This window comes from Pseudomonas sp. DR48 (genome assembly GCF_019823085.1).
Lineage (GTDB): Bacteria > Pseudomonadota > Gammaproteobacteria > Pseudomonadales > Pseudomonadaceae > Aquipseudomonas.
This window is the reverse complement of sequence record NZ_CP081946.1, coordinates 686913-801039: the sequence shown is the minus strand read 5'-3', so window position 1 is coordinate 801039 and position 114127 is coordinate 686913. Positions and strand designations below refer to the sequence as shown.

Genomic DNA, 114127 nt, shown 5'->3' with positions numbered 1-114127 from the left:
GAACGATAGCGCCGGCGAGGGCTGCCACGGAAAACTGGATCGACTTGAATTTCATGGGTGCTCCGCACGCAAGAGGACGTCTGCGAGGGCGTATCGGCAGGGGGCTTCGTGGGCATGAGCGGGGCGGCGGCAAAATGGTTGTTTTGGAGAGGCTGATGTCGTAAATGAATCAATGCGCGGCGTTATCGGCCGCGGCCGGTGTCGTAATGTGAATTTTTTCCTACGGCCATGAGAGCTTTGTCTGAAATGCGCGTCTACAGCTTTGTTGTATCTGGCGTCGATACAATTCCACGCCTAGGATACGCGGCATGTTTTCCGGGAGTTTTTTGATGAACAAGAGATTGGTTTTGTGTGCGCTGAGCGCGAGTCTGCTGCTCGCCGGTTGTCAGTCGGTCAATACCACCAGCGGTGGCGCGGTCGGTGTTGAACGCAAGCAATATATGTTCAGCATGCTGTCCACCGACGAGGTCAACCAGATGTATGCCCAGTCGTATCAGAAGACTGTCGGCGAGGCGAACAGCAAAGGCGTGCTGGACAAGACCAGTAACGACGCCAAACGCATCCAGACCATCGCGGACCGGTTGATTGCCCAGGCTCCGGTTTTTCGCCCGGATTCGGCCCAGTGGAAATGGGAAGTCAACCTGATCAAGAGCGATGAGCTCAACGCCAACTGCGGGCCTGGCGGCAAGATCATTTTCTACACCGGGCTGATGGACACCCTGAAGCTGACCGATGATGAAATCGCCGCGATCCTGGGCCATGAAATCGCCCACGCCCTGCGCGAGCACGGCCGTGAAGCGATGTCCAAGGCATACGGGATCGAGATGGCCAAGCAGGGCGCCGGTGCGTTGCTCGGTCTGGGCCAGGACAGCCTGGCCCTGGCGGACACCGTGGCGGAATACGGCATGACCTTGCCCAACAGTCGCGCCAATGAAAACGAAGCGGACCTGATCGGACTCGAACTGGCCGCCCGTGCCGGTTACAACCCGAACGCCGCGATCACGCTGTGGAACAAGATGAGCAAAGTCTCGGAAGGCGCGCCTCCCGAGTTCTTGAGCACTCACCCGGCTTCGGCCAGCCGGATTGCTTCGTTGCAGGCAGCGATTCCGAAGGTGATGCCGTTGTACGAGAAAGCGCGTAAATCCTGAGGTTTTTACCTCGTCAGTGAGGGCCTCATCGCGAGCAAGCTCGCTCCCACGGGGTTAGTGTCGATCACAAAACCAATGTGGGAGCGAGCTTGCTCGCGATGAACGATGACGCGGTCTACCGGGTTAAACCCACCCGCTGCTCTGCATCGCCTTGTACACCGCCACAATCGCCAGGACGAAGAATGCCGATGCCGCCAGGCGTCGGATCAGGGTCAACGGCAGTTTGTCCGCAGCAAAGTTACCCGCCAGCACCACCGGCACGTTGGCAATCAACATCCCCGCCGTGGTACCGATGATCACCAGCCACAGTTCCGGGTATTGTGCGGCGAGCATCACGGTGGCGACTTGCGTCTTGTCGCCCATTTCGGCCAGGAAAAACGCAATCAATGTCGTCAGGAACGGTCCGAACTTGCGGGCCGTGCTGCCTTCGTCGTCATCCATCTTGTCCGGCACCAGAGTCCAGAGTGCCGTCGCCGTGAAGCTCGCGGCCAGGATCCAGTGCAACACCGCATCCGAGAAGAAGCTGCCGAACCAGGCACCTACCGCGCCGGCTGCCGCATGGTTGGCCAGGGTCGCGGCAACGATACCGGCGATGATGGGCCAGGGCTTGCGAAAGCGGGCAGCAAGAATGAGCGCGAGCAGTTGCGTCTTGTCGCCGATTTCGGCCAAGGCAACGATTGCGGTGGGAACGAGCAGAGAATCCAACATCAGGTTTTTCCTAAGGGGCGGGTCGACACGGCTATGACACGTACAGCCTTCCCGCCCCGGGTAAGGTGTTCGTGTCATAGGTCTTGTCAAACCCTGCGATCCGCATGGTGCGGACCCTTGGGTCGCATACGCCATGGTCTGTTGACCAAGTATGTTGACGTATGCCGGACGAGCATGGCGCTCGTGGGAGACTACTCCCCTAGGACGGGGCGGATTCTGCCTAGGCAGAACCCATTCGGCAAGCACTAATTTCTTAGCCGCGTTTGGCCCGATAGATTCTGAAACCCTGCCCCTCAGCCTTGATTGCACAGATGCCCAGGTGTTCCTCGATCAGTGGCTGGTACTTCAGGAAGCTGTTTGCCACCAAGCGCAGTTCGCCACCATTTTTCAGATGTTTAGCCGCTTTTCGCAGCAAGTTCTCGGTGGCAAAGTAATCGGTGTGGACACCGACATGGAACGGCGGGTTGCTCAGAATTGCGCTCAAACCCATCGGTGCCGCGTCGATACCGTCGCCGGTAATCACCTCGGCTTCCAGACCATTGGCGGCCAATGTCAGGCGACTGCTGGCGGCGGCAAACGCATCCACGTCGAGCAACGTCACCTGATTGTGCGGATAACGACGCTTCACCGCAGCGCCCAACACACCCGCGCCGCAACCGAAGTCCAGCAAGTGGCCGCTTGGCAACTTGTCCAGGTGCTCCAGCAGCAAGGCGCTGCCACGATCGAGGCGACCATGACTGAACACGCCCGGCAGGCTGATGACTTTCAGCGGGCCTTCGGCCAGCGGCAACTCATAGGTCTGAGCCAGGCTTTCCAGCGACTTGGCTTCTGGCGCGTTGGCCACCGTCACCAGCCACAGCTGGCAATGCCGCGCGCTGTCGAGTTTGCGCGGTTTGCCGAACGGGTTCAGTTGTTTGGCCGCACCTTCGATGCCGCTGCGTTTTTCGCCCACCAGGTACAGTTCACGACCGGCCAGGCGCGAGGCGAGGGCGTTGAGGATGTAGTCAGTCAGGTCCTTGGACTTGGGCAGAAACACCACCGCCGTCTCGAACTCACGCTCGGGTGCATTCACACCAAAATGGCTGCGCTCGGCAAAACGGGCGTCCAGCGCCGCTTGATCGCCAGCATGCCAGCACCAACCGTGGGCCTGGGGCAATCGACCCAGCAAATCGTCGGCGGGCAAACCGGCCAACAACACCGAACCCTGGAATAACTCGGCCTGACGAAGCAGTACTTCACTGCGCGGATCCATAACTGCTCCTGTGAAAAAAAGTGCCGCAGTCTATCAACTGACGACCCGCAGCGCTTTACCGCTGAAAAATCCCTGGGCGTTTTCGGTCAATTGACCGACGATCCGCTGCCGCGCCTCGCGACTGCCCCAGGCATTGTGCGGCGTGACGATCAGCCGTGGGATGTCATGGGCCAGCAAGGGATTACCCTGGGTCGGTGGCTCGACGCTCAGCACGTCAGTGGCCGCACCGCCCAGATGACCGTTGCGCAATGCATCGGCCAGCGCCTGCTCATCGATCAAGCCGCCGCGAGCGGTGTTGACCACGAAGGCGCCGGGTTTCATCGACGCCAGCTCCCGGGCTCCGATGAAGTGGCGGGTGTGTTCGTTGAGCGGGCAGTGCAGGGTCAGGGCATCGATTTGTGGCAGCAGTTCGTCCAGTGGCAAACGATCCGATCGGGCAGGGCGGCCGGGGATCTGCCCGAGCAAGACGCGCATGCCGAACGCTTCAGCCAGCCGCGCCACCGCTCCGCCCAGTTCGCCGTGGCCGAGCAGGCCGAGGGTTTTACCTTCCAGTTCGACAATCGGGTAATCCAGCAGGCAGAACTGTTTCGCTTGCTGCCAGCGACCTTCTGCTACTGCTTTTTGATAGTCGGCCAGGCGTGTCGCCAGGTTGAGCAGCAACATGATCGTGTGCTGCGCCACCGATGGCGTGCCGTACCCTTGGCAGTTGCAGACCGTAATGCCGTGAGCGCGAGCGGCCACGAGATCGACGTTGTTGGTGCCGGTGGCGGTGATCAGGATCAGCTTCAGCTCGGGACTGGCGGCAATGGCAGCGGCATCGATCAGGATCTTGTTACTGATGGCCACGGTGGCGCCCTTGAGGCGTTCGATGACCTGCTCCGGCGCGGTTTGAGCGAACAGCTGCAAATCGTCAAAGCAGTCGCGCAACGGGCTGAGATCGAGATCGCCCAGGTCCAGAGACGGATGGTCAAGGAAAACGGCGCGGCGAGAGTTCGTCATCAACTGTACCTTTTGTGCGTTGAACTGAAGGCGTAATCTGCCGAGCCTATCAGATGAAACATACAGTTACGCATCACAGGACAAACGCAAACCTGTAGGAGTGAGCCTGCTCGCGATGAGTCATTAACATTCAACACATTTGTTGAATGTCAGATCGCATCGCGAGCAGGCTCGCTCCCACAGGGGTTGGCGTTGACCTGTGATTAATTTTGATCGAGCCGCCCTAAAGGAGTCCTCATGTACTGGACAGAGTTCTTGACCGTTGCCCTGATTCACTTGCTTGCCGTGGCCAGTCCCGGCCCGGACTTCGCTGTCGTGGTGCGCGAAAGCGTGACCCACGGTCGCCGCGCGGGCACCTGGACGGCGCTGGGTGTCGGCACGGCGATATTCCTGCACGTGGGGTATTCGCTGCTGGGGATCGGCCTGATCGTGTCGCAGTCGATCATGCTGTTCAACGCCCTGAAATGGGCGGCCGCCGCTTATCTGCTGTACATCGGCTACAAGGCCTTGCGGGCGCAACCGGCCAAACCCGCCGCTGACGACCTGCACAAGGAAGCCGGCGAACGTACGGCGCGCGGCGCCTTCACTTCGGGTTTTGTAACCAACGGCCTGAACCCGAAAGCCACGCTGTTCTTTTTGTCGCTGTTCACCGTGGTGATCAACCCGCATACGCCATTGACGGTACAGGCCGGCTACGGGATTTACCTCGCGGCGGCGACAGCGGTCTGGTTCTGCCTGGTGGCGCGGTTGTTCAGCCAGCAACGGGTTCGCGCCGGTTTCGCCCGCATGGGGCACTGGTTCGACCGGACCATGGGCGTGGTATTGATCGCCATCGGCGTGAAACTCGCCTTCACCGAGATGCGTTGATCTCCCGTCTACAGGTGCGGGGGAGTCGTTAAATGCTGGCGCAAAGCTAGCATTTGTACGACTCTGCAAATCATTCCTTTGGCTGATTTGGCCGGCGTATAAGGGTTCTAGAGTACTAACCTCTACAGCCAACACCGTGCAGTCAGGAAAAGGGATTCTTATGTTGCAGACTCGCGTTATCCCCCCAGCCGAAGGCGCTTACCAGTATCCGCTGCTGATCAAGCGGCTGCTGATGTCCGGCGCTCGTTACGAGAAAACCCGCGAGATCATTTACCGCGACCAGTTGCGTTACAGCTATCCGACCCTGATCGAACGGGTCGCACGGCTGGCCAACGTGCTGACGGAAGCCGGGGTCAAGGCCGGCGATACGGTGGCGGTGATGGACTGGGACAGCCATCGTTATCTGGAATGCATGTTTGCCATCCCGATGATCGGCGCGGTGATTCACACCATCAACGTGCGCCTGTCGCCGGAACAGATCCTCTACACCATGAACCACGCCCAGGACCGCTTCGTGCTGGTCAATAGCGAGTTCGTCGGGCTTTACCAGGCGATTGCCGGGCACCTGACCACGGTGGAGAAAACCCTGCTGCTGACCGACCTGCCGGAAAAAACCGCCGACCTGCCCAACCTAGTCGGCGAGTACGAGCAATTGCTGGCGGCTGCCAGTACGCAGTACGACTTCCAGGACTTCGACGAGAACTCGGTCGCGACCACCTTTTACACCACCGGCACCACCGGCAATCCCAAGGGCGTGTATTTCACCCATCGGCAACTGGTGCTGCACACCATGGGCGTGTCGACCATCATGGGCGCCATCGACAGCGTGCGCTTGTTGGGCACCAACGACGTCTATATGCCGATCACCCCGATGTTCCACGTGCACGCCTGGGGCTTGCCGTATGTGGCGACCATGCTCGGGCTCAAGCAGGTTTATCCCGGCCGTTACGACCCCGAATACCTGGTGGAGCTGTGGCGCAAGGAAAAGGTCACCTTCTCCCACTGCGTGCCGACCATCCTGCAGATGGTCCTCAATTCCAAAGCGGCGCAAGGCACCGATTTCGGCGGCTGGAAAATCGTCATCGGCGGCAGTGCGCTGAACCGCACGCTGTACGAAGCGGCCAAGGCCAAGGGCATTCAGCTGACCGCCGCGTATGGCATGTCGGAAACCGGGCCATTGGTATCGTGTGCTCATCTCAATGACGAACTGATGGCCGGCACCGAAGACGAACGCACCACGTATCGCATCAAGGCGGGTGTGCCGGGGCCGTTGGTGGAGGCGGCGATCGTCGACACCGATGGCAACTTCCTGCCCGCCGATGGTGAGACCCAGGGCGAACTGGTGCTGCGCGCACCGTGGCTCACCGAAGGCTATTTCAACGAACCGCAGAAGGGCGCCGAGCTCTGGGCCGGGGGCTGGCTGCACACTGGCGACGTGGCGACGCTGGACAGCATGGGCGTGATCGACATACGCGACCGGATCAAGGACGTGATCAAGACCGGCGGCGAGTGGATCTCCTCCCTGGACCTTGAAGACCTGATCAGCCGCCATGCGGCGGTACGCGAAGTAGCAGTGGTGGGCATCGCTGATCCACAGTGGGGCGAACGCCCGTTTGCGTTGCTGGTGATCCGCGAAGGGCATGAGATCGGGGCCAGGGAACTCAAGGAACACCTCAAGCCCTTCGTCGAATTGGGGCACCTGAGCAAGTGGGCGATCCCGAGCCAGATCGCCCTTGTTACTGAAATTCCCAAGACCAGTGTCGGCAAGCTCGACAAGAAGCGTATCCGCCTCGACATCACTGAATGGCAGGCTAACAACAGCGCCTTCCTCTCGACGCTTTAAGCGTCTTCTGGCGTGCCCGAAAGGGCACGCCAACCCCACCAAGCAAGCGCTTGGCTTGTTTAATTCGGATTTTCAGCCATCCTTGCCGTGCCGACAGGTGTCGGACTGGCGAAAGGACTGTTCCAGAGTGGCTGGCAGCTGCAAATCACACTTTAGAGGGATCAAGCTCTACTACCTGCTGGCTATAGTCCGCTCAAGGATTTTTAAGAACGGAGCAAACGCACAAAACGGGGCGATGCAATTTTGGAGTGACTTCGGGACGCCTTGGCTCCCCGTCACCCACAACGTTTTTAGAAGTGCTCACTGCCATAACAATAATGCACATGGAGTAGCGTCGATGACATCAGTAAACAAGTTCTGGCGCCGGGCGAAATTGCCTCTGGCGGTCAGTCTCGCCTCTTCGCTCGCCGGGCCTGCATTCGGCGTCAGTTTCAACGTTGGTGAAATCGAAGGTCAGTTCGACTCGTCGCTCTCCCTGGGGATGAGTGTGTCGACCCAACAGCCGAACAAGAACCTGATCGGTGTGAACAACGGCGGGCATGGCCTGTCCCAGACCTCCGATGACGGCCACCTGAACTTCAAGAGCGGGCAAGCCTTCTCGAAGATCTTCAAGGGCATCCATGACCTTGAATTGAAATATGGCGATACCGGCGTGTTTGTCCGGGGCAAATACTGGTACGACTTCGCGCTGCAAAACGAAGACCTGGAATTCAAGAACGTCAGCAACGACGGCCGCAAGGAAGGCGCCAAATCCTCCGGCGGGCAAATCCTCGACGCCTTCGTCTACCACAACTATTCCATTGCCGATCAGCCGGGTTCCGTGCGTCTGGGCAAGCAGGTGGTGAGTTGGGGTGAAAGTACCTTCATCGGCGGCGGCATCAACTCGATCAACCCGATCGACGTTTCCGCGTTCCGTCGTCCGGGTGCCGAGATCAAGGAAGGCCTGATCCCGGTCAACATGTTCTACGTGTCCCAGAGCCTGACCGAAAACCTGTCGGCCGAAGCGTTCTACCAGCTGGAATGGGACCAGACCGTCGTCGACAACTGCGGCACATTCTTCTCGCAGCCCGACATCATTGCCGATGGTTGCAATAACAACCTGCGCGTACTGAACAAGCGCTCGACGATTCCAGGCATTGCGCTGGGCCCGTTGGCTGCCAACGGTGTAGATGTCAACGAGGAAGGTGTTCTGGTCCGGCGTGGCGGCGATCGTGATGCACGCGACAGCGGTCAGTGGGGCGCTTCCTTCAAGTACATGTTCGATCCGCTGGACACCGAGTTCGGTGCCTACTTCATGAACTACCACAGCCGTGCGCCGATCTTCAGCGCCACGGGTGCGCCGCAGTCGGTCTACAACGGCGTGGCGGCATTGCCAGGTCCGTTCCAGGCGCTGGGTCCGTTGGTGGTCGCGGGTAACTCGCAGTACTTCGTCGAATACCCTGAAGACATTCGTCTGTACGGTCTGAGCTTCTCCACCACCCTGCCTACCGGTACGGCGTGGAGCGGTGAGGTCAGCTACCGTCCGAACGCACCGGTGCAGTTGAACTCCACTGACATTCTGTTCGCCGGCATTCGTCCTCTGGGCAACGGCAATGCAAACAATCCTTTGACCAATGCTTCGTTGCTCTCTGCCGCGCCGGGCACTGACCTGCACGGTTATCGTCGCAAAGAGGTCACGCAGTTCCAGACCACCCTGACGCACTTCTTCGATCAAGTCATGGGCGCCAGCCGTCTTACGTTGGTCGGCGAAGTGGGCGTGACCCATGTCGGCGGGCTGGAAAGTACCTCTGACGTTCGTTATGGCCGTGATCCGGTCTACGGTCCGGGTGAACTGCCGGCCTCGGGCGCTCTGGACACCTGTATTGCACTCAATACCAGCACCATCAACGGTGCCGGCCCGGGCGCTGCCACGAACAACCGCAGCCGCAACTGCACCAACGAAGGCTTCACCACGCCGACTTCGTGGGGCTATCGCGGTCGTGCGATCTGGGAATACAACGACGTTTTTGCCGGTGTGAACCTCAAGCCGAACGTGGCTTGGTCCCACGACGTCAGCGGTTACTCGCCAGGCCCTGGCGGCAACTTCGAGGAAGGTCGTAAAGCGGTGAGCCTGGGCGTCGATGCCGAGTACCAGAACACCTACACCGCGAGTCTGGCTTACACCAACTTCTTTGATGGCAAGTACACCACCGTCGATGATCGCGATTTCGTAGCGCTCAGCGTCGGCGTGAACTTCTAAGCACTGTTTTTTCAGGACGAACACACATATGAAAATAACAAAGAGTCTGTTCCACGCCGGTGTTCTGGGGCTTTCGCTGCTGGCAACCAGCGTCATGGCGGCGGTCCCCGCTGCCGAAGCGGACAAGCTGGGCAAAAGCCTGACCCCGATGGGGGCCGAGATGGCGGGCAACGCCGACGGTTCGATTCCAGCCTGGAAACCGATGGCGAAAAACGCCGGCACCGTCGACGGCAAAGGCTTCCTGTCTGACCCGTATGCCAGTGAAAAACCGCTGTTTACCATCACGGCGAAAAACGTCGATCAGTACAAGGACAAACTCGCTCCGGGTCAGTACGCGATGTTCAAGCGCTACCCGGAAACCTTCAAGATGCCGGTTTACCCGTCCCATCGCGGCGCGACCGTGCCGGATGATGTGTTCGCCGCGATCAAGAAAAACGCCACCGCCACTAACCTGGTGTCTGGCGGCAACGGTCTGGAAAACTTCGAAACCGCCGTACCGTTCCCGATTCCAAAGAGCGGCGTTGAAGTCATCTGGAACCACATCACCCGCTATCGCGGTGGCAGCGTGACCCGTCTGGTGACCCAGGCCACGCCGCAGCCGAACGGCTCGTACAGCCTGGTGTACTTCCAGGACCAGTTCGTGTTCCGCGACAAGATGAAAGACTACGACCCGAAAAACCCGGGCAACATCCTGTTCTACTTCAAGCAGAAAGTGACCGCGCCGGCACGTCTTGCCGGTGGTGTGCTGCTGGTACACGAAACCCTCGACCAAGTGAAAGAGCCGCGTTCGGCGTGGGTCTACAACGCCGGTCAGCGTCGCGTGCGTCGCGCGCCACAAGTGTCCTATGACGGGCCGGGTACCGCAGCGGATGGCTTGCGGACCTCCGACAACCTGGACATGTACAACGGCGCGCCGGATCGTTACGACTGGAAGCTCGAAGGCAAGAAAGAGATGTACATCGCCTCCGACAGCTACAAGCTTGATTCGCCGCAACTCAAGTACGACGACATCATCAAGGCCGGCCACATCAACCAGGATCTGGCTCGCTACGAGCTGCGCCGGGTCTGGCATGTGGTGGCAACCTTGAAGGAAGGTCAACGTCACATCTACGCCAAGCGTGACTTCTACATCGACGAAGACACCTGGCAGGCCGCGGTGATCGATCACTACGACGGTCGTAATCAGTTGTGGCGCGTGGCGGAAGCCCACTCCCAGAACTACTACAACGTTCAAGTGCCGTGGTACACCCTGGAAACCTTGTACGACCTGCAATCGGGCCGTTACCTGGCACTGGGCATGAAGAACGAAGAGAAGTCGGCGTATGACTTCGGTTTCACCGCAACCACCAGCGATTTCACACCTGCTGCGTTGCGTCAGGACGGTGTTCGCTAATCTGCACTGAATAGAGGCCGCATCCTCGAAAAACGCCCCGACTGGTTCGGGGCGTTTTTTTTGTGTCGTGAAATGTGTGGCGATTCTGATGGCCACTTCGCGAGCAAGCCCGCTCCCACAATGACCGCGTTTTCATGGAAGAAGCCGTTACCTGGGGTAGCGAGCCTGCTCGCGATGGCGGCACCTCGGTCTGCCAGGAAAACACCATCGCCGGCCGGACACTTTTACTTGTATTCTTTTTGTAGCCATTTGTAGCAATAACCTTCATTCCCTCTTCGTTTACCGCTAGTCTGCGGACATCTGCAACGCCGCCATCCGTATCTCAAACAAGAGCCGGCCATGACTGATCTGTCACCAATCCCGGGCCCTGCAAGCGCTGCCGTCGCGGCACTGGACGGGCGCTTTTTCCGGCCCCCGTTACCCGACGGCCATGTATTGCGGCCTCGTCTGTGCGAGCGCCTGAGTGCCGGCCTCGGTGGCAGGCTGTTGCTGGTCAGTGCACCCGCCGGGTTCGGCAAGAGCTCATTGGCGGTGGAGTTCTGTCAGGGGCTGCCGGCCCATTGGCAAAGCCTGTGGCTGGGGTTGAGTCCTCGTGACAGCGACCCTGGCCGTTTCCTTGAACGCTTGCTCGAAGGTCTTCAGGATTACTTTCCGACACTGGGCAGCCAGGCGCTGGGCCTGCTGAAAATGCGCCAACGCCATCAGCCGTTCGCCTTTGAAGAATGGCTGGACGGTTTGCTTGATGAGCTGGCCATTCACCTTTCGCCAATGACGCCTTTGTTGCTGGTGCTGGATGACTACCATCTGGCCCAGGGCCCGGTGCTCGATCGCTGCCTGCAGTTTTTCCTCAATCATTTGCCCGAAGGCTTGCTGGTCATGGTGACCAGTCGTCAACGTCCGGACTGGCACCTGGCGCGTTTGCGCCTGTCGCGCCAACTGCTCGAGTTGCATGAGCAGGACCTTCGACTGACTCACGACGAAGCCCTGACGTTGCTCGATCGACACAGCACTTCATTGCGTGGCGAGGCCCTGGAAAATCTGATTCAGCGCAGTGAAGGCTGGGTCGCCGGCCTGCGTTTCTGGCTGCTGGCGGCCTCCGAAGCGGGTGCCGACGCTGCATTGCCCCAGTCTTTGCACGGTGGGGAAGGGCTGATTCGCGATTACCTGCTCGAAGAAGTCATCGATTGCCTGCCGGCTGAAGTGCAGTCATTTCTGTACGACACCGCGCCTCAAGAGCGTTTTTGCAGCGAGCTCTGCGACGCCATCCGCGAAGCCCATGACAGTGCCGACATCCTGCGTTTCCTTCAGGCACACCAGGTGTTCCTGGTGCCGCTGGACGAGCACGGTCATTGGTATCGCTATCATCACCTGTTTTCCGACCTGCTGCGCACCCGTCCCATTGCGCAGACGATCGTGCCGGCCGCCAGCCTGCATCTGCGCGCCTGTCGCTGGTTCAATGCGCAGGGGCTGCTCGATGAGGCCGTGGAGCAGGCGTTGCGCGCCGGGCACCTGGACGTTGCGGCCAACCTGGTACAAAACCTTTCTGAAGAACAATTGCTCGCCGAGCAGAACGTCGGCATGTTGCTGCGCTGGAAAATGGACTTGCCCGACAGCCTGCTGATCAGCACGCCGCGGCTGATCGTGCTCTACAGCTGGGCGCTGGGGCTGGCCTGTCAGCTGGACGCTGCCGAGGAGCTGGCGGCCCACTTGAGTCGTTTCCTGCCAGCCCCTTCGGCCACCGCGCAGAAGTCCATGCTGGCGCAATGGCTGGCCCTGAGCGGCATCATCGCCCGAGGACGAGGCAATCGCGCACTTACGCAGCTTTACTGCACCGAAGCGCTGGAGAGCCTGCCGGCCAAGCGCTACGGGCAACGGCTGATGTGCCTTTCGACCCTGTCCAACCTGGCGATCGCCGACGGCGATTTGTGGCGTGCCCGCAGCCTGAATCGCGAGTCGCTGGAGTTGGCGCAGCGGGTCGGCAACCCGTTGTTCGAAGCGCTGGCCCATTACGACCGTGCGCGCGTGCTTCAAGCGCGTGGGGAAATCCTGCGCTCGTTGCAGGAAGTGCGTCAGGGCCTGCAACGTCTGCAAGGATTGTCGCCGCAACGGCTTTATGCGGTGCGTGCCCGCTTGACCTTGTACGAAGGTTTTCTGTTGGCCGTGCGCTCGCAACCGCAAGCTGCGCGGGCGCGTTTGCAAGCGGGGTTAAGTGAAGCCCGGGCCTGTCGCGATATCAGCGTATTGATCGGCCACTGCGTGATTGCCCGGCTCGAAGGCAGCAGCGGCGAATTCGCCAAAGCCTTCGCCGAACTCGCCGAAGCCGAACGCCTGATGCACATCTGGGACGTGCCACCGATTTACTACCTGGCGATGATCACGCTGGTCAAATGCGAACTCTGGCTGGCCCAGGGGCGCACCGATCTGGCGGAAGCCTGGCTGTCACGGCTGGGCCAGACTTACAACGGTGAACACGCGGCCGCACCGCCGGAATTTCATCCTCAACTGCCGCTGCATATCGAGTTGCAGCAAGCGTTGCTCGAGGTGATTCAGGGGCAACCGATGCTGGCCGAAGGGCGTTTGAATGCGCTGCTTGAGCAGGGGCAGACGTCGGGACGGCAAATGCTCAGCGTGATGGCGCTGACGCAGAAAATAACCTTGTTGCTGGCGGTCGGACGTGAACCGGAAGCACGCAAGGCGTTGGTTCAGGCGCTGGAAGCGGCAGCGGGCGGTGTCCTGCAACCGTTTGATGGATTATTGGCCGCACACCCGGACTGGCTGCGCGGGCAACTGCAACTTTCTCCCCCGACCGATGTGTCGCAGACCCTGACCGAAAAACTTCCAGCCACGATTGCTCGCCCGGCCTTGGAGTCACCACCTGGGGCTGAACAGCTCAGCGCACGGGAAATGGCCGTTCTACGCCTGATCGCCCAAGGTTGCTCGAACCAGGAAATCAGCGATCAGTTGTTCATCTCGTTGCACACGGTCAAGACCCATGCGAGTCATATCAACAGCAAGCTTGGGGTGGAGCGGCGTACTCAGGCGGTTGCCCGGGCGAAGGAGTTGGGGGTATTGGCCTAGTCCAAGCTTGCGCCCATACCTCAACGCAAACGCCCCGAACAAGTCGCAGGCGTATTTGTTTGTACTGCCGCACCGTTTCGGCGAGGCGTAGAATCCTGAAGCCACACTCACAGCCTTCCGTCTGATACAGGCCAACGACTTCCCATGACTGTTCCAACTCCCGTACTCATCCGCGAAACCTTCCCCGTCGGTCCTTTGCAGTGCAACTGCACAATCATCGGCGACCCGATCACCAAGAAAGCGATCGTGGTCGATCCGGGCGGCAATCATGAGTTGATCCTGGCGCGCCTCGACGCCTTGGGCCTGAAAGTCGTCAGCATCATCCACACCCATGCGCATCTGGATCACTTCCTGGCCTCCGGTCAGCTCAAGGAGAAAACCGGCGCGACCTTGCACCTGCATAAAGAAGATCAATTCCTCTGGGACAACCTGGAGATGCAGTGCCAGATGTTCGGAGTGCCTTATACGCCGGTGCCGTCCCCCGACCGTTGGTTGGCCGATGATGAGGAGCTGGCTTGCGGCTGCGGCGTGGCATTGCACACACCGGGTCATACGCCGGGTTCCATGAGCTTTTGGTTTTCCGAGGCTAAGCTGCTGATAGCCGGCGACACATTGTTTCGTCGTGGAGTCGGGCGCACGGATCTGTGGGGGGGAGATCAGGCGACTATCGTGCGGTCGATCAAGCAGCGGCTGTATACCCTTGATGAAGAAGCGACCGTCGTGACCGGGCATGGTCCGGACACACGTCTGGGCGAGGAAATGCGCGAGAATCCTTTTGTTCGCGCCTGATTTGTAACAGGTGGAATTTTTTTCGGGCGAAATGATCCAACGCCCGCAAAGGTCCAATGCCTGATCCGTTGCACCCTAGAATGCAAAAGTAGGAGCTCTTAATGTTCACCAAGCAGCGTTTGATTATTGTCGCTACGGCTGTTGCCTTGCTGTCTGGCTGCGCCTCGCCCAATCCGTATGACAACCAGGGCCAGGCTGACAGTGGCTCCCAGGGCATGAGCAAAACCGCCAAATATGGCGGTCTGGGTGCCTTGGCCGGTGCTTTGGCGGGTGCAGCCATCAACCACGACAACCGTGGCAAGGGCGCGCTGATTGGCGCCGCTGTCGTGGGTGCTTCCGCTGCCGGGTATGGTTACTACGCCGACCAGCAAGAGAAAAAACTGCGGGCCAGCATGGCCAACACCGGTGTCGAGGTGCAGCGCCAGGGTGACCAGATCAAGCTGATCATGCCGGGCAACATCACGTTCGCGACCGATTCGGCGAACATCGCCTCCAGCTTCTACCAGCCGTTGAATAGCCTGGCGGGCTCGCTCAAGGAGTTCAACCAGAACCAGATCGAGATCGTCGGCTACACCGACAGCACTGGCAGCCGTCAGCACAACATGGACCTGTCCCAGCGTCGTGCGCAGAGCGTGGCGACTTACCTGACGTCGCAAGGTGTCAGCGGTACCAACCTGTCGGCCCGTGGCGCAGGTCCCGATAACCCGATTGCCAGCAACGGCGACGCCAATGGCCGCGCGCAGAACCGTCGGGTCGAAGTCAACCTGAAGGCGATTCCGGGTCAGCAGTATCCGCAGCAATAAGCGCTTCACCTTTACACCTGACTGAACCCCAGGCGTAAAAAAGCCCCCGGACGATCACTCGTCCGGGGGCTTTTTCATGTCGCGCGAAACCTGATTACTTCTTCAGGCCGTAATGTTCATCGAGCATGCCCGGCGCGTTCGGGGCTTTTGGGGCGTAATCGCGAGGCGGTTCCTGATTGCGCGGTGGCGTCAGGCGCTCCCGTGGCGCTACGGTCGCATCGGAATGCAGGGCGGCCAGCAAGCGTTGGCGAGTCTGCTCGTCCAGGGCCAGGCGGTTGGCGCCCTCGGCGAGATGATCCTGCACTTCCTGATAGCTTGCAGTCAGTTTCTTGACCAGGTTTGCAGTGCTGTTGAAGTGGGTGACCACCTCGTTCTGATAACTGTCGAAACGTTCCTGAATGTCATCCAGCTGACGTTGTGTGCTGCTCGGCGCAGCATTCGGCACCAGGCGAGCGATCAGGAAACCTATGGCGACACCCACAACCAGGGCAAGAGTCGGCAACAACCAAACTAAGAGCGAGTGTTCCACGAGTCCTTCCTCTATAAACGGCTTTGCTTTACGTTAACGGCTCGAACCTGCGCTGTATACCGCGATTCACTCGCAATAGATTGGCACAGACAATTTGCTAGACGAGTCGACCCGATTCGAGGTCACGGAGTTCCTTCCTTGCTTATGCGCGAAACCCCTGTAGTGATTGACGGTCCGGTCGGTCAACTGGAAAGTTTGTATCTGGATAACGAGCAGCCTCGGGGCCTGGCACTGATCTGCCATCCGAACCCGGTGCAGGGCGGCACCATGCTCAACAAAGTGGTCTCGACCCTGCAGCGCACCGCGCGCGACGCCGGTTTGATTACTTTACGTTTCAATTACCGTGGCGTCGGTGCCAGTGAAGGCTCCCACGACATGGGCACTGGTGAAGTCGATGATGCCCAGGCCGCGGCCGAGTGGCTGCGAGCCAGGCATCCGGACTTGCCGTTGACGCTGTTCGGTTTCTCCTTCGGCGGTTTTGTTGCGGCGAGCCTCGGCGGGCGCCTGGAAGCCAAAGGCGAGCAGCTCAAGCATTTGTTCATGGTCGCGCCTGCGGTCATGCGCCTGGGCGATCAGGATAAAGTGCCACAACAGGGTGATCTGACCCTGATTCAGCCGGAAACTGACGAAGTCATCGATCCGCAAGCCGTCTACGACTGGTCCGACAAACTCGAACGTCCCCATGAGCTGCTGAAAGTGGCAGAATGCGGACACTTTTTTCATGGCAAGCTGACTGATCTCAAGGATCTGATCCTGCCGCGTCTTTCGAATTGATTGCAGTCTGACAAGCGATTACCCATGACGACTCGTACCCGTATTCTCACCGGCATCACCACCACCGGCACGCCGCACCTGGGCAACTACGCCGGCGCCATCCGCCCGGCGATCCTGGCCAGTCGTGACAGCAATGCCGATTCGTTCTACTTCCTGGCCGACTACCACGCCCTGATCAAATGCGATGACCCGCTGCGCATCCAGCGCTCGCGTCTGGAAATCGCCGCGACCTGGCTGGCCGGTGGTCTGGATGTGGATCGTGTGACGTTCTACCGTCAGTCCGACATCCCCGAAATCCCTGAGCTGACCTGGCTGCTGACGTGCGTCGCCGCCAAGGGCCTGCTCAACCGCGCCCACGCCTACAAGGCTTCGGTGGACAAGAATGTCGAGACCGGCGAAGACCCGGACGCCGGCATCACCATGGGCTTGTACAGCTATCCGGTGCTGATGGCCGCCGACATCCTGATGTTCAACGCACACAAGGTGCCGGTCGGTCGTGATCAGATCCAGCACGTGGAAATGGCCCGCGACATCGGTCAGCGCTTCAATCACCTGTTCGGTCAGGGCAAAGAATTTTTCACCATGCCTGAGGCATTGATCGAAGAAAGCGTCGCCACGCTGCCAGGCCTCGACGGTCGCAAGATGTCGAAAAGCTACGACAACACCATTCCGTTGTTCAGCAGTGCCAAGGAAATGAAAGACGCGATCTCGCGGATCGTCACCGACTCCCGCGCGCCGGGCGAAGCCAAAGATCCCGACAATTCGCACCTGTTCACCTTGTTCCAGGCCTTCGCCACTCCGGCGCAGTCCGACGAATTCCGCAGCGAATTGTTGCAGGGCCTGGGCTGGGGCGAGGCGAAGAATCGTCTGTTCCAGTTGCTCGACAGTGAATTGGGCGAGTCCCGTGAGCGTTATCACCAGTTGATCGAGCGTCCGGCGGACCTGGAAGACATCCTGCAGGCCGGCGCCAAAAAGGCCCGCTCGGTGGCGACCCCGTTCCTTCAGGAGCTGCGTGAAGCGGTTGGCCTGCGTTCTTTCGTCGCCCAGACCCAAGTCGCGGCCACCACCAAAAAGAAAGCCGCGAAAGCCGCGCGTTTTGTCAGCTTCCGCGAAGAAGACAGCAGTTTCCGCTTCCGTCTGTTGGCGGCCGATGGCGAACAACTGCTGTTGTCGCGCAACTTCGCCGACGGCAAAACCGCAGGTCAGGTGACCAAGCAGCTGCAGTCCGGCCAGCCGTTGGATGTGCGCAGTGAAGACCGCAGCTTCAGCGTCTGGCTGGAAGGCGAGTGTGTGGCCGACAGCCCGACATTCGCTGACGATGCCGCTCGCGACGTCGCCATCGAGGCCTTGCGGGTTGCCCTGACCCCCGTTCAGGAATAAATCAACGGCACGGTCCGACCAAGGGCCGATTGCCATTCCCCCGGGCCGTCGCTACAGTGACGGCCCGTTTTTGTTGCCTTGCTAACGAATTATGACGCCCCTAGAACGATATCAAGCTGATCTGAAACGCCCGGAATTCTTCCATGACGCCGCGCAGGAAACCGCCGTGCGCCATCTGCAGCGCCTGTACGACGATCTGGTCGCCGCCTCGCAGAGTAAGCCGGGCCTGCTCGGCAAGCTGTTTGGCAAGAAAGACGTGGCACCGGTCAAGGGCCTGTACTTCTGGGGCGGCGTTGGCCGTGGCAAGACCTACCTGGTCGATACTTTCTTTGAGGCGCTGCCCTTCAAGGAAAAGGTCCGCACTCACTTCCACCGCTTCATGAAGCGTGTGCACGAAGAGATGAAGACTCTGGGCGGCGAGAAAAACCCGCTGACCATCATCGCCAAGCGCTTCTCCGATGAAGCCCGGGTGATCTGCTTCGATGAGTTCTTCGTGTCCGACATCACCGACGCGATGATCCTCGGCACTCTGATGGAAGAGCTGTTCAAAAATGGAGTGACCCTGGTCGCGACCTCGAACATCGTGCCGGACGGCCTGTACAAGGACGGCCTGCAACGCGCGCGCTTCCTGCCGGCCATTGCGCTGATCAAGCAAAACACTGACATCGTCAACGTCGACAGCGGCGTCGATTATCGTCTGCGTCACCTCGAGCAAGCGGAGCTGTTCCACTTCCCGCTGGACGAAGCCGCTCAGGAAAGCCTGCGCAAGAGCTTCCGCGCCCTGACGCCGGAATGCACGGCTGCGGTCGAGAACGACGTGCTGATGATCGAGAATCGCGAGATCCGGGCCTTGCGCACCTGCGATGACGTGGCCTGGTTCGACTTCCGCGAATTGTGCGACGGCCCGCGTAGCCAGAACGATTACATCGAACTGGGCAAGATCTTCCACGCCGTGTTGCTCAGCGGTGTCGAGCAGATGAGCGTCACCACCGATGACATCGCCCGACGCTTCATCAACATGGTCGACGAGTTCTACGACCGTAACGTCAAGCTGATCATTTCTGCTGAAGTCGAGCTCAAGGACCTCTACACCGGTGGTCGCCTGAACTTTGAGTTCCAGCGCACGCTTAGCCGCCTGCTGGAGATGCAGTCGCACGAATTCCTGTCCCGGGCGCATAAGCCGTAGGACGATTCGGAAATGAAAAAGGGCCTGCAAATGCAGGCCCTTTTTTTTGCTATAGAAACTCTCTGGCGCACCAACATCCCCTGTGGGAGCGGGCTTGCTCGCGAAAGCGGTCTGTCAGTCGATATCAATGTTGAATGTCAGACCGTATTCGCGAGCAAGCCCGCTCCCACATTTGGATTGTATTGGGCTCTAAGGTTTACGCCGCTTGTTGGAATTGCTGGCGATACTGGTTCGGCGACAGCTCGGTGTGCTGGCGGAACAGCCGCGCAAAGAAGCTTGCATCGTCATATCCGACCTCATAACTGATGGTCTTGATGCTCTTGCGGCTACCCGACAGCAAACCCTTGGCGGTTTCGATGCGCAGGCGTTGCAGGTAGTGCAGCGGCTTGTCGCCGGTGGCGGTCTGGAAGCGGCGCATGAAGTTGCGGATGCTCATGCCGTGCTCGCGGGCCACGTCTTCAAAGCGGAATTTGTCGGCGAAATGCTCTTCGAGCCAATGCTGGATCTGCAGGATGATCACGTCCTGGTGCAGCTTTTGTCCGCCGAATCCAATCCTTCCAGGCGAATAGCTGCGCTGCACTTCGTAGAGAATGTCGCGCGCGACGGCCTGCGATACGTTGGCGCCGCAGAAGCGTTCGATCAGGTAGATGTAAAGGTCGCAGGCGGAGGTGGTGCCGCCAGCGCAATACAGGTTGTCGGCGTCGGTCAGGTGCTTGTCCTGATTGAGCTGGACCTGTGGAAAGCGTTCGGCGAAGGCGTTGAAAAAGCGCCAGTACGTGGTCGCTTCCTTGCCATTGAGCAGCCCGGCTTCGGCGAGCCAGAACACCCCGGTCGCTTCGCCGCACAATACCGCGCCGCGAGCGTGTTGCTCGCGCAGCCACGGCAGGACTTGTGGATAACGTTTGACGAGTGTGTCGAAGTCGTCCCAGAAGGCGGGGAGGATGATGACGTCGGCATTTTCCAGGGCGCCGTCCACCGGCATGATCACATCGCTGAAGCTGTTCACCGGTTTGCCGTCGGGGCTGACCAGCCGGGTTTCGAACGCCGGTGTCAGGCCCTGGCCCAGTTGTTTGCCGTAGCGCAGGCTGGCTAGATGGAAGAAATCCTTGGCTTGCATGAGGGTGGAAGCGAAAACCCGGTCGATAGCCAGGATGCTGACGCGCCGCAAGGGCGTGGAGGCTTGGTTAGACATAATTCAACTTTATTCTTATAGGGGAAAGTGGTCACCAGACGGCTGGATCGTCTTATTTTTTGTCTTATGTGTCCAGTGTCCTGTATCGAATGCGAGGCTTAGTCTCTGAAGGTCAACTCCTTCCAGCCAACGACAGGTGCCGCATGATTCCCAGAACCTTGTTCAGTTCCGAGCACGAACTTTTTCGCGACAGCGTGCGAACGTTCCTCGAAAAAGAAGCGGTGCCGTTCCATGGCGAATGGGAAAAACAAGGCTATATCGACCGTCAACTCTGGAACAAGGCAGGGGAGGCGGGGATGCTGTGTTCGCACCTGCCAGAGGAATATGGCGGACTGGGGGCGGACTTTCTCTACAGTGCCGTGGTGATCGAGGAAGTCGGTCGCCTGGGGCTGACGGGGATCGGGTTTTCCCTGCATTCGGACATTGTGGCGCCGTACATCCTGCACTACGGCAGTGAAGCGCTGAAGCACAAATACCTGCCGAAACTGGTATCTGGCGAGATGGTCACGGCCATCGCCATGACCGAGCCGGGCGCCGGTTCCGACCTGCAAGGGGTGAAGACCACTGCCGTGCTGGATGGCGATGACTATGTCATCAATGGTTCCAAGACATTCATCACCAACGGCTTTCTCGCTGACCTGGTGATTGTCGTCGCCAAGACAGATCCGAAGGCCGGCGCCAAAGGCACCAGCCTGTTTCTGGTCGAGGCCAACACGCCAGGCTTCGACAAGGGCAAGCGCCTGGAAAAAGTCGGCATGAAGGCTCAAGACACTTCGGAGCTGTTCTTCCAGGATGTTCGAGTGCCCAAAGAAAACCTGCTGGGGCAGGCCGGGATGGGCTTTGCGTATCTGATGCAGGAGTTGCCTCAGGAGCGCCTCACGGTTGCCATCGGCGGGCTCGCTTCGGCCGAAGCCGCGTTGCAATGGACCCTGGATTACACCCGCCAGCGCAAGGCATTCGGCAAGGCGATTGCAGATTTTCAGAACACGCGCTTCAAGCTGGCGGAGATGGCGACGGAGATTCAGATCGGTCGAGTGTTTGTCGATCGCTGCCTGGAGCTGCACCTGCAAGGCAAGCTGGATGTGCCGACGGCCGCGATGGCCAAATACTGGGGCACCGACCTGCAATGCAAGGTGCTCGACGAGTGCGTGCAACTGCATGGCGGTTACGGCTTCATGTGGGAATACCCGATCGCCCGAGCGTGGGCGGATGCACGGGTTCAGCGGATTTACGCCGGGACCAACGAGATCATGAAGGAAATTATTGCGCGGTCGCTTTGAATTTGTTGTGAGTTCAGTGCGCCATCGCGAGCAAGCCCGCTCCCACAGATTCAGCGCTGAACCTGTGGGAGCGGGCTTGCTCGCGATTGGGTCTAATGATCGATCAAGGCGCCGGGTTCGGATGATCCTTGTGAATCGCCTCAATCCCTTCCAGCACTTCATCGGAAAGTTTCAGCTCGAAGCTGGCAATGTTGCTGTCGAGTTGCTCCAGCGTCGTCGCGCCAATGATGTTACTGGTCACGAACGGCTGCTGGGTCACGAATGCCAATGCCATCTGCGCCGGGTCCAGGCCGTGCTCACGGGCTAGCGCCACGTAACGACTGCACGCTGCTTCCGACTGAGCATTGAAATAGCGGCTGAAGCGGCTGTAGAGGCTCAGGCGCCCCTTTGGCGGGCGAGCACCCCCTTCGTACTTGCCTGACAGGAAGCCGAACGCCAGCGGCGAATAGGCTAGCAGTCCGCATTGTTCACGGATGGCGATTTCCGCCAGGCCGACTTCGAAACTGCGGTTGAGCAGGTTGTACGGGTTCTGGATCGACACCGCGCGCGGCCAGCCACGGGCTTCGGCCAGGGCGAGGAAACGCATGGTGCCCCACGGTGTTTCGTTGGACAGGCCGATGTGGCGGATCTTGCCGGCCTTGACCTGTTCGTCCAGCGCTTCGAGGGTGTCCTCCAGCGGCGTGAGGTTGGCTTCGATCTTGTGTTTGTAACCCAGCTGTCCGAAGAAGTTGGTGCTGCGTTCCGGCCAATGCAGCTGGTACAGATCGATGTAGTCGGTCTGCAGGCGCTTGAGGCTCGCGTCCACGGCTTCGGTGATGTGCTGACGGTTGTGGCGCAGGTTTTTGTCGCGGATGTAATCGATGGTGTTGCCGGGGCCGGCGATCTTGCTTGCCAGGATCCAGTCGGCGCGATCGCCGCGACTTTTGAAGTAATTGCCGATGTAGCGTTCGGTGGTGGCGTAGGTTTCAGCCTTGGGCGGCACCGGATACATCTCGGCGGTGTCGATGAAATTGATCCCGGCGCTTTTGGCCCGTTCAATCTGGGCGAAGGCTTCAGCCTCGCTGTTTTGCTCGCCCCAGGTCATGGTTCCGAGGCAGATGGCACTCACGTTCAGATTGGTTCGGCCTAGCTGGCGATAGTCCATCGGGTGCTCCTTGGGCAAAACAATCATAAAAGCAGGTTGAAATATTTTTCGCAATCTGCATAATTGCGCACCTCTTTCTGCAGTGGAAGTGATGCGCCGCCGCCGAAGAATCTTGCCGTTGAACGGACGCGCCGACCCGAGCCCCCGAAAGCGTCTGTATCCGGCTGCCTTTGACTTGTCAAAGTACGCACTATTCAGTAAGATCCGCCGTCTAATTTACAGGGCGGCCCCTGAGGCTATAAAGAATGAAAACTTTTACTGCTAAACCGGAAACAGTACAGCGCGACTGGTTTGTCGTCGACGCTGCAGGTCAGACCCTGGGTCGTCTGGCCACCGAAATCGCGAGCCGTCTGCGTGGCAAGCATAAAGCTGAGTACACTCCTCACGTTGACACCGGCGACTACATCGTCGTTATCAATGCCGAGCAGATTCGTGTAACCGGTGCTAAAACCACCGACAAGATCTACTACTCCCACTCCGGTTTCCCGGGCGGCATCAAGTCGATCAACTTTGAAAAGCTGATCGCCAAAGCCCCTGAGCGCGTGATCGAGACCGCGGTCAAAGGCATGCTGCCTAAGAACCCGCTGGGTCGCGACATGTATCGTAAGCTGAAAGTCTATGCGGGCGCTGTACACCCTCATACTGCTCAGCAGCCCCAAGAACTGAAGTTTTAACGGAATAGTTCATTATGTCGGCGACTCAAAATTACGGCACTGGCCGTCGCAAGACCGCAACCGCACGCGTTTTCCTGCGTCCGGGTACTGGTAACATCTCCATCAACAACCGTTCGCTGGATAATTTCTTCGGCCGCGAAACTGCCCGCATGGTAGTTCGTCAGCCGCTGGAATTGACTGAGACTGTCGAGAAGTTCGACATCTACGTCACCGTGATCGGTGGTGGTGTAAGTGGTCAAGCTGGCGCAATCCGCCACGGTATCACTCGCGCACTGATGCAGTACGACGAAACCCTGCGTGGCGCTCTGCGCAAAGCTGGCTTCGTTACTCGCGATGCTCGTGAAGTTGAACGTAAGAAAGTCGGTCTGCGTAAAGCGCGTAAGCGTCCGCAGTACTCGAAGCGTTAATTCGCTTTCTCGTTCAAAAAGAACGCCCAACTTCCTCGCGAAGCTGGGCGTTTTTTTATGCGCGTTATTTATCAAAGAATTGCGCTGTGACAACTTGCCACATCCGTAGAGGCCCTATACTGCAAGGCTTGGCAGTGGAGCCCTTCGGTAATTACCTTGTCAGAATTGGGGCTTTTCATTACCATTCGGCAAAATTTTTATAAGTTCAGATTTTTACTTAGTAGACGCCTGATTTAACAGGCCACAAAGCTGATGGGAGAGGACTGAATGAGCAATGACGGCGTGAATGCAGGCCGGCGTCGCTTCTTGGTAGCAGCCACATCCGTGGTGGGTGCTGCAGGAGCGGTGGGGGCTGCGGTCCCGTTCGTGGGGTCATGGTTTCCCAGTGCCAAGGCGAAAGCCGCAGGTGCACCGGTGAAGGTGAATGTCAGCAAAATCGAGCCAGGCCAGCAGATGATTGCTGAATGGCGCGGTCAGCCGGTGTTCATTGTCCGCCGTACTCCGGAAATCCTGGGGAATCTGAAGAAGATCGAGGGCCAGCTGTCTGACCCGACCTCCAAGAACTCGACGCAACCGACTTATGTCGACCCTCAAACGCGGTCGATCAAGCCAGAAGTTCTGCTGCTGATCGGTATCTGCACGCACCTGGGTTGCTCGCCGACCTTCCGTCCGGAAGTGGCACCTGCTGATCTGGGCAAGGACTGGGTAGGTGGTTATTTCTGCCCTTGCCACGGTTCCCACTACGATCTGGCTGGCCGCGTCTACAAGTCGCAACCTGCGCCTTTGAACCTGCCAGTTCCCCCGCATTCCTATGAGACCGATGAGATCATTGTCATCGGCGTCGATACGGAGAAAGCGTGATGAGCAAGTTCATGGATTGGGTTGATGCGCGCTTTCCCGCTACCAAAATGTGGGAAGACCATCTCAGCAAGTACTACGCCCCGAAGAACTTCAACTTCTTCTATTTCTTTGGCTCGCTGGCATTGCTCGTTCTGGTTAACCAGATCGTCACCGGTGTCTGGTTGACCATGAGCTACACCCCGTCGGCGGAAGAGGCGTTTGCTTCCGTCGAATACATCATGCGCGACGTCGAGTACGGCTCGATCCTGCGTCTGCTGCACTCCACCGGTGCTTCGGCATTCTTCATCGTGGTCTATCTGCACATGTTCCGTGGTTTGCTCTACGGTTCGTACCAGAAGCCGCGTGAGCTGGTGTGGGTCTTCGGGATGCTGATCTACCTGGCGCTGATGGCTGAAGCCTTCATGGGTTATCTGCTGCCGTGGGGCCAGATGTCCTACTGGGGTGCCCAGGTGATCATCTCGCTGTTCGGTGCGATCCCGGTCATCGGCAACGACCTGACCCAGTGGATCCGCGGTGACTACCTGATTTCCGGTATTACCCTGAACCGCTTCTTCGCCCTGCACGTGGTTGCCTTGCCGATCGTGATTCTCGGTCTGGTGGTGCTGCACGTCCTGGCGTTGCACGAAGTCGGTTCGAACAACCCGGACGGCGTGGACATCAAGAAACACAAGGACGAAAACGGCGTACCGCTGGACGGCATTGCCTTCCACCCGTACTACACCGTGAAAGATATCGTCGGCGTTGTGGTGTTCCTGTTCATCTTCTGCTCGATCGTGTTCTTCTTCCCGGAAATGGGTGGCTACTTCCTCGAGAAGCCGAACTTTGAAGTGGCGAACGCCTTCAAGACCCCAGAGCACATCGCTCCGGTCTGGTACTTCACACCGTTCTACGCGATCTTGCGGGCGATTCCGGACAAGCTCATGGGTGTAATCGCCATGGGTGCTTCGATTGCCATGCTGTTCGTACTGCCGTGGCTGGATCGCAGCCCGGTCAAGTCGATGCGCTACAAAGGCTGGCTGAGCAGGATCTGGCTCTGGGTGTTCTGCATCGCGTTCGTGATCCTGGGCATTCTGGGTGTTCTGGCCCCAACCCCTGAGAGAACGTTGTTGTCGCAGGTATGTACCTTCCTGTACTTCGCCTACTTCATTCTGATGCCGTTCTACACCCGGCTCGAGAAGACAAAACCGGTTCCGGAAAGGGTGACTGGCTGATGAAAAAACTATTTGCTGTACTGATTCTTGCTGCCATGCCGGTTCTGTCCTTCGCGGCTGAGCACGGTGGTCCCGAGCTGGAAAAGGTCGACATCGACGTTTCCGACAAAGCGGCCATGCAGGACGGCGCGCGTACGTTCGCCAACTACTGCATGGGTTGCCACAGCGCCAAGTTCCAGCGTTACGAGCGTGTGGCCGATGACCTTGGCATCCCGCACGACCTGATGCTCTCCAAGCTGGTGTTCACCGGCGCCAAGATTGGCGACCACATGAGCATCGGCATGCAGCCGGCAGACGCCAAGACCTGGTTCGGTGCGGCACCGCCCGATCTGACCCTGGTCGCTCGTGTTCGCGGTACCGACTGGCTGTATGGTTACCTGCGTTCGTTCTATGAAGACCCGGCGCGCCCTTGGGGTGTGAACAACAAAGTCTTCCCGAACGTCGGGATGCCTAACGTTCTGGTCGGCCTGCAGGGTCGTCAGGTGGTAGGCTGCAAACAAGTTCAAATCGTCGAAGACGGTAAGAAGCAATATGATCCGCTGACAGGCACTGCTTTGACTCATGAAGCATGTGATCAGCTGACCGTGTTGCCGAAAACCGGCACGCTGAACGCAGAGCAGTTCGACGAGAAGGTCAAGAATCTGGTGACCTTCCTGGCCTACTCGGCCAACCCGGTGAAGCTGCAGCATCAGCGCATCGGTACCTATGTGTTGCTGTACCTGGCGTTCTTCTTCGTATTCGCTTATTTGCTCAAGCGCGAATACTGGAAAGACGTCCATTGATAAAGCTGTAAGTAATTGCTGTTAATCGCGCGCGCCCAGGGGCGTCTCTGAAGGTGTAACGAGTCTGGTGAGCCAGGCGTTACGGGAGGCGTCCTCTGGGCGCGCGCGTTTTTCCGCTTCCGATAATTTCAACAAGCGAGGAGGACCGCCATGGGCGTGACCAATCGGTTGGCCTGTTACTCCGACCCCGCCGACCACTATTCCCACCGAGTGCGCATCGTACTTGCAGAGAAGGGTGTCAGCGCAGAGATCATTTACGTGGAAGCTGGTCGCCAGCCGCCTAAACTGATTGAAGTGAACCCTTACGGAAGTCTGCCCACCCTGGTCGATCGTGACCTGGCGTTGTGGGAGTCGACCGTGGTGATGGAATATCTGGATGAGCGTTATCCGCACCCGCCACTGCTGCCGGTTTACCCGGTGGCGCGTGCCAACAGCCGTTTGCTGATTCATCGTATTCAGCGCGACTGGTGTGGTCTGGTGGATCTGATCCTGGATTCGCGGACCAAGGAAGCAGCCCGTGTCGTGGCTCGTAAAGAGCTGCGCGAAAGCCTGACCGGCGTGTCGCCGTTGTTCGCCGACAAGCCGTTTTTCCTCAGTGAGGAACAAAGTCTGGTGGATTGCTGCCTATTGCCAATACTCTGGCGATTGCCGATTTTGGGTATTGAACTGCCGCGGCCTGCCAAGCCGTTGCTTGATTATATGGAGCGCTCGTTTGCGCGTGAGGCTTTCCAGGCGAGTCTGTCTGGTGTCGAACGCGATATGCGCTAAGGCTTAGGGAGCCGCTATGAACTCCAGTCGACCTTATCTGGTCCGCGCGCTCTACGAGTGGATTGTGGACAATGATTGCACCCCGCACATGCTGGTCAATTCCGAGTATCCGTCGGTGCAGGTGCCTCAGGGTTTTGCCAGTGACGGACAGATTGTCCTGAACGTGTCACCGGCCGCCGTGCGTCATCTGCACATGGACAACGAAGCCGTCAGCTTCGAAGGGCGCTTCGGTGGCGTGCCGCACACCCTGTACGTGCCTATTGCCTCGATCCTGGGCATTTACGCCCGGGAGAATGGCCAGGGCATGGTGTTCGATCTGGAATCGCCCATGGAGGACGAGGAGGAGATCGAGCCGGATGATGATCTTCCACCACCCGACAGCGAGCCGCCGCGTCCCAGCGGTCGACCCAGTTTGAAAGTGGTGAAGTAATAAAAAAGGCGATCCATCTGGATCGCCTTTTTTATTACTGTAGGAGTGAGCCTGCTCGCGATGGCGGTCTCAGGGACGCCGTCGCAAGCAGTGCTCATGCAGGATCAGTCGATGTACTCAAACAGCTTCACGATCTTCTGCACGCCGGAAACACCCTGCACCAGGTTGGTCGCTTGCTCCGCTTCCTGCTTGGTCAGCAGGCCCAGCAAGTAGACGATGCCGTTCTCGGTGACAACCTTGATGCGCGAGCCCGGGATGTTCGGGTCGGTGAGCATCTGGGTCTTGATCTTGGACGTCAACCAGGTGTCGTTCTGACGGGCGAGGAAGCTGGAGGGTGGAAGAATCTGCAGTTCGTTGTGAACCGTCTTCACCCGCTGAACAGCCGCAGCGGCTTGTTCGGCCTTGGCCTTGAGGTCGGCGCGCGGGGTTTGCCCGGCGAGCAACACAACGCCGTTGAAGCTGGTTACGACGATGTGCGAATCGTTGTCCAGGGCCGGATCGGCCTTGGCGATGTTCACGCCGACCTTGGTGTCGATCAGAGAATCGTCGATCTTGCTGCCGAAGGTGCGTGTACCGCGGTCGTCTTCGATAGGCGCTTCACGGCTGGCGTTAACCACTGATGTGCAGCCGCTGATGCCGAGGCACAGGGTCAAGGCCAGAAGGCCTAGGCGATTAGGGGTCATTCTTCACTCCCGAACAGTTGGCTGTCGATCAAATCGCAAAGGCAATGGATCGCCAGCAGGTGGACTTCCTGAATACGTGCAGTGACATTGGCCGGTACGCGAATCTCGACGTCTTCAGGCAATAGCAGCGATGCCATGCCGCCGCCATCGCGACCGGTCAATGCTACGACAATCATTTCGCGATCATGTGCGGCCTGGATCGCTTGAATAATGTTCGCCGAGTTGCCGCTGGTGGAAATCGCCAGCAATACGTCGCCCGGCTGGCCGAGAGCGCGGATCTGTTTGGAGAAGATTTCGTTGTAGCTGTAATCGTTGGCAATCGAGGTGATCGTCGAGCTGTCGGTGGTCAGCGCAATGGCTGGCAGGCTCGGACGTTCACGCTCGAAGCGATTGAGCAGCTCGGACGAAAAGTGCTGTGCATCGCCGGCGGAGCCACCGTTGCCGCACGAAAGCATTTTGCCCTCGTTGAGCAGGGCGTTGACCATCACCTGGCTGGCTTGCTCGATGTGCGGTGCAAGTACGTCCATCGCCATTTGCTTGGTGTCGATACTGGCCTGAAAAAGCTGGCGAATTCGGGATTGCATGTCCATCTGTGTGACCTTAATTAGCGCGGCTACTTGGCACATGAATGTGCAGCCCGCAAAGCAAAGAGCAAAAGTGTTGGGTGTAGGTGTCCGGTTCGGGGCGCAAGCGATCAGCAGTCGAAGGCATTTTGCATCCAGTTCAACTGATCAAGGCTGCTGTCGATGGCAACCACGTCGAAGCGGCAGGGGGAATCGGCCCAGCGCGACTCGCGCTGAAGAAAATACTGCGCGGCGAAAATCAGTTTCTGCCGTTTGCGCTCATCGATGCTGTCGAGTGCGCCACCCCACTGGGTGTTTTTTCTGTAGCGGACTTCAACGAATACTACTGTATCGCCATCAAGCATGACCAGATCAAGCTCGCCACGTTTACACAACCAGTTCTGCGCCAGCAGGCGCAGACCTTGTTGTTGAAGATGCTCGAGCGCATGGCGCTCGGCATCCTTGCCGCTTTGCTGGCGTGACCTGTCGGGCATTAGCGAGCAGTGTCCGGCAGGCGTTGAACCTGACCGCTGACGAACTGTGCCCACGGCAACTGGCGAACGACCCGTTGATTCTGGGTCATGCCCAGGCTGCCCGACTGACCTTCGATGCGGCTGTCCGGCAGAGCCTTGAGTTGCCCAAGGCGCGGTGCCAGGCGATAGGCATCGACGCCCATTGCGTACAGACGACCCAAGCTACCGGCGGCTTGTGGCCATTGCGCGGTGACCTGTTTGCGCAGGGGATCGTTGGCGTCCAGCAACCACGGGGTTTCGCAGAAGCGAATGCCGTTCATGTCGTTGTACTGATTCACGTCGCCGCTGGCACTGAATACGTGGGAAGTGGCGTACACCGGTACGTCACCCGCGTATTGGAAGTTCAGGGTCGGTTTGATCTGCTGGGCCTGTTGCGGTGTGGCGGCCAGGAAGATGAACTCGATGTCCTGGCGGCGAGAAGGCTGGGCCGCAACCTGCGAACCGACGGTGTTTTGCAGGCTCTTGGCGCGACCTTCGCTCTGGCGCAGCTGGAACATGTCGGCAATCTGCTGGGCCAACTGGACCGGCTGGTCGACGCGCTCGGTGGCAATGATAGTGCCGCCGTTCGCTTGCCAATCCTGGCTGAAGGCTCTCAGTACGCGATCGCCCCATTCGCCTTTCGGCACCATGATGGCGGCGCGATGCAGGCCATCGGCGCGTGCGCGGCGAGACACTTCGCGAGCTTCATCTTCAGCCGCAAGACCGAACTGGAACAGCTGGGGCGGACCTTGTTCGCCTTCGCTGTAGTTCAGGGCCAGGGTGGTGATTGGCAGTTGTGGGCGAGCGCTGAGCTGTTTGACCAGCGGTTTTTCCAGCGGACCGACCACCAGTTGCACGCCGTCGGCCTGGGCCTTGCGATAGAACTCGTCCATCGAGGTCAGTTTCGAGCTGTCATAGAACTCGATGGCTGGCGGCTTCTGCCCGGCTTGTTGCGCCTGGTAGTGAGCGGCCATGAAACCTTCGCGCAATGCTTTGCCAACCGCCGCCAGCGGGCCGTCTTGCGGCAGCAGCAGGGCGATTTTGCTCAGGGACTGGCTGGCCAGTTCCTTGAGTTTGGTCAGTGGCAATGGCAGCTGGATGGCCGCCGGGTGCTTGGGGTTCTGGGCGCGCCAGTTGTCGATCGCGGCTTGCTGCTGCTCCAGGGTGCCAGCGGTTTTCACCGCCAGTGCCAGGCCCATCCAGCCGCCGAGGTCATCGGAGGTGGTCGGTTGCAGTTGATCGGTCGGCAACGAGGCAATCAGGATCCAGATCGCTTCGTGGTTCTTGCTGGCCGCTTCACCGCTGAGCATTGGCGCGATGAAAATGCGCTCCCGTGCGGCGGCGAGTGTCTGGCCATCGGCCTCAAGGGCGCGAGCATGGACGGTGCCTGTGCGCACCTGTTGCTCGACCGGCAGCTCGCCAAGATGTTGCAGGCTTGGATGGCTCAGGGCCGTCAATGCAGCCTTGGGCTGATTGCGCGTCATGGCCAGTTCTGCCGCCAGGGTGCTGGCGAAGACTTGTGGGGCTGGCTTGAGTTGTTCCAGCGGAACCAGTTGCAGGATTTGCGCGGACTGGCCGGCGTTACCCTGATGATAGGCCAGGTCTGCCGCACTCAGGCGCAGCAGCGAGGCTTTCTCCGCGTCCTTGCTTTGAGCGGCCTGTTCGAGCAGTTGCTCGATACTGGCGTCCGGGGTCCGTGGAAGTTCGCCAAGGCTGGAAGAGGGCGAGCTGGCGCAAGCCGCCAGCAAGGCAGCGAGGCAGAGGGCAGTGAACAGCCGCAGGCAAGCGATCATGTAGTGTTCCTGATACTCGATCAAATTAGCGTGGAATTGTACCCAAGCACTGGCCGGGGCGCGATGTTACTGGCGTGAATCGATCAATTTAGCTCGTGCAAATGTTGCAGTAGCGCACAAATGACTGGAAAACCCGGGGAGGGCGGGGCGTATCGCAAGCGCCGGTACGCGCTACAATGTCGCCTTTTACCGATCATGAGGTGTGCGCTTTGACTGCTCCAGGTGCTTTGAATTCCGCTGCTGGCTCGCTTTATGTGGTGGCGACGCCCATCGGCAACCTGGACGACATCAGCGCGCGTGCGCTGAAGATCCTGCGTGACGTCGCGTTGATCGCGGCTGAAGACACTCGCCACTCTCAGCGATTGATGCAGCATTTTGGTATCCCCACGCCGCTGGCGGCCTGCCACGAACACAACGAACGGGATGAAGGTAGCCGTTTTGTCACCCGTCTGCTGGCGGGCGACGATGTCGCGCTGATCTCCGATGCCGGCACGCCGCTGATTTCCGATCCCGGTTATCACCTGGTGCGTCAGGCCCGCGCTGCCGGAATCAATGTTGTGCCGGTGCCGGGTGCCTGTGCATTGATCGCGGCGTTGTCGGCGGCGGGACTGCCGTCGGACCGCTTTATCTTTGAGGGCTTCCTGCCGGCGAAGACGGTCGGTCGTCGTGCTCGTCTCGAGCAGGTCAAGGAAGAGCCGCGCACACTGATTTTTTATGAGGCACCACACCGTATCCTGGAATGCTTGCAGGACATGGAGCTGGTATTCGGCCCTGAGCGTCCGGCGTTGCTGGCGCGTGAACTGACCAAAACGTTCGAAACCCTTAAGGGGTTGCCGCTGGCCGAGTTGCGCCAGTTCGTCGAGTCGGACAGTAATCAACAGCGCGGAGAGTGCGTGGTGTTGGTCGCGGGCTGGGCCGCACCAGAGACTGAAGATGCGGTCAGCAGTGAAGCCATGCGCATCCTCGACCTGTTGCTCGAAGAGATGCCGCTCAAACGTGCGGCGGCCTTGGCGGCGCAAATAACCGGCGAGCGCAAGAATGTGCTCTATCAGGTCGCTCTCGACAGACAAAAAGGTGAGTGAAACCCGACGTATAGGCGCGGCCGAAGGCGTTTAGCGCTTGTTCTTCGGTCGCTGTGCCGTTAACCTTCGCGGCGGAGAGTCGATTGGACAGTCGCTGCCCTCTATGAAAATTAGGGGGGGGAGGAAAGTCCGGGCTCCATAGGGCGAAGTGCCAGGTAATGCCTGGGAGGCGTGAGCCTACGGAAAGTGCCACAGAAAATAACCGCCTAAGCGCTTCGGCGCCGGTAAGGGTGAAAAGGTGCGGTAAGAGCGCACCGCACGTCTGGCAACAGTTCGTGGCTAGGTAAACCCCACTTGGAGCAAGACCAAATAGGGTCCCAAGGCGTGGCCCGCGCTGGGACCGGGTAGGTTGCTAAAGATGTCCAGTGATGGCCATCGTAGACGAATGACTGTTCAAGACAGAACCCGGCTTACAGATCGACTCTCCACCTTTTTTCTCCCCTCTGCTTAAATCAGTGAGCAGGGTGCCGGTGATAGCAATTTCCCTCCTTCCAGAATCATCAGCAGAAGCACTTTCGTAATACCAAAAAAATCTTACTCTTAACAAACTACTTTAACTTTCGAACGCAGCCTTCTGTGCGCATTCAAGTTATCGGGCAAATTCACCTGTCGGATAGTCGTTTACCCCCTCTTTAGCTTCCTAAATCTCAGTTCTGTAAGGCTTTTCCTTTAAAGCGCGCCTTGACGGTGCGGTGGCCGCATTCCTATAGTGTGCGCAAGTGGCGGAAAGTGGCATGAAGTGGGTTTTTTGAACGTAAAACGCTAATATTTGGAGAAACGCTGACGTGTTTCGCGGAGCTAACGCTATCAGTCTCGACGCAAAGGGCCGTCTCGCCATGCCGAGCCGGTACCGTGACGAGCTCGTTTCGCGTAGTTCCGGTCAGTTGATCGTGACAATTGATGCCGTTGATCCGTGTTTGTGTGTTTACCCCCTGGATGAGTGGGAAATTATTGAAACCAAACTGCGCGCACTGCCTTCGCTTCGCGAAGAGAACCGCCGCCTGCAACGTTTACTGATTGGTAATGCCGTCGACCTCGAGCTCGATGGCAGTGGTCGTTTTCTGGTTCCGCCGCGTCTTCGTGAATATGCCAAGTTGGATAAGCGCGCGATGTTGGTTGGCCAACTGAACAAGTTCCAATTGTGGGACGAGGATGCCTGGGATGCGGTTTCTGCCGCTGACCTGGCTGCTATTCAACAACCGGGCGCCATGCCTGATGAACTGCGTGATTTGATCCTGTGACTATTGATAGCGGCTTTAACCACATCACCGTACTGCTTGACGAAGCCGTCGAGGCTCTCGCCGTACGTCCTGATGGCTGCTATCTGGACGGTACGTTCGGTCGCGGCGGACACAGCCGGTTGATCCTCAGCCAACTGGGTCCCGATGGTCGGGTCCTCGGATTCGACAAAGATCCTCAAGCGATTGCCACCGGGCAGACGCTGGCGGCCGAAGACGGCCGCTTTGTCGTTGTGCAGCGCAGCTTTGCCGAGCTCGGTTCGGAAGTGGCCGAACGTGGCCTGCACGGCAAGGTCAGCGGTGTTTTGCTTGACCTCGGCGTGTCTTCGCCACAACTCGACGACCCTGAGCGCGGCTTCAGTTTTCTCAATGACGGCCCACTGGACATGCGCATGGACCCGTCTCGCGGGATCAGCGCTGCCGAGTTCGTCAACACCGCGCCAGTTGAAGAAATCGCCCGGGTATTCAAGGAATACGGCGAAGAACGCTTTTCCGGTCGCATGGCCCGTGCCGTGGCCGAACGTCGCGACATCAAGCCGTTCGAACGCACAGCCGATCTGGCTGAAGTCCTGAAAGTCGCCAACCCGGCATGGGAAAAGGGCAAGAACCCGGCAACCCGTGCATTCCAGGGCCTGCGCATTCACGTCAACAACGAGCTGGGCGATCTGGAAGCCGGCCTTGAGGCTGCGATGGACTGCCTGGAAATCGGTGGCCGTCTGGTCGTCATCAGCTTCCACTCGCTGGAAGACCGCATCGTCAAACTGTTCATGCGCAAGCTGGTAAAAGGCGAAGCCGACAACCTGCCGCGCAACCTGCCGGTTCGCCACGTAGCCTTCGAACCGAAAATCAAAGTCCATGGCAAAGCGCAGACGGCCTCCGACGCCGAACTCAAAGCCAACCCACGTTCCCGTAGCGCCGTCATGCGCGTCGCGGAGAAGCTGCGGTGAGCAAGCTTTTCGCCAAGCCACTTCCCGGCGGGAGCTTTTTCATGCTGCTGCTGTTTTTGGCCGTGCTCGTTTCGGCCATCGGCGTGTCATACAGCGCCCACTGGAACCGTCAGTTGCTCAACTCGCTGTACAACGAATTGAGCGTGCGCGACAAGGCGCAAGCGGAGTGGGGGCGGTTGATTCTTGAGCAAAGCACCTGGACCGCCCACAGCCGTATCGAAGTCCTGGCCACCGAGCAATTGAAGATGCGCATTCCTGGCGCAGCTGAAGTGAAGATGGTGACGCCATGATGAAGCTCGAAGGCGCACTGTTCCCATGGCGATTCCGCGTGGTGCTGGGTTTGCTCGGCATCATGGTCGTGGCGATTTGCTGGCGTATCATCGATCTGCAAGTGGTCGACCGTGCCTTCCTGAAAGGTCAGGGCGATGCGCGCAGCGTTCGACACATCCCGATTCCGGCTCACCGTGGTCTGATCACCGACCGTAACGGCGAGCCATTGGCCGTGAGTACGCCGGTCACCACCCTGTGGGCCAACGCCAAGGAAATGCAGCTGGCCAAAGAGAAATGGCCGGCATTGGCGGCGGCGCTGGGGCAAGACCCCAAAGCCCTGGCCGAGCGTCTCGAAGCACAGGCCAACAAAGAATTCATTTACCTGGTGCGCGGGCTGACCCCCGAGCAGGGCCAGTCTGTGCTCGATCTGAAAGTGCCGGGCGTCTACGGCATCGAAGAGTTCCGGCGCTTCTACCCGGCCGGTGAAGTCACCGCGCACATGGTCGGCTTTACCGATATCGATGACCACGGACGTGAAGGCGTCGAGCTGGCCTATGACGAATGGCTCGCCGGTGTCGCCGGCAAGCGACAGGTCATCAAGGATCGGCGCGGCCGACTTATCAAGGATGTCCAGGTCACTAAAAACGCCAAGGCCGGCAAGCCCTTGGCGTTGTCCATTGATCTGCGTCTGCAATACCTGGCCAACCGCGAATTGCGTAACGCGATCATCGAGAACGGCGCCAAGGCTGGCAGCCTGGTGATCATGGACGTGAAGACCGGCGAGATTCTCGCCATGGTCAACCAGCCGACCTACAACCCGAACAACCGTCGCAACCTGCAACCGGCGATGATGCGCAACCGCGCCATGATCGACGTGTTCGAGCCGGGTTCGACGATGAAAGCGATCTCCATGAGCGCCGCGATCGAAACCGGGCGCTGGAAACCGAGCGATACCGTCGAGGTGTACCCGGGCAGCCTGCAGATTGGTAAATACACCATCAAGGACGTTTCCAAGACCGAAGGTCCGGTGCTCGACCTGACCGGCATTCTGATCAACTCCAGTAACGTCGGCATGAGTAAGGTCGCGTTCGACATCGGCGGCGAGACCATTTTCCGTCTCGCGCAGAAAGTCGGCCTCGGCCAGGACACCGGCCTCGGGTTCCCGGGCGAGCGCGTCGGCAACCTGCCGAACTACCGCGAATGGCGCAAGGCTGAAACCGCCACGCTGTCCTACGGCTACGGTATTTCCGTGACCGCGATCCAGCTGGTCCACGCCTTCTCGGCCCTGGCCAACAACGGTCGCATCGCACCGCTGACCCTGATCAAGACCGACAAGGCGCCGCAAACCACGCAAGTGTTGCCAGAAGCCGTCGCGAAAACCATGCAAGGCATGCTGACCCAGGTGATCGAGGCCCCGCGCGGTGTGTTCCGTGCGCAAGTGCCGGCGTACCACGTGGCAGGCAAGTCGGGTACCGCTCGCAAGACCTCGGTCGGCACCAAAGGCTATGCCGAAAACTCCTACCGCTCGCTGTTCGCAGGCTTCGGCCCGATGAGCGATCCGCGTTACGCCATCGTGGTAGTGATCGATGAACCGACCAAGGCCGGTTACTTCGGTGGTCTGGTTTCGGCACCGGTGTTCAGCAAAGTGATGTCCGGCACCCTGCGCCTGATGAACATCACCCCGGATAACTTGCCGCCGACTCAAACCGCCAATGCCACACCGGTCGTTCCACTGAAAGCCAATGGAGGGCGCGGCTGATGTCTCTGAGCCTGAACAAGATTTTCGCCCACGCCGGCCGCGATCTGCTGATCCGCGAATTGACCCTGGACAGCCGCAACGTGCGCGCTGGCGACCTGTTTCTCGCCGTTCCTGGCGGCAAGTTCGACGGTCGTGCGCACATCGCCGATGCGTTGCAGCGCGGCGCCGCCGCCGTGGCGTATGAAGTTGAAGGCGCCACCGTGCTGCCGATCACCGACGTGCCATTGATTCCGGTCAAAGGCCTGGCAGCGCAGCTGTCTGATATTGCCGGGCGTTTTTATGGCGACCCGAGCCGGCACCTGAATCTGATCGGCGTGACCGGCACCAACGGCAAAACCAGCGTCACGCAATTGGTTGCTCAAGCCCTGGACCTGCTCGGTCAGCATTGCGGCATCGTCGGCACCCTGGGCACCGGTTTCTACGGCGCACTCGAAAGCGGGCTGCACACCACGCCGAACCCGATTGCCGTGCAAGCGATGTTGGCTGACCTGAAAAAGGCCGGCGCCAAAGCCGTGGCCATGGAAGTGTCTTCCCACGGTCTGGATCAAGGCCGCGTGACTGCGCTGGCGTTTGACGTGGCGGTGATGACCAACCTGTCCCGCGATCACCTGGATTACCACGGCACCATGCAAGCCTATGGCGAAGCCAAGGCCAAGCTGTTTGCCTGGAACGATTTGAAGTGCCGGGTGGTTAACCTCGACGACGAGTTCGGCCGCCAACTGGCCGCCGACAAAGGCGAGTCGCGCCTGATTACCTACAGCCTGGAAAACACCAGCGCCTACCTTTATTGCCGTGAAGCGCAGTTCGACGACGAAGGCGTACGCGCCACACTGGTCACGCCCCAGGGCGAGCATCATTTGCGTAGCACGCTGCTCGGTCGTTTCAACCTGAGCAATGTGCTGGCCGCGGTCGGCGCCTTGCTCGGCCTGGATTACGCGCTGGACGAAATCCTCAAGGTCCTGCCGAAACTCGAAGGCCCGGCCGGTCGCATGCAGCGTCTTGGCGGCGGCAATCAACCTTTGGTCGTGGTCGATTACGCCCACACCCCCGATGCGCTGGAAAAAGTCTTGATGGCACTGCGTCCCCACGCCAAAGGCCGCTTGCTGTGCCTGTTCGGTTGCGGCGGTGATCGCGATCGCGGCAAGCGTCCGCTGATGGCCGAAGTGGTCGAACGTCTGGCCGATGGTGTTCTGGTGACCGATGACAACCCGCGCACCGAAGATCCAGCGGTGATTTTCGACGACATCCGTGCCGGTTTCACCAACGTGGATAAAGTTACCTTCGTCGCCGGCCGTGGCCAGGCGATTGCCCAATTGATCGCCAGCGCTTCGGTGGATGACGTGATTGTCCTGGCTGGCAAAGGTCACGAGGACTATCAGGAAATCAACGGCGAGCGTCACGATTTCTCCGACCTGGTCGAGGCTGACCATGCCTTGACCGCATGGGAGGTGGCTCATGCTTAAGCCCTGGAAATTGAGCGAACTGACCGGCGCACTGAACGGCCGGATGATCGTGGCCGACGCCACGTTCAATGGCGTCAGCATCGACAGCCGCGCGATCAAACCTGGCCAACTCTTTATTGCCCTGACCGGTCCGCGCTTCGACGGTCACGACTATCTGAATGACGTGGCTAACAAAGGCGCCGTTGCGGCGCTGGTCGAGCGTGAAGTCGCCGACAGTGCGCTGCCGCAATTGGTGGTCAAGGACACCCGTCAGGCCCTTGGCCAGTTGGGCGCGCTGAACCGTGCTGCGTTTACCCGCCCTGTGGCGGCGATCACCGGTTCCAGCGGCAAGACCACCGTCAAGGAAATGCTCGCGAGCATCCTGCGCACGCGCGGTCCGGTGCTGGCGACCCGCGGCAACCTGAACAATGACCTCGGCGTGCCGTTGACCTTGCTCGAACTCGCACCGGAACACACCGCTGCCGTGATCGAGCTTGGCGCGTCGCGTCTGGGTGAAATTGCCTACACCGTTGGCTTGACCAAACCGCACGTGGCCGTATTGAACAACGCCGGGACTGCCCATGTTGGCGAGTTCGGCGGGCCGGAAAAAATCGTTGAAGCCAAGGGCGAGATTATTGAAGGGCTGGACGCCGATGGCGTCGCCGTTCTGAATCTGGACGACAAGGCCTTCGGCATCTGGAAGACCCGCGCTGCCGGCCGCAAAGTCCTGACGTTTGCCTTGAGCAATGTCAGCGCCGACTTCTACGCCAGTGATCTGGACCGCGATGCACGCGGTTGCCCGTCCTTCAATCTGCACAGCCCTGAAGGTGTGGAACGCGTTCAACTGAACCTGCTCGGCACCCATAACGTCGCCAACGCCATGGCTGCCGCTGCTGCCGCACACGCCTTGGGCGTGTCGCTGTTGGGCATCGCCACCGGTCTCGGCGCGGTGCAACCGGTCAAGGGCCGCACCGTCGCGCAACTGGCCAGCAATGGCATGCGCGTCATTGATGATACGTACAACGCGAACCCCACCTCCATGTGCGCGGCCGTTGATATACTCGCCGGCTTTTCCGGCCGCACCGTTCTGGTGCTCGGGGATATCGGCGAGTTGGGCGACTGGGCGGAGCAGGGGCACCGCGATGTGGGCGAATACGCCCGCGGCAAGGTTTCCGCGCTTTACGCTGTCGGGCCATTGATGGCTCACGCCGTAAACGCTTTCGGCCCGCAGGCTTTTCACTTCAGCACTCAGGCTGAGCTGATCAAGGCACTCGGCGCCGAGCAGGACACAAACACCACTATTTTGATCAAGGGCTCGCGCAGCGCTGCGATGGAAAACATCGTCGCCGCTTTGTGCGGGTCCAGTCTGGAGAAACATTAATGCTGCTGCTGCTAGCGGAGTATCTGCAACAGTTCTACAAAGGCTTCGCGGTCTTTCAGTACCTGACCCTGCGCGGGATCCTCGGTGTGCTGACCGCGCTGGTTTTGTCGCTGTGCTATGGCCCGTGGATGATCCGCACTTTGCAGAACCGTCAGATCGGTCAATCCGTTCGTAACGACGGTCCACAATCGCACCTGTCCAAATCCGGCACCCCGACCATGGGCGGCGCGCTGATCCTGTCGTCCATCGGTGTCAGCACCTTGCTCTGGGCTGACCTGAGCAATCGCTATGTCTGGACCGTTTTGCTGGTGACGTTGCTGTTCGGCGCTATCGGCTGGGTCGACGACTACCGCAAGGTGATCGAGAAAAACTCCAAAGGTTTGCCGAGCCGCTGGAAATACTTCTGGCAGTCGGTGTTTGGTCTCGGTGCAGCGATCTTCCTTTATATGACCGCGACTTCGCCGGTGGAAACCACGCTGATCCTGCCGATGCTCAAGGACTACAGCATTCCGTTGGGCATAGGCTTCGTCGTCCTGACTTACTTCGTGATTGTCGGCTCGAGCAACGCCGTCAACCTGACCGACGGCCTCGACGGCCTAGCGATCATGCCGACCGTGATGGTCGGTGGTGGCCTGGGCATTTTCTGCTACCTGTCGGGTAACGTGAAATTCGCCGAATACCTGCTGATTCCCTACGTCCCGGGCGCGGGTGAGTTGATCGTGTTCTGCGGGGCATTGATTGGTGCGGGCCTGGGCTTTCTCTGGTTCAACACTTATCCGGCACAAGTATTCATGGGTGACGTCGGCGCACTGGCGCTGGGCGCGGCCCTGGGCACCATCGCGGTGATCGTCCGTCAGGAAATTGTCCTGTTCATCATGGGCGGCGTGTTCGTGATGGAAACCCTGTCGGTGGTTATCCAGGTTGCTTCTTTCAAGATGACCGGTCGCCGCGTGTTCCGCATGGCACCGATTCACCACCACTTTGAACTCAAGGGCTGGCCCGAGCCGCGCGTGATTGTCCGTTTCTGGATCATCACCGTGATTCTCGTACTGGTCGGCCTTGCCACCCTGAAGCTGAGGTAGAAACTCGTGTCTCTGATCGCTTCTGACCACTTCCGCATCGTTGTCGGCCTCGGCAAGAGCGGCATGTCCCTGGTTCGCTTCCTGGCGAACCGGGGCACGTCGTTTGCCGTGGCCGATACGCGGGAAAATCCACCGGAACTGGCCACGCTCAAGCGTGACTATCCGCACGTGGAAGTGCGTTGTGGCGAGCTGGACGTCGAATTCCTGTGCCGCGCCGACGAGCTCTACGTGAGCCCCGGCCTGGCGTTGGCGACCCCGGCCCTGCAGGCTGCTGCCGCCCGTGGCGTGAAATTGTCCGGCGACATCGAGCTGTTCGCGCGAAATGCGAAGGCGCCGATTGTGGCCATCAGCGGTTCCAACGCGAAAAGCACCGTGACCACCCTGGTCGGCGAGATGGCGGCAGCGGCGGGCAAGCGTGTCGCCGTGGGCGGCAACCTCGGTACGCCGGCGCTGGATTTGCTCAGCGATGACGTCGAGTTGTACGTGATGGAATTGTCGAGCTTCCAGCTCGAAACCACCGACCAACTCAACGCTGAAGTGGCCACCGTGCTCAACGTCAGTGAAGACCACATGGACCGCTACAGCGGTCTGCCGGCCTATCACCTGGCCAAGCACCGTATTTTCCGCGGAGCCAGGCAGTTTGTGGTCAACCGTCAGGATGCGCTGAGCCGTCCGTTGATCGGCGAAGGTCAGCCTTGCTGGACGTTCGGCCTGAGCAAACCTGATTTCAAGGCCTTCGGCATCCGCGAAGAAAACGGCGAGAAGTACCTGGCGTTTGAATTCCAGAACCTGATGCCGGTGCGCGAGTTGAAAATCCGAGGCGCCCATAACCAGTCCAATGCCCTGGCGGCGTTGGCGCTGGGCCATGCCGTCGGCCTGCCATTCGACGCCATGCTGTCGAGCCTGCGCACGTTCGCCGGGCTTGAGCATCGCTGCCAGTGGGTCCGTGACCTGGATGGCGTGAGCTACTACAACGATTCCAAAGCCACTAACGTCGGCGCCGCACTGGCTGCCATCGAAGGTCTGGGCGCGGACATCGACGGCAAGGTGGTGTTGATCGCCGGGGGCGACGGCAAAGGCGCCGACTTCAAGGATCTGCGTGCCCCCGTGGCCGCCAACTGCCGCGCCGTCATTTTGATGGGCCGCGACTCCGACAAGATCGGTGAGGCCATCGGCGATGCTGTGCCATTGATCCGGGTCGGTTCGCTGGTTGAAGCGGTGGAGCAATGCCGCGCCGCTGCACAACCGGGCGATGTGGTGCTGCTGTCGCCAGCCTGCGCCAGTTTCGACATGTTCAAGAATTATGAAGACCGTGGTCACCAGTTCGTCCGCGCCGTGGAGGATCTGGCATGAGCCTGCGAAACATCATCAAGCCCTACCCGTCGCCGATCATCACCGGGCGCGGTATCGACCTCGACTTCCCGATGCTCGCCGGTTGCCTGGCCTTGATCGGCCTCGGGTTGGTCATGATCGCCTCGGCTTCGACCGAAGTGGCGGCGGCGCAATCGGGCAGCGCCCTGTATTACATGATCCGCCACCTTATTTATATCGTGCTGGGCCTGGGCGCCTGCGTCATCACCATGATGATTCCGATCGCCACCTGGCAACGCCTGGGCTGGCTGATGCTGCTGGGTGCGTTCGGTCTGCTGGTGATGGTGATCGTTCCCGGGATCGGCCGTGAAGTGAACGGTTCGATGCGCTGGATCGGCTTCAGTTTCTTCAACGTTCAGCCTTCCGAGATCGCCAAGGTGTTCGTGGTGATCTACCTCGCCGGTTACCTGGTGCGTCGCCAGAAAGAAGTGCGTGAAAGCTGGATGGGCTTCTTCAAGCCTTTCATCGTTCTGTTGCCAATGGCTGGCCTGCTGCTGATGGAGCCGGACTTCGGTGCCACCGTCGTGATGATGGGGGCCGCCGCGGCGATGCTGTTCCTTGGCGGAGTCGGGCTGTTCCGGTTTTCCCTGATGGTGGTCCTGGCGGTTGCAGCGGTGGTGTTGCTGATTCAAGTGCAGCCCTATCGAATGGCGCGTCTGACCAACTTTGCCGATCCATGGGCCGACCAGTTCGGCGCCGGCTATCAGTTGTCGCAGGCATTGATTGCCTTCGGTCGCGGCGAATGGCTGGGTGTTGGCCTGGGCAACAGCGTGCAGAAACAGTTCTACCTGCCGGAAGCCCACACCGACTTCGTGTTCTCGGTCCTGGCCGAAGAGCTGGGGGCCGTGGGTTCCTTGTGCACCGTCGCGCTGTTCGTCTTCGTGTGTATTCGCGGCATGTACATCGGTTATTGGGCTGAGAAGGCCAAGCAGTTTTTCGCCGCCTACATTGCGTACGGCTTGTCGTTTCTGTGGATCGGCCAGTTCCTGATCAACATCGGCGTGAACGTCGGTCTGCTGCCGACCAAAGGCCTGACCCTGCCGTTCCTCAGTTATGGCGGTAGTTCGTTGGTGATCTGTGGTGCCTGCCTTGGGTTGTTGTTGCGCATCGAGTGGGAGAGTCGAACCCACTTGGGCAGCGAAGAGATGGAATTCCATGAGAGCGACTTCGCCGAGGAGTCGACCCATGGGCGCTAACGTATTGATCATGGCGGGCGGCACCGGCGGTCACGTGTTTCCGGCGCTGGCTTGTGCTCGCGAGTTTCAGGCCCGCGGTTACACCGTGCACTGGCTTGGAACGCCCCGTGGCATCGAGAACGACCTGGTGCCGATGGCCGGTATCGAGCTGCATCGGATCAACGCCAGCGGCGTGCGTGGCAAGGGCAAATTGTCCCTGCTCAAGGCCCCGTTCATGGTGCTCAAATCCGTCTGGCAGGCGCGGGCGATCATTCGTCAGCTGCGGCCGGTGTGCGTCGTCGGCTTCGGTGGTTTTGTGACTGGCCCCGGTGGTGTTGCAGCCAAACTGGCCGGCGTGCCAGTGATCGTTCATGAGCAGAACGCGGTGGCCGGTACCGCCAATCGGTTGCTGGTGCCGTTGGCCGCCCGAGTCTGTGAAGCGTTCCCCGACACCTTTACCCTGTCGGACAGCCGTCGGACCACCGGTAACCCGGTGCGCACCGAGCTGTTCCTCGAAACACCGCGACAGGCCCTGGCCGGTCGCAAGGCGCGTTTGCTGATCCTGGGTGGAAGCCTGGGCGCAGAACCGTTGAACAAGTTGCTGCCTGAAGCCCTGTCGCAAGTCGCCCCCGACCTGCGCCCGGAAGTGTTTCATCAGGCCGGCAAAAACCACGATGAAGTGACTGCAGAGCGCTATCGCGCGGCTGGCGTCGAGGCGCAAGTGCAGCCCTTCATCAAAGACATGGCTCAAGCCTATGGCTGGGCCGACCTGGTGGTGTGCCGCGCAGGCGCATTGACCATCAGTGAACTGGCTGCTGCCGGTCTGCCCTCGTTGCTGGTGCCTTTGCCCCACGCGATCGACGATCACCAGACCCGCAACGCCGATTATTTGGCCCGTGAAGGCGCTGCCTTCCTGATGCCGCAAAGAACGACTGGCGCAGCGGATCTTGCCGCACGCCTGACAGAGGTCCTGATGCAACCGCAACGACTCAACGACATGGCCAGCGCGGCGCGCCGCCTCGCCAAACCCGATGCAACCCGTAACGTGGTCGATATCTGCCTGGAGGTGGCCCATGGTTGAGAATCAGAAAGCCATGCCGCAACCGGAAATGCGCCGTATCCGTAAAATCCACTTCGTCGGCATCGGCGGCGTGGGCATGTGCGGCATCGCCGAAGTGTTGTTGAACCTGGGCTATCAAGTGTCCGGTTCCGACCTGAAAGCGTCGCCGGTAACCGAGCGTCTTGAATCGTTCGGTGCGCACATTTTCATCGGCCACCGTGCCGAGAACGCCGCTGCCGCCGACGTGCTGGTGGTGTCGAGCGCCGTGAACACCTCCAACCCGGAAGTTGCCACCGCACTGGAACGCCGTATTCCCGTGGTGCCACGCGCCGAGATGCTGGCCGAGCTGATGCGCTACCGCCACGGCATCGCTGTCGCCGGGACCCACGGCAAAACCACCACCACCAGCCTGATCGCTTCGGTGTTCGCGGCCGGTGGCCTGGACCCGACGTTCGTCATCGGTGGCCGTCTGAATGCCGCGGGCACCAATGCCCAGCTCGGCACCAGCCGCTACCTGATCGCCGAAGCCGACGAAAGCGATGCGAGCTTCCTGCACTTGCAGCCCCTGGTGGCCGTGGTCACCAACATCGACGCCGACCACATGGCGACCTACGACGGTGACTTCAACAAACTGAAGAAAACCTTCGTCGAGTTCCTGCACAACCTGCCGTTCTACGGTTTGGCGGTGGTGTGCCTGGACGACCCGGTGGTGCGTGAAATCCTGCCGCTGGTGAAACGTCCTACGGTCACCTACGGCTTCGGCGATGACTGCGACGTGCGCGCCATCAATGTGCGCCAGCAGGGCATGCAGACTTTCTTCACCGTCCTGCGCCCTGATCGCGAACCGCTGGATGTCTCGGTGAACATGCCGGGCAACCACAACGTATTGAACGCGCTGGCGACCATCTGCATCGCCTCCGACGAAGGTGTCAGCGATGAGGCCATCGTCCAGGGCCTGTCCGGGTTCCAGGGTGTCGGTCGACGCTTCCAGGTCTACGGCGAACTGCCGGTCGAGGGCGGCCACGTGATGCTGGTCGACGACTACGGTCACCACCCGACCGAAGTCGCCGCCGTAATCAAAGCCGTGCGCGGTGGCTGGCCGGAGCGCCGTCTGGTGATGGTTTACCAGCCGCACCGTTACAGCCGCACCCGCGACCTGTACGACGATTTCGTCAATGTATTGGCCGATGCCAACGTGTTGCTGCTGATGGAAGTCTATCCGGCCGGTGAAGAACCGATCCCGGGGGCCGATAGCCGCAAGCTGTGCAACAGCATTCGTCAACGCGGCCAGCTCGATCCGATCTACATCGAGCGCGGTGTCGACCTTGCGCCGCTGGTCAAGCCGCTGCTGCGTGCCGGCGACATCCTGCTGTGCCAGGGCGCCGGTGATATCGGTGGTCTCGCCCCGAAACTGTTGGCCAGTCCGCTATTCGCGGGTGCTGTTGCCGCACCGACTCCGGGGAAATTGAAATGACTGCTGCCTACGCCAACCTCGTCTCCACGATCGCGCCGAAAGACTTCGGCCGCGTCGCCGTGCTGTTCGGCGGCAAGAGCGCCGAGCGTGAGGTTTCCCTCAAGTCGGGCAACGCTGTCCTCGACGCGCTGCTGAGCGCCGGTGTGGACGCGTTCGGCCTCGACGTGGGCGATGACCTGTTGCAGCGCTTGCTGAACGAAAAAATCGACCGCGCCTTCATCATCCTCCACGGTCGTGGCGGTGAAGACGGCAGCATGCAGGGCTTGCTCGAATGCCTGGGCATTCCGTACACCGGCAGCGGCATTCTTGCCTCGGCATTGGCGATGGACAAGCTGCGCACCAAACAGGTCTGGCACAGCCTCGGTATTCCGACGCCACGCCACGCCGTACTGAGTTGCGAGGCCGATTGTATTTCGGCAGCGACGGAACTGGGCTTCCCTTTGATCGTCAAACCGGCCCATGAAGGTTCAAGTATCGGTATGGCCAAAGTGACCTCCGCGCCGGAGTTGATCGACGCCTGGAAAGCGGCCAGTACCTACGATTCGCAAGTGTTGGTCGAGCAATGGATTCAAGGTCCGGAGTTCACCATCGCCACCCTGCGTGACCAGGTGTTGCCACCGATTGCCCTGGGCACGACGCACAGTTTCTACGACTACGACGCCAAGTACGTGGCCTCCGATACCCAGTACCGGATCCCGTGTGGCCTGGACAGCAACAAGGAAAAAGAACTGATGGACCTCACGGCGAAAGCCTGTGAGGCGCTGGGTATCGCCGGTTGGGGCAGGGCGGACGTGATGCAGGACGCCGACGGGCAGTTCTGGTTCCTGGAAGTCAACACCGCACCGGGCATGACCGATCACAGCCTGGTGCCGATGGCGGCCCGTGCTGCCGGTCTGGATTTCCAGCAACTGGTTCTGGCGATTTTGGCCGCCAGCATTGCCGGCAACAACGAGCCTCGAGGTTAAGACCATGCAAGGCGCACAGCTGAGACATCAGCCCCCTCCAGTACCCGGCCGCAAGCCGGTGCCGCGGGGTGCCAGCCGAATGGTGGCGAAAGAGCCGATGTCCGCGCGCCTGCCCAAAGCCAATTTCGGCTTTCTCAAAGCCTTGTTCTGGCCGGTGCTGTTGGTTGCACTGGGCTTCGGCACTTACGAAGGCGCACAGCGTTTGCTGCCGTACGCCGACCGGCCGATCACCAAGATCAACGTGCAGGGCGATTTGAGTTACATCAGCCAGCAAGCGGTGCAGCAGCGGATCGCCCCATACGTGGCGTCGAGCTTCTTCACCATCGATCTGGAGAGCATGCGCACCGAGCTTGAAACCATGCCATGGATTGCCCACGCCGAAGTGCGTCGGGTGTGGCCGGATCAAGTGGTGATCCGCCTGGAAGAACAACTGCCCGTGGCCCGTTGGGGCGATGAGTCGCTGTTGAACAACCAGGGGCAGGCCTTCACCCCGCGTGAGCTGGCGAACTATGAACACTTGCCACAGCTGTTCGGTCCACAACGGGCACAACAGCAAGTGATGCAGCAATACCAGGTGCTGAGCCAGATGCTCAGGCCATTGGGCTTCTCGATTGCACGCCTGGAATTGCGTGAACGAGGCAGCTGGTTCCTGACCACCGGCGCCGGCAGCGCGGGTCCGGGAATCGAACTGCTGCTGGGACGCGGCAACCTGGTGGAAAAGATGCGCCGCTTCATTGCCATCTACGACAAGACGCTTAAAGAACAGATTACGAACATTGCGCGCATCGATCTGCGCTACGCCAACGGCCTCGCTGTTGGCTGGCGGGAACCTGTAGCGCCCACGACAGCCCAACCCGCTGTCGCGAAGAATTAAGAAGAGGCAGGACCCATGGCAAACGTGCAAAGCGGCAAAATGATCGTCGGTCTTGATATCGGCACCTCCAAGGTGGTGGCGCTGGTCGGCGAGGTCTCGGACGACGGCACGCTGGAAATCGTCGGGATCGGCACTCATCCGTCCCGTGGCCTGAAGAAAGGCGTGGTGGTGAACATCGAGTCCACCGTGCAATCGATTCAGCGCGCGATCGAAGAAGCGCAGCTGATGGCCGGTTGCCGGATCCACTCGGCGTTCGTCGGCGTGGCCGGCAATCACATCCGCAGCCTGAACTCCCACGGCATCGTGGCGATTCGTGATCGCGAAGTCAGCTCCGCCGACCTTGAGCGCGTCCTCGACGCCGCCCAGGCCGTGGCGATCCCGGCTGACCAGCGCGTGCTGCACACCCTGCCGCAGGATTACGTGATCGATAACCAGGAAGGCGTTCGTGAGCCGCTGGGCATGTCGGGCGTACGTCTGGAAGCCAAGGTTCACGTGGTGACCTGCGCCGTCAACGCCGCACAGAACATTGAAAAATGTGTGCGTCGCTGTGGCCTGGAAATCGACGACATCATTCTCGAGCAACTGGCGTCCGCGTATTCGGTGCTGACCGACGACGAGAAAGAGCTGGGCGTTTGCCTGGTGGACATCGGTGGCGGCACGACCGACATCGCGATCTTCACCGAAGGCGCGATCCGTCACACCGCGGTGATCCCGATTGCGGGCGATCAGGTGACCAACGACATCGCGATGGCGTTGCGCACCCCGACTCAGTACGCCGAAGAAATCAAGATTCGCTACGCCTGCGCCCTGGCCAAGCTGGCCGGTGCCGGTGAAACCATCAAGGTCCCAAGCGTCGGCGACCGTCCACCGCGCGAGCTTTCGCGTCAGGCCCTGGCCGAAGTGGTCGAGCCGCGTTACGACGAACTGTTCACGCTGATCCAGGCCGAATTGCGCCGCAGCGGCTACGAAGACCTGATCCCGGCCGGCATCGTGCTGACCGGTGGTACGTCGAAAATGGAAGGCGCGGTCGAACTGGCCGAAGAGATCTTCCACATGCCGGTCCGCCTGGGCGTGCCTCACGGCGTCAAGGGCCTGGATGACGTGGTCCGCAACCCGATTTATTCCACTGGCGTTGGCCTGTTGATGTACGGCCTGCAAAAGCAGTCCGACGGGATTTCGTTCTCGGGTATCAGCAGCCGCGACAGCTACAGCAATGAAGAACCGAAAGCCGCCTTGCTCGATCGCATCAAGAGCTGGGTTCAAGGCAACTTCTAAAGATTTACCGCAGCACCGTTGTAGATACAGGCAGTAGGCGAAAAAACTAGAGAACGTAAAGGAGAGGGAAAATGTTCGAACTCGTAGACAACATCCCCGCAAGCCCGGTTATTAAAGTTATCGGTGTTGGCGGAGGCGGCGGCAACGCTGTCAACCACATGGTCAAGAGCAACATTGAAGGCGTTGAATTCATCTGCGCCAACACTGATGCCCAGGCGCTGAAATCCATCGGCGCGCGGACCATCCTGCAACTGGGTACCGGCGTGACCAAAGGTCTGGGCGCTGGTGCCAACCCTGAAGTAGGTCGTCAGGCCGCTCTCGAAGACCGTGAGCGCATTGCCGAAGTCCTGCAGGGCACCAACATGGTGTTCATCACCACTGGCATGGGCGGTGGTACCGGTACCGGTGCTGCGCCGATCATTGCTGAAGTGGCCAAGGAAATGGGGATTCTCACCGTTGCGGTGGTGACTCGTCCGTTCCCGTTCGAAGGCCGCAAGCGCATGCAGATCGCCGACGAAGGTATCCGTCTGCTGTCTGAAAGCGTTGACTCGTTGATCACCATTCCCAACGAGAAACTGCTGACCATCCTCGGTAAGGACGCAAGCCTCTTGTCGGCTTTCGCGAAGGCTGACGATGTACTGGCCGGTGCCGTTCGCGGTATCTCCGACATCATCAAGCGTCCGGGCATGATCAACGTCGACTTTGCCGACGTACGCACCGTAATGAGCGAAATGGGCATGGCGATGATGGGCACTGGCTGCGCCAGCGGTCCGAACCGTGCACGCGAAGCCACCGAAGCGGCCATTCGCAACCCGTTGCTTGAAGACGTGAACCTGCAAGGTGCACGCGGCATCCTGGTGAACATCACCGCCGGTCCTGACCTGTCCCTGGGTGAGTACTCCGACGTGGGTAGCATCATCGAAGCCTTCGCTTCCGAGCACGCAATGGTCAAGGTCGGTACCGTTATCGATCCGGACATGCGCGACGAACTGCACGTGACCGTGGTTGCTACCGGTCTGGGCGCTAAAATCGAGAAGCCTGTAAAGGTCATCGACAATACCGTTCACACCTCGATGGCTTCCCAGCCGCAACAATCGGCACCCGCTCGTCAGGAACAACCAGCGGTAAACTACCGTGACCTGGACCGTCCGACCGTCATGCGCAACCAGGCTCAGGCCGGTGCTGCGACTGCCGCGAAGATGAATCCGCAAGATGACCTGGACTACCTGGACATCCCGGCTTTCCTGCGTCGTCAGGCTGATTGATGGAATGTATCAGGGCTATGAAGGTGATTGGTGTTCAGCAAAGGTCTGGTCTGCTATTATCGCCAGCCTTTGTTGATACCAGTTCGCAATTTGCGCTGAAGCGGCCCAAGCCATGATTAAACAACGCACACTGAAAAATATTATCCGTGCCACAGGTGTAGGCCTGCACTCGGGGGAGAAGGTTTACCTGACCCTCAAGCCAGCACCTATCGACACCGGCATTGTGTTTTGTCGTGCCGATCTCGATCCGGTCGTGCAAATCCCTGCCCGCGCGGAAAACGTTGGTGAAACCACGATGTCGACCACATTGGTCAGTGGTGACACCAAAGTGGATACGGTGGAGCACTTGCTCTCGGCCATGGCTGGCCTGGGCATCGATAACGCCTACGTCGAGCTCTCCGCGTCTGAAGTCCCGATCATGGATGGTAGCGCTGGACCCTTCGTATTTCTGATTCAGTCGGCTGGCCTGGAAGAACAGGACGCCGCCAAGAAGTTCATCCGGATCCTGCGGGAAGTGACAGTGGAAGACGGCGACAAGCGCGCCACTTTCGTCCCTTTCGAAGGTTTCAAAGTGAGCTTCGAGATCGATTTCGATCACCCGGTTTTCCGTGACCGCACACAAAGTGCAAGCGTGGATTTTTCCAGCACTTCGTTCGTAAAAGAAGTCAGCCGCGCCCGCACCTTTGGTTTCATGAGTGACATCGAGTACCTGCGCAAGCACAACCTCGCACTCGGCGGCAGCGTTGAAAACGCTATTGTGGTCGACGCGGATGGTGTACTGAACGAAGACGGCCTTCGCTATGAAGACGAATTCGTGAAGCACAAGATCCTCGATGCAATTGGTGACCTCTACCTGCTGGGCAATAGCCTGATTGGTGAGTTCAAGGGCTTCAAGTCCGGACATGCATTGAACAACCAGCTTCTGCGCAAGTTGATTGAGCAGAAAGATGCTTGGGAAGTCGTGACTTTCGAAGACGCCAGTACTGCACCGATCTCTTACATGCGTCCCGTTGCGGCCGTGTAAGTAAAAACCTCTCTAGTTTTTAAAGGCTGCCTTCGGGTGGCCTTTTTTTATGCCTGCATGTCGATCGTTCTTCAGTCAGCAGAGACCACCCGGTTACGCCCGTTTTCCTTGGCCTGATACAGCGCCTTGTCCGCCGCGAACAGCACACTTTCCAGGCTGATATCAGTCGCTGTTGTCCAGGTGCTGATACCAATACTGACAGTGATGGGCGATTCCGCACCCTCGATGAACGGCAACTGCTCGACAGCTTTGCGAATGTTTTCGGCAATCTGCTGCGCGCCGGCGCTGTCGGTTTCCGCCAGGATCACTGAAAACTCTTCGCCACCGTAACGGGCCGCCAGATCCGCCGGTCGTCGCACGTGGGCGCTGATGACACTGGCCAGCGTACGCAATGCCTGGTCGCCGGCCTGATGGCCATATCGATCGTTGAAATCCTTGAAGCGGTCGGCGTCAATCATCAGCACCGACAGTGGTTTGCCCGATCGTTGCGCGCGAAACCATTCATGACGCAGGGCCTGATCGAGCGTCCGGCGGTTGGCCAGGCCGGTCAAGGGATCGGTGGCCGCCAGTTGCGCCAGCCCCCGCTCGGCGTTGTGGCGCAGGCGCAGTTCCCGACAGAACAACCAGGTCAGCCAGAGCAGACTGATGCACAACGCCAGGGTCGCCACGCTGACCACCAACGCCGTGCGCTTCCAGGAGGCAAACACTTCATCGCTCGACAGAGCAACGACGACGATCAGCGGCAGGTTGCCCACCTTGGAAAACGTGTACAGGCGTTTGTCCTGGTATTGGCTTGAAACGCTGGTGAAGCTGCCGTTGCCTTCTTTGACGATGCGCTGGAAATTGGGGCGGTTGCTGAAATCCTTGCCGACCAATTCTTCGGCCGGGCGCGGTTCCTGGGCCAGCAGGATGCCGTCCGAGCTGATCAGGTTGACCGAGCTGTCACGACCGATGTTCAAGCTGTTGAACAATTGATCGAAGTAACTCAGGCGCATGGCGGCTTCGGCGACACCGAGGAATTCGCCCTGTGTTCCGCTGACCCGGCGACTGAAGCTGATTCGCCACTCATGTTCAGCCTGCCTGGAGCGAAAGGGGCGGCTGATGAACATGCCCGGGTCGCGATTGCTCACGTGCGACTGAAAGTATTCACGGTCGGCGAAATTGCCCTTTCTAGGCTCCACCGAGGCCGAGTCGGCAATGACGTCGCCCTTGTTGTCCAGCAACAGGATATCGCCCTTGTACGGCGCGGCCGTGGCGCGGTCGAACAAGGCCAGATGACGGATGTCGGGAGAAACGTTCTTGAGGTCTTCCCGTTGCGAGGCCGCAATCAGACCGAGCAGGGACAGGTCGTAGAGCTCGACATTGCGCAGCACGTCGGCGTCGATCAACTGCACGATATTGGATGCGGCGCGCGTGGCAGACAGTTCTGCGTTGGCGCGCTCACGGACCAACAGATACGCCACGATGCTCAGAATGGCCACCACCAGCAGCAAACTGCCAAGAACCAGAAGCCGCTCCGACCGGGGCGATCGGACCGGATCTTGAGGTTGTGCACTGCTCACGCTCATGGTTCTGGCTTCTATTGACGAGGCGTTTTGAACGATTAGCTGTTCGCGTTCAGTGCGCCGGTAAAAATCCCGGATAAAAAAAAGCCAGCAAAACGTGCTGGCCTTTTGTTCGTTGCAGTTTAGAAGACATTCAGCGGGTAGTCGACGATCACCCGGTATTCGTCAGTGTCCTGGTCTAGCGCGCCGTAGCCGTTTCCGCCCCGGTTGGTTGCCCATTGCAGACGCACGGACAGGTCCTTGGCCTGGCCTTCCTGGACCACGTACTTAAGATCAATGTCACGTTCCCAGTGCTCGGCATTTTTGCCGTCGGCGCTGTACCACGAGGCATATCCGCGGCTGTCCGGGTCAACCTTGGTCAGGTCCAGTTTGCCCCGTGAGTACGAAAGTGCCGAGGTCAGGCCGGGCAGGTCGAGGCCAGCAAAGTCGTAGGCGTACTTGAGTTTCCACGAGCGTTCGTTCGGGCCGTTGAAGTCCGAATACTGCTGGGAGTTGTCGAGGAAAATGCTGTCGCCCTGGTTGATGTAGTCGAACGGCGTGTTGCCGTTGACCCGCTGATACGCCGCGGTAACGCTGTGAAAGCCCACGCCGACAGTGAAATGCAGGCTGTAGGTGTTGTTGTCGATGTTGCCTAGCAGCGCATCGCCGGTGTCTTGCGTGTGATAGAAGTGCAGGCCCGGGTTGAGGCTGACCAGATCGTTCAGCGCGTAGGTGTAATCCAGGTCGTAGTAATACTGGTTCCAGATGTCCTTGAGCTCGGAAGCATAAAGGCTACTGGTCAAGCCCGGCAGGCCGCTCCAGGCCACGCCGGCCCAATTCAGGTGCTGACTTTCGTCACCCTCTGCCAGGCTGCCGTACGAGGTGCTGATTCGGGTATGGCCGCTCTGGTTGTAAGGCTTGGTGAAACTCGCCTGGCCGCCTTCGATGAGGAAACCGTCGAAACTGTGGTTGGTCAGGCTGACGCCGCGAAAGGTCTGCGGCAGCATGCGTGTCTCGCCGCCGGCAATCACCGGGTTGTTGAGGAACAGGTCGCCGGCCTTCAACTCGGTATCGAATGCACGCATTTTCAGCGTGGCGCCCGCCGTCGAGAACGACCCCGGCGCTTTGCCGTTGCCATCGCTGACCGGCAGGATGCTCGAGTTATCCGTGCCGCCACCGCCGTCGAGCTTGAGTCCGAGCATGGCGTTGGCATCGATACCGAAACCCACCGTGCCCTGGGTGTAGCCCGATTTGAAAATGCCGAGAAAGCCTTGGCCCCATTCGATGTTGTCGTCCGCGTGCTGCAGGCGGTTGCGGTTCATGTAGTAGTTGCGAGCATTGAGGTTGAGGCTCGAACCCTGCACAAACCCTTCAGGGTGGGTGTCGTCGGCGGCGTGGGCGGTGGTGGGTATCGTTGCAGCAACTGCAATGAACAACGGGCTGAAACTAAGAGGAAAACGCACTTGCGGTAAAGCTCCTTGGGGTCAATCAAGTACTTCATTAGTTGAAGTACAGGATGTTTCTTGTAAGAGGAGACGAACGAGACCGGTGTTAAACCACAACGAAAAAAAGCCGCTGATAGCAGCGGCTTTGAAGACAACCTTTCAAAGGGAAGAGCCGATGAAAAGTGTCGAGGGAAAGGGTGCGACTACGCTGGATCAGCTGTCTTTCTCAACCCGTGGCTGGTTGGCAGACGTTGAGGCTTGAGGGGTTTGCGCAGCGTCTTGGGCTTTGGCCGTCATTTCACTCTGATACTGTTCGTAGGCTGCGACGCGTGCCTCGTTTTGTGCGGAGAAGGTCTGCGACTCTTCAGCCATGGCGAACGGTGACAGGAACAATGAGGACAAAACGAAAGCGCTGGCAATACCCATAGTGTTGGACATCTTTAAAACCTTCTTGCTTGGCAAGTGCTGTTTGGTGCGGCAAAGATAAGGGGGAATGAGGAGGGGAAAAAGAGCGGATTCATGAAAGGACTGTTGCTGATAAAGCAACAGTTGATCGTCAGACCGGAAGGTGGATGCCGAAGGTATTCATCCCGTGATCACTGCGCACAAACACATCCCCGCCGTGCATCAGCGCAATCGCCTTGACGATCGCCAGCCCCAACCCGTGGTTGTTGCCGCTATTGCTGCGTGACGCATCCACCCGGTAAAAACGCTCGAACAACCGAGGCAGATGTTCGCTGGCAATTGGCGAACCAGGGTTGGCGACACCGATGCTCACCTGATGCGCCTCAACCTCGATTTTCACCTCGATCACTTGCCCGGGCGCGGTGTGCTGCACCGCATTGCTCAACAAATTGATCAGCGCCCGGCGCAAATGCGCGATCTCGATCTGCACTTGCGCATCACCGCTGACACGTACCTGAACCTGCGCATCCTCAAGAATGAAATCCAGATATTCCAGGGTCGTCGCCACTTCATCGGCCAGCGAGGTGGACGTCAGTTTGGTGGCCTTGCTGCCCTGATCCGCGCTGGCAAGAAACAGCATGTCATTGATGATCGAACGCAGCCGCTCCAACTCTTCAAGGTTCGATTGCAGCACTTCGAAATAGTGTTCGGCGGAACGCCCGCGAGTCAGCGCCACCTGTGTCTGGCCGATCAGGTTGGTCAAGGGCGAACGCAGTTCATGGGCGACGTCGGCGTTGAACGACTCCAGTCGCGAATAGGCCTGTTCAACCCGCTCCAGTGTCGAGTTGAACGAATTGACGAACTGATTGAGTTCCGGCGGCAAAGACGACATGCGCAAACGTCCGGAACGCAATGGCGGCGCCAGTCGCTGGGCTTCCTGAGACAACTTGATCAACGGTTTCAGGCCAATGCGCGCCACCCAATACCCGAGTGCCGAAGCCAATAACACGCCGATGATCGCGAGGCTGATGAGGGCGATCAGCAGGTGATGCTGAGTCTGGAAAAACGTCTCGGTGTCGATGCCGATCATGAAGCGCAGCGGCGGGCGTTGATCCTTGGCCGGGAACTGGCTGACCAACACTTTCAGCGGATATGGCTGGCCCGGCAGGGTCATGTCGCGCATCCCCAGCGGGCCTTCGGCAAAGGCGCGGATCTGTGGCGTCAGGTTGCCGTATTCGTAGTTCGGATCACCGCTGATGATCCAGAAACGGATGCGCTTGTCTTCTTCGCCGAGCAGATTGAGTTTGTTGTTGATCTTCACCCAATGCTCGGGCGTGCCGTAACGCCCGACCGTGGATTCGAGCACGCTGTAGCGCGCGTCCAGCTCGGCTTCGGGCAACAGGCCCAGGCCTTTATCGACCTGTTGGTACAGCGCCCAGCCGATCAGCAGGAACACCAGCAGCGCGACCAACGTAAACATCCCACTGAGGCGCAGCGCAATCGAGTTACTGGACACCGCGGCTCTCCAGCACATAACCCATGCCCCGGATGGTGTGCAGCAGTTTTTCGTCGAACGGCCCGTCGAGTTTGGCCCGCAGGCGCTTGATCGCGACTTCGACGACGTTGGCGTCGCTGTCGAAATTGATGTCCCAGACCATTTCGGCAATCGCCGTTTTCGAGAGGATTTCACCTTGCCGACGGGCGAGCACGCTCAGCAGCGAGAACTCCTTGGCGGTCAGGTCCAGGCGCGTACCGGCGCGGGTCGCCTTGCGGCTGATCAAATCGATCCACAGGTCGGCGATGCTCACTTGCACCGGCTCGTGGCCGCCGCTGCGCCGGGTCAGCGCTTGCAGGCGTGCCACCAGTTCGAGGAAGGAAAACGGCTTGCCGAGGTAATCGTCGGCGCCGTCGCGCAGGCCTTTGATGCGGTCTTCGACGCGCTCGCGGGCGGTGAGCATGATCACCGGGGTTTGCTTGCGCGCACGCAAGGCGCGCAGCACGCCGAAGCCGTCGAGGCCCGGCAACATGACGTCGAGGACGATCACCGCATAGTCGCTTTCCAGCGCCAGGTGCAGGCCTTCGACGCCGTCGCGCGCCAGGTCCACGGTGTAACCCTGTTCCGTCAGGCCGCGGTGCAAATAGTCCGCGGTTTTTTCTTCGTCTTCGATAATCAGAACGCGCATGACCCCGCCTCAGTCTGTGGTCGCCAGCACCGGCAGCGGTGCGGGTTTAGGTCGATGGAATAGCCGCTCAAGCCACAAGTATATGACCGGAGTGGTGAACAAAGTCAGCGCCTGGCTCACCAACAAGCCGCCGACCACCGCGATCCCCAACGGCTGGCGCAGTTCGGCGCCGGTGCCGTAGCCGAGCATCAGCGGCAACGCACCCAGCAGGGCGGCGAGGGTGGTCATGATGATCGGCCGGAACCGTGTGATACAGGCTTGGAAAATCGCCTCTTCCGGCGGCAAGCCACCGTTGCGTTGGGCGTCGAGTGCGAAGTCGATCATCAGGATGCCGTTTTTCTTCACGATCCCGATCAGCAACACCAGCCCGATCAGCGCCATGATCGAAAAGTCCTGGCCGCAGATCCACAGCATGATCACCGCGCCGAGCCCCGCCGATGGCAGTGTCGAGATGATGGTCAGCGGGTGCACGAAGCTCTCGTAAAGGACGCCGAGAATGATGTACACCGCCACCAGCGCGGCCAGGATCAGCCACGGCTGGCTGGCCAGCGAACTCTGGAACGCCTGCGCCGCGCCCTGGAAGTTGCCGCTCATGGCCGCCGGCATGCCGATCTCGGCCTTGGCCTGGTTGAGCATGATCACGGCATCGCCCAACGCCACGCCGGGCGCCAGGTTGAACGACAGGTTGGCGGCCGGGAACATGCCGTCATGGGCAATGGACAGCGGGCCGACGGTGGGCGCATCGAATTTCGCCAGTGCCGACAGCGGCACCATTTCCCCGCTCAGGGGCGAGCGCAGGTAGAAGTAGTTGAGGCTTTCGGCTTTGCCGCGTTGTTTGGTATCCAGTTCCAGAATCACGTTGTATTGGTTGATCTGGGTCTGGAACTCGTTGATCTGCCGCTGACCGAACGCGTCGTACAGCGCTTCATCGACATCACTGGCGGTCAGGCCGAAACGCGCGGCGGCGCTGCGGTCGATGCTGATGTGGGTGATGCTGCCGCCCAATTGCAGGTCATTGGAAATGTCGCGGAATGCCGGGTTGGCGCGCAGCTTTTCCGTCAGGCGTTGGGTCCAGGTGCTGAGGGTCGCGCCGTCGTTGCTCTTGAGCACATATTGGTACTGGGCGCGACTCGGGCCAGAGCTGAGGTTGATGTCCTGGCCGGCACGCAGGTACAGCACGATGCCCGGGACTTTCATCAGTTTCGGGCGAATCCGGTCAATGAACTGACTGGCCGAGACGTCGCGGTCGCCGCGTTTTTTCAGGGAGATCCAGAAGCGGCCGTTGGCGATGGTCTGGTTACTGCCGGAGACGCCGACCGAGTGGGAAAACGCCGCGACGGCGGGGTCTGCGGCGACGATTTCGGCCATCGCCAAGTGTTTTTTCACCATGTCGCCGTAGGAAATATCGGCAGCGGCTTCGGTGGTCCCGAGGACAAAACCGGTGTCCTGCACAGGGAAAAAGCCCTTGGGGATAAAGATGTAACCGGCAATCGCCAGGCCCAGTGACAGGCAGAACACCCCGATCATCAATTTCTGGTGGGCGAGGGCGCGGCGCAGGAGTTTTTCATAGCCCGCCAGCAAGCGTTCGCCAAACGTCGGTTTGCCGTGGGCGTGATGCACCGGCGCACGCATGAACAGCGCGGCGAGCGTGGGCGCCAGTGTCAGGGAGACCACCACCGAAATCATAATGGTCGAGGTGGCGGTCAGGGCGAATTCCTTGAACAGCCGCCCGACAACGCCGCCCATGAACAGCAGCGGAATGAACGCCGCCACCAGCGAAAAGCTGATGGACACCACGGTAAAACCAATCTCGCCGGCGCCCTTGATCGCCGCCTCGCGCATGCCGTCGCCGGCCTCGAGGTGACGGTGAATGTTCTCCACCACCACAATCGCATCGTCGACCACAAACCCCACAGCCACCACGATCGCCACCAGCGTCAGGTTGTTGAGGCTGAAGCCCATGATGTACATCAGGGCGAAACTGGCAGTCAGCGAAACACCCAGCACGGCGGACACAATCATGGTCGCCGACCACTGGCGCAGGAACAGCGCCATCACCGCCACCACCAGCAGGATCGCGATCAGCAGGGTGACTTCCACTTCATGCAGCGAGGCTCGGATGGTCTGGGTGCGGTCGACCAGCACCTTGACCTGCACCGACGCCGGCAGCATGGCTTCGAGGGCGGGCAGGGCGGCCTGGATGCGATCCACCGTCTCGACAATGTTGGCCCCCGGTTGCCGGGAAATCACCAGGTTGACCCCTGGCTTGTCACCGGCCCAGGCTTGCACGTAGGCATCTTCCGAACCGTTGACGACTTTGGCGACGTCCTTGAGGTGAACCGGTGCACCGTCCTTGTAGGAAACGATGAGCTGGCTGTATTCCTCGGGTTGGAAGAGCTGGTCGTTGGTCGACAGCGTCGAGATGCTCGACTCGCCGTACAACGCACCTTTGGCCAGGTTGAGGCTGGTGTTCTGGATGGCCTGGCGAATGTCCGCCAGCGTCAGGCCGATAGCAGCGAGTTTGTCCGCCGAGGCTTGAACGCGAATCGCCGGACGTTGCTGACCGGTGATGTTGATTTGGCCTACACCGTTGATCTGACTGATCTGACGCGAGAGCAGGGTTTCCACCAGGTCGCTGAGTTCGGTGCCGGGCATTTGTGTCGAGTTGACGCTGAGAATCAGCACCGGGCTGTCGGCCGGGTTGACCTTGCGCCACGTCGGCAGGGTCGGCATGTCTTTCGGCAGTTTGCCAGCGGCGGTGTTGATCGCTGCCTGTACTTCCTGGGCGGCGGTGTCGATGCTTTTGTCGAGGGTGAATTGCAGCGTCAGGTTGGTCGAGCCCAAGGCGCTGCTCGAGGTCATCTGGGTTACGCCGGGGATGGCGCTGAATTGCACTTCAAGCGGCGTAGCGACCGACGACGCCATGGTTTCCGGGCTGGCGCCGGGGAGTTGCGCGGCGACCTGAATGGTCGGGAATTCCGCCTCTGGTAGCGGCGCAATGGGCAGGCGCGGAAAGGCGATGACGCCCAGCAGCACCAAGGCAAACGTCAGCAGAATGGTGGCGACCGGATGATCGATGCACCAGGCCGAGATTGAGCCGTGGCCCTTCATGGCTTGGACTCCGACTGAACCACTTGCGGCGGGTCGGTCAGCACCTGAACGGTGGAACCGGGTTTGAGGCGCGATTGGCCGTCACTGACCAATATGTCGCCGGGCTTAACACCTTTGATGATGTCCTGGCCGCTGCCTTGGGCAACCATCTGCACGGTGACGGTTTCGACTTTGTCGCCGTTGACCCGGTACACGTAATGTTGATCGAGGCCGCGTTGTACGACGGTGGGCGGCACCACCAGCGCATCTTTATCCAGCGCTGTCTGAATTTTTACCGTCACCAGCAGGCCCGGCCAGAGTTTCTGCCCGGGGTTGTTGAATTCAGCCTTGGCGCGGATGGTCCCGGTGTTGGCGCTGATCTGGTTGTCGATCAGGGTCAGGTGGCCTTCGCCCAGCAGGTTGCCGGTTTCGCCGTCGGTGTCAGCGCCGATGTAGGCTTTCACCAGCGCGTGCTCCGGGTCGTTGATCAGGCCTTGCAGGGTGGGCAGCATTTGCTGTGGCAGGGAGAATTCCACGGCAATCGGGTCGATCTGGGTCACTGTGAACAGGCCTTGGGCGTCGGCCATGCGCAGGAAGTTGCCTTCATCCACTGTGCGAATACCGACGCGGCCGGTGACCGGGGAGCGAATCTGTGTGTAGGAAAGCTGTACTTGCGCGGCGTCGATCGAGGCTTGGTTGCCTTGGGCGGTGGCTTTGAGTTGGTTGACCAGGGCTTGTTGCTGGTCGTAGGTCTGTTTGGATACGCCGTCGTCGACGCTCAGTAGTTTGTAGCGTTTGAGGTTGACTTGTGCGACTTGCAGTTGTGCCTGGCTTTCGCCGAGTTGCGCTCGGGCCTGGTCGAGGCTGGCGCGGATCGAGCGGTCGTCGATGGTGGCGAGCAGGTCGCCTTTGTTCACCAGTTGGCCTTCTTTGACCATGATTTTGGTGAGGATGCCGTCGATTTGCGGGCGGACGACGACGCTGTGCAGTGATAGCACGGAGCCGATGCCGCTGACGTAGCGGGGGACGTCTTTTGCGCTGACGCTGATGACGCGGACCGGGATTGCTGTGGGCGCGGCGAGTTTGGCTGTGGCGGGTTTGGTGGCGTACCACACGCCCAGCGCTGCCATGACGATCAGAAGGGTTGCGAGCAGGGCGGGTTTTTTCTGAATTCGCATGCGTGTGGGGCGCCGGGGCTTGGGGTTTTTGTCGGGTTTGTATTTTCCTTTATAAACCTGTTTGGTGGTCGGGAAGGTGACTGGTAACTGACGGCGCTGTCAGTTTGGGGCGTTCTTTTGGTCTTGGCGGCCTTTGGGCCGACCATGTTCTCTTGGATGGACCTGGGCTAATTGTGGGAGCGGGCTTGCTCGCGAAGGCGGCCTGACAGCCGACCATTTTCTTTCAGGTGTACATATCCGTTGCTGCGGTAACGGCCACCTAGGGTTTCGCCCTGACGGCGAGTCCCTTTTGGCAAACGCCCCAAAAGGAACCAAAAGGTCTTGCCCCGGCGTCCGGCCCCTCGCCGGGGCTCGGTGTTCCTTCGTTCCGGCATTCATCTGGGGGCATCGCCTCCGGTCGGCTTCGCTTCGACCTCCTCTCGATGTGTTCGACTTCGTCGAACGGCGCTACGCGCCTGCCCCCCAGATGAACGCCTCCACTCAGCCTGCCGAAGGGGCGGGTGAGTCAAAATCAAAAGCAGGCGAGCTACCGCTCGGCCTATTGAGTGGTGAAGAACGGGTGGTACGCCGCGATTTACTGTGGGAGCTGGCCTGTCGGGTCGCCGCATCGCGGCGATGGCGGCCTGCCAGCCGACCAATCTCTCTCAGATGCACCCTATTCCCCTGTGGGAGCTGGCCTGCCGGCGATGGCGGCCTGCCAGCCGACCAATCTCCTGCAGATGTACACCGAACCCTGTGGGAGCTGGCCTGCCAGCGATGACGCCCTGCCAGCCGCCCAATCTCCTGCAGATGTACACCGAACCACTGTGGGAGCTGGCCTGCCAGCGATGACGCCCTGCCAGCCGCCCAATCTCCTGCAGATCTACCCCGAACCCTGTGGGAGCGAGCTTGCTCCGGGCGGCGTTCCGACGATGGCGGCCCGCCAGCCGACCAATCTCCTCCTGCTGCCCACTGATCGTTCCCTACGCTTCGCGTGGGAATGCCGCCCGGGACGCTCCGCGTTCCATTTTTGTGTTTAACGATGTGTAAGAAACACAGCGCTTTCCCACGCATTTTTCAGGTTGCCGGGTAGGAAGCGTGTTCTCTAACCTCTAGCTGTCGCTGCAAATTCAGCGACCGGGCGTGAGATCCCCGGCTACCAGTATGCATCTAGCGCCAATGCCACCATAATTGGCGCCAGTTTATCCGCTGCCTGTAAATGCGTTATGGCGGCTGTGTGCGGGCAGACTTCGGTCTGGCCGGGTGCCTACTACCGGTGATCTCACACTGCACATAGCTGCCACCTCTTCGCCGCTTGAGATCCGGCGAATGGTGGTACCGATTTCAGTAGGAGTTTGCATGGATAAGTTAATCCCCGACCCACCCCTCAACACCACAACCCCCAGCGCCGAGACCTCCCAGTCCGAAGCGCTCATCAAAGACAGCGAAGCGATAAAACGCGCGCTCGATTACTACCTCGATCCACCCGAGCAATACACCGTAAAACCGCGTCGTCCGAGCACGATGTTCATGGTTGTCCCCGAAGTTGATTCGGAAAGTCTGTTGGCTCATGCCTGTGAGTCTTTGGCGTCGGCGAGTGTGATGGCCGGTGATTTTGCGACGAATCTGGTGGGGCCGCAGCGGCATACGGTGTTGGCGATTCAGCAGGTGGTCATGCTGGCGGAGTTGGCGGTGAATCGGGTGTTGGACAGGGTTGAGGCTCCGGCGTAAATAGCGTTCGGTCAGGTTGAGCGCGTTATCGTTCTTCGCGAGCAGGCTCGCTCCCACAGGTGCTGGGGTTGCTCGCGATTGCGGTGTGTCAGTCATCACTAAACCCGACGGACTCGCTTGCCGCGTGAAGCTTGCGGCGCTCGACACGGGTATACTGCGGCCTTTCGCGGCTCGCTGACCGGGCCCGACTCTTTTGCATCACCCGGAGCTTTCATGACTTCCCCGACACAACCGCCGGTTGCCGACGCTTTGAGCGACGACCAGGCAGACCTGCCAGACAGCGTCGACTCCAGCGCAGACAGCGAATCCAAAGCCGCGATTCCGGCGTTCAAGTTCCCGTTCAAACCGGGTGAGTTGGCTGCTGCGAAGAATGCCAACCAGCCTTGGTACAAGAATGGCGCGAAGAATGGCCATACCAAGACGCCGGGGGCTGCGCCTCCGGGGACGCGTCGTTCGATGGGTAAGCGCTGAGTTTCAAACTCTGCGGTGCTTGATCTATCGCCTTCGCGAGCAAGCCCGCTCCCACAATTGATCTGTGTACGACACGGTTCAAATGTGGGAGCGGGCTTGCTCGCGAAGGGGTCATCAAAGGCAATACACCTTCTGGATCAAGCCGCCCTCAACGAAATAAACGCATAGTTCACCGGCGCATCCGTCGCCACCTGCGCCCCGGCTGCCTGTACTTGCCCGGCGATATCCTCCCCCGACACATGAAACAACCATTCACTGCCAGACGTCTGCAGCGGTTGCGCTGAAACCTGATCAATGACCGTGGCAAACGCGCTCATGTCCGGCAGATAAGCGGTAAACCCATCTCCCTTCAGCGCTGTAGTCCGAATCCCCAGTAATCCGCAAATTGCATCCTTGGTCTGAATGTCTTCTCGATCCGCCTGACGTGAGCGCTGGATCAGTCCTGCCAGTTCCTGATCCACCAGTTTGCCGCCAATGATCAAGTCCGGGCCTTGTTCCCAGGACTCCGGCGGGCATTCTTTAACGGCGGTGTTCAGCGCGATGTGCGGGTTGATTTCCATCGGGTAGATGCGGCACACCAGCGGTCGCCGTTCATAGATGCGGCAGAGGTTGTCTTCGTCAAGATTCCGGCAGGGACCGACGTTGTAGGCGGCAAAGGTGATCGCCACGTAGGCGTCAGACGCGCCGCTTCGAACCCGCGCTGAGCGGCGTTCGGCGTGTTCGCGTTGTTGCGCCGGCAGGCCCAGGCCGTTGCCCAGGAAACCTTCCACCAGCACGATCACTTGACCGCCGTCGGCTGCCCACATGCGGGCTTCGGCCAGGGTCAGGGGCACGTGGTGGTCGGTGCAGCATTTGCCGCAGCCTACGCAGGAAAACGTCGTATTCATCAGGCTTAAGGTCGCAGGTAAAAGGCAGGAAGCGGCGTCAGAATCTCACCGCATAGACCTGCGTCGAAGCAAGTTATGCGCCAGTCACTGGGCTTTGGTAGCGGGGCGGATGGCGTCCCATTCGGTCACGTAGGCGGTTTTGGTTTTCTTGTTGTAGAGGCAGAGTTCGGTGCCTTGCTGGCCTTTCATGTGTTTTTGCGGGTATTGGCCTTGCAGCAGCAACGCGGTGTAGCCGACGCGGTCGTCAAACTGGGCGGCGGTGCCGACGGGTTTGGCGTCTTTCAGGCCGCTGGCCTTGGTGCAACTGAAGAGGACGGCTTTGTCGTAGGCGGCCCAGGCGTCGGGGCTGGAGGCGTGGGCCTGGGTGGCGAGGGCGGTGAGGCAGAGGAAGGTCAGGGTGGTGGCTTTCATGGGGGCAGGCATCCTTGGGCATTGAGTTGGCCGAGGGTCGGAGTATGCCTGATGGTTTAGTGTTGAATGTGTCGGCCCCATCGCGAGCAGGCTCGCTCCCACAGTTGATCGAGTAAGACCTTCTCGCGATGGCGGTGGGTCAGGCTGGAACCAATTCCCGGCGGACCACATACATCCCGGCACTTTCATACAGGCGCTGCGCCCGAAGGTTGTCTTCCAGGACTTTCAAATCGACAAAGCCTTCCCGGCGATCCTGAAACACTTTGAACGCATGCAGCAGCAACGCACGGCCGAGCCCGAGACCTTGGGCCTGAGGATGCACCACCAGGTTTTTGATGTAGGCGCTGGTCCAGCACTGGCACACGCCAAGGATGCGCTCGCCCTCTAGCGCAATGAAACACAGGGACGGATCGTATTCGGGATCGGTCTCAAACCGTCGTTGCCAAACGTCCAGAGCAGGCACGCGGCCGCCACCTTGCTGATAACCCGTTTCCATCAAGTGGTGAACGGCTTCGGCCAGTTCGGGGCGGTATTGAACGAGGTCGATTCCCTTGGGCCAGGTGATGCCAGGCACACCCTGCGCCAGGTTGCGCCGCATCAAAAAGCAGAATTGCTCGGCCAAGACTCAGTGACCTTGTTCGGCGACTGCCTTGGCCGCCTCGATCAGGCATTTGGTCAGTTCCGGCGACGAGAACTTGGTCAGCACCGCGTTGGCCCCGGCCAGGCGCGCTTTTTCGCTGTTCATCGCACTGTCCAGAGACGTGTGCAGTAATACATAAAGGTGCGAGAAGTCCGGGGTTTCGCGCAGGGTGCGAGTGAAGGCATAGCCGTCCATCTCCGACATTTCGATGTCCGAGACGATCAGGTTGATCTGCTGCGCCGTGCCTTGCAGGTCCAGCAGGCAGTCGATGGCCTCCTTGGCGCTACGGGCGGTGTGGCATTGCAGGCCGAGGTTGCGCAGGGTGTGCACCGATTGCTGCAGCGCGACCTGGCTGTCGTCGACCACCAGAATCCGTGCGTTGCCCAGCACTTCGGCGTCTTCCATGCTCAGCTCGGTCGGGGCCATTTCGATCTGCGCCGGGGCGATGCCGTGGATGACTTTTTCGATGTCCAGCACTTGCACCAGCGTGCCGTCGACCGAGGTCACGCCGGTGATGTAGGAGCGCACACCGCCGGAGCCAAAGGGCGGCGGGCGGATGTCGGTGGTCAGGCAATGGACAATCTTGCTCACGGCCTGAACATGCAAGCCCTGTTTGGAGCGGCTGACGTCAGTGACGATCAGGCAGCCACCGTTCGGGTCTTCCAGCGGTCGCTCGCCGATGGCGCGGCTGAGGTCGATCACCGACAACGAGGCGCCGCGCAACGTGGCGATGCCTTTGACGTGGGGGTGCGACTCCGGCAGCTTGGTCAGCGGCGGGCAGGGAATGATTTCGCTGACTTTCAGCAGGTTGATTGCCATCAGCTTGCCACTGCGCAAGGTAAACAGCAGAAGCGAAAGTGAGTCTGCGCGGGCTTTGGTGGTGGACATAAAAACCTTCTGTGGAAAAAGGTGATGGGCGAGTTAAGAATCGCCAAAATCTATTGATGCCGGGTTATCGACTTGTTAGGGGCAGGCTTTAGTAAATCGGACGGCGCTCCGACGATAGGGCCGTCACTTCATCCCCAATCGCTTGGCCATCCGCCCCAGATTCGCTCGATCCAAGCCTAGCTCACGTGCCGCACTCGCCCAGTTGTCGTGATGCCGTTCCAGGCAGGCGCTGATCAATTGCCGCTGATAATTTTCGGTGGCTTCACGCAAATCCCCTGCGACCAACGCGACAGGCACGGCAGCGGGTTGTTCGGCGGGGAGTTCGACACTGCCATTGGGCAAGTCCAGATCCGCCGCACTCAAACTGAGAATCTTCGGCCGTTCCTTGCAATTGCCCAGCGCCTTTAATGCGCTGCGACCGATCAAGTGTTCCAGCTCCCGCACATTCCCCGGCCAGTCGTAAGCCAACAAAGCAGCTTGCGCGTCGCTGGTCAGCCGCAGGCTATTGAGGCCCATGCGCGAGCGGTTCTGTTCCAGGAAGTAGCCGCTGAGCAACAGCACGTCCCGTCCACGATCCCGAAGCGCCGGCACCTGCAACGGATAAACACTGAGGCGATGATAGAAGTCGGCCCGGTAGCGGCCGCTGCGCACTTCCTCGGCCAGGTCACGGTTGGTCGCCGCGATCAGTCGCACGTCCACCTGATGTTCTTTGTCCGAGCCCAAGCGCTGCAACTGACCGCTTTGCAGTACCCGCAACAGTTTGGCCTGCACGGTCAGCGACAGTTCGCCGACTTCATCGAGAAACAGCGTGCCGCCATTGGCCAGTTCGAACTTGCCGCGACGATCATTCGTCGCACCCGTGAAGGCGCCGCGCACATGGCCGAACAGTTCGCTTTCGACCAGCGTATCCGGCAGGGCGGCGCAGTTGAGGCTGATGATCGGTTTGTCCGCGCGAGGGGAAGCGGCGTGAATCGCCTGTGCCACCAATTCTTTGCCGACGCCGGTTTCACCAGTGATCAGCACGGTCAGGTCGCTGCCGCCCACCAGATTGATTTCTTCGACCAGGCGTTTATGCGCCTTGCTCTGGCCGATCATCTCGCGGTTCTGCTGGCCGCTGGCCTGACGATAAACCTCGGCGCGCTGATGTTCGTCTTCGACACGATTGGCCAGGCGTTCTATGCGCTCGGCGGCGTTGACGGTGGCGGCGGCGAGGCTAGCGAAGGCTTGCAGGGCATCCAGTTCAATCGGTTCAAATCGTTCCGGGTCGAGGGCATCGAGGGTCAGCAAGCCCCACGGGCGCTCGTCGATAAACAGCGGGCAGCCCATGCAATCGTGAACTTCCAGATGTTCGTCGAGGCCATCGACCAGACCGTCGTAAGGGTCGGGCAAGTCGCTGTCGGCGGCGAACCGCGTCGGGCCGTGACTGCTGAGCAGCGCTTCGAAGCGCGGGTGTTCGCTGACTTTGAAACGTCGGCCGAGGGTGTCGGTGCTCAACCCGTCCACGGCCAGCGGCACCAGCCATTCGCCATCAAGGCGCAGCAGGGCGGCGGCATCGCAGGGGAGCAGGGCGCGCATGGCTTCGAGCAAGCGCCGATAGCGCTCGCCCTCGGGCAGTTCGCGGGACAGGTCAGAGACCAGAGGCAGCAGGGCGGTGAGCAGCGATTTTGCAGTCATAGTGACTCCATGTAGTCGACATGACTATAAGTCAGTGGGTGTCGATATGACTACGTTGTTTTTAAACTATTGATTTTTAAGGTTTTAAATCTTGGCATGGAAACTGATAAGTCTAGGGTAATTCACATAAAGCTGGAGTCGACCTTATGCTTAGCGTTCAAGACCGTGCCATCGTCAAATCCACCGTGCCGCTGCTCGAAAGCGGTGGTGAAGCGTTGATCACGCACTTCTACCGCATGATGCTCTCCGAATACCCGGAAGTCCGCCCGCTGTTCAACCAGGCTCACCAGGCCAGCGGTGATCAGCCCCGCGCACTGGCGAACGGCGTGCTGATGTATGCGCGGCACATCGATCAGCTCGATCAATTGGGCGATCTGGTGGCCAAGATCATCAACAAGCACGTGGCCCTGCAAATTCTGCCTGAACATTACCCGATCGTCGGCACGTGCCTGTTGCGCGCCATCAGCGAAGTGCTGGGCGACGAAATCGCCACCCCTGAAGTGATGAGCGCCTGGGGCGCTGCATATGGTCAATTGGCCGAGATCCTGATCGGCGCCGAAACCAGCATCTACGACCAAAAAGAACAGGCACCGGGCGGCTGGCGTGGGGCGCGGGAATTCATCGTCGCGGCCAAAGTCGAGGAAAGCGCGGAAATCACTTCGTTCTACTTCGAACCTGCGGACAAAGGCGCGATTCTGGCCGCTGAACCAGGCCAATACATCGGCATGAAGCTGATCCTCGATGGCGAAGAGATTCGTCGCAACTATTCGTTGTCGGCGCTGGCCAACAAAGGCCAGTACCGCATCAGCGTTAAACGCGAGACCGGTGGCCGCGCCTCCAATCACTTGCACGATCAGTTGCATGTCGGTGCGAGCATTCAGCTGTTCCCGCCATCGGGCGAGTTCACCCTGACGGCCAGCGACAAACCGCTGGTGCTGATCAGCGGCGGCGTCGGGATTACTCCGACCCTGGCAATGCTTGAGGCGGCGTTGGCGACCGAACGTCCGGTGCACTTTATCCACTGCGCACGCAACGGCAGCGTTCACGCCTTCCGCGACTGGATCGATGGTCTGGCCGAGCGTCACCCGCAGCTCAAGCGCTTCTATTGCTACGCCGAAGATGACGGCGTGAGTCCGGCGGCGGACAAGGTCGGGCTGCTGAGCCGTGAGCAACTGGGCGAGTGGCTGCCGGAGCAGCGCGATCTGGATGCTTACTTCCTAGGGCCTAAAGGTTTCATGGCAGCCATCAAGCGCCACCTCAAAGCCTTGGGTGTGCCGGAGAAGCAAAGCCGTTACGAGTTCTTCGGGCCGGCTTCGGCGCTGGAATAAACAGCTGAGGCGACTCGGGAGACCGAGTCGCCTTCATCGCGAGCAAGCCCGGCTCCCACAGGATTGATGTCGATCACAAACATTGTGTACGACATCAATCCTGTGGGAGCCGGGCTTGCCCGCGATTGGCCGCACCTCGGTCTCGATTCGTAAAAATCCTTTAAAAGTTAATCCGTTCTTAACCGGTTTATCGTTTATTCCCCGATGCTGATGATAGGCGCTCGTTCGTTTACAGAATCAGGATCGCCCCATGACTCACATCACCTTCTCCCGCCTTCTTCTGACGGCTGCTGTATTGGCCAGTCCGTCCGTGTTTGCCGAGTCCGCCTTGCTCCAGCCGCAGACGCTGATCGTCGATCAGAGTTTGCCCAAGGTGCAGCGCGATGCCATGGAATTGGCCGCCCGGCGTTACGGCAGTTTCTGGAACACTGGGGAGGAGGCGTTGGCCAAGGCAGCCTTGTCGGAGCAGTTCATCGACAAGACACCGCCCGAAGGCCGGGTCCAGGGGCCGACCGGGCCATTGCTGGCGTCGAAGTTCTTTCGCGCGGCAGTGCCGGACCTGAGCTGTGAGATCGAGCAAATGATCATTGCCGGCGACCGGGTGGTGGTGCATTTGCACTTTCGCGGTCACTTCACAGGCCCGTTCAAGGCTCTCAAAGGGCAGGGCCAGCGTGTAGACTTCCGGGCAACCGATATCTATCAGATCAATAACGGTCGCATCGCGGCCAATTGGCATATCGAAGACAACATCAGCCTGATGCAGCAGCTGCAAGCGCAGCCGCCGGCGAGCTGATCCACGAGCACATAAGGGAAACGCGATGAGCGAGGAAACAATACGGTTGGGACGTGAGCGGCGTTATCTGGTGTTGCTGGGCATCATCTGCCTGGCGCTGATCGGCGGCGCGCTGTACATGCAGGTTGTGCTGGAGGAGGCGCCGTGCCCGCTGTGCATCCTGCAACGCTACGCGTTGTTGCTGATTGCGCTGTTTGCCTTTATCGGTGCGGCCATGCGCACCCGTCGCAGCATCACGGTGTTTGAAACCCTGGTGGTGATCAGCGCATTGGCCGGCGTCGCGGTGGCCGGGCATCACGTCTTTACCCAGTTCTATCCGGCGGTCAGTTGCGGCGTCGATGTGCTGCAACCGATTGTCGATGGCCTGCCGCTGGCGAAGATTTTCCCGCTGGGCTTCCAGGTCGATGGTTTCTGCTCCACGCCGTACCCGCCGATCCTCGGTCTGTCGCTGGCGCAATGGGCGCTGGTGGCGTTTGTGCTGATCGTGGTGCTGGTTCCGCTGCTGACTGTGCGTAACCGCAAAGCTCTGCGCTGAGAGACTGTCGCCGCACCGTTGCTTCAACCCGAAAACGCCCCGGCCCTCGTTGAGAGGACCGGGGCGTTTTGCATTTCAGGGCTCAAGTAGAAAGACCGTGATGTGTGACAGGGAAGGGTGCGACACGTGTGCGACATGTTGTCACAGCGCGACTGTCGCAAGGCGTTTCAACGCCGTGAATTGGTGCGTGGCTGTGCAACAACATTGGTCTTTTTGAACGTTTGGAGGCCGCTCGCCGAAAACAGCGAAGCAGGCAGTTTTAACAGGTCCCGGCGAATTGCCGGAACCCTTGTCACGTAGGGGCTTGGGCAGGGTCGGGGGCGGCGGTGATGGTCTCGAAGCTGTCTGAACTGCGCTAGGTAGACCTACTAATTTTGGTGTTTTTGTTGAGAATGAATTTCGATAAGATGCCGCACTTTTGCAAAAACCGTTAATGATTGTTGCTGGAATGGATAAAAATTATTTCGGGATGAGACATGGTTTATGAATCGTTACATATCTACAATCGCCCGCACTGAATTCCCGGCACTGCTCACCTTGAGCATGAAGTAGGGCGTCGAGGAGCATGAATGCTCCATGCGACCCCCAGGTGTCGGAGCCTTCCAACTATCCGCACCAAATGGAATTGGTCTGTAACAAGGCCTTTGACCACGAATTCGAATAAGAACTTAGCGCTAGCCCAGGATTTGTCGAACAGCGTCTGACGCGCGACGGGCAGCCACTTATTCAATCCAAGAAAATGCCAACCCTTGGCAGGGTGAAGTGTTGGCGATCAAAACCCAACTGCATTGCGCAAGCTGCTTTAGAGGTCGTGAGATGAGTAAAAACAGGTACCCCAGACTACTAGGCTTATTGCCGCTGCTCGGCACGTTGTTGCTGTCAGGCTGCAACATGACCTTGCTCGATCCAAAGGGTCAGGTCGGCCTGGACGAGCGAAACCTGATCATCACCGCAACGCTGCTGATGCTTCTGGTCGTGGTACCGGTCATCGTCATGACCTTCCTGTTTGCGTGGAAATACCGCGCCTCTAACCAGGACGCCGTGTACACGCCAAAATGGTCGCACTCCACCAAGATCGAAGTCGCTGTTTGGGCGATTCCGGTGCTGATCATCATTGCCCTGGGTTATGTCACCTACAAGTCGACCCACGCCCTGGACCCGTATCGTCCGCTGGAATCCGACGTCAAGCCGATCACCATTCAAGTGGTGTCGATGGACTGGAAGTGGCTGTTCATCTATCCCGAGCAAGGGATCGCCACGGTGAACAAGATCGTCTTCCCGGCCAACACGCCGATTAACTTCCAGATCACCTCCGACACCGTGATGAACTCGTTCTTCATCCCGGGCCTGGGTGGCCAGATCTACGCGATGGCGGGCATGCAGACCAAGCTGCACCTGATTGCCAACCAGAACGCTGAATTCGACGGTATCTCCGCCAACTACAGCGGCGCGGGTTTCACCGGCATGAAGTTCAAAGCAATCGCCACCTCTCAGGCAGATTTCGATGCCTGGGTCAGTGATGTCAAGAAGGCACCTAAACAGCTTGAAAAGGCTGAATACGAAGCCCTTTCCAAACCAAGCCAGAACAATCCAGTAGAGCTCTACTCCTCGTTCACGCCGAACCTGTTCCAGACCATCGTCGACAAGTACGAAGGCATGAAAGCAGGTCCGAAAGTGGACCACGAGAAGAAAGAGAAAGAAGTGGCCCAGATGGAAGGGATGGACATGAGTTCGCATTCAGCTGCCGGGGCAGAGGAGTAAACGATGTTTGGTAAATTAAGTTGGGAAGCGGTCCCGTTCCACGAACCGATCGTGATGGTGACCATTGCCATGATCGCGCTCGGCGGTCTGGGCGTGTTCGCTGCAATCACCTACTTCAAGAAGTGGACCTACCTGTGGACCGAGTGGCTGACGTCGGTCGACCACAAGAAAATCGGCGTGATGTACATCATCGTGGCCATGGTCATGCTGCTGCGCGGTTTTGCCGACGCCATCATGATGCGTACCCAGTTGGCCATGTCCACCGAAGGTTCGCCTGGCTACCTGCCGCCTGAACACTATGACCAGATCTTCACCGCTCACGGTGTGATCATGATCATCTTCATGGCGATGCCATTCTTCACCGGCCTGATGAACCTTGCAGTGCCGCTGCAGATCGGCGCGCGTGACGTTGCCTACCCGTTCCTGAACTCCCTGAGCTTCTGGCTGCTGATGTCTGGCGTGGTTCTGGTCAACGTGTCCCTGGGTGTCGGCGAATTCGCCCGTACCGGTTGGGTTGCGTATCCACCGCTGTCGGAACTGGGCTACAGCCCTGGCGTGGGTGTCGACTACTACATCTGGGCCCTGCAGCTATCGGGACTCGGGACGACACTGACGGGGGTCAACTTCCTGGCCACCGTGCTGAAAATGCGTACCCCGGGCATGAAACTGATGGACATGCCGATCTTCACCTGGACCTGCACCTGGGCCAACGTATTGATCGTCGCTTCCTTCCCGATCCTGACCGCTACCCTGGCTTTGCTGACGCTTGACCGTTACATGGATTTCCACATTTTCACCAATGAACTTGGTGGCAATCCAATGATGTACGTCAACCTGTTCTGGGCTTGGGGTCACCCTGAGGTTTACATCCTGATTCTGCCGGCGTTCGGGATCTTCTCCGAAGTCATCTCGGCGTTCACCGGCAAGAAACTGTTCGGCCACCACTCGATGATCTACGCCTCGGGCGCGATCTCGATCCTGGGCTTCATGGTTTGGCTGCACCACTTCTTCACCATGGGTTCGGGTGCCAACGTCAACGCCTTCTTCGGCCTGGCAACGATGCTGATTTCGATCCCGACGGGGGTGAAGCTATTCAACTGGCTGTTCACCATCTACCAAGGGCGTCTGCGTTTCACCAGCCAGGTTCTGTGGACCCTGGGCTTCATGGTGACCTTCGCCATCGGCGGCATGACCGGCGTACTGCTGGCCATTCCGGGTGCGGACTTCGTCCTGCACAACAGCCTGTTCGTGATCGCTCACTTCCACAACGTGATCATCGGCGGCGCCGTGTTCGGCTACATCGCAGGCTTCGGCTTCTACTTCCCTAAAGCGTTCGGCTTCAAGCTGCACGAAGGTTGGGGCAAGGCTGCGTTCTGGTTCTGGATCTCGGGCTTCTTCGTCGCGTTCATGCCGCTCTATGCACTGGGCTTCATGGGCATGACCCGTCGTCTGAACGCCACTACCAACCCTGAGTGGGTACCGTACCTGTACGTTGCCATGTTCGGTGCGGTGATGATCGCTTGCGGTATCGCCTGCCAGTTGATTCAGCTCTACGTCAGTGTTCGTGACCGTAAGAAGCCGGAAAACATGTGCGAGCACGGTGACCCGTGGAATGCCCACACGCTGGAATGGTCGACTTCGTCGCCACCTCCGTTCTACAACTTTGCCGTACTGCCAAAAGCCGACTGCATCGACCCGTTCACTGAAGCCAAGGAAGACGGTACTGCGTACCAGACTCCGGTCAAGTACGAGCCGATCCACATGCCAAACAACACCGCGACCGGTCTGGTCATGGGTGCTCTGTTGACCGTGTTCGGTTTCGCGATGATCTGGCACATCTGGTGGATGGCCATCTTCGGCCTCGCCGGCGCCGTGATCTACTTCGTGATCCACGCTGCCCGTGATGACCAGGGCTACATGGTGCCGGTCGACGTGATCGAGCGCACCGAAGCCGAGCAGCGCAAACGTCTGGTAGCCGCAGGGAAACTCCCGGCCTCTGCCACCCGTGTTGAAACCTCGTTGGAACAGGCTTAAACCATGTCGAACTTAGTGACCAATGCTGGACACACCCATGTCGATGGACATGGGCACGATGACCATCACCACGACTCGGGCGAGATGACCGTATTCGGTTTCTGGCTCTACCTGATGACCGACTGCATTTTGTTTGCGTCGATCTTCGCGGTGTACGCGGTACTGGTTAACAACGTAGCGGGTGGCCCGTCGGGCCACGACATCTTCGAGCTGCCATACGTGCTGGGCGAAACTGCCTGCCTGTTGTTCAGTTCGATCACCTACGGCTTCGCCATGCTGGCGTTGTTCAAGGGCAACAAGAAGGCGGTACTGGGCTGGTTGGCCATCACCTTCCTGTTCGGCCTGGGCTTCATCGGCATGGAGATCAACGAGTTCCACATGCTGATCTCCGAAGGCTACGGTCCTAACCGCTCTGGCTTCCTGTCCGGGTTCTTCACCCTGGTCGGCACCCACGGTCTGCACGTGACCAGCGGTCTGATCTGGATGGCGATCATGATGTATCAGGTCCAGAAAAACGGCCTGACGGCGACCAACAAGACCCGTCTGAGCTGCCTGAGCCTGTTCTGGCACTTCCTGGACGTGGTGTGGATCTGCGTATTCACCGTTGTTTACCTGATGGGGACTCTGTAATGGCTAACGCACACTCCCATGGTCACGACAGTCACGACGCCAGCCACGGCAGCGTCAAGTCCTACGCCATCGGCTTCATCCTGTCGGTGATCCTGACGATCATTCCTTTCGGCCTGGTGATGTACCCATCGCTGCCAAAAGCCATGACCCTCTGGATCGTACTGGCGTTCGCAGTGATCCAGGTGCTGGTGCACCTGGTGTACTTCCTCCATCTGGACCGTTCGGCTGCCCAGCGTAACAACGTGATCGCGTTTGTTTTCGCCGCACTGGTAATCGTCTTGTTGGTAGGCCTGTCGCTGTGGATCATGTTCAGCATCCACACCGTCATGATGGCGCACTGAGGAAAGTCCGGATGTCCTTTAAGCACTTTATCCAAATCACCAAACCGGGGATCATTTTCGGTAACGTGCTTTCTGTGGCGGGCGGATTTTTCCTGGCCTCGAAAGGGCATGTCGATCTGGCCATTTTCCTGGCCGCCATGATCGGCACGTCCCTGGTGGTGGCTTCCGGTTGCGTGTTCAACAACTGCATCGACCGCGACATCGACCTGAAGATGGAACGCACCAAGAATCGTGTGCTGGTCCAGGGCTTGATCTCCCTGAAACTGGCACTGATCTACGCGACCGTCCTCGGCGTTGCCGGTGTTGCCTTGTTGTACAAGGTGGCCAATCCGTTGGCCGCGCTGTTCGCCGTGATCGGTTTCGTCATCTACGTCGGCTTCTACAGCCTGTACCTCAAGCGCAAGTCGGTTCACGGCACGCTGGTGGGCAGTCTGTCGGGCGCCATGCCGCCGGTGATCGGTTACGTCGCCGTGACCAACAGCTTCGACATGGCCGCACTGACGTTGCTGGTGATGTTCAGCCTGTGGCAGATGCCGCATTCCTACGCCATCGCGATTTTCCGCTTCAACGATTACCTGGCTGCATCGATTCCGGTGCTGCCTGTTAAACGCGGAATCGAAGTGGCCAAGAAGCACATCCTGCTCTACATCCTGGCCTTCCTCGTGGCGACCTTGATGCTGACCTTCAGCGGCTACGCCGGCATGAGCTACCTCGCCGTCGCCGCGGCCATGGGCATGTACTGGTTGTACATGGCCTGGACCGGTTACAAGGCAGTGGATGACACGGTCTGGGCACGCAAGCTGTTCGTGTTCTCGATCTTCACCATTACCGCGTTGAGCGTGATGATGTCCCTGGACTTCAAAGTGCCGAGCGAGCTGTTGCTGACGTACGCGCCTTAAGCGTCGGACGCTGTAAAGAAAAGCCCCGCCTTCGAGAGAAGAGCGGGGCTTTTTGTTGGGGCTTTTCTGGTGGACCGCGGTGCGACCATCGCGAGCAGGCTCACTCCCACGTTAGTTCGGTGTTGCCACTCATTCCGAGTCCGACGCTGAAACCCTGTGGGAGCGAGCCTGCTCGCGATGGCCGCGACTCGGTTTATCAGAAAAACTCAGCTATCAAGCAATCGCAAAAACCGCTCACGCACCTGCGGGCTATCGCTGTGCGCTACGTTGAAGCGCAGGAAGCTGTTGGCATCAGCCGCTTTGCTCAACAAGGTGCCGGGTGCCAGGACGAGGTCGTTTTCAAGGCCTTTACTGGCCAGCGTCTCGGCGTGTAATCCTTCGGGCAAACGGGTCCAGATGAACAGGCCTTCGCCCGGCAGCGAAGACACCGAGCATCCGGCCTCGACCAGCCAGCGCGCCACGCGGCTGCTCGATTCGTAGAGGCGATCGACCGTGTGGCGGGTGTGTTTGGCATAGGTGCCGTTGGTGAGCATCGTGCAGATAATTTGTTCCGCCAGCTCTGAGGTCACTCCGCCGCAGCTCATCTTCAAGCGGATCAAGCGTGCGGCCAGTTGCGGCGAGAGCACTGCGTAGCTGACCCGGCTGTTGGCGGTCAGGGTCTTGGAAAAACCGGAGACGTAGCTGACGTTGTCCAGACCACTGGCAGCCAGTCGCGGGGTGTGTTTTTGCTGGAGATCGCCATAGAGGTCGTCTTCCACGATGTGGAAACCGTAACGGTGACTCAGCTCCAGTAAACGGTAAACCTGGGCGGCGGAGAACGAGTGCCCGGTCGGGTTGTGCAGCGTGCTGTTGCTCATGTAGAGGACGGGGCGATGGGCAATCAGCAATCGTTCGAACGCCTCCAGATCCAGGCCCTCGCAATCGCGGGCAATGGTGATGACCTTGGCGCCGTGCAACGCCAGGTTAGCGTGCATGTTGAAGTAGCACGGATCGTCCAGCAGCACTGTGTCGCCGGGTTTTATCAACAGGCGCATTAGCTGGTCGATGGCTTGCACGGTGTTGGCGGTGGTGATGATCTGCTCCACCGGCACCTCGATGCCGACGGTCGACAACTTTACCCGCAACGCCTCGCGCAGCGGCAGGTAACCGCCCACCTCACCGTATTCGCCCATGCGCAGCGCGGTCGCACGAAGGGTGCCGCGCACGGCTTTTAGGAGTTCTTCGGCGGGCAGCCACGAACCCGGCAAGAATCCGCATCCGGGGCGCAACGCGCCATTGTTCAACAGGATTGCACGGCGGACCCGACTGAGTATGTCCTGGGGTTGCAGGTCCGGGCCTGGCGCAGCCGGTGGCTGGTTGATGGCCCGTTGGACGTAGTGCCCCGAGCCTTGGCGTGAAACCACCAGCCCCTTGGCGCGCAATCGGTCCAAGGCATCGACCACCGTGGATTTGCCCACGTTCATCAATTCGGACAGTTCGCGAATCGGTGGCAACTTGGCCCCGTGAGGCAAGCCACCCTGGCTGATTGCCACAGACAGCTGATCGACGATCTGCTGCACCAGCGGAACTCCCGGCTGGAATTCGATGGCGGCGATCACTGCGCGCTGAGCCTGCATTTTACTGGTCTCCCTGGCAGTAAAGTTCGCTGGATTCTATACGAACTTGCCCTGATCAACGCAAACGACTGCCTCTACCATCATCTGCGCGGTTCGCATGATTGACCAAGGGGGTCCAGTAGATGATTCAGCAGATAACCCGCGATGAACGCTTCCTCGCGATGGCCAAAGAACACGGCTTTGACATCTACGACGAGAACGCAGCCGGCGGGCACTACGCGCCGCTGCTTCGGCACGGTGACGAGGTGTATGTCAGTGGCCTGGTGCCGCGCATGAACGGCAAAGTCCAGTACCCCGGGCGCGTCGGGCTGGAACTCAACATGGCCGATGCTCAAGAGGCCGCCAGCATCAGTGCGATACGCGGGCTGGCGCTGATCCGCGAGGCCATCGGTTCACTGGATAGCGTCAAGGCGCTCCTTCGCATCACGGTGTATGTGAAGTCCACATTCGATTTTGTCGACCTGAGTGAAGTGGCCAACGGTGCATCGGACGTGCTCACGCATGTATTGGGTGATGCCGGTCGACATACGCGAACGACTGTCGGTGTTTACCAGTTGCCGAAAAACGCCCCCGTCGAAATCGACATGATCGCGGCGCTGCATCCGTCGGCGTAATCAATTCAACGGGCAATAAAAAGCCCCGCCTGCGAGGGCGGGGCTTTGAGGTGTGACGTGTTACTGCGCGGCGATGCTGTAGCCGTCGAACGCGGTTTGCTGCTGAAGGGCAGTGATGATGTTCTTGCGGTTGACCGCTTGTTCGGCCCCGGTGTTGTCCAGGAACGTCTCGCTCTCGATCTCTGCGTCATCGCCTTCGCCGACGAAGGTGAAACCGAGGAATTCCAGCGCTTTGCGATCAACGTTCAGGCTCGAACGGGGAGTGCGCAGCGGCAGCGTGACGCTTACGCCGTCCTTGCTGATGGTGAACACTTCAAGATCTTTCTTGGCACGAGCCGCTTTGCTCTTGCCGCTGCTCGGGTTGCTGATGGCCTGATGCGTCTGGTTCAGCACCTTCAATGCCAGGCCATAAACGATTTCCTGAAAGGCCGGATCGTCCTTGAAACTGGACAGAATGCGGCTGATCGGGAATTTGCTGCTCAAGTCTTCCAGCGCGGCAATGTCAGCGGCTTCGGCATCTTTGAGTTGCTTGAGCTCGCCCATCAATTCGTAGGCTTTATCGTCGTCGAAGCTATCGTGGGCCTGGCGGATCGCGGTGCGCAGCTCGCGGATCTGGTCGCTTTCCCGAGTGGACTGAAACGCGTCCAGGACCATCTCGCTGATGGTCTTGGCTTGTGGAACATGCTGTGAAAGATTGATGGAGTTTTCGTATTCCGCTTTGGACGACAAGGTGACTACGGATTCAGCGGTATTGGAATCGGACATTGAAATTTCACTACTTCTTTTAACTTGGGTTTAGGCGAGAAAGCACAGGGCCTTTTCAGGCCGCCTAATCTATTGGACGCAGCCTGAGTTGTCACGGATGAACAGGCCGCTGGTCATCATTTTTGCCGTGGAGGCTTTAGCCTGCGGCCACCATTTGTTGAAGCTCCAGCGCATTGGCGGTCGCCGCGCCACTGGCGGTGTTGTCGAAAATGCACCAGGTGTGCCTGTCTTGGGCTTGGGGTCGCAGCGTTATGGCCAGTTCTTCCAGCCATGGCGTCTCGTAGCTTGAGTAGTAGATTCTCGGTGAACCGTGCAACCGGAAATAGCGGATGCCCGGCCACGCGCCGGGCACGTCACCTTCGGGGATCGGCGAAGGATCGGCTGCCACTTGCCCGATTCGATGTTCAATCAGCAATGCCTGCGCCTGCGGTGTTTGCCAGCTGACATGCCTGGGCTCCAACACTGCAAACCCGTCGTAGCGCGAACGAAATACGCTGAAGAAGCCTTGAGCCGTCTTGTCTTCAAAAGCCAGGGAAGGTGGCAGCTGGATGAGCAGGCAACCAAGCTTCTGGCCCAAATGGGAGCATTGCCCGATGAACTCATCGATCAGCTTTGCACAGTCCAGCAAACGCGCTTCGTGGGTAATCTGCCTGGGGACTTTGACCGAAAACCGAAAACCCTCCGGCACGTTTTCGGCCCACCGGGCATACGTTGCCGGGCGGTGGGGTCGATAGAACGAACTGTTGATTTCCACGCATGTCATCCGGCCGGCATAGCGCTGCAAGTGAGTGCCTGCGGCGGGAAATGCCTCCCAATGATCACGGGGCAGGCTCCAGCCGGCGCAGCCGATGTACAAGGGCGTCGTGGCAGTCATCAAGGGTTTCGCCTCAGCATCGGGTCGGGTTCAAAGCTGTGACCGCTGAAACGAGGCTATTTCCCCATCGAGTTCAGGTTCATCGAGCGAACGGCCCATTGTTCAGCGGTTTGCTCATCCACCGGCAAGGAGAAACGGAAAGTCGCGCCGCGCCCTGGCACATCGACCAACTGGATCTCGATACCGTGTAGCTGCAGGATCCGATGCACGATGCGCAATCCCAATCCGCCATCGCGTCGGGCACCGCCAATGTTGAATGGACGCAGGAACAAGCCTTCGCGCAATTGTGGGGCTATGCCCGGTCCGGTGTCGCTGACGGTGACCTCAATGAACGACCCGTGAGGACGCAGGCTCAACTCGATTTCGCCGCCTTGTGGTGTATCGCGCAGGGCATTGTCGAACAGATTGGTCAGCACCCGCTCGATCAGCCCCAGATCGGCGCAAGCCGTCGAAATGTTCGGTGCGAAGCTCGCCTTGAGTTCGATCTGGCGTGCCTCGGCGGTGAGTTCGAATTTCTGGAAGATGTCCTGCACCAGATCGGTCAGGGAGAAACGTTCGAGCACCGGTTGTACAAAACCGTGCTCCAGCCGCACCAGTTCCAGCAGTGATTGCGCCAGGCCGCCGACCTTGCGGCTTTGATCCAGTGCGATGCCCAGGTAGCGCCGGCGGTCAGCGGGGGACAGCGTGGTGTCCTTGAGCGACAGCGTTTCCAGATAACCGTGCAGCGAAGCCAGCGGTGTGCGCAAGTCGTGGGAGATGTTGGCCACCAGTTCGCGGCGCTCCTGATCCTGGCGGGTCAACGAACGCCATTGTTCGCTGAGGCGGGTTTGCATCTGGCGGAAGGCGGCGTCGAGCACGGCGATTTCATCGTGGCTGGCTGCTTTTTCAACCGGTTCCGGGGCGGGCGGTGTCGTGGGGACGGCGTCGATGTCGAACTGGCTGACTCGTTCGGTCAAGCGCCGCAGCGGCCGGGTGATCAGGGCAAATGCCGTGAGACCGGCGATCAGGCACAACAACGCCACCAGACCAATGGACAACAGGGCTGTATTGAGCGCAGCGCTGGTGGCGCCTCGCTCGGCAAAGCGGTCGTGTTCTTCGCTGAGCAACACCACATACAGGTAACCCGCGGGTTTACCGTTGACCTGCAGCGGCGCGGCGCTGAACACCTTGCGGCCCTCGGTGCTGCGCGGGTCGTCACCGAGAATCGGTAGCGCGTCGCCCTTGAGCAAACGCTGGATCGGCGTCAGATCAATGCGCTCGCGATGTATCCGGCCCTCCGGCGCGGCACTGCCGACAATGCGGCCTTCGGTGTCCAGCAGGTACACCTCGACACTGGGGTTGACCAGCATGAGCTTGCTGAACAATTCGCGCACGGCATCGGGCATCAGGCCATTGCTGTCCATCAGCACCGTGTCGCGGGCGATGTGCTGCGCCAGGTCCCGGGACAATCCTTGCACCACTTCCAGTTCATGCATCTGGTTGGAGCGCACTTGCATCCAGGCCGATGTGCCGCAGCACACCAGCAACAGAACGGCGAATACCAGGGACAGGCGTTGTGTCAGGGTCAGCCTCATGGCTGCTCCTCCCTGGCCGCGAATTTATAACCGCGACCCCACACCGTGAGGATACGCGCGGGTTGCGCCGGATCGGCCTCGATCTTGGCCCGCAGGCGGTTGATGTGGGTGTTGACCGTGTGCTCGTAGCCTTCGTGGCTGTAGCCCCAGACCGCGTTGAGCAGGTCCATGCGCGAGAACACTTTGCCGGGCTGGCGGACGAAGAAATACAGCAGGTCGAATTCCCGTGGCGTGAGGTCCAGGCGCCGACCGTCGAGCGTGACGTCGCGGGTGATCGGGTCGATGGAAAGACCGTCGGCGAGCAGGCTGCCGGCATCCATTTTCAGATTGCGCGCCATCGCGTCGACGCGTCGCAGCAAGGCTTTGACCCGGGCGACCAGTTCCAGCATGGAAAAAGGCTTGGCCAGGTAATCGTCGGCACCGAGCTCCAGCCCCAAAATGCGGTGCACTTCGCTGGAGCGTGCGCTGGTGATGATGATCGGTGTGTAGCGAGCCATTGCCCGCGCTCGACGGCAGATTTCCAGGCCGTCGACGCCGGGCAACATCAGGTCGAGGATCAGGGCGTCCCAGCTTCCTTGCTGCAGCAGTTGCATGCCCTCGTTACCGTCGGCGCAGTGCACCACCTCGAACTGCTCATCGCGTAGATGAAGGCAGATAAGGTCGGCGATGTGCAGGTCGTCTTCGACCACCAGGACACGTTTGGTCTGTTCCATAAAGCTCAATCCTTTGTAGCGCAATGGGCACATTGTGCGGGTTTTCCTCGGGTCGAGTTATCACGAATTGTTTAACTCCCCGTGAGGATTTGGCGATCAACCCAAGCCTAGGCTGTGTTCCATGTCAGGCACCTGGAATTTTGGAGAAGGCCATGTTTTCACGGCGACAGTTTCTTGTAGCGAGCGGCGGGCTGGGGGCTGCAGCGTTGGTGATCGGTGTATTGCCAAAATTTGCCGCCAGCACGGCGCTGGTCAGCGATGCCAGTGCAGCGGAGGTTTTCGAGGTGACTCACAGCGACAGCGAATGGCGCGCCATGCTCAGCCCCGAGCAATACAAAATCCTGCGAGAAGAGGGCACGGAGCGGGCCTACAGCAGCCCGCTGAACAATGAGCACCGCGAGGGTATGTTCGTCTGTGCCGGTTGTAATCTGCCGCTGTTTTCCTCCAAAACCAAATTCGACAGCGGCACCGGTTGGCCGAGTTTCTGGACGCCGCTGGACAACGCGGTGGCCACCCGTCAGGACCGGTCCCTCGGCGTCGTGCGTGAAGAAGTGCATTGCAGACGGTGCGGTGGTCATTTGGGCCATGTCTTCGATGACGGGCCAAAACCCACCGGCCTGCGCTACTGCATGAACGGGTTGGCGCTGACCTTCGTGCCCCAGGCGGTTTGATCCGTGGGCCCGTCCCTCCACTCACTTCATGCAGGTCGATGCTATGTGGCTTCTGGTTCTCGCTTATCTCGGTGGTGTACTGACGATTGTCAGTCCGTGCATCCTGCCGGTACTGCCCTTTGTCTTCGCACGCACCGGGCAGCCATTTATGAAAAGTGGTTTGCCGCTGTTGGCGGGCATGGCACTGACCTTCGCGCTCGTCGCCTCGTTGGCGGCGGTGGGCGGCGGCTGGGTGGTGCAAGTCAATCAGTACGGTCGCTGGCTCGCGTTGCTGTTCGTGGCACTGTTCGGTCTGACGCTGTTGCTGCCGCGGCTGGCCGAGCGTCTGACCCGGCCACTGGTGGCCGCCGGCAGTCGCCTGTCGGAAGCGGCGGGCACCGACCCCAAACCACGTCCCGGCGCTTCGTTCCTGATCGGCGTCGCTACGGGCCTGCTCTGGGCTCCCTGCGCCGGGCCGATTCTGGGCCTGCTGCTGACCGGGGCCGCGCTGCAAGGGGCAAGCATCGCAACCACCTTGTTGTTGCTGGCCTACGCCGCCGGTGCCGCTACCTCCCTCGCCGTGGCGCTATTGCTGGGCGGTAAAGTCTTCGCCGCGATGAAGCGTTCGATTGGTGCTGGCGAGTGGCTGCGTCGCGGACTGGGCGCGGCAATGCTGGCCGGTGTGGCGGCGATTGCCCTGGGGCTGGATACCGGGATTCTGGCGCGGTTCTCGACCGCTTCCACTGGCGGCATCGAGCAAGCGCTGGTTGGCCGGTTGGCGGGGCAGTCACCGAGTAACGGCGGGGTAATGATGGCCGCTGGCGGGGCGATGAAAGTGTCGGCGAAAGCGCCGGATGCATTGCCAGTCGAAGGCAACCTCCCGCCGCTTGACGGTGCTGTCCAATGGCTCAATTCGCCGCCTCTGACCGCACAGGCGTTGAAGGGCAAAGTCGTGTTGGTGGATTTCTGGACTTACTCCTGCATCAACTGTCTGCGCACCTTGCCGTATGTGAAAGCCTGGGCCGAAAAATACCGTGATCAGGGGCTGGTGGTCATCGGTGTCCATGCCCCCGAGTTCGCCTTCGAGCGTGATGTGGGCAATGTCACCAAAGCCATGAAGGACCTGGGGATCAACTACCCGGTTGCAGTCGATAACGACTATCGGATCTGGCGAGCTTTCAATAACGAGTATTGGCCGGCCCATTATTTTGCCGACGCTCAAGGGCGCATTCGCTATCACCACTTCGGTGAAGGCGAGTACGCCGAATCGGAACGGGTTATCCAGCAGTTGCTGCGTGAAGCGGGCGCCGCAAAAGTCGACAGCGGGTTGATCAATGCCGACGCCACGGGTGTTCAACTCGCACCGGACATGAACGAAGTGCAATCGCCGGAAACCTATGTCGGCTACCAGCGCGCGGAGCATTTCGTGCCTGAGGCCAGTCTGGCGCCGGACACTGTCGCGACGTACAGCCCGCCCTCCCAACTGGCTCTCAACGACTGGAGCCTCGGCGGTCGATGGAAAGTCGGCTCGGAACGTGCCACCTCAAGCGCGCCGGCCAGTCGAATCGTCTACCGCTTTCACGCGCGGGATCTGCATCTGGTCCTGGGCCCCAATGCGGACGGAAAACCGGTGCGCTTCAAAGTGCTGATTGACGGACAAGCGCCCGGCGATGCCCACGGCACTGACGTGGCACCCGATGGTCGCGGTCTCGTCACCGAACAGCGTTTGTATCAATTGGTGCGCCAGAACAGCGCTGTGACCGATCACACCTTCAGCATCGAGTTTCTTGATCCGGGCGTGTCGGCGTATGCGTTTACGTTCGGTTGATAGCCTTTTCATTTACTCAGGAGTCAGACTCATGAAAACCCCGTTTACCTGGCGCCGTACCTTGTTGGGTCTGGCTGCGGCGGGTGTCATCGGCCACTGTGCGGCGTTCTCTTTCGGTGGCGAAGAGGCGGTCGTCATTCCGCCGCCAGCCCTCGACGAAACCACCCAGGCCCACAGCGAAACGGCGGTCTTCGCCGGCGGCTGCTTTTGGGGCGTACAAGGCGTGTTCCAGCACGTCAAAGGTGTAAAAAAAGCCGTGTCGGGTTATGCCGGCGGTGCAGCGAACACCGCCCGCTATGAGCGTGTCAGTGATGGCGATACCGGTCATGCGGAATCGGTCGAGGTCACGTTCGATCCGGCGCAGGTCAGTTACGGCACCTTGCTGCAGATCTATTTCTCGGTGGCGCATAACCCCACCGAATTGAACCGTCAGGGGCCCGACAGCGGCACCCAGTATCGGTCGGCGATCTTCCCCGAGAACACCGAACAGCAGCGCGTGGCCAAGGCCTACATCGCTCAACTGAACACCGCTCATTTATTCAACAAGCCTATTGTGACCACGCTTGAAACCTACAACGGTTTCTACCCGGCCGAGGAGGAACATCAGGACTTTCTGACCGAGCACCCGACGTATCCGTATATCGTGATCAACGATCTGCCGAAGGTGGCCCAATTGAAACAACTGTATCCAGAGCGGTATCAGGAGAAACCGGTACTGGTGAAGGCGGGGAGCAGCAGTTAGCCGGAAATCACATTCTTGCCAGCGACTTTCGACCGATACAGCGCCTGATCGGCCCTCGCCAGAAGGCCGGTCTGTTGCTCTTCTTCGAAGCGCTGGACCACACCAAAACTCATGGTCACGTGAAATTCGCCCACAGGCGGCAGGCTCTCCAGCCCATGGCGGATGGTCTCGGCCAAGGATCGGGCGTCGGCCAGCGAAGTGTTGGGCAGGATCATGATGAACTCGTCGCCGCCCCAGCGCGCCAATAGAGCGCCTTCGCGCACGTAGCGCTTCACGCTTTCGACGACCTGCACCAACGCGGCATCTCCCAGCGCATGACCGTAGTAATCGTTGATGTTCTTGAAGTCATCGATGTCCATGGCGATCAGCGATAACGGTTGCCGAAAACGTTGGGCTCGCTCGCATTCCTGGGGCAGGGTTTTCTCTAGAAGATAGCGATTGGCGATCGATGTCAGTGCATCGGTTTCCGCCAGTTTGCGGTTTTCTTCCAGTTGAATCTGTAACTGCTGATTGACCCGGGACAACTCCCGGGTGCGCTCTTCGACGATGGCTTCAAGGGATTGATTGCGCCTCTCCATCTCTTCGAGGAGGCGTTTCTTGTCGTCGATGCTGCGGTGAGCGCCGACCATTCGCGCGACCGATCCGTCGAGATTGCGGGCCAGTATGTAACCGCGATCTTCGATCCAGGTGTAACTGCCGTCCTGTCTGCGACAGCGATACTCGGCTTGATACCCCGGCGTCCGTTGATTCAAGTAATCATCGAACACGGCCATCACCCGCGGGAAATCGTCGGGGTGGATGACGTTTTCCCAGGTAAACACGGTGTTGTCCAGGGAGTGCGCGGCATAGCCAAGCATCTCGTACCACGCTGGATTGCGGTAGACGAAACCGGTGTTGGCGTTCCAGTCCCAAATACCGTCACTGACCAGTTCCAGAATGGTGTGCAACATGTCTTCGTTCAAATCCGACATATTGAATTTCAACGGCTCGATATTTGATGCCTCACCCATCACCGCTCTCCCTGCCGCACTGATATCAAAGTGACCCGTCAGTCGCGGAGAGTAAGGCATGGCCTATTGTTGCGGCTAGTGTTTGCCCCACTTCTGCATGGCAAAGTCGACGAAGCGACGTAGTTTCGGCAACCGGTAGCGATCCTGGGCATACAACAGGCTCATTGGCCGACTCAGCTGGAAGTCCGGCATCAAGGCCACCAGTTTGCCGTCGCGCAAATCCTGCTCGACCAGGGCATCGGGCAACATCACGACACCCATGCCCGTGCGGGCGGCTTGGTGTAGGCCCGCCGAACTGTTGATCACCATCGGCCCGCTGACCGTCACCATGACTTCGCCTTCAGGCCCGCTCATACGCCATTGTTTACCCACGGAATGCCAGTCGTCGCCGACCGGATACGCAAAGGACAGGCAGTCGTGATGTTGCAGATCTTCGGGTTTTGTCGGTGTGCCGCGACGTGCCAGGTACTCTTTCGAGGCGCACATGGTCAGGGTGTAGTCGATCAGTGGGCGGGCGATCAGGTTGGTGGGTTCGAGAGCCCCCAGGCGAAACGCCACGTCCAGACCGTTTTCGAGCAGGTCAGGGCGCCCGTTGGTGAGCACCACATCCAGTTTGACTTGCGGGTACTGCAGGGTGAATTCGCTGAGCGCGGGCGCGAGTCTTTCTGTGCCGAAGGTCAGGGGCGCCGTGATGCGCAAGGTGCCGGTCGGTGTGTCCTGGCTCTGTTCCGCCAGTCGCTCGGAATCTGCCACCAATCCCAGCACCTCAAGGCAACGCTGGTAGTACGCGGTGCCGAATTCGGTCAGGCGCTGGCGCCGTGTTGTCCGGTGAAGCAAGCGCACGCCAAGGCGTTGCTCAAGGGCTCGAAGGTGATTGCCGACCATGGTCGTGGACATATCGCCCTGCTGGGCCGCCGCCGTCATGCTGCCGGTTTCCACCACTCTTACGTAAACCGTCATTGCCTGGAACAGATCCATTATCAAGCCCAGCTTTAAGATGATTGAAGTGTTGCAGCGTTTATCCAGCTCAGGTGGCTAACCATACTGCAAAAACACCGACAATTGATGGAGCTTGATGTCATGACCGCCGCTTGCCTGATGACCACTTACCAACCTCTGGCCCTGAGTTTCAACAAAGGCCTGGGCACCCGACTTTGGGATCAGGACGGTCGTGAGTATCTGGATGCGGTGGCTGGTGTGGCGGTGACCAATGTCGGCCACTCTCATCCCAAAATCGTCTCGGCGATCAACGAGCAAGCCGGGTTGTTGTTGCACACTTCCAATCTCTACAGCATCGAATGGCAACGGCGACTGGCGCAGAGATTAACGATGTTGGCGGGCATGGACCGGGTGTTCTTCAACAATTCCGGAGCCGAAGCCAATGAAACCGCGCTGAAACTCGCGCGGCTTTACGGCTGGCACAAAGGCATCGAACAGCCGCTGGTGGTGGTCATGGAAAACGCTTTTCATGGCCGCACCCTGGGCACCTTGTCCGCAAGCGATGGCCCGGCCGTGCGCCTGGGCTTCAATAAGCTGCCGGGCGACTTCGTCAAAGTGCCGTTTGGCGATCTACCGGCGCTGGAAAAAGTGCAGCAAGCCCATGGCCACCGCATCGTGGCCATCCTGATGGAGCCGATTCAGGGTGAAAGCGGCGTTCAGGTGGCGCCTCCTGGTTACCTCAAAGCCGTTCGTGAACTGTGTAACCGGCGTGGGTGGCTGATGATGCTCGACGAAATCCAGACCGGCATCGGTCGTACCGGCCAGTGGTTCGCGTTTCAGCACGAAGGCATCGTCCCGGACGTCATGACCCTGGCCAAAGGCCTCGGCAACGGCATCCCCATCGGCGCCTGCCTGGCCCGGGGCAAAGCCGCCGAGTTGTTCACCCCCGGCAGCCACGGCAGCACCTTCGGCGGCAATCCGCTGGCGTGCCGGGTCGGTTGCACCGTGCTGGAAATCATCGAAGAACAAAAGCTGTTGGAAAACGCCAGGCTCCAGGGTGATCGCCTGCTGGCCAGGCTGCGTGCCGAGCTGTCAGATGACCCCAACGTCCTGGCGATTCGTGGCCAGGGCTTGATGATCGGCATCGAACTGAAACAGCCTATCCGCGACCTGACCCTGATCGCCGCCCGGGACCACGGTTTGCTGATCAACGTGACACGGGGCAAGACCATACGTCTGCTGCCACCGTTGACGATTGATGAGCGGGAGGTGGAGATGATTGTCAGAGGGGTTTGTCGGGCGGTGAGCGCCGCCTAGTGGAGATCGTTCCCACGTCGAGGCGTCGAACCGTCTGCGTGGGAATGCCTCAATGGACGCTCTGCGTCCGCTTTGGGACGCGGAGCGTCCCGAGCTGCATTCCCACGCAGAGCGTGGGAACGATCAAACAAGCTGCATCAAAGAAATAAGTTGTTCCGCAGTAGTTTTCTTTGATTGCAGTGTTCAATCGATCTGAGCAAACGATCTGCATTGTTGCTGGACTTCAGAAGATAGGCGGTGTCATCGCGTGTTTTGAAATGGGTGACCGTTTTTTTTTCGTTGCGCTCGCTACAGTGCGAATGTTTGGGGAACTGCATCGTATTCTCCGGCGTGAGTTGACCTGCAGTATCCATCGACCATCCCAAAGACGTTTCCGAGACGTGCGTAATCCCATTCCTACTTACCTGCCATCAACAAGCACCACATCTGTTATGTAGATCGTTCCCACGCTCTGCGTGGGAATGCCTCAATGGACGCTCTGCGTCCGCTGTTGGGACGCGGAGCGTCCCGGGCTGCATCCCCACGCGGAGCGTGGGAATGATCAATATTCGATATGAAATTACTCGGGTTGCAACAGGGAATTGGCGAATGCGCTCACATCTGCCCAATCCACCAGCTTGATTTTCGAACCACTGAACCCTTCAAACAATTGTCGGTGCGCGTTAAATCCGCAAGAGTCTTCGCGCAACCGATAACTGCCAGCCCATTCCAGCAGAGCGATCAGCAACGCGTCATCGTCCTGCCGGTTTTCTCGCTGGCGGATATTGGCGACGCAGGTGGCGTCGTCGACGCACAGCCAGACAAGCGCTGTTGCACGGTGGATAAGTTCGCTGACGATCCAGCCGTACACACCTTCGATCACCCAGCGTGGTTCATCCGCCGCGATCCGTGCCATGGCGAGTGCGTCGGCGCGGGGGCGGGCGATGCTGCATTCGTCAGACACCCAGTGGATCTGATCGAGATCAACCCACGGCGCCTGAAGTTGTTCGGCCAATCGTTTAGCCAGCCAACTTTTGCCTGAGCCAGAGTTGCCGATGATCAAGGTTCGGGAGAGGTTCATGGCGGCTCACACGCTTAGTCGTCGTTGTCGGGCGCAACCATCCGCGTCTTTGGCGCGCCGTTGGAGTTGTGCTGATAAATAGCCTGCGGTTGTCCTTTCTCATTGAAGAACACTTGGCCGATCCCTGCCGAATTCCACAGCCGTTCGCCCGCGTTGGCATGCTCGGGGACGTGCGGAATGATGCGCATGCGGCGGCGTTTGGTGAACCAGTTCAGCGGCGAGCGCGGCGAGTAGAGCCAGCGATTGAGGCGGTCGAACCATTCGAGCAGGGCGGGTGGGAATTCATTCTTGATGCCGCTGCTGGTGATCTGCCAGATGTGAGGGCCGGCCTTGCGGTGTCGGATCAGCACTTCGTAGACGAAGGAATAATGCACATCACCCGACAGCACCACGTAGTTACCGGGTGTACGCGAGTGGCGGAAAATGTTCAGGATCACCTGGGCCGCGCCGCGATGGGCCATCCAGTTTTCAGCGTCGACGAGCAGTGGATAACCGCACCAGCTAAACACTTTCTGTACGGTTTCAATCAGCTTGACGCCGAAGATCGGTGCCGGCGAAACGATGATCGCCGACGAGTGATCGAGCAGTTCCTGTTGCAGTTCGCTGAGCGCTTCCCAGTCCAGCAAGCCTGAGGGTTGCTTGAGGTTCATCTCGCTGCGCCAGCGTCGGGTGCGGGTGTCGATAACCACCAGCGCCGGGGTGGTGGGCAGCACGTAATGCCAGTGCTGAAAGCTCAGCAACTCATCGATCAAAGCATCCTGCGCCGGACTGTCGAGATAACGGTCATCCCCGGTGGCGCTCAACAAACGGGTTTTTTCCAGGACATCGTCGAACGCATCCGGATTATTCCCCCAACCCTGGCACAGCATGTAAGCGATCAGCGCGTTACCGATGATGCGTTTGGAGAACGGATGACCGTAGGCCGTTTCCTCCCATTGCGCGGAAAGATTCCAGTCGTCGGTGATGTCATGGTCGTCGAAAATCATCAGGCACGGCAGGTGCGCCATCGCCCGCGCGACCGCGCCCAGGCCAGCCTTGAAGTGATCAATGCGTGTTTGCTCGAGGGCATAACGCTCGCGCCTTGCCGGCGTCAGCACCGGTGGTTGTGGCGCGATCAGCGTCCAGGGTGTCGGCGACCAGACCAGCAAATACATGGCCATGACTTCGGCGAACGTCACCAAATGGTTGTCGGCGCTACTGCTGGTGAAAATCGGTTTGCGCGCGCCACCGAAAAATCGCTCGCGCAGGGTTTCGTTGCTCTCCAGCGCCGGTAACAAATCCGCGCGATGGTAGTAGCTGGCGGGATGCTCGTAGAGCCTGGCGCTGTCACTGACCACGGCGCCTTCGAGGTGTTCTTCGAACAATCCCAGGCGCTCGATCAAGGCATGAATCGCCCGCAGCATCGGTCCCGCCACATCGTCAGCGTAAATCTGATCGCCGCTCATCATTAACAGCGCCGGGCGCTGCGATGCGTCATGTTCGGTCGCCAACAGCTGATCAACGCAAAGCAAACCGTCCGCCGCCGGGTGGTGAGGTTTGCGGCAAGAGCCATGCAGCAATTGATCGATCCGCGAGCGCAAAACAAAGTTCGGGCAGCGCGATTCGCCGTACAACAGATGAGGCGCCCAATGGGCGATGCCTTCGTCGGCGCCATCAATCAGCAGGTCGTATTCGATCAGCGTGTCGCAGGGCAGGGCGGTCGTCAGGGGCACATCGATCAGGTGGATAAACGCGTGAGTGCCCACCGGGATGATCGTGCATTGCCCCGCGTTGAAGTGAATGTCGCCGACGCCTTGCAGACGCAATGTCAGCGACAAGGCCCGGGTTCCCACCAGCCAAAGCACCAGGCGCGTGGGCTCCAGACGCCGCAACAGCGGGCCGGCGAGGACCGGAGGCAGAGGGTGATCAGGCGAAGACATGGGCATGCAGGTTCACAACTCTTGGCGCACAGAGCGCGCGATGATAGCGCAGCCAGCGTCCAGGATTATCTGATGGCCACTGGCTCGCAGCTGAATCTGTAACGCCGCGTCGAGGGGTGATGGGGGTGGAGGGTGATCATTTGGCCGGAAAGATCAATGCCCACAACACTAATGTGATGGACGCCGCCACCAGACTGCTAAATCCGGCAATCACATGACGTGCGACCGGATACTCCTCTGGCTTGAATCGGCCACTGACGAAGCGCCATGTCCCGACGAAGGCGCCAATGATCGCCATGAACGAGTATAGAAAGTAGGCTGGTTCCCGTGTTCTGGTTTCATCGGGGGCGAGGAATATCAGCACGACAATACCGATCATCAAACTGGCTAATGCACCGGTCAGGTTGGCGAACAACAGATTGAAGCTGCCGCGGTTCCTCACTATCCAGAACCAACTTCCCGCTGACGCAGCGAAGAACACCAAGATTGCCATGAGTACCATTCATTCTTCCTTGTTAACAATGTTGTCCATTGTTCTTTGAGGTGAGGCGATGGCGTGCACGATAGCAAATCAGTGGCAGGGTGTTGAAGTGAGAGGGGCGATTCAACAGGCAACGAAAGGCGCAAGATGATTGCCTGGGGTGGGCATCACAAATCCCAGACACTGAACACAACCCAATGTGGGAGCGGGCTTGCTCGCGATGGCATCAGTTCAGTCAGCAATCATGCTGAATGTTTTGACGCCATCGCGAGCAAGCTCGCTCCCACAGGTTTTTTAGCCAGTCTCAGGATCGCGTGAACCTAAGCCTCCCAACCCGCCCCGCTGACCGCTTCTTGCGCCAGCGGGAGCAAGTCGGCCCCATGATGCTCGGTCTGCCAGGCCAGCAATTCCTTACGCATGCCGGGCGTCCAGTACATCTGCAGATGATTACGCACACCGAGCACGGCTTTTTGATGGTCCGGTTCGATGGCGAAGTACTGGGCGATCTGGTTGACCATCTTGATTAGGTTCTCCGTGCTCATCGGCGCACCTCCGCTTTAGCGCCGCGGGCATGCCGGCGTTCCTTGAGCAAACGGTCCTGTTCATCACTGAAGGCCTGGTAGCGTTTTTGCCACTCGGAAGGATGGTAGACGCGGCTGACTTCCACGGCGGTGACCTTGTACTCCGGACAGTTGGTCGCCCAGTCGGAGTTGTCGGTGGTGATGACGTTGGCCCCCGATTCCGGGAAGTGGAACGTGGTGTACACCACGCCCGGTGCGACCCGTTCGGTGACCCGCGCCCGCAGTACGGTCTGGCCGGCGCGACTGCCGATGCCGACCCAGTCACCTTCGTTGATGCCACGGCTCTCGGCGTCGGTCGGATGGATTTCCAGGCGGTCTTCGTCGTGCCAGGCAACGTTTTCAGTACGCCGTGTCTGTGCGCCGACGTTGTACTGGCTGAGGATGCGCCCGGTGGTCAGCAGCAGCGGATAGCGACTGTTGACCTTTTCTTCGGTGGGCACGTAGCCGGTCAGCATGAAGCGCCCTTTGCCGCGCACGAACTCCTCGATGTGCATGGTCGGCGTGCCGTCCGGTGCCTCGGCGTTGCACGGCCATTGCAGGCTGCCGTGGCGGTCCAGTTCGGCGTAGCTGACGTTGGTGAAGGTCGGCGTCAGGCTGGCAATTTCATCCATGATTTCTGACGGATGTTTGTAGTTCATTGGATAGCCCAAGGCGTTGGCCAGGGCCACCGTGCCTTCCCAATCGGCCAGGCCTCCGAGCGGTTCCATGACCTTGCGCACCCGCGAAATGCGTCGCTCGGCGTTGGTGAAGGTGCCGTCTTTTTCCAGGAACGAGGCGCCCGGCAGGAACACGTGGGCGAACTTGGCGGTTTCGTTGAGGAAAATGTCCTGCACCACGATGCATTCCATGGCCGACAGGGCTGCGGTGACGTGTTGGGTATTCGGATCGCTCTGCGCGATGTCTTCGCCCTGGCAGTACAGGCCCTTGAAGCTGCCGGCCAAGGCAGACTCGAACATATTGGGAATGCGCAGGCCCGGGTCCGGTTGCAAAGAGACGTTCCACGCCTGTTCGAATTGCGCCCGAACCACCTCGTTGGAGATGTGCCGGTAGCCAGGCAACTCGTGCGGGAAGGAGCCCATGTCGCAGGAGCCCTGAACGTTGTTCTGTCCACGCAGCGGGTTCACGCCTACGCCTTCGCGGCCGATGTTGCCGGTGGCCATGGCCAGGTTGGCAATGCCCATGACGGCGGTGCTGCCCTGGCTGTGTTCGGTGACGCCCAGGCCGTAATAAATCGCTGCGTTGCCGCCGGTTGCGTACAGGCGCGCAGCGGCGCGGATGTCGGCAGGCTCTACACCGCAGACAGGACCCAGGGCTTCCGGCGAGTTCTCTGCGCGGCTGACGAATTCGCGCCAGTGGTCGAAATCAATGTCCTCGCAACGGGCGTCGATAAAGGCCTGGTTGAGCAAGCCTTCGGTGACGATGACGTGGGCCAGGGCGTTGAGCATGGCAACGTTGGTGCCCGGACGCAGAGCCAGGTGCAGTTCGGCGCGGGCATGCACCGAGTCCACCAGATCAATGCGCCGAGGGTCGATGACGATCAGCCGCGCGCCTTCACGCAGACGGCGCTTGAGCTGCGAGGCGAACACCGGGTGGGCATCGCTGGGGTTGGCGCCCATCACCAGGATCACGTCGGCCTGCATCACCGAGTCGAAACTCTGGGTGCCGGCGGACTCGCCCAAGGTTTGTTTCAAACCATAACCGGTCGGCGAATGGCAAACCCGCGCGCAGGTGTCGACGTTGTTGTTGCCGAACGCGGCGCGCACCAGTTTTTGCACCAGATAGGTTTCTTCGTTGGTGCAGCGGCTGGAGGTGATGCCACCAATGGAATCGCGACCGTATTTTTGCTGCACCCGGCGGAATTCGCTGGCGGCGTAGGTCACCGCTTCATCCCAGCTGACTTCCTGCCAAGGGTCGTTGATGTGTTTGCGGATCATCGGCTTGGTGATGCGATCCGGGTGAGTGGCGTAGCCCCAGGCAAAGCGCCCTTTGACGCACGAGTGGCCGTGGTTGGCGTGGCCGTTCTTGTCCGGAACCATGCGCACCAGTTGATCGCCTTTCATCTCGGCGCGGAACGAGCAGCCCACGCCGCAATAGGCACATGTGGTGATCACGCTGCGCTCGGGCTGGCCCAGTTCGACCACGCTTTTTTCCATCAGCGTCGCGGTCGGGCAGGCTTGCACACAGGCACCGCAGGACACGCATTCCGAGTCGAGGAAATTATCGCCACCGGCCGCCGCCACCCGGGATTCAAAACCGCGCCCGGTAATCGTCAGGGCAAACGTGCCCTGGGTTTCTTCGCAGGCGCGCACGCAGCGGTTGCAGACGATGCACTTGCTCGGGTCGTAGTCGAAGTAAGGGTTGGAAGTGTCCTTCACGTCGGCCAGGTGGTTGTCGCCTTCATAGCCGTAACGCACTTCCCGCAGGCCGACCTGACCGGCCACGGTTTGCAGCTCGCAGTTGCCATTGGCCGAACAGGTCAAGCAGTCCAGCGGGTGATCGGAAATGTACAACTCCATGACGTTGCGGCGCAGGGTCGCCAGCTTTGGCGTCTGGGTGTGCACGGTCATGCCTTCGGTGACCGGCGTGGTACAGGACGCGGGATAGCCGCGCATGCCGTCGATCTCCACCAGACACATGCGGCAGGAGCCGAAGGCTTCCAGGCTGTCGGTGGCACACAGTTTCGGAATCGTGGTGCCCAGCAACGCGGCGGCGCGCATCACCGAAGTGCCTTCAGGCACGCTGATGCTGCGACCGTCGATGTTCAGGGTGACTTGCACGTCGCTGTCGCGGGCGGGTGTACCCAGGTCGATATCGGTTTTCGGGTCGAAGAGAGTAATCATTGGTCGGCCTCCGAGGGTTGCAGACCGAAGTCGGCGGGGAAGTACTTGAGGGCGCTGGCCACCGGAAACGGGGCCATGCCGCCCAACGCACACAGCGAACCGTATTGCATCGTGTCGCACAGGTCCTTGAGGATGATCACCTGTTCTTCGCGACCGCTCTGGTCTGGCGCGGCGAGCAGGCGGTCGATCACCTCCACGCCCCGGGTCGAGCCGATGCGGCACGGCGTGCATTTGCCACAGGATTCCTCGGCGCAGAACTGCATGGCGAAACGCGCCATTTGGGCCATGTCCACCGTGTCATCCGCCACCACTACACCACCGTGACCGAGCATCGCGCCGATGGCGGTGAACGCTTCGTAATCCAGCGGCGTGTCGAATTGCGACGGCGGCACCCAGGTGCCGAGCGGGCCGCCGACCTGCGCGGCCTTCAGTGGCCGGCCACTGGCGGTGCCACCGCCGTAGTCTTCCACCAGTTCGCGCAAGGTCAGGCCAAACGCCCGTTCCACCAATCCGCCGTGACGAATATTGCCCGCCAACTGGAAGGGCATGGTGCCCAGGGAACGGCCCATGCCGTAATCGCGATAGAACTGCGCACCCTTGGCCAAAATCAGCGGCACCGAGGCCAGCGTCAGCACGTTATGCACCAGCGTCGGCAGGCCGAACAGCCCTTGCAACGCAGGGATCGGCGGCTTGGCGCGTACGATCCCGCGCTTGCCTTCGAGCGAGTCGAGCAGCGCGGTTTCTTCACCGCAGATGTAAGCACCGGCGCCGACGCGCACTTCCATATCAAAAGCCAGGCCGCTGCCGCCGACATTGGCGCCGAGGTAACCGTTGGTCCGGGCAATCTCCAACGCCGCACGCAAGGTGGCCACAGCCTGTGGATATTCCGAGCGCACATAGATGTAGCCATAGGTGGCGCCGACGGTAATGCCAGCAATGGCCATGCCTTCGATGAGCAGGAAGGGGTCGCCTTCCATCAACATGCGGTCGGCGAAAGTGCCCGAGTCGCCTTCGTCAGCGTTGCACACGATGTATTTCTGCGCCGCCTGGGTGGCGCGTACGGTGCGCCATTTGATCCCGGCCGGGAACGCCGCGCCGCCACGGCCACGCAGGCCGGAGTCGAACACTTCCGTCGCGGCCTGCTCGCCGCCAATGGTGACGGCTCTTTTCAAACCCTCGAAACCGCCATGAGCCCGGTAATCGTCCAGCGACAGCGGCTGGGTAATGCCGGCGCGGGCGAACAACAGGCGTTGTTGAGACTTGAGATAAGGCAACTCTTCCACAAGACCCAAGGCCAGTGGATGAGCGGACGGCTCGCCTTGCAGCGCATCGAGCACGGACGGCACATCGGCAGCAGTCAGCGGACCAAAGCCGATACGGCCTTGCGGGGTGTCCACTTCCAGCAGCGGTTCCAGCCAGTACAAGCCGCGAGAACTGGTGCGTTGCAGGTCCACATTAGTCTGATTCGAGAGGGCCGAGGCCACGTCATCAGCGCCGACCGCACGGGCCAGCGAATCACACGGTAAATAGAGAGAGGGCATCATGCGTCCTCCCGGCAAGCGTCGAGCAAGGCATCGAGACGCTCGGGATTCAGCCGCGCATGCACCTGACCATCCAGCTCCAGAGCGGGCGAACAGGCACAGGCGCCGAGGCAATACACCGGACGCAGGCTGATACTGCCGTCAGCGCTGCTGCCGTGATCGTCCAGTTGCAGGCGTTCACGCAATTGCGCGGCAAGCTGCTCGGCACCACGGCTCTTGCAGGACTCGGCGCGGCACAGACGCAAGATATGCCGAGCCGGCGGCGCAGTGCGGAAGTCATGGTAAAAGCTGATCACCCCACGAATCTCCGCCTGACTCTGATTGAGGGCGTGGGCAATCTCGGGGATGGCGGCATCAGGGATGTAACCGATGCCCTCCTGAATCTCATGGAGAATGGGCAACAGTGCACCCGGGGAGCGTTTATGACGCTCCAGCACGCTGTTGACCATCGGCAATTGCAACATCTCATCAGGCATACAGCATTCCTCACGGTCACGGACAAACCAGGCGGTTGTCGGTCGTCCGAAAGTGTCGGCTGCGGCATTCACACCACGTCACGGAATCGTGGCATTTTCAGGCCGTTGGCCAGGGCACCCTGAGCGGGCATCTTGTTGTGCCCGGCACGGTCTTCGCCGCACCTCATAAAGGGCATTAAGGCAGCTTGCCACGCCGCTTTTGATTCATCTGCACCAAAGCGACGTGCTCAGTTCTGCCTACGACTCTCCATTAAGTCTAGAAGAGCGCAAAGCGTAGCGTTTGCTCACCAAATATCTTTCAAATACCCCGTGAGTACGATGAGCGGCCCATTGACCTCGCTTGTGCCAAGCTGAAAGGAGGTTGAAACGCCGAGCATTCAATTGCCGGTCAGGCTAACCCCCCAAAGGGCCCATGACATGAACATCATTCATGCAGCACACGTGCGTCGAGAGTTCTACAAAGCAGTCAGGTTCTACTTTCACGTGGTCTGGCCGATTTTTTCCGTCCTGCTGTTCTTTATTGTGCTGTTCGGTCTGATCATCAGCTATCTGGAAGGATGGGACCCTTTTGACGGTATCTACTTCGCGTTCGTGACCGGCCTGACCATCGGTTATGGAGACTTCGTCCCGAAACTGGCCGTCTCGCGGGTGCTGGCGATTTTGCTGGGGTTTAACGGAGTGCTGATGACGGCAATATTTGCGGCGATCTGCATTCGGGCGATTGAGAATGCGGTGCGGGCGACAGAACACTTGGAGTAGGGGACGCGGCGACGTAGTAGCAAATGCGCTTTGACGTCATGCTCACGGTATTCATTTGAAAAACAGGGAAAGACTGATGATTGATTTCAACAACAAGGGATTCTTCAAACTCAAGCAAAACGACGAATACGCCGAACGCGTTTCCGACCTTTTGATCGACGGCGAACACGTCATCGACTCTTATAAATCCATGCGCGACGGCGTGGTGTTTACCAACAAACGCATCATCGCGGTCAACGTCCAAGGCATCACCGGAAGCAAAAAAGACTTCACCTCATTGCCCTACAAAAACATCGTGGCGTACTCGGTGGAAACCTCAGGCACGTTCGACCTGGACTCCGAACTAGAGATTTATTTCTCATCGCTGGGAAAAGTGAAATTCGAATTCACCGGCAGGACATCAATGGTGGAAATCTCAAAGCTGATATCCCAGCATTTGCTGTGACCTAAACACTAAAAAGCCCCGAAAAAACTCGGGGCTTCGACTGACTCAATACACATCAAATGTGGGAGCGAGCTTGCTCGCGATAGCGCCAGACCAGCCAACATCAATGTTGAAAGCTAGCGTCTCCCGTTTAGCCATCGCCGCCATCCGCTTGGGCGTAGTCTCAAACCAGTGTTTTATGTGCCGTTAACGTTGACATAGTCACCAGGCTTCGACAGCATCAACCCCAATCGCGCCCGATCCTCTGGTGCTGGCTTAGTCCGGCATTACGTTCGGGCCTTCTTGTTTCTGAAACATGGAAGTTGGCTTAACCGCCCCCCCTGTGGGAGCGAGCCTGCTCGCGAAAAATTCAAGGCAACCATCACTCCCCGCTGAATGCCCCAGCCCGCGACCAAACCCGTCCCCACATGCGTTATGCCTGACGTCTAAAAACCGGAAGCTACTCTTCAGCCTCCGCTGCCTGCTTCGACATAGGCGCAACTTTCCGATCCCGCGTCAGCACCTTCACCGCATCATCAACCACCGCCTTACTCATCGCCGTCAAATAATGCGCGGCCCAAGAGTGGCGGTCGGTGTCTGTGGCGTAGGCAGCATCTTCATTCAGCTTCTTGGCGAGGAAGAGAAAGTCAGAAGCCATGGATAAGGCATCACCAAGCGGGACGCCGCGGGTGACGTGAAACAGGGGTTGATCGACGCAGTAGATGGCAGGGGTTAGGCCGATGGTTTTCAGCTCTGATTGATCGGTCATTTGCCACCTCCGGTGACGGAGATGCGGTGGGCGAGGGTGGACAGTGGGGCGTTACGCAACAGGGAGTCGCGTTGAGGGAAAAGCCAGATTTTGTACGTATCCATACAGCGCATTGTGAAGCTCCTTAATTTTTAAGAGCTGCCACAATTCGTTACCAAGCGAATGGGTGGCAGCTGTGCGCAGGTTGGTAAACCGGGAAATCAAGGAAACCGGCACGTCCGAAGACGTCCCACGCACAGCCGCCATAACGCAGATCGCAGGCGAAAAAAAAGCGCCTGCGAACGCATGGCACTGTTGCGCAGTGATTTACCTCGGGTTACCAAGCCCGGCCGCTGAATTGGCAGCGACGGTGGGAGGGTATCGTTCAGCTTCCTTTCGTGCAACCTCTAAGGCTTCACTCCAAAATCATCATCCACGAGCAACGCAGCTAGCGATAATGATGGATTGATGGCGATTGGCTTGTACGTGCATCTATAACAAGCGATGATCGCTCACAAAGCAAAAAAGTTTCATTTACGTGAGGGACTATTCGTACTCAACGTCAAAGTTAAAGAAAACTTCAAATGTAAACACTCACCCAAAAAATTTTTGAGTGGGCGGCTGTGAGACGGCAGTTAGTATGTTTTGGGGAGGGGGCGCGACAAATAAGAGTTTAATATACTGCTGTGACATTATGGTCTTGTTTTTGCTGGCTTATTGGAGTGTAAGGAATGGAAGGTTCACAAAAGTTTTTTTCTGAGGAAAGTACGCGGTCTGCAATAAATGGTTTTTTGTCTGAAATGAAACTTCCCGGTTTTGAAGCGAGTATTGATGGGGAGATGCTGGCTTTTATTGAAGTGGCATTATCGAAATTTTTATTGAAACCTGAAGAGTTTGATAGGGGCTGCCCATATAATATTAAGCATGTAAGTGGCCAGTTTAAATCCTACCTTCTTGGTCGAGACCATGATTCTGAAGGAGAAGGTCGAATTTTTGTTTTTTGCTATAGGTTTTTTTCGGAGTTTAATTTTCATCGGGATGATGATTTTCCTGGAAGTATTGCTTTTGATGTGGGGCAGGCACTAAACAAAATAAGGTATCGTACCTCTGAAGTGCCGAAAGATATAAAAGATCAAATTGTTTATGCTGATAATTTTATGCCGGTAGCTCTTTCAAAAGAATACTTATCTAAGGCTGAATTTGGTCTGATGCGTGAGTTTGATGTGAAACACGCAGGGTTAGCCGATTTGATTGGTGAGTTGGACCTAAAGCTCAAGAAAGATAAGGCTGATGTTCAGGTTTTACATAATGCCTTGAGCAGTTATAAGGATGGGTTTAATTTTGTCGGTTTGTATAAAGGCTTTGATGATATTGCCAGGTCAAAAAGAAACTCGGCAAGGATGAGCGTTATAGTAATGTGTACGTTGGCTGTGCTTATGGTTTTTCCTTTCGCTTGGAAGATATGGCAAATCGTGGATGGAGGGATTCACCCTGTTTTCAATACAGAGCTTTTTGTAGCTTTTGTCGGGTTTGATTTATTGTTGTTGTATTTTTTTAAGGTGGTTTTTCATGGGTATAAATCCGTTAAAGGGCAGTTAGTGCAACTTGATTTGCGTCGAGCAGCTTGCCAGTTTATTCAAAGTTATGCGAAATATGCTGCTGAGATCAAGGGGCAGAATTCGGCGTTGTTAGAGAAGTTTGAAGCGTTGGTTTTTAGCGGGATTGTTGCAAATGAAGATAAAATACCTTCGACTTTTGATGGCGTTGAACAGTTGTCTAAAATGATTGAGAAGTTTAAAGCTCCATAGTGGGGCGTTTAGTTTGCTGGTGTTTCTAGCGTAGAAAGGTAACAGATCTATTTTCATCCACTCTGGGCGCGAAAGCGGCTTGGGCTTCTTCAGTTAAAGCGATTTTTTCTGCATTTCGCGGTTATTTTTAGGGCCTAGCCCCGATCAGCCCTAGTGGGGGCTGATCGCTGAATGAGGACTACGCATATTGCCCGACGATTATTAATCGGCGCGCTGTTCTGGTAGGTTATGACGCTCAAAAGGATTTTTGACAGGAGGTCAAAGTGGCTAAGCCAGCAGCGCGTAAAAGCGATCCATACAGTTGTCCTTTGCCGGGGCACGGTACCAACCCAATCGCATCAGGATCTCCCAACGTATTCTTCGACGGTCTCTCCGCCGCGCGTCAGGGCGACACCTGCACTTGCGGTAGTGCGCTCTCTTCAGGGCTATCTGCGACCGTGTTCATTAACGGCAAGAATGCAGCAACCATCGATACCGGAGGCGCCCACGGCGGCATCGTGATTGGTGGTTCGGGTACGGTAATAATTGGCGATACCCACACACCCTGCGAATTTGTTCCACCTACACCGTTGACGGGGTTCGCGAGCTGGATCGGGTTCAGAATTCCTGCTGACGAAAGCTATGAAGGCTTATCGTGCACCGCGCATTTTGAGGATGGGTCATCACTGCCTGGTGTATTCAATAGAGACAACGCCGTTAAGTTTACGAATCCGTCCGGTCAGACATGTGTGATGCTCAAGTTTGACGATGATGCCCCTGCCGGTGCGTTGTCTCTCACAGAGAGTTTTTTGAACAGAATATTAGGATAAGGAACGTCCTATGACAGAACCATACCTCGTCACCGGCAGCTATGTCGTTCAGCGTGAGCACGCCTTACAAGATTCTCCGCTCGATAGGGCGTTAGAGCTGATGGAGGGCACCGCACTTAGATTCTCTCTGGACGCGATTTCCGACGAGAAGGTCCGGGCGAGCTACCTGAAAAACATCAAGCGTATGTCACAGCAGACATTGGCCGATGTGAAGGCCGGGAAAATCACCGCGCGAGACGGCGTACAGTTCAGCCATGAAATGCGAAACAAGATCTTGATGGAGCACCGCAAGGTCACCTCTGTGCAGGGCTTGGCTATCGTGCAAAAAAAGAAGGCCGACGGAAGAACGCTTCAAGCCCTTTTTGATCGTTACTCCAAGGAGCTATTCAAAAAAAGTTACGATAGCCTTTCACCGGCGGAGCAGAACAAGGTTCATTACACAATTTTGGAGGCCGCAGGGCGGGACAATTCCAAGTTCACAAATGGCACTAAAAAAATGCAGCTAATGGGCAAACTTGGCATTTTGATTACGGCTGCTCTCGCGACTTATCAAATTCTGAATGCTGAAAACAAACAAAAGGAAACGGCGCGTCAAGGACTCATAGTGGGCGGCGGTGCGGCGGGCGGTATTCTGGCAGGGCTTGGAGTCAGCGCTCTCTGTGGGCCGGGCGCCCCGATTTGTGCATTTGCAGTTGTGTTTCTGGGAACTGTTGTTGGCGGCGTCGCAGGCGGAACGGTCGCGGACTCGCTTGATGAGGAATTAGAGGAGTTTTCACATTGGGATATTCTTTGAGTCAATCTGAGTTGACAAAAATTAGGGTCGCGCTCTCGGATCCGTTCAATGATTTCCCGGTTGATTACGATTACATAGCGAATCAGGTGAGAGGAGTTGATCCTCAAACCCTCTACGAGATCCTTTACTCCGAAGTCGCGCCTGTGTGTTTTACCAATATTGCGGCGGCCCTTCCAACGGTATGGACAGGCTTCGATCCTGACTCCCTCAACGCCATGATTGAAGAAAGGCGCGCCGCCCGGAAAAACAACTGGTTTCGTAGGCAGTTCGACAAACTACTTGTTCGTTGGTTGGAACATAATTACGGGTACATCTGGAAGGAAATCGTCAGCAGGCTGTGAGTTGACAGCGATGTTTGATTTGCTTTGAGTTTAGCGCCATCACCAAAAAGGGCCCGTCAGGGCCTTTTTCAGATGCAGTTTGTTTTACTTGAGCTACCAACTATCGACGATGCGGAGGAGAAGGGGATAGATTTATTATTCACGCACTCGGGTCAAGCGATGGCTATCAGCTCACCACAATCCCTGTGGGAGCGAGCCGTCAGGCCGGTTCCCCGATGCACCACCACTGTACCGCGACCTCATCGTCAGGTTGAGTTACGTCATGCCCGTGCTCGATGAAATTTGCTGGTGAGTGCAACGCTAGAGCATGACTGATCCGCTCTGGCATGAGAGCGTTAGTTTCACCGAGAAAACCCAGATAATAATCTCGGTCATAGAAGAGGGTGACCTCGCTCTGATGAACCCACGGCCATACCAGTAGGCAAGCGACGCGGTAGTAACCCTGAGAGTGGTCAGCAGCGTTGGACAGGTGGTTAGCGGCTTCGAGCAGTTACTGAATGCAGAAGGCCTGAACTTCGATCCGCGCTCGCGGGCCTTGAATCAAGGCCTCGTGCACAGGGATCTTCCAATGTGTGTAGCGCTCCATGTGCGCGGATCGCGGGTAAAACTCGTCGCGAAAACTGGAGGCCCAGCGTTCCAGAGCGCGAAGGCGGCGGGCAATGCCTCTGAGTGGTTTGTTGTTGAGGGCGATTTGCCTCATTGAAACGTCCTTGTGATACCGAAAAGGTCTTTCGTTGCTGTCTGCTGACGCAATTGAAAAGTGGGCAGATAGATTTCCATATCAGCCAAGACCCTGGCCAGCACTAGTCGGTGTGAAGGGTTACTAAACTTTGCCTCACCCGATTATTTACTGAATGTCTTTCAAGTAATCCTTAAGTGCGATGAGCGGCGCATTGAGCTGCTCCATCGTCCGCGCATTGCCAAAATCAGCTGACAACCTTTGCAGCTCACGCCCAAGCGGCGTATCAACACCACCTATAGCGTCCAGCGCCAAACCAATGCAGTGCGCCACTCGAAACTGAATCCCCTCAACATCCCCCCGCCGCACCAGCAACCCAAACACCTCCCGCTCATAATCACTCATGATCGGATCATCCCGCAGGATCGGACTTTCCCCCTCCCGCTCATAAGCCAGCTTGAGGGCGAAAAGGGCAACGGTTTCCAGTGGCAATTCCATTGTGTGAATCCTTGATTCGTTGGCTGGGCGGGTTTGGGTTGTGGCGCTTTGAAAGCAAGATCAAAAGATCGCAGCCTTCGGCAGCTCCTACAGGTCGGAGGGGTGGCAGTCACTTTTCTGTAGGCGAAAAAAAAGGCCTTGCTAAGCAAGACCTTTCTTAATTTTGGTGCCCCGAGGGAGACTCGAACTCCCACTCCTTTCGAAAACGGATTTTGAATCCGCCGCGTCTACCAATTCCGCCATCAGGGCTCAATGGCGGCGAAGTATAGAGATGAGATTACCGTCGGTCAATCAGGTACATAGAGAATTTTCACTATTTCGGCTAGACTTCCGGCCCCTGCTAGACGAACCCCATCATGCGCGTTGCTGACTTTACTTTCGAACTCCCTGATTCGCTGATTGCTCGCCACCCTTTGGCCGAGCGTCGCAACAGTCGCCTGTTGACCCTTGATGGGGTCAGCGGCGCCCTGGCACACCGTCAATTCACTGATTTGCTTGAGCATTTGCGCCCGGGCGATTTGATGGTGTTCAACAATACCCGGGTGATTCCGGCGCGGCTGTTTGGCCAGAAGGCTTCCGGCGGCAAGCTGGAAATCCTGGTGGAGCGGGTGCTCGACAGTCATCGCGTGCTGGCCCATGTGCGCTCCAGCAAGTCGCCCAAGCCAGGTTCGAAGATCCTGATCGATGGCGGTGGCGAGGCCGAGATGCTGGCGCGTCACGATGCGTTGTTCGAGCTGGGGTTCGCCGAAGAGGTGTTGCCGCTGCTCGACCGTGTCGGGCACATGCCGCTGCCACCTTATATAGATCGCCCGGATGAAGGCTCGGACCGCGAGCGTTATCAGACGGTGTACGCCGAGCGCCTGGGCGCGGTGGCGGCGCCGACGGCGGGGCTGCATTTCGATCAGCCGCTGATGGAGGCAATTGCCGCCAAGGGCGTCGAGACCGCGTTCGTGACCTTGCACGTCGGTGCGGGCACTTTCCAGCCGGTGCGCGTCGAGAAGATCGAAGATCACCACATGCACACTGAATGGCTGGAAGTCGGTCAGGACGTGGTCGATGCCGTGGCGGCTTGCCGCGCTCGCGGTGGTCGTGTGGTGGCGGTGGGGACCACCAGCGTGCGTTCCCTGGAAAGCGCCGCGCGTGATGGCGTACTCAAGCCGTTCAGTGGCGACACCGACATCTTTATCTACCCGGGCCGGCCGTTTCATGTGGTCGACGCCCTGGTCACCAACTTCCATTTGCCCGAATCCACGCTGTTGATGCTGGTTTCGGCGTTCGCCGGTTATCTCGAGACCATGGCCGCCTATAAAGCCGCCGTCGACAACGAATACCGCTTTTTCAGCTACGGTGATGCGATGTTTATCACCCGTAATCCCGCACCACGTGGCCCTGAGGACAAAGAATGAGTCGCCAAAGTCGTATGTCGTTTGAGTTGCTTGCCACAGACGGCAAGGCTCGTCGCGGTCGTTTGACCTTCCCTCGCGGTACCGTCGAGACCCCGGCCTTCATGCCGGTGGGCACGTACGGCACGGTCAAGGGCATGCTGCCGCGGGATATCGTCGCCACCGGCGCGGAAATCATTCTGGGCAACACCTTCCACTTGTGGCTGCGTCCTGGCACGGAAGTGATCAAGAAGCACGGCGACCTGCACGATTTCATGCAGTGGAAAGGCCCGATTCTGACCGACTCCGGCGGTTTCCAGGTGTTCAGCCTGGGCGCCATGCGCAAAATCAAGGAGGAGGGCGTGACCTTCGCCTCTCCTGTGGACGGCGCCAAAGTCTTCATGGGCCCGGAAGAGTCGATGCAGGTCCAGCGTGACCTGGGCTCGGATATCGTGATGATCTTCGACGAATGCACGCCATACCCGGCCGACGAAGACGTCGCGCGGGTATCGATGGAGCTGTCGTTGCGCTGGGCCAAGCGTTCCAAAGAAGCCCATGGCGACAACACGGCGGCGCTGTTCGGCATCGTTCAGGGCGGCATGCACCAGGATCTGCGCATGCGCTCCCTGGAAGGCCTCGATAACATCGGTTTCGATGGCCTGGCCATTGGCGGTCTGTCGGTGGGCGAGCCCAAGCATGAAATGATCAAGGTGCTGGATTACCTGCCGGGTCAGATGCCGGCTGACAAACCTCGTTACCTTATGGGCGTTGGCAAACCGGAAGATCTGGTTGAGGGTGTGCGCCGCGGTGTGGACATGTTCGATTGCGTGATGCCAACCCGTAATGCCCGCAATGGGCATCTTTTCATTGATACCGGCGTGCTCAAGATCCGTAACGCGTTCCATCGCCATGATGATTCGCCGCTCGATCCGACCTGCGATTGCTATACCTGCCAGAACTTCTCCCGTGCTTATCTGCATCACCTGGACAAGTGCGGCGAAATGCTGGGAAGCATGCTCAATACCATCCATAACTTGCGTCATTATCAAGTGCTTATGGCTGGTTTGCGCGAGGCTATTCAACAGGGTACATTGGCCGCCTTTGTCGATGCCTTCTACGCCAAACGCGGGTTACCTGTTCCGCCTTTGGACTGAGTTTTCTGACCCCAAGATTCAACATTTGCAACTGGAGTGCTAAATGAGCTTTTTTATCTCTAATGCCATGGCTGACGCTGCTGCACCGGCAGCTGCCGGCCCAATGGGTGGCGGTTTTGAGTGGATTTTCCTGGTCGGTTTCCTGGTCATCTTCTACCTGATGATCTGGCGTCCACAGGCCAAGCGCGCCAAAGAGCAGAAGAACCTGCTGAGCAGCCTGCAGAAAGGCGACGAAGTTGTGACCACCGGTGGTATCGCCGGCAAGATCACTAAAGTAGCCGACGATTTCGTTGTTCTGGAAGTTTCCGACACTGTCGAAATGAAGTTCCAGAAGGGCGCCATTGCCGCGACGCTGCCAAAAGGCACGCTGAAAGCGATCTAAGTTTCAACTTCATATTCAATCGACGGGGCGCGCAAGGCGCCCCGCGTCATAACGGGCGGCGTGATGCTGAACAAATACCCTCTGTGGAAATACATTCTGATCCTGGCGGTGCTGGCGGTCGGTCTGATTTATTCCGCTCCCAATCTATATCCTGATGACCCGGCCATTCAGGTCAGCGGTGCAAGTACTGCGCTGTTGGTCAATCAGGCTGATCTGGACCGTGTGAGCACTGCGCTCAAGGAATCCGGGATCAGCGTCAAGGCGGCCACTCTGGCGGCGAACGGCAAGGGCGGCCTGATCCGTCTGACCAAGGCTGAAGACCAGCTGCCGGCCAAAGACGTCGTGCGCAAGGCCTTGGGTGATGACTATGTCGTTGCACTGAACCTGGCGCAAACCACCCCGCAATGGCTGCGCAGCCTGGGCGCGCACCCGATGAAGCTGGGTCTGGACTTGTCCGGTGGTGTGCACTTCCTGCTCGAAGTGGACATGGACAAAGCCCTCGACGCACGCCTGAAAGTGTACGAAGGCGATGTAAAGAGCCTGTTGCGTAAAGAGAAACTGCGCTATCGCAGCCTGCCACAACTCAACGGCGCCATTCAGCTGGGTTTCAGTGATGAAGCTTCCCGCGAACAGGCCCGTACTCTGATCCGCAAGAATTTCAACGATTTCGACATTGTTCCGGCCGACCTCAATGGCCAACCGGTGCTGCGTCTGGCGATGACCCCGGCCAAGCTGGCGGAAATCCGTGAATACTCCATCAAGCAGAACTTGACCACGGTACGTAACCGCGTCAACGAGCTGGGTGTTGCCGAACCGATCGTCCAGCGTCAGGGCGCCAACCGCATCGTGGTTGAGCTGCCAGGCGTGCAGGACACCGCAGAAGCCAAGCGTATCCTCGGCAAGACGGCCAACCTCGAGTTCCGTCTGGCTGCTGAGCCGGGTGCCTCCAAAGCCACTTCCGAAACCTTCGAGTTCCGTGAAGGCAAGCGTCCGCCTGCACAGATCGAGCGTGGCCTGATCATCACCGGTGACCAGGTAACTGACGCCAAGGCTGGCTTCGGCGAGCACGGCACGCCAGAAGTGAACATCCGTCTGGATGGCCATGGTGGCGAGTTGATGAGTCGTGCGACTCGCAGCAACGTCGGTCGCAGCATGGCGGTGATCTTCATCGAGCAGCGCCCGGTGACCACTTACGTCAAGCAAATGGTCAACGGCGTCGAGAAAGACGTACCGGTACAAACGTTTAAAGAAGAGAAGAAGATCATCAGCCTGGCGACCATCCAGTCGCCGCTCGGTGCTCAATTCCGCATCACTGGCCTGAACGGCCAGGGCGAGTCGTCCGAACTGGCGCTGTTGCTGCGTGCCGGTGGTCTGGCTGCACCGATGTACTTCGCTGAAGAGCGCACCATTGGCCCGAGCCTGGGTGCTGACAACATCACCAAAGGTATTGATGCATCGTTGTGGGGCATGCTGTTTGTCTCGCTGTTCATCATCGCCATCTACCGCTTCTTCGGCATCATCGCCACTGTCGCTCTGGCAGTGAACATGGTGCTGCTGCTGGCCTTGATGTCGCTGCTGGGTGCAACGCTGACCCTGCCGGGTATCGCCGGTATCGTGTTGACGATGGGTATGGCGGTCGACGCCAACGTACTGATCTTCTCGCGGATTCGTGAAGAGATCGCGGCAGGCATGACGGTACAACGGGCAATCAACGAAGGCTTCGGCCGGGCATTCACCGCGATTCTCGACGCCAACCTGACAACACTGTTGGTCGGCGGGATTCTCTTTGCGATGGGCACCGGTCCCGTCAAAGGCTTCGCAGTGACCATGTCCCTCGGGATCTTTACCTCGATGTTCACGGCCATCATGGTGACCCGCGCGATGGTCAACCTGATCTTCGGCGGTCGTGACTTCAAGAAGTTGTGGATTTAAGGGGCTGCCATGTTACGTACAATCAACTTCATGGGCGTTCGCAACTTTGCGTTCGGCGTCACATTGTTCCTCACCGCGCTGGCCATTTTCAGTGTCTTTCATAAGGGCATGAACTGGGGGCTGGACTTCACCGGCGGTACGCTCATTGAGCTGACCTACGAGCGTCCGGCCGATGTCACCAAGGTGCGTGAGCAACTGGTTACAGCGGGTTATCACGAGGCAATCGTGCAGAGCTTCGGTGCAACTACCGATTTGCTGGTGCGTATGCCGGGTGAAGACCCGCAGCTGGGTCACCAGGTTGCCGAGGCCTTGCAGAAGGTCGGTGGCGATAACCCTGCGGTGGTCAAGCGCGTTGAGTTCGTCGGTCCTCAGGTCGGTGAAGAGCTTCGCGACCAGGGCGGCCTCGGCATGCTGATGGCGTTGGGCGGCATCCTGATCTACCTGGCTTTCCGCTTTCAGTGGAAGTTCGCGATCGGTGCCATCGTTTCCCTGATCCACGACGTGATCGTAACCATCGGTATCCTGTCGTTCTTCCAGATCACCTTCGACCTGACGGTGCTGGCGGCGGTACTGGCGATCATCGGTTATTCGCTCAACGACACCATCGTGGTATTCGACCGGGTTCGTGAGAACTTCCGTGTTTTGCGCAAGGCCAGCCTGATCGAGAACATCAACATCTCGACCACGCAAACCCTGCTGCGGACCATGGCGACGTCGATCTCCACCTTGCTGGCGATTGCAGCGCTGTTGTTCTTCGGTGGCGACAACCTGTTCGGCTTCTCCATTGCGCTGTTCATCGGCGTACTGGCGGGTACTTACTCGTCGATCTACATCGCCAACGTGGTGCTGATCTGGCTGAACCTGAACAGCGAGGATCTGATTCCTCCTGCGGCAAGCGAGAAGGAAGTCGACGACCGTCCATAACGGCCATCGCTTTTCCGGTTGTCTGCCAAAAAAGGCGCGAGTTGAACTCGCGCCTTTTTTTGTGCTCCAAGGCTGGGAGAAGCGCGGACATGTTCCGCGGGTGATGGTCAGGAGGTTCATGTGAACAAGTCGTTGCTGGTTGGTGCGGTATTGGGTGCTGTCGGTGTGACTGCCGGGGGTGCTGTTGCCACCTACAGCCTGGTTAAAAGCGGCCCTGAGTATGCGCAAGTTCTAGCCGTTGAACCGGTCAAGACACAGATCAAAACGCCACGTGAAGTGTGCAAGGATGTAGCAGTAACCCGGCAAGCGCCGGTGAAAGACCAACACCAGATCCTGGGTACCGCCATTGGTGCGGTGGCAGGTGGTTTGTTGGGCAACCAGATTGGCGGCGGTACGGGCAAGAAAATTGCCACCGTTGCCGGCGCGGTTGGCGGTGGTTACGCGGGCAACAAGGTGCAGGAAGGTATGCAGAATCGCGATACCTACACCACGACCCAAACTCGCTGTAACACCGTGAATGACATCAGTGACAAGGTCGTCGGATACGACGTTCGTTACTCGCTCGATGGCAAGGAAGGCAAAGTGCGGATGGATCGTGATCCGGGTAACCAGATTCCGGTCGACAAAGAAGGCAAGCTGATCCTGTCGCAGAACAACGAACAGAATCGCTAAATACTCAGGTTTAAGAATCAAAAAGAAGCACCTTTCGGGGTGCTTTTTTTGTGCCCACGATTTAAGCGATACAGCAAAACCCTTGTAGGAGTGAGCCTGAACTGGTCAAGTAAATCCGGACACCGGTTACGGTGTTTATGCCGCTTTTTGCTCCATAGCTATTGGCGACAAGTATTTGTTGTAGCTGTGGAGCCTGGTGCGGTTGTAGTACATGAAAAAACGGACCATGTCGGTTTGTGCTTCTTCGCTCGTGCCATAGCCGCCACGCGGCACCCATTCTGACTTCAGAGTGCCGAAAAAGCGTTCTGTTGGAGCGTTGTCCCAGCACTGCCCGCGATGACTCATGCTTTGCAAGATGCCATGACGCGTCAGCTCCTCTTGAAACTTGCGGCTGGTGTACTGACAGCCTTGATCCGAATGGAACATCAGTCCAGGTATGCACACTCGAAGCTCTGTCGCCATCCGTAGCGCTTTGCTAACCAAGTTGGCGTCATTAACCAGGGAAAATGCCCAACCAATGACACGGCGCGCAAACAAGTCGATCACGATGGCCAGGTGAACCCAGCGCTTACCCACCATCAAACTGGTAACGTCGCCACACCAGACTTGGTTGACCGCGGCTGGCTTGAAATTGCGCTTCAGCAGATTGGGCGCGACAAATGCTTCAACTCCTTTGGATCTGAATGGGTGAGGCTGGCGCTGTTTACTGACAATGTTGGCCTCCCTCATCAGTGCTTTAGCCAGGCTTCTGCCTACCGCTATGTTTTGGGCCTGAAGATGCTTGCTGATCGCTCTGGACCCCATGGCTTCCCGGCTTTCGCTGTGTAACTCGACGACTTTGCCTCTCAGTTCTTCGCGTCTGATCCTTGGCTTGGTGCACCGCTGAACCCATTCATAAAAACTACTGCGCTTAACGTCGAAAACGCGACACAAGATGGCGGTCGGGTATGACTCTCTTAGCTCCGCGATCATCGAAAACGATCGGGGTCCGACATCAAGAGAGCGGTAGCCTTTTTTAAGATCTCGGCCTCCATTTCCATGCGTTTGATTTTGGCTTTCAAATCCTGAATCTGGCGCTGATCTTCGGTAATGGCCTTGGTGCCTTGAACCGGTTGCCCCTTGTGTTCCTTGCGAACCTGATCCACCCAACGTCGTAAGGCTGTGGCACTAATGTCCAGCGACGCGCAGACTTCCTGTACCGAACAATTGTCATCAATCACCATGTTGGCCGCACGGTGTTTGAACTCGCGGGAAAAGACTCTTCTTTCTTTCATGGAACCTCCAAATTGGCGAAATCATATCGCCCTTAAGAGGTGTCCGGAATTATTAGGCCAGTTCAGCCTGCTCGCGATAGCAATCTATCATTCGAAATAGGTGGTGACTGATACATCGCTATCGCGAGCAGGCTCACTCCTACAGGGGTTTTGCGGTGTGCCTGGGGTGAAATTGCAGGCATAAAAAAAGCACCCCGAAGGGTGCTTTTTTGTGCGCGGTCGCTTAGCGTTTCAGCGAGGCCGGCAGGTGCGGCTGGATGGCCGTCAATACTGCTTTGAAGCACTTGGTGTTACCGGCAACGATGTGGCCTTTTTCAAGGAAATCGTGGCCGCCGGTGAAGTCGCTCACCAAACCGCCTGCTTCCTGGATCAACAGGGCGCCTGCAGCCATGTCCCACTCGGACAGACCCGACTCCCAGAACGCATCGAAACGACCGGCAGCTACATAGGCCAGGTCCAGGCTCGCCGAACCGGCGCGGCGGATGCCGGCAGTCTGGCCAACCAGGGCGCGGAACATGCCCAGGTAGTTGTCGAGGTTGTCCATTTGGTCGTCGCGGAACGGGAAGCCGGTACCCAGCAGGGCGCCGTCGAGGCTGGTGCGACCGCTGACGCGCAGGCGACGACCGTTCAGTTGAGCGCCGCGACCACGGCTGGCGGTGAATTCTTCCTGGCGAACCGGGTCCAGAACAACAGCGTGTTCCAGGCGACCGCGGTATTTGCAGGCGATGCTGACAGCAAAGTGAGGAATGCCGCGCAGGAAGTTGGTGGTGCCGTCCAGCGGATCGATGATCCACAGGTATTCTTCGCCTTCGATCCCGGTGCCGGCGTGCATGCCGGTTTCTTCACCCATGATCGAGTGGTTCGGGTAAGCCTTGCGCAGCGCGTCGATGATTTTCTGTTCAGCGGCGCGATCCACCTCGGATACGTAATCCTTGGCGTCTTTTTCGTCGACCTTGATGGTATCCAGGCGCTCGATGGAGCGGAAGATCAATTCACTGGCGCTGCGGGCGGCGCGCAGCGCGATATTCAGCATGGGCTGCATGGATGTGTCACCTAAGGTTGTTAAAGAAAGCCGGGCATTCTATCAGAACTTTTCTACAGGTGAAGGTTGGTGTTCGCTTTCATAGCTTAACGGTAGGTTGAGCTGTAAGATTCTGCTCCCGATTATTGTGTTCGAGAGCGCCTCCCTTGCTGCAAAACATTCGTGTCGTCCTGGTCAATACCAGCCACCCCGGCAATATCGGCGGGGCTGCGCGTGCCATGAAGAACATGGGCCTGTCGCGGCTGGTGCTGGTCGAGCCACGGTTGTTCCCGCACCACGAAGCCGATGCGCGTGCATCCGGCGCCGGGGACATCCTTGAAAACGCGCAAGTCGTCGCCACCTTGGAAGATGCCTTGGTCGGTTGCAACCTGGTGCTTGGCACCAGCGCCCGTGATCGTCGCATTCCCTGGCCGCTGCTCGATCCCCGCGAATGCGGTGTGAAAGTGGTTGAGGAAGCCGGGCAGGGCGCCGAGATCGCTTTGGTCTTTGGTCGTGAAGATTCCGGCCTGACCAATGAAGAGCTGCAGCGATGTCATTATCACGTGCACATCCCATCAGACCCTGAGTTCAGCTCGCTGAACCTTGGGGCGGCGGTGCAGGTGTTGAGTTATGAAGTGCGCATGTCCTGGCTCGCGGCCCAAGGGCAGCCGAGCAAGGTCGAGAAGGATGAAGTGGCGTCCACCAAAAGCGGTGAGCTGGCGACCATGGATGAACTGGAGCGATTCTATGAACACCTGGAGCAAACCCTGGTGGCCATCGAATTCCTCGATCCGGAAAAACCACGGCACTTGATGGCGCGCCTGCGCCGGTTGTACGGACGCAGCTCGGTCAGCCGGGCGGAAATGAATATATTGCGTGGCATCCTCACGGAAACCCAGAAAGCGGCCCGTGGCGAGCTTCTAAAGCGGAAGGATTAAAAATGTTCGAGCGTTTGCGTGAAGATATCCAGAGTGTGTTCCATCGTGACCCGGCAGCGCGCAACGCCTTTGAAGTCCTGACCTGCTATCCCGGCATGCACGCCATCTGGATCCATCGCCTGTCGTCGGCCCTGTGGGGCATGGGCTGGAAATGGCTGGCGCGACTTGTGTCGAACTTCGGGCGCTGGTTGACCGGGATCGAGATCCATCCGGGTGCCAAGGTCGGCCGT

Annotated in this window: 107 protein-coding genes, 1 tRNA gene, 1 other RNA gene and 1 riboswitch (1 of these 110 running past the window's edge); of the genes, 66 read left to right on the top strand and 43 right to left on the bottom strand. The window is 58.9% G+C overall.

All coding sequences use genetic code 11. The features are described from left to right. The first annotated feature begins 329 nt into the window (after positions 1-329). The gene (locus tag K5K95_RS03620) at positions 330-1148 is read left to right on the top strand and encodes a M48 family metallopeptidase (RefSeq protein ID WP_222588401.1); all 819 of its coding nucleotides are present in this window, start codon (positions 330-332) and stop codon (positions 1146-1148) included. Positions 1149-1271: 123 nt separating this feature from the next. On the opposite strand, the gene K5K95_RS03615 is transcribed toward K5K95_RS03620, so the two are convergent. The 3 genes from K5K95_RS03615 to K5K95_RS03605 form a co-directional block, all read right to left on the bottom strand. Then, complete coding sequence (locus K5K95_RS03615) at positions 1272-1856, bottom strand: TMEM165/GDT1 family protein (protein WP_222588400.1); 585 nt, start codon at positions 1854-1856, stop codon at positions 1272-1274. 89 nt (positions 1857-1945) lie between these two features. Beyond that, a riboswitch (yybP-ykoY riboswitch) is annotated at positions 1946-2068 on the bottom strand. Between the two features lie 41 nt (positions 2069-2109). Continuing rightward, positions 2110-3108 (bottom strand): class I SAM-dependent methyltransferase, encoded by a 999-nt coding sequence (locus K5K95_RS03610; protein WP_208671487.1) that lies wholly within the window; start codon positions 3106-3108, stop codon positions 2110-2112. A 33-nt stretch (positions 3109-3141) separates the two neighbouring features. Continuing rightward, complete coding sequence (locus tag K5K95_RS03605; protein ID WP_222588399.1) at positions 3142-4107, bottom strand: 2-hydroxyacid dehydrogenase; 966 nt, start codon at positions 4105-4107, stop codon at positions 3142-3144. A gap of 237 nt (positions 4108-4344) precedes the next feature. Between K5K95_RS03605 and K5K95_RS03600 the strand changes: the two genes are divergently transcribed. From K5K95_RS03600 to K5K95_RS03570, 7 genes are all read left to right on the top strand, one after another. Then, positions 4345-4974, top strand: a complete 630-nt coding sequence (locus K5K95_RS03600; RefSeq protein ID WP_222588398.1) for a LysE family translocator — start codon at positions 4345-4347, stop codon at positions 4972-4974. Between the two features lie 160 nt (positions 4975-5134). Then, on the top strand, positions 5135-6817 hold the full coding sequence (locus tag K5K95_RS03595) for a fatty acid--CoA ligase (RefSeq protein WP_222588397.1): 1683 nt from the start codon (positions 5135-5137) through the stop codon (positions 6815-6817). A gap of 337 nt (positions 6818-7154) precedes the next feature. After that, on the top strand, positions 7155-9056 hold the full coding sequence (locus K5K95_RS03590) for a DUF1302 domain-containing protein (protein ID WP_222588396.1): 1902 nt from the start codon (positions 7155-7157) through the stop codon (positions 9054-9056). Between the two features lie 28 nt (positions 9057-9084). Further along, on the top strand, positions 9085-10449 hold the full coding sequence (locus K5K95_RS03585; RefSeq protein ID WP_208671491.1) for a DUF1329 domain-containing protein: 1365 nt from the start codon (positions 9085-9087) through the stop codon (positions 10447-10449). A gap of 339 nt (positions 10450-10788) precedes the next feature. Next, complete coding sequence (locus tag K5K95_RS03580; RefSeq protein WP_222588395.1) at positions 10789-13527, top strand: LuxR C-terminal-related transcriptional regulator; 2739 nt, start codon at positions 10789-10791, stop codon at positions 13525-13527. A gap of 144 nt (positions 13528-13671) precedes the next feature. Then, a complete protein-coding gene (locus K5K95_RS03575) occupies positions 13672-14316 on the top strand; it encodes an MBL fold metallo-hydrolase (protein ID WP_222588394.1) in 645 nt (214 codons plus the stop codon). A gap of 101 nt (positions 14317-14417) precedes the next feature. Further along, a complete protein-coding gene (locus K5K95_RS03570; protein WP_222588393.1) occupies positions 14418-15119 on the top strand; it encodes an OmpA family protein in 702 nt (233 codons plus the stop codon). Positions 15120-15213: 94 nt separating this feature from the next. On the opposite strand, the gene K5K95_RS03565 is transcribed toward K5K95_RS03570, so the two are convergent. Further along, entirely contained in the window at positions 15214-15648 is a 435-nt protein-coding gene (locus tag K5K95_RS03565; RefSeq protein ID WP_222588392.1) for a YhcB family protein, read from the bottom strand. 144 nt (positions 15649-15792) lie between these two features. Between K5K95_RS03565 and K5K95_RS03560 the strand changes: the two genes are divergently transcribed. The 3 genes from K5K95_RS03560 (at position 15793) to zapE (ending at position 18988) form a co-directional block, all read left to right on the top strand. Continuing rightward, positions 15793-16422: an alpha/beta hydrolase gene (locus tag K5K95_RS03560; RefSeq protein WP_222588391.1), complete on the top strand. Its 630-nt coding sequence runs from the start codon at positions 15793-15795 to the stop codon at positions 16420-16422. Positions 16423-16446: 24 nt separating this feature from the next. Beyond that, a complete protein-coding gene (locus K5K95_RS03555) occupies positions 16447-17802 on the top strand; it encodes a tryptophan--tRNA ligase (protein ID WP_222588390.1) in 1356 nt (451 codons plus the stop codon). A gap of 91 nt (positions 17803-17893) precedes the next feature. Next, positions 17894-18988, top strand: a complete 1095-nt coding sequence (gene zapE, locus K5K95_RS03550) for a cell division protein ZapE (RefSeq protein WP_222588389.1) — start codon at positions 17894-17896, stop codon at positions 18986-18988. Positions 18989-19184: 196 nt separating this feature from the next. On the opposite strand, the gene K5K95_RS03545 is transcribed toward zapE, so the two are convergent. After that, a complete protein-coding gene (locus tag K5K95_RS03545) occupies positions 19185-20105 on the bottom strand; it encodes a GlxA family transcriptional regulator (RefSeq protein WP_197678942.1) in 921 nt (306 codons plus the stop codon). 218 nt (positions 20106-20323) lie between these two features. On the opposite strand from K5K95_RS03545, the gene K5K95_RS03540 reads away from it, so the two are divergent. Then, a complete protein-coding gene (locus K5K95_RS03540; RefSeq protein WP_222588388.1) occupies positions 20324-21460 on the top strand; it encodes an acyl-CoA dehydrogenase family protein in 1137 nt (378 codons plus the stop codon). Between the two features lie 103 nt (positions 21461-21563). On the opposite strand, the gene K5K95_RS03535 is transcribed toward K5K95_RS03540, so the two are convergent. Beyond that, on the bottom strand, positions 21564-22604 hold the full coding sequence (locus tag K5K95_RS03535; RefSeq protein WP_222588387.1) for an NADP(H)-dependent aldo-keto reductase: 1041 nt from the start codon (positions 22602-22604) through the stop codon (positions 21564-21566). A 245-nt stretch (positions 22605-22849) separates the two neighbouring features. Here K5K95_RS03535 and rplM point away from each other — a divergent pair, with 245 nt between their 5' ends. From rplM to K5K95_RS03500, 7 genes are all read left to right on the top strand, one after another. After that, positions 22850-23278, top strand: coding sequence for a 50S ribosomal protein L13 (gene rplM, locus K5K95_RS03530; RefSeq protein ID WP_007905295.1), 429 nt, complete (start codon positions 22850-22852; stop codon positions 23276-23278). Between the two features lie 14 nt (positions 23279-23292). Further along, positions 23293-23685 carry a 30S ribosomal protein S9 gene (rpsI, locus tag K5K95_RS03525; RefSeq protein ID WP_002555064.1) on the top strand — a complete coding sequence of 131 codons (393 nt, stop codon included), beginning with the start codon at positions 23293-23295 and terminating at the stop codon, positions 23683-23685. 267 nt (positions 23686-23952) lie between these two features. Further along, entirely contained in the window at positions 23953-24546 is a 594-nt protein-coding gene (gene petA / locus K5K95_RS03520; protein ID WP_090180230.1) for a ubiquinol-cytochrome c reductase iron-sulfur subunit, read from the top strand. Then, complete coding sequence (locus K5K95_RS03515; protein WP_090180233.1) at positions 24546-25757, top strand: cytochrome b; 1212 nt, start codon at positions 24546-24548, stop codon at positions 25755-25757. The genes petA and K5K95_RS03515 overlap by 1 nt, the downstream gene beginning before the upstream one ends. Next, on the top strand, positions 25757-26539 hold the full coding sequence (locus K5K95_RS03510; protein WP_222588386.1) for a cytochrome c1: 783 nt from the start codon (positions 25757-25759) through the stop codon (positions 26537-26539). The genes K5K95_RS03515 and K5K95_RS03510 overlap by 1 nt, the downstream gene beginning before the upstream one ends. A 150-nt stretch (positions 26540-26689) precedes the next feature. Beyond that, a complete protein-coding gene (locus K5K95_RS03505) occupies positions 26690-27307 on the top strand; it encodes a glutathione S-transferase N-terminal domain-containing protein (RefSeq protein ID WP_007905304.1) in 618 nt (205 codons plus the stop codon). Positions 27308-27323: 16 nt separating this feature from the next. Further along, entirely contained in the window at positions 27324-27737 is a 414-nt protein-coding gene (locus K5K95_RS03500; RefSeq protein WP_008037283.1) for a ClpXP protease specificity-enhancing factor, read from the top strand. Positions 27738-27841: 104 nt separating this feature from the next. Here K5K95_RS03500 and K5K95_RS03495 read toward each other — a convergent pair whose 3' ends face one another. The 4 genes from K5K95_RS03495 to K5K95_RS03480 form a co-directional block, all read right to left on the bottom strand. Further along, a complete protein-coding gene (locus K5K95_RS03495; RefSeq protein ID WP_090180240.1) occupies positions 27842-28420 on the bottom strand; it encodes a BON domain-containing protein in 579 nt (192 codons plus the stop codon). Then, positions 28417-29010 carry a phosphoheptose isomerase gene (locus K5K95_RS03490; protein WP_008025961.1) on the bottom strand — a complete coding sequence of 198 codons (594 nt, stop codon included), beginning with the start codon at positions 29008-29010 and terminating at the stop codon, positions 28417-28419. Before K5K95_RS03490 ends, K5K95_RS03495 begins: the two co-directional genes overlap by 4 nt. Before the next feature lie 104 nt (positions 29011-29114). Beyond that, positions 29115-29477 (bottom strand): YraN family protein, encoded by a 363-nt coding sequence (locus tag K5K95_RS03485; RefSeq protein ID WP_111455297.1) that lies wholly within the window; start codon positions 29475-29477, stop codon positions 29115-29117. After that, entirely contained in the window at positions 29477-31288 is a 1812-nt protein-coding gene (locus tag K5K95_RS03480; protein WP_222588385.1) for a penicillin-binding protein activator, read from the bottom strand. Before K5K95_RS03480 ends, K5K95_RS03485 begins: the two co-directional genes overlap by 1 nt. 176 nt (positions 31289-31464) lie before the next feature. Here K5K95_RS03480 and rsmI point away from each other — a divergent pair, with 176 nt between their 5' ends. From rsmI to lpxC, 18 genes are all read left to right on the top strand, one after another. Continuing rightward, positions 31465-32370 (top strand): 16S rRNA (cytidine(1402)-2'-O)-methyltransferase, encoded by a 906-nt coding sequence (gene rsmI, locus K5K95_RS03475; protein WP_222588384.1) that lies wholly within the window; start codon positions 31465-31467, stop codon positions 32368-32370. A 75-nt stretch (positions 32371-32445) separates the two neighbouring features. Then, positions 32446-32799, top strand: an RNA gene (gene rnpB / locus K5K95_RS03470) — RNase P RNA component class A. Positions 32800-33155: 356 nt separating this feature from the next. Beyond that, complete coding sequence (gene mraZ / locus K5K95_RS03465; protein WP_008147486.1) at positions 33156-33611, top strand: division/cell wall cluster transcriptional repressor MraZ; 456 nt, start codon at positions 33156-33158, stop codon at positions 33609-33611. Continuing rightward, a complete protein-coding gene (gene rsmH, locus K5K95_RS03460; protein ID WP_167360478.1) occupies positions 33608-34555 on the top strand; it encodes a 16S rRNA (cytosine(1402)-N(4))-methyltransferase RsmH in 948 nt (315 codons plus the stop codon). Before mraZ ends, rsmH begins: the two co-directional genes overlap by 4 nt. Further along, positions 34552-34845: a cell division protein FtsL gene (gene ftsL, locus K5K95_RS03455; RefSeq protein WP_090180249.1), complete on the top strand. Its 294-nt coding sequence runs from the start codon at positions 34552-34554 to the stop codon at positions 34843-34845. The genes rsmH and ftsL overlap by 4 nt, the downstream gene beginning before the upstream one ends. Beyond that, entirely contained in the window at positions 34845-36584 is a 1740-nt protein-coding gene (locus K5K95_RS03450) for a peptidoglycan D,D-transpeptidase FtsI family protein (RefSeq protein ID WP_222590283.1), read from the top strand. The genes ftsL and K5K95_RS03450 overlap by 1 nt, the downstream gene beginning before the upstream one ends. After that, positions 36584-38047, top strand: a complete 1464-nt coding sequence (locus K5K95_RS03445) for a UDP-N-acetylmuramoyl-L-alanyl-D-glutamate--2,6-diaminopimelate ligase (RefSeq protein WP_090180255.1) — start codon at positions 36584-36586, stop codon at positions 38045-38047. The genes K5K95_RS03450 and K5K95_RS03445 overlap by 1 nt, the downstream gene beginning before the upstream one ends. Beyond that, the gene (gene murF, locus K5K95_RS03440) at positions 38040-39407 is read left to right on the top strand and encodes a UDP-N-acetylmuramoyl-tripeptide--D-alanyl-D-alanine ligase (protein WP_222588383.1); all 1368 of its coding nucleotides are present in this window, start codon (positions 38040-38042) and stop codon (positions 39405-39407) included. Before K5K95_RS03445 ends, murF begins: the two co-directional genes overlap by 8 nt. Next, positions 39407-40489, top strand: coding sequence for a phospho-N-acetylmuramoyl-pentapeptide-transferase (mraY, locus tag K5K95_RS03435; RefSeq protein WP_090180261.1), 1083 nt, complete (start codon positions 39407-39409; stop codon positions 40487-40489). The genes murF and mraY overlap by 1 nt, the downstream gene beginning before the upstream one ends. 6 nt (positions 40490-40495) lie before the next feature. After that, complete coding sequence (murD, locus tag K5K95_RS03430; RefSeq protein WP_222588382.1) at positions 40496-41842, top strand: UDP-N-acetylmuramoyl-L-alanine--D-glutamate ligase; 1347 nt, start codon at positions 40496-40498, stop codon at positions 41840-41842. Then, complete coding sequence (gene ftsW / locus K5K95_RS03425) at positions 41839-43056, top strand: putative lipid II flippase FtsW (RefSeq protein WP_090180266.1); 1218 nt, start codon at positions 41839-41841, stop codon at positions 43054-43056. Before murD ends, ftsW begins: the two co-directional genes overlap by 4 nt. Continuing rightward, positions 43046-44116: an undecaprenyldiphospho-muramoylpentapeptide beta-N-acetylglucosaminyltransferase gene (murG, locus tag K5K95_RS03420; RefSeq protein WP_222588381.1), complete on the top strand. Its 1071-nt coding sequence runs from the start codon at positions 43046-43048 to the stop codon at positions 44114-44116. Before ftsW ends, murG begins: the two co-directional genes overlap by 11 nt. Beyond that, a complete protein-coding gene (gene murC / locus K5K95_RS03415) occupies positions 44109-45569 on the top strand; it encodes a UDP-N-acetylmuramate--L-alanine ligase (RefSeq protein ID WP_090180273.1) in 1461 nt (486 codons plus the stop codon). Before murG ends, murC begins: the two co-directional genes overlap by 8 nt. Continuing rightward, the gene (locus K5K95_RS03410; RefSeq protein WP_222588380.1) at positions 45566-46534 is read left to right on the top strand and encodes a D-alanine--D-alanine ligase; all 969 of its coding nucleotides are present in this window, start codon (positions 45566-45568) and stop codon (positions 46532-46534) included. The genes murC and K5K95_RS03410 overlap by 4 nt, the downstream gene beginning before the upstream one ends. Before the next feature lie 4 nt (positions 46535-46538). Next, positions 46539-47408: a cell division protein FtsQ/DivIB gene (locus K5K95_RS03405; RefSeq protein WP_090180278.1), complete on the top strand. Its 870-nt coding sequence runs from the start codon at positions 46539-46541 to the stop codon at positions 47406-47408. Positions 47409-47423: 15 nt separating this feature from the next. Next, positions 47424-48683: a cell division protein FtsA gene (gene ftsA, locus K5K95_RS03400; RefSeq protein WP_008147519.1), complete on the top strand. Its 1260-nt coding sequence runs from the start codon at positions 47424-47426 to the stop codon at positions 48681-48683. A gap of 71 nt (positions 48684-48754) precedes the next feature. Then, positions 48755-49948 carry a cell division protein FtsZ gene (ftsZ, locus tag K5K95_RS03395; protein WP_007943486.1) on the top strand — a complete coding sequence of 398 codons (1194 nt, stop codon included), beginning with the start codon at positions 48755-48757 and terminating at the stop codon, positions 49946-49948. Between the two features lie 112 nt (positions 49949-50060). Further along, the gene (lpxC, locus tag K5K95_RS03390) at positions 50061-50972 is read left to right on the top strand and encodes a UDP-3-O-acyl-N-acetylglucosamine deacetylase (RefSeq protein ID WP_222588379.1); all 912 of its coding nucleotides are present in this window, start codon (positions 50061-50063) and stop codon (positions 50970-50972) included. 71 nt (positions 50973-51043) lie between these two features. Here lpxC and K5K95_RS03385 read toward each other — a convergent pair whose 3' ends face one another. The 7 genes from K5K95_RS03385 to K5K95_RS03355 form a co-directional block, all read right to left on the bottom strand. Continuing rightward, positions 51044-52540: a sensor domain-containing diguanylate cyclase gene (locus K5K95_RS03385; protein WP_222588378.1), complete on the bottom strand. Its 1497-nt coding sequence runs from the start codon at positions 52538-52540 to the stop codon at positions 51044-51046. Between the two features lie 119 nt (positions 52541-52659). Beyond that, positions 52660-53979, bottom strand: a complete 1320-nt coding sequence (locus K5K95_RS03380; protein WP_222588377.1) for an OprD family porin — start codon at positions 53977-53979, stop codon at positions 52660-52662. A 195-nt stretch (positions 53980-54174) separates the two neighbouring features. Beyond that, positions 54175-54399, bottom strand: a complete 225-nt coding sequence (locus tag K5K95_RS03375; RefSeq protein WP_222588376.1) for a hypothetical protein — start codon at positions 54397-54399, stop codon at positions 54175-54177. A 118-nt stretch (positions 54400-54517) separates the two neighbouring features. Continuing rightward, the gene (locus tag K5K95_RS03370; RefSeq protein ID WP_222588375.1) at positions 54518-55882 is read right to left on the bottom strand and encodes a heavy metal sensor histidine kinase; all 1365 of its coding nucleotides are present in this window, start codon (positions 55880-55882) and stop codon (positions 54518-54520) included. Continuing rightward, on the bottom strand, positions 55872-56549 hold the full coding sequence (locus tag K5K95_RS03365) for a heavy metal response regulator transcription factor (RefSeq protein WP_007916978.1): 678 nt from the start codon (positions 56547-56549) through the stop codon (positions 55872-55874). The genes K5K95_RS03370 and K5K95_RS03365 overlap by 11 nt, the downstream gene beginning before the upstream one ends. Positions 56550-56558: 9 nt before the next feature. Beyond that, on the bottom strand, positions 56559-59660 hold the full coding sequence (locus K5K95_RS03360) for a multidrug efflux RND transporter permease subunit (protein WP_222588374.1): 3102 nt from the start codon (positions 59658-59660) through the stop codon (positions 56559-56561). Continuing rightward, entirely contained in the window at positions 59657-60817 is a 1161-nt protein-coding gene (locus K5K95_RS03355) for an efflux RND transporter periplasmic adaptor subunit (protein ID WP_222588373.1), read from the bottom strand. Before K5K95_RS03355 ends, K5K95_RS03360 begins: the two co-directional genes overlap by 4 nt. 1338 nt (positions 60818-62155) lie before the next feature. Here K5K95_RS03355 and K5K95_RS03350 point away from each other — a divergent pair. Next, positions 62156-62527, top strand: coding sequence for a DUF6124 family protein (locus K5K95_RS03350; protein ID WP_222588372.1), 372 nt, complete (start codon positions 62156-62158; stop codon positions 62525-62527). Positions 62528-62740: 213 nt separating this feature from the next. Next, positions 62741-62998, top strand: coding sequence for a hypothetical protein (locus K5K95_RS03345; RefSeq protein WP_222588371.1), 258 nt, complete (start codon positions 62741-62743; stop codon positions 62996-62998). Between the two features lie 137 nt (positions 62999-63135). On the opposite strand, the gene K5K95_RS03340 is transcribed toward K5K95_RS03345, so the two are convergent. From K5K95_RS03340 to norR, 5 genes are all read right to left on the bottom strand, one after another. Continuing rightward, the gene (locus K5K95_RS03340; RefSeq protein ID WP_222588370.1) at positions 63136-63885 is read right to left on the bottom strand and encodes a YkgJ family cysteine cluster protein; all 750 of its coding nucleotides are present in this window, start codon (positions 63883-63885) and stop codon (positions 63136-63138) included. A gap of 84 nt (positions 63886-63969) precedes the next feature. Beyond that, positions 63970-64296: a hypothetical protein gene (locus tag K5K95_RS03335; RefSeq protein ID WP_222588369.1), complete on the bottom strand. Its 327-nt coding sequence runs from the start codon at positions 64294-64296 to the stop codon at positions 63970-63972. Positions 64297-64435: 139 nt separating this feature from the next. After that, positions 64436-64894, bottom strand: a complete 459-nt coding sequence (locus tag K5K95_RS03330; RefSeq protein WP_222590282.1) for a GNAT family N-acetyltransferase — start codon at positions 64892-64894, stop codon at positions 64436-64438. Positions 64895-64921: 27 nt separating this feature from the next. Then, positions 64922-65824 (bottom strand): chemotaxis protein CheV, encoded by a 903-nt coding sequence (locus tag K5K95_RS03325; protein WP_017340667.1) that lies wholly within the window; start codon positions 65822-65824, stop codon positions 64922-64924. A gap of 123 nt (positions 65825-65947) precedes the next feature. After that, positions 65948-67498 carry a nitric oxide reductase transcriptional regulator NorR gene (gene norR, locus K5K95_RS03320; protein WP_208671519.1) on the bottom strand — a complete coding sequence of 517 codons (1551 nt, stop codon included), beginning with the start codon at positions 67496-67498 and terminating at the stop codon, positions 65948-65950. Positions 67499-67644: 146 nt separating this feature from the next. Here norR and hmpA point away from each other — a divergent pair, with 146 nt between their 5' ends. From hmpA to cyoE, 8 genes are all read left to right on the top strand, one after another. Next, complete coding sequence (gene hmpA / locus K5K95_RS03315; RefSeq protein ID WP_222588368.1) at positions 67645-68826, top strand: NO-inducible flavohemoprotein; 1182 nt, start codon at positions 67645-67647, stop codon at positions 68824-68826. 250 nt (positions 68827-69076) lie between these two features. After that, on the top strand, positions 69077-69619 hold the full coding sequence (locus K5K95_RS03310) for an ester cyclase (protein WP_222588367.1): 543 nt from the start codon (positions 69077-69079) through the stop codon (positions 69617-69619). Between the two features lie 25 nt (positions 69620-69644). Next, positions 69645-70154: a disulfide bond formation protein B gene (locus K5K95_RS03305; RefSeq protein ID WP_222588366.1), complete on the top strand. Its 510-nt coding sequence runs from the start codon at positions 69645-69647 to the stop codon at positions 70152-70154. A gap of 816 nt (positions 70155-70970) precedes the next feature. Next, positions 70971-71915: a ubiquinol oxidase subunit II gene (gene cyoA / locus K5K95_RS03300; RefSeq protein WP_208671522.1), complete on the top strand. Its 945-nt coding sequence runs from the start codon at positions 70971-70973 to the stop codon at positions 71913-71915. Between the two features lie 3 nt (positions 71916-71918). Next, positions 71919-73949, top strand: a complete 2031-nt coding sequence (gene cyoB / locus K5K95_RS03295; RefSeq protein WP_090180330.1) for a cytochrome o ubiquinol oxidase subunit I — start codon at positions 71919-71921, stop codon at positions 73947-73949. A gap of 3 nt (positions 73950-73952) precedes the next feature. Next, complete coding sequence (locus K5K95_RS03290; RefSeq protein WP_027922711.1) at positions 73953-74579, top strand: cytochrome o ubiquinol oxidase subunit III; 627 nt, start codon at positions 73953-73955, stop codon at positions 74577-74579. Continuing rightward, positions 74579-74920 (top strand): cytochrome o ubiquinol oxidase subunit IV, encoded by a 342-nt coding sequence (gene cyoD / locus K5K95_RS03285; RefSeq protein ID WP_222588365.1) that lies wholly within the window; start codon positions 74579-74581, stop codon positions 74918-74920. The genes K5K95_RS03290 and cyoD overlap by 1 nt, the downstream gene beginning before the upstream one ends. Positions 74921-74931: 11 nt before the next feature. Beyond that, a complete protein-coding gene (gene cyoE / locus K5K95_RS03280) occupies positions 74932-75819 on the top strand; it encodes a heme o synthase (protein ID WP_090180333.1) in 888 nt (295 codons plus the stop codon). A gap of 206 nt (positions 75820-76025) precedes the next feature. Here cyoE and K5K95_RS03275 read toward each other — a convergent pair whose 3' ends face one another. Further along, positions 76026-77435, bottom strand: a complete 1410-nt coding sequence (locus tag K5K95_RS03275) for a PLP-dependent aminotransferase family protein (RefSeq protein ID WP_222588364.1) — start codon at positions 77433-77435, stop codon at positions 76026-76028. 122 nt (positions 77436-77557) lie between these two features. Between K5K95_RS03275 and K5K95_RS03270 the strand changes: the two genes are divergently transcribed. Beyond that, on the top strand, positions 77558-78049 hold the full coding sequence (locus tag K5K95_RS03270) for a RidA family protein (RefSeq protein WP_222588363.1): 492 nt from the start codon (positions 77558-77560) through the stop codon (positions 78047-78049). Positions 78050-78109: 60 nt separating this feature from the next. Here the strand turns inward: K5K95_RS03270 and K5K95_RS03265 are convergent, their stop codons facing one another. From K5K95_RS03265 to K5K95_RS03250, 4 genes are all read right to left on the bottom strand, one after another. Further along, entirely contained in the window at positions 78110-78814 is a 705-nt protein-coding gene (locus K5K95_RS03265) for a hypothetical protein (RefSeq protein WP_222588362.1), read from the bottom strand. A gap of 136 nt (positions 78815-78950) precedes the next feature. Then, positions 78951-79688, bottom strand: a complete 738-nt coding sequence (locus K5K95_RS03260; RefSeq protein ID WP_222588361.1) for a DUF72 domain-containing protein — start codon at positions 79686-79688, stop codon at positions 78951-78953. Between the two features lie 56 nt (positions 79689-79744). Next, positions 79745-81262: a sensor histidine kinase gene (locus K5K95_RS03255; protein ID WP_222588360.1), complete on the bottom strand. Its 1518-nt coding sequence runs from the start codon at positions 81260-81262 to the stop codon at positions 79745-79747. After that, on the bottom strand, positions 81259-81975 hold the full coding sequence (locus tag K5K95_RS03250) for a response regulator transcription factor (RefSeq protein WP_222588359.1): 717 nt from the start codon (positions 81973-81975) through the stop codon (positions 81259-81261). The genes K5K95_RS03255 and K5K95_RS03250 overlap by 4 nt, the downstream gene beginning before the upstream one ends. 152 nt (positions 81976-82127) lie before the next feature. Between K5K95_RS03250 and msrB the strand changes: the two genes are divergently transcribed. The 3 genes from msrB to msrA are packed head-to-tail and all read left to right on the top strand — an operon-like array spanning position 82128 to position 85195. Continuing rightward, complete coding sequence (msrB, locus tag K5K95_RS03245) at positions 82128-82646, top strand: peptide-methionine (R)-S-oxide reductase MsrB (RefSeq protein ID WP_222588358.1); 519 nt, start codon at positions 82128-82130, stop codon at positions 82644-82646. Positions 82647-82689: 43 nt separating this feature from the next. Further along, positions 82690-84453, top strand: coding sequence for a cytochrome c biogenesis protein DipZ (locus K5K95_RS03240; protein WP_222588357.1), 1764 nt, complete (start codon positions 82690-82692; stop codon positions 84451-84453). A 31-nt stretch (positions 84454-84484) separates the two neighbouring features. Beyond that, positions 84485-85195, top strand: a complete 711-nt coding sequence (gene msrA / locus K5K95_RS03235) for a peptide-methionine (S)-S-oxide reductase MsrA (RefSeq protein WP_222588356.1) — start codon at positions 84485-84487, stop codon at positions 85193-85195. On the opposite strand, the gene K5K95_RS03230 is transcribed toward msrA, so the two are convergent. Both K5K95_RS03230 and K5K95_RS03225 read right to left on the bottom strand, forming a co-directional pair. After that, positions 85192-86205, bottom strand: a complete 1014-nt coding sequence (locus K5K95_RS03230; RefSeq protein ID WP_222588355.1) for a sensor domain-containing diguanylate cyclase — start codon at positions 86203-86205, stop codon at positions 85192-85194. The two genes, msrA and K5K95_RS03230, sit on opposite strands and share 4 nt — an antisense overlap. A 75-nt stretch (positions 86206-86280) precedes the next feature. Beyond that, positions 86281-87183, bottom strand: a complete 903-nt coding sequence (locus K5K95_RS03225; RefSeq protein ID WP_222588354.1) for a LysR family transcriptional regulator — start codon at positions 87181-87183, stop codon at positions 86281-86283. A 102-nt stretch (positions 87184-87285) separates the two neighbouring features. On the opposite strand from K5K95_RS03225, the gene K5K95_RS03220 reads away from it, so the two are divergent. After that, positions 87286-88461: an acetylornithine transaminase gene (locus K5K95_RS03220; protein ID WP_222588353.1), complete on the top strand. Its 1176-nt coding sequence runs from the start codon at positions 87286-87288 to the stop codon at positions 88459-88461. Between the two features lie 559 nt (positions 88462-89020). Here K5K95_RS03220 and K5K95_RS03215 read toward each other — a convergent pair. From K5K95_RS03215 to K5K95_RS03185, 7 genes are all read right to left on the bottom strand, one after another. Continuing rightward, entirely contained in the window at positions 89021-89521 is a 501-nt protein-coding gene (locus tag K5K95_RS03215) for an adenylate kinase (RefSeq protein ID WP_222588352.1), read from the bottom strand. Positions 89522-89535: 14 nt separating this feature from the next. Further along, entirely contained in the window at positions 89536-91446 is a 1911-nt protein-coding gene (locus K5K95_RS03210) for an alkaline phosphatase D family protein (RefSeq protein WP_222588351.1), read from the bottom strand. Between the two features lie 130 nt (positions 91447-91576). Further along, positions 91577-91942 (bottom strand): hypothetical protein, encoded by a 366-nt coding sequence (locus tag K5K95_RS03205; RefSeq protein ID WP_222588350.1) that lies wholly within the window; start codon positions 91940-91942, stop codon positions 91577-91579. A gap of 299 nt (positions 91943-92241) precedes the next feature. Then, on the bottom strand, positions 92242-92463 hold the full coding sequence (locus tag K5K95_RS03200) for a formate dehydrogenase subunit delta (protein WP_090180382.1): 222 nt from the start codon (positions 92461-92463) through the stop codon (positions 92242-92244). Continuing rightward, positions 92460-95342: a formate dehydrogenase subunit alpha gene (gene fdhF, locus K5K95_RS03195; protein WP_222588349.1), complete on the bottom strand. Its 2883-nt coding sequence runs from the start codon at positions 95340-95342 to the stop codon at positions 92460-92462. The genes K5K95_RS03200 and fdhF overlap by 4 nt, the downstream gene beginning before the upstream one ends. Continuing rightward, positions 95339-96886: a formate dehydrogenase beta subunit gene (locus K5K95_RS03190; protein WP_222588348.1), complete on the bottom strand. Its 1548-nt coding sequence runs from the start codon at positions 96884-96886 to the stop codon at positions 95339-95341. Before K5K95_RS03190 ends, fdhF begins: the two co-directional genes overlap by 4 nt. Further along, positions 96883-97359, bottom strand: a complete 477-nt coding sequence (locus K5K95_RS03185) for a formate dehydrogenase subunit gamma (RefSeq protein WP_222588347.1) — start codon at positions 97357-97359, stop codon at positions 96883-96885. Before K5K95_RS03185 ends, K5K95_RS03190 begins: the two co-directional genes overlap by 4 nt. 417 nt (positions 97360-97776) lie before the next feature. Between K5K95_RS03185 and K5K95_RS03180 the strand changes: the two genes are divergently transcribed. Together K5K95_RS03180 and K5K95_RS03175 are read left to right on the top strand one after the other, a co-directional pair. Further along, entirely contained in the window at positions 97777-98118 is a 342-nt protein-coding gene (locus K5K95_RS03180) for a potassium channel family protein (protein WP_222588346.1), read from the top strand. A gap of 76 nt (positions 98119-98194) precedes the next feature. After that, positions 98195-98563, top strand: a complete 369-nt coding sequence (locus K5K95_RS03175) for a PH domain-containing protein (protein ID WP_090180398.1) — start codon at positions 98195-98197, stop codon at positions 98561-98563. A 439-nt stretch (positions 98564-99002) separates the two neighbouring features. Here the strand turns inward: K5K95_RS03175 and K5K95_RS03170 are convergent, their stop codons facing one another. Continuing rightward, entirely contained in the window at positions 99003-99311 is a 309-nt protein-coding gene (locus K5K95_RS03170; RefSeq protein WP_222588345.1) for a DUF3077 domain-containing protein, read from the bottom strand. A gap of 710 nt (positions 99312-100021) precedes the next feature. On the opposite strand from K5K95_RS03170, the gene K5K95_RS32985 reads away from it, so the two are divergent. From K5K95_RS32985 to K5K95_RS03150, 4 genes are all read left to right on the top strand, one after another. Then, positions 100022-101098, top strand: a complete 1077-nt coding sequence (locus K5K95_RS32985; protein WP_261398132.1) for a hypothetical protein — start codon at positions 100022-100024, stop codon at positions 101096-101098. A gap of 263 nt (positions 101099-101361) precedes the next feature. Next, positions 101362-101907 carry a PAAR domain-containing protein gene (locus tag K5K95_RS03160; RefSeq protein ID WP_222588344.1) on the top strand — a complete coding sequence of 182 codons (546 nt, stop codon included), beginning with the start codon at positions 101362-101364 and terminating at the stop codon, positions 101905-101907. A gap of 10 nt (positions 101908-101917) precedes the next feature. Then, the gene (locus tag K5K95_RS03155; RefSeq protein WP_222588343.1) at positions 101918-102700 is read left to right on the top strand and encodes a hypothetical protein; all 783 of its coding nucleotides are present in this window, start codon (positions 101918-101920) and stop codon (positions 102698-102700) included. Next, on the top strand, positions 102685-103041 hold the full coding sequence (locus K5K95_RS03150) for a hypothetical protein (protein ID WP_222588342.1): 357 nt from the start codon (positions 102685-102687) through the stop codon (positions 103039-103041). The genes K5K95_RS03155 and K5K95_RS03150 overlap by 16 nt, the downstream gene beginning before the upstream one ends. A 199-nt stretch (positions 103042-103240) precedes the next feature. Here the strand turns inward: K5K95_RS03150 and K5K95_RS32980 are convergent, their stop codons facing one another. The 3 genes from K5K95_RS32980 to K5K95_RS03135 form a co-directional block, all read right to left on the bottom strand. Then, positions 103241-103510 carry a DUF3916 domain-containing protein gene (locus K5K95_RS32980; protein WP_261398169.1) on the bottom strand — a complete coding sequence of 90 codons (270 nt, stop codon included), beginning with the start codon at positions 103508-103510 and terminating at the stop codon, positions 103241-103243. 378 nt (positions 103511-103888) lie between these two features. Further along, the gene (locus K5K95_RS03140; protein WP_222588341.1) at positions 103889-104218 is read right to left on the bottom strand and encodes a hypothetical protein; all 330 of its coding nucleotides are present in this window, start codon (positions 104216-104218) and stop codon (positions 103889-103891) included. A gap of 164 nt (positions 104219-104382) precedes the next feature. Beyond that, positions 104383-104467: transfer RNA gene (locus K5K95_RS03135), tRNA-Leu, on the bottom strand. Positions 104468-104574: 107 nt separating this feature from the next. Between K5K95_RS03135 and queA the strand changes: the two genes are divergently transcribed. The 6 genes from queA (at position 104575) to K5K95_RS03105 (ending at position 110664) form a co-directional block, all read left to right on the top strand. Next, positions 104575-105624 carry a tRNA preQ1(34) S-adenosylmethionine ribosyltransferase-isomerase QueA gene (gene queA, locus K5K95_RS03130; protein WP_222588340.1) on the top strand — a complete coding sequence of 350 codons (1050 nt, stop codon included), beginning with the start codon at positions 104575-104577 and terminating at the stop codon, positions 105622-105624. 14 nt (positions 105625-105638) lie between these two features. Then, positions 105639-106754 (top strand): tRNA guanosine(34) transglycosylase Tgt, encoded by a 1116-nt coding sequence (tgt, locus tag K5K95_RS03125; RefSeq protein WP_167360532.1) that lies wholly within the window; start codon positions 105639-105641, stop codon positions 106752-106754. Between the two features lie 43 nt (positions 106755-106797). Continuing rightward, a complete protein-coding gene (gene yajC / locus K5K95_RS03120) occupies positions 106798-107136 on the top strand; it encodes a preprotein translocase subunit YajC (protein ID WP_007916913.1) in 339 nt (112 codons plus the stop codon). A 63-nt stretch (positions 107137-107199) separates the two neighbouring features. Beyond that, entirely contained in the window at positions 107200-109068 is a 1869-nt protein-coding gene (secD, locus tag K5K95_RS03115) for a protein translocase subunit SecD (protein WP_222588339.1), read from the top strand. A gap of 9 nt (positions 109069-109077) precedes the next feature. After that, a complete protein-coding gene (gene secF, locus K5K95_RS03110) occupies positions 109078-109992 on the top strand; it encodes a protein translocase subunit SecF (protein ID WP_222588338.1) in 915 nt (304 codons plus the stop codon). Positions 109993-110112: 120 nt separating this feature from the next. Then, on the top strand, positions 110113-110664 hold the full coding sequence (locus K5K95_RS03105; protein WP_222588337.1) for a glycine zipper 2TM domain-containing protein: 552 nt from the start codon (positions 110113-110115) through the stop codon (positions 110662-110664). A gap of 135 nt (positions 110665-110799) precedes the next feature. Here K5K95_RS03105 and K5K95_RS03100 read toward each other — a convergent pair whose 3' ends face one another. From K5K95_RS03100 to suhB, 3 genes are all read right to left on the bottom strand, one after another. After that, positions 110800-111636, bottom strand: a complete 837-nt coding sequence (locus tag K5K95_RS03100) for an IS3 family transposase (RefSeq protein ID WP_261398054.1) — start codon at positions 111634-111636, stop codon at positions 110800-110802. Beyond that, positions 111633-111938, bottom strand: coding sequence for a transposase (locus K5K95_RS32975; protein ID WP_261398055.1), 306 nt, complete (start codon positions 111936-111938; stop codon positions 111633-111635). Before K5K95_RS32975 ends, K5K95_RS03100 begins: the two co-directional genes overlap by 4 nt. Before the next feature lie 223 nt (positions 111939-112161). Continuing rightward, a complete protein-coding gene (gene suhB, locus K5K95_RS03095) occupies positions 112162-112980 on the bottom strand; it encodes an inositol-phosphate phosphatase (RefSeq protein ID WP_008014726.1) in 819 nt (272 codons plus the stop codon). Between the two features lie 146 nt (positions 112981-113126). On the opposite strand from suhB, the gene trmJ reads away from it, so the two are divergent. Together trmJ and cysE are read left to right on the top strand one after the other, a co-directional pair. Further along, the gene (trmJ, locus tag K5K95_RS03090) at positions 113127-113897 is read left to right on the top strand and encodes a tRNA (cytosine(32)/uridine(32)-2'-O)-methyltransferase TrmJ (RefSeq protein WP_201193707.1); all 771 of its coding nucleotides are present in this window, start codon (positions 113127-113129) and stop codon (positions 113895-113897) included. A gap of 2 nt (positions 113898-113899) precedes the next feature. Beyond that, a protein-coding gene (gene cysE, locus K5K95_RS03085) for a serine O-acetyltransferase (protein ID WP_222588336.1) crosses the window boundary here: on the top strand, positions 113900-114127 show its 5' portion. Its footprint extends 549 nt past the window's final position; 228 of the gene's 777 nt are visible here — the first part of the coding sequence; the start codon lies at positions 113900-113902; its stop codon lies beyond the right edge, outside the window.

Bases quoted from the DNA above. Each gene is read 5' to 3' on its own strand.
- K5K95_RS03610 (WP_208671487.1), bottom strand. From the start codon at position 3,108: ATGGATCCGCGCAGTGAAGTACTGCTTCGTCAGGCCGAGTTATTCCAG.
- K5K95_RS03445 (WP_090180255.1), top strand. From the start codon at position 36,584: ATGTCTCTGAGCCTGAACAAGATTTTCGCCCACGCCGGCCGCGATCTG.
- K5K95_RS03200 (WP_090180382.1), bottom strand. From the start codon at position 92,463: ATGAGCACGGAGAACCTAATCAAGATGGTCAACCAGATCGCCCAGTAC.
- K5K95_RS03190 (WP_222588348.1), bottom strand. From the start codon at position 96,886: ATGATGCCCTCTCTCTATTTACCGTGTGATTCGCTGGCCCGTGCGGTC.
- rpsI (WP_002555064.1), top strand. From the start codon at position 23,293: ATGTCGGCGACTCAAAATTACGGCACTGGCCGTCGCAAGACCGCAACC.
- K5K95_RS03100 (WP_261398054.1), bottom strand. From the start codon at position 111,636: ATGATCGCGGAGCTAAGAGAGTCATACCCGACCGCCATCTTGTGTCGC.
- K5K95_RS03345 (WP_222588371.1), top strand. From the start codon at position 62,741: ATGACTTCCCCGACACAACCGCCGGTTGCCGACGCTTTGAGCGACGAC.
- K5K95_RS03230 (WP_222588355.1), bottom strand. From the start codon at position 86,205: ATGGGTGAGGCATCAAATATCGAGCCGTTGAAATTCAATATGTCGGAT.
- fdhF (WP_222588349.1), bottom strand. From the start codon at position 95,342: ATGATTACTCTCTTCGACCCGAAAACCGATATCGACCTGGGTACACCC.
- cyoD (WP_222588365.1), top strand. From the start codon at position 74,579: ATGGCTAACGCACACTCCCATGGTCACGACAGTCACGACGCCAGCCAC.
- K5K95_RS03595 (WP_222588397.1), top strand. From the start codon at position 5,135: ATGTTGCAGACTCGCGTTATCCCCCCAGCCGAAGGCGCTTACCAGTAT.
- K5K95_RS03570 (WP_222588393.1), top strand. From the start codon at position 14,418: ATGTTCACCAAGCAGCGTTTGATTATTGTCGCTACGGCTGTTGCCTTG.
- rsmI (WP_222588384.1), top strand. From the start codon at position 31,465: ATGTCGCCTTTTACCGATCATGAGGTGTGCGCTTTGACTGCTCCAGGT.
- K5K95_RS03250 (WP_222588359.1), bottom strand. From the start codon at position 81,975: ATGGAACAGACCAAACGTGTCCTGGTGGTCGAAGACGACCTGCACATC.
- K5K95_RS03210 (WP_222588351.1), bottom strand. From the start codon at position 91,446: ATGCCCATGTCTTCGCCTGATCACCCTCTGCCTCCGGTCCTCGCCGGC.
- K5K95_RS03620 (WP_222588401.1), top strand. From the start codon at position 330: ATGAACAAGAGATTGGTTTTGTGTGCGCTGAGCGCGAGTCTGCTGCTC.
- cyoA (WP_208671522.1), top strand. From the start codon at position 70,971: ATGAGTAAAAACAGGTACCCCAGACTACTAGGCTTATTGCCGCTGCTC.
- murC (WP_090180273.1), top strand. From the start codon at position 44,109: ATGGTTGAGAATCAGAAAGCCATGCCGCAACCGGAAATGCGCCGTATC.
- K5K95_RS03600 (WP_222588398.1), top strand. From the start codon at position 4,345: ATGTACTGGACAGAGTTCTTGACCGTTGCCCTGATTCACTTGCTTGCC.
- secF (WP_222588338.1), top strand. From the start codon at position 109,078: ATGTTACGTACAATCAACTTCATGGGCGTTCGCAACTTTGCGTTCGGC.
- K5K95_RS03330 (WP_222590282.1), bottom strand. From the start codon at position 64,894: ATGCGGCGCAACCTGGCGCAGGGTGTGCCTGGCATCACCTGGCCCAAG.
- ftsZ (WP_007943486.1), top strand. From the start codon at position 48,755: ATGTTCGAACTCGTAGACAACATCCCCGCAAGCCCGGTTATTAAAGTT.
- K5K95_RS03555 (WP_222588390.1), top strand. From the start codon at position 16,447: ATGACGACTCGTACCCGTATTCTCACCGGCATCACCACCACCGGCACG.
- K5K95_RS03580 (WP_222588395.1), top strand. From the start codon at position 10,789: ATGACTGATCTGTCACCAATCCCGGGCCCTGCAAGCGCTGCCGTCGCG.
- K5K95_RS03545 (WP_197678942.1), bottom strand. From the start codon at position 20,105: ATGCAAGCCAAGGATTTCTTCCATCTAGCCAGCCTGCGCTACGGCAAA.
- K5K95_RS03215 (WP_222588352.1), bottom strand. From the start codon at position 89,521: ATGAACCTCTCCCGAACCTTGATCATCGGCAACTCTGGCTCAGGCAAA.
- hmpA (WP_222588368.1), top strand. From the start codon at position 67,645: ATGCTTAGCGTTCAAGACCGTGCCATCGTCAAATCCACCGTGCCGCTG.
- K5K95_RS03510 (WP_222588386.1), top strand. From the start codon at position 25,757: ATGAAAAAACTATTTGCTGTACTGATTCTTGCTGCCATGCCGGTTCTG.
- K5K95_RS03535 (WP_222588387.1), bottom strand. From the start codon at position 22,604: ATGGACTATCGCCAGCTAGGCCGAACCAATCTGAACGTGAGTGCCATC.
- queA (WP_222588340.1), top strand. From the start codon at position 104,575: ATGCGCGTTGCTGACTTTACTTTCGAACTCCCTGATTCGCTGATTGCT.
- cyoE (WP_090180333.1), top strand. From the start codon at position 74,932: ATGTCCTTTAAGCACTTTATCCAAATCACCAAACCGGGGATCATTTTC.
- K5K95_RS03185 (WP_222588347.1), bottom strand. From the start codon at position 97,359: ATGCCTGATGAGATGTTGCAATTGCCGATGGTCAACAGCGTGCTGGAG.
- msrB (WP_222588358.1), top strand. From the start codon at position 82,128: ATGTTTTCACGGCGACAGTTTCTTGTAGCGAGCGGCGGGCTGGGGGCT.
- K5K95_RS03240 (WP_222588357.1), top strand. From the start codon at position 82,690: ATGTGGCTTCTGGTTCTCGCTTATCTCGGTGGTGTACTGACGATTGTC.
- K5K95_RS03325 (WP_017340667.1), bottom strand. From the start codon at position 65,824: ATGTCCACCACCAAAGCCCGCGCAGACTCACTTTCGCTTCTGCTGTTT.
- K5K95_RS03590 (WP_222588396.1), top strand. From the start codon at position 7,155: ATGACATCAGTAAACAAGTTCTGGCGCCGGGCGAAATTGCCTCTGGCG.
- K5K95_RS03220 (WP_222588353.1), top strand. From the start codon at position 87,286: ATGACCGCCGCTTGCCTGATGACCACTTACCAACCTCTGGCCCTGAGT.
- K5K95_RS03175 (WP_090180398.1), top strand. From the start codon at position 98,195: ATGATTGATTTCAACAACAAGGGATTCTTCAAACTCAAGCAAAACGAC.
- K5K95_RS32975 (WP_261398055.1), bottom strand. From the start codon at position 111,938: ATGAAAGAAAGAAGAGTCTTTTCCCGCGAGTTCAAACACCGTGCGGCC.
- secD (WP_222588339.1), top strand. From the start codon at position 107,200: ATGCTGAACAAATACCCTCTGTGGAAATACATTCTGATCCTGGCGGTG.
- tgt (WP_167360532.1), top strand. From the start codon at position 105,639: ATGTCGTTTGAGTTGCTTGCCACAGACGGCAAGGCTCGTCGCGGTCGT.
- mraY (WP_090180261.1), top strand. From the start codon at position 39,407: ATGCTGCTGCTGCTAGCGGAGTATCTGCAACAGTTCTACAAAGGCTTC.
- K5K95_RS03615 (WP_222588400.1), bottom strand. From the start codon at position 1,856: ATGTTGGATTCTCTGCTCGTTCCCACCGCAATCGTTGCCTTGGCCGAA.
- K5K95_RS03265 (WP_222588362.1), bottom strand. From the start codon at position 78,814: ATGTCCGATTCCAATACCGCTGAATCCGTAGTCACCTTGTCGTCCAAA.
- lpxC (WP_222588379.1), top strand. From the start codon at position 50,061: ATGATTAAACAACGCACACTGAAAAATATTATCCGTGCCACAGGTGTA.
- K5K95_RS03450 (WP_222590283.1), top strand. From the start codon at position 34,845: ATGAAGCTCGAAGGCGCACTGTTCCCATGGCGATTCCGCGTGGTGCTG.
- rplM (WP_007905295.1), top strand. From the start codon at position 22,850: ATGAAAACTTTTACTGCTAAACCGGAAACAGTACAGCGCGACTGGTTT.
- msrA (WP_222588356.1), top strand. From the start codon at position 84,485: ATGAAAACCCCGTTTACCTGGCGCCGTACCTTGTTGGGTCTGGCTGCG.
- suhB (WP_008014726.1), bottom strand. From the start codon at position 112,980: ATGCAGCCCATGCTGAATATCGCGCTGCGCGCCGCCCGCAGCGCCAGT.
- murF (WP_222588383.1), top strand. From the start codon at position 38,040: ATGCTTAAGCCCTGGAAATTGAGCGAACTGACCGGCGCACTGAACGGC.
- K5K95_RS03410 (WP_222588380.1), top strand. From the start codon at position 45,566: ATGACTGCTGCCTACGCCAACCTCGTCTCCACGATCGCGCCGAAAGAC.
- K5K95_RS03180 (WP_222588346.1), top strand. From the start codon at position 97,777: ATGAACATCATTCATGCAGCACACGTGCGTCGAGAGTTCTACAAAGCA.
- yajC (WP_007916913.1), top strand. From the start codon at position 106,798: ATGAGCTTTTTTATCTCTAATGCCATGGCTGACGCTGCTGCACCGGCA.
- K5K95_RS03360 (WP_222588374.1), bottom strand. From the start codon at position 59,660: ATGAAGGGCCACGGCTCAATCTCGGCCTGGTGCATCGATCATCCGGTC.
- K5K95_RS03375 (WP_222588376.1), bottom strand. From the start codon at position 54,399: ATGTCCAACACTATGGGTATTGCCAGCGCTTTCGTTTTGTCCTCATTG.
- K5K95_RS03310 (WP_222588367.1), top strand. From the start codon at position 69,077: ATGACTCACATCACCTTCTCCCGCCTTCTTCTGACGGCTGCTGTATTG.
- K5K95_RS03385 (WP_222588378.1), bottom strand. From the start codon at position 52,540: ATGAGCGTGAGCAGTGCACAACCTCAAGATCCGGTCCGATCGCCCCGG.
- K5K95_RS03225 (WP_222588354.1), bottom strand. From the start codon at position 87,183: ATGGATCTGTTCCAGGCAATGACGGTTTACGTAAGAGTGGTGGAAACC.
- K5K95_RS03335 (WP_222588369.1), bottom strand. From the start codon at position 64,296: ATGAAAGCCACCACCCTGACCTTCCTCTGCCTCACCGCCCTCGCCACC.
- K5K95_RS03255 (WP_222588360.1), bottom strand. From the start codon at position 81,262: ATGAGGCTGACCCTGACACAACGCCTGTCCCTGGTATTCGCCGTTCTG.
- K5K95_RS03500 (WP_008037283.1), top strand. From the start codon at position 27,324: ATGAACTCCAGTCGACCTTATCTGGTCCGCGCGCTCTACGAGTGGATT.
- K5K95_RS03260 (WP_222588361.1), bottom strand. From the start codon at position 79,688: ATGACTGCCACGACGCCCTTGTACATCGGCTGCGCCGGCTGGAGCCTG.
- K5K95_RS03305 (WP_222588366.1), top strand. From the start codon at position 69,645: ATGAGCGAGGAAACAATACGGTTGGGACGTGAGCGGCGTTATCTGGTG.
- K5K95_RS03365 (WP_007916978.1), bottom strand. From the start codon at position 56,549: ATGCGCGTTCTGATTATCGAAGACGAAGAAAAAACCGCGGACTATTTG.
- K5K95_RS03485 (WP_111455297.1), bottom strand. From the start codon at position 29,477: ATGCCCGACAGGTCACGCCAGCAAAGCGGCAAGGATGCCGAGCGCCAT.
- norR (WP_208671519.1), bottom strand. From the start codon at position 67,498: ATGACTGCAAAATCGCTGCTCACCGCCCTGCTGCCTCTGGTCTCTGAC.
- murG (WP_222588381.1), top strand. From the start codon at position 43,046: ATGGGCGCTAACGTATTGATCATGGCGGGCGGCACCGGCGGTCACGTG.
- K5K95_RS03275 (WP_222588364.1), bottom strand. From the start codon at position 77,435: ATGCAGGCTCAGCGCGCAGTGATCGCCGCCATCGAATTCCAGCCGGGA.
- K5K95_RS03605 (WP_222588399.1), bottom strand. From the start codon at position 4,107: ATGACGAACTCTCGCCGCGCCGTTTTCCTTGACCATCCGTCTCTGGAC.
- K5K95_RS03560 (WP_222588391.1), top strand. From the start codon at position 15,793: ATGCGCGAAACCCCTGTAGTGATTGACGGTCCGGTCGGTCAACTGGAA.
- K5K95_RS03490 (WP_008025961.1), bottom strand. From the start codon at position 29,010: ATGGACATGCAATCCCGAATTCGCCAGCTTTTTCAGGCCAGTATCGAC.
- K5K95_RS03495 (WP_090180240.1), bottom strand. From the start codon at position 28,420: ATGACCCCTAATCGCCTAGGCCTTCTGGCCTTGACCCTGTGCCTCGGC.
- K5K95_RS03480 (WP_222588385.1), bottom strand. From the start codon at position 31,288: ATGATCGCTTGCCTGCGGCTGTTCACTGCCCTCTGCCTCGCTGCCTTG.
- K5K95_RS03155 (WP_222588343.1), top strand. From the start codon at position 101,918: ATGACAGAACCATACCTCGTCACCGGCAGCTATGTCGTTCAGCGTGAG.
- K5K95_RS03170 (WP_222588345.1), bottom strand. From the start codon at position 99,311: ATGACCGATCAATCAGAGCTGAAAACCATCGGCCTAACCCCTGCCATC.
- ftsA (WP_008147519.1), top strand. From the start codon at position 47,424: ATGGCAAACGTGCAAAGCGGCAAAATGATCGTCGGTCTTGATATCGGC.
- K5K95_RS03405 (WP_090180278.1), top strand. From the start codon at position 46,539: ATGCAAGGCGCACAGCTGAGACATCAGCCCCCTCCAGTACCCGGCCGC.
- K5K95_RS03515 (WP_090180233.1), top strand. From the start codon at position 24,546: ATGAGCAAGTTCATGGATTGGGTTGATGCGCGCTTTCCCGCTACCAAA.
- K5K95_RS03585 (WP_208671491.1), top strand. From the start codon at position 9,085: ATGAAAATAACAAAGAGTCTGTTCCACGCCGGTGTTCTGGGGCTTTCG.
- K5K95_RS03270 (WP_222588363.1), top strand. From the start codon at position 77,558: ATGATTCAGCAGATAACCCGCGATGAACGCTTCCTCGCGATGGCCAAA.
- K5K95_RS03540 (WP_222588388.1), top strand. From the start codon at position 20,324: ATGATTCCCAGAACCTTGTTCAGTTCCGAGCACGAACTTTTTCGCGAC.
- K5K95_RS32985 (WP_261398132.1), top strand. From the start codon at position 100,022: ATGGAAGGTTCACAAAAGTTTTTTTCTGAGGAAAGTACGCGGTCTGCA.
- petA (WP_090180230.1), top strand. From the start codon at position 23,953: ATGAGCAATGACGGCGTGAATGCAGGCCGGCGTCGCTTCTTGGTAGCA.
- K5K95_RS03505 (WP_007905304.1), top strand. From the start codon at position 26,690: ATGGGCGTGACCAATCGGTTGGCCTGTTACTCCGACCCCGCCGACCAC.
- K5K95_RS03575 (WP_222588394.1), top strand. From the start codon at position 13,672: ATGACTGTTCCAACTCCCGTACTCATCCGCGAAACCTTCCCCGTCGGT.
- K5K95_RS03205 (WP_222588350.1), bottom strand. From the start codon at position 91,942: ATGGTACTCATGGCAATCTTGGTGTTCTTCGCTGCGTCAGCGGGAAGT.
- cyoB (WP_090180330.1), top strand. From the start codon at position 71,919: ATGTTTGGTAAATTAAGTTGGGAAGCGGTCCCGTTCCACGAACCGATC.
- zapE (WP_222588389.1), top strand. From the start codon at position 17,894: ATGACGCCCCTAGAACGATATCAAGCTGATCTGAAACGCCCGGAATTC.
- K5K95_RS03355 (WP_222588373.1), bottom strand. From the start codon at position 60,817: ATGCGAATTCAGAAAAAACCCGCCCTGCTCGCAACCCTTCTGATCGTC.
- ftsW (WP_090180266.1), top strand. From the start codon at position 41,839: ATGAGCCTGCGAAACATCATCAAGCCCTACCCGTCGCCGATCATCACC.
- K5K95_RS03290 (WP_027922711.1), top strand. From the start codon at position 73,953: ATGTCGAACTTAGTGACCAATGCTGGACACACCCATGTCGATGGACAT.
- K5K95_RS03140 (WP_222588341.1), bottom strand. From the start codon at position 104,218: ATGGAATTGCCACTGGAAACCGTTGCCCTTTTCGCCCTCAAGCTGGCT.
- K5K95_RS03350 (WP_222588372.1), top strand. From the start codon at position 62,156: ATGGATAAGTTAATCCCCGACCCACCCCTCAACACCACAACCCCCAGC.
- K5K95_RS03340 (WP_222588370.1), bottom strand. From the start codon at position 63,885: ATGAATACGACGTTTTCCTGCGTAGGCTGCGGCAAATGCTGCACCGAC.